This window comes from Pseudomonas sp. 3MA1 (assembly GCF_029237275.1).
GTDB classification, from domain to species: Bacteria; Pseudomonadota; Gammaproteobacteria; order Pseudomonadales; family Pseudomonadaceae; genus Aquipseudomonas; species Aquipseudomonas fluorescens_AP.
Window position 1 is genome coordinate 448,975 of sequence record NZ_JAACFX010000001.1, and the last position, 114,554, is coordinate 563,528.

The following is a 114,554-nucleotide window of genomic DNA, read 5'->3' on the forward strand; positions in this document are numbered from 1 at the left end:
CCCCCATTTCAGGGCCTCTTCGGCGCTCAGCTGGCGTGCGCTGAGCATCAGTTCAAGGGCCGCCTTGGCACCGATCAGGCGGGGCAAGCGTTGGGTGCCGCCGGCCCCAGGCAGCAGGCCGAGCAGGACTTCCGGCAAGCCGAGCCGAGCCCCGCCCACCGCCAGTCGGTAATGGGCGGCCAGCGCGAGCTCGAGGCCGCCCCCCAGGGCCACGCCCTGTATGGCGGCCACCACTGGCTTGGCGCTGGCCTCGATGCGTTGCACCACCTCAGGCAGGGTGGGCGCCAGGGGCGTCTTGCCGAACTCGCGGATGTCGGCGCCACCGCAGAAGTGGCGTCCTGCGCCGACCAGCAGGATGGCGGCCACTGCCGGGTTGTCATTGGCGCTTTCGATGGCTGCCTGCAGTGCGCGGCGAATCTCGACCCCAAGGGCGTTGACCGGCGGGTTGTTGAGGGTCAGCACCAGGATATTGCCCAGCAGCGCGGATTCGACGGTGGGTGGTGGGGTGTCGCAACTCATTGCAGAAGTCTCCGGCGTGAAGGGCAGCGAGAGGCCGATAGGCTGTTCAGCGGGCCAGTTGAACCCGAGCCAAGATAGCGGAATGATAATTTCGCTGATTGAACGGACTGACGAAAATAATCCTGTCATCAAAGAATATTGTGGTCAATGCGGAATGATATTTCGCAGTGCGGAATTATTGAGTGGTTTATCCATGAGCCGTCCTCTTGTTTGCGCCTTGGGATCAATAGTGGATATTTGACATATTTGATTTGTGATCACATATTGTCGAGCACAAGAACCCCAATACAGGTACGTCCCATGTCCGAAGGTCCCATCCCTTTGCCCACCTTGCGTCAGGTTTCTCGCGATACCTTGCAGGAGCAGGTGTACCGGCAGATTCGCGAAGCCCTGATGAGCGGGCGTTTCCAGCCCGGCCAGAAACTGACCATCCGGGGGCTGGCCGAAGCCCTGGGGTCCAGCCCGATGCCGGTCCGCGAGGCTTTGCAGCGCTTGAGTGCGGAAAATGCCTTTGAAGTCACGGAAACTTCCCGCCTTCGGGTGCGGATGATGACGCTGGAGCGTCTGCGGGAGATCCGTGATGCGCGGGTGGCCCTGGAAGGACTGCTGGCGGAAAAGGCTCTGCAACACCTGCAAAAGAGCGATCTGCAGGAGATCACCGATCTCTGTCGGCAGATGCAAAAGGCTGCCGATGAGGTGGATGTGTCCCGTTACCTGTGGACCAACTTCGCTTTTCACCGGCGTATCTATGCGGTGGCCCGAGCCGAGTTGACCATGGCCGCGGTGGAGAACTTCTGGCTGCACATGGGGCCGTGTTTTGCCCTGGTGGCGCCGGACCAGGCCCATCTGCAACGTTCTATGGAGGCCCACAATCGTATCGTCGAAGCCCTGGCCGCTGGTGATGGTCCGGGAGTGCGAGCGGCCGTCACCGACGACATCATGCAAGCGGCGGATTCCCTGGGCCGGCTGTTGGCCAAGAAGCCTGGTACGGCGGCGGCCAAGGGAGGTCGGGGATGAGCATCTTGCAGCGCTTGCAGCCTTATCCGGGCTTGCGAGTGATGATTTCCGGCGGTGCGGCGGGCATCGGCGAAGTGCTGGCGCGGGCCTATCTCGAAGCCGGCGCCCAGGTGCACGTCTGCGATGTCAGTGAGGCGGCCCTGGCGGCGTTCCGGGATCGCTACCCCGAGGCGCTGGCGACCCGCACCGATGTCGCTGATCCGGCACAGATCCAAGCGCTGTTCGAGCTTCAGGTCGAGCGCTTCGGCGGGCTTGATGTGCTGGTCAACAACGCTGGTGTTGCCGGGCCCACGGCCGGCATAGACGCCGTCAGCGACGCCGACTGGCAACGCACCATCGACATCAACCTGACCGCGCAATACCGCTTTGCCCACCACGCGGTGCCCTTGCTCAAGGCTTCGGACAACGCCCATCTGCTGCACATCGCCTCGGTGGCCGGGCGCCTGGGATATGCCTGGCGTACACCTTATGCGGCCACCAAGTGGGCCATCGTCGGGTTGATGAAGTCTCTGGCTGCCGAGCTGGGTGCCAGCGATATCCGGGTCAACGCGCTGTTGCCGGGGATAGTCCAGGGGCCGCGCATGGACGCGGTGATCCAGGCCCGGGCCGAGCAGGTCGGGGTGCCGCTTGCCGACATGCGTCAGGAGTACCTGAACAAGATCTCTCTCAAGCGCATGGTCAGTGCCGAGGATGTGGCGGCCATGGCGCTGTTTCTCTGTTCGCCGGCAGCGCGCAACGTCACCGGCCAGGCGATCAGCGTCGACGGCAACGTCGAGTACCTCTAGCCGCGTCTACGGCCGGCACCGCTGCAGGGCAGCAGCGGTGAATACCCTCAGCGACCCCCAGGGATTTTTTTCATCAAGAATAAAAGTCGGAGTACCGTCATGTCTGAAAAAACGCCTGTCATTGTCACCTGCGCCGTTACCGGGGCGATTCATACCCCGTCCATGTCGCCGTACCTGCCCATCACCGCCGGAGAAATCGCCGCCGAGGCCATCGCCGCCGCCGAGGCCGGAGCCGCCATCGTGCACCTGCACGCCCGAGACCCGGAGGACGGGCGACCGAGCCAGGACCCCGAGCTGTTCCGGCGCTTCCTGCCGCAGATCAAAGACGCCTGCGATGTGGTGATCAACCTCACCACCGGCGGCGCGCCGACCATGGGCGTCGAGGAACGTCTGCAACCGGTGTTGGAATTCAAGCCCGAGCTGGCCTCGCTGAACATGGGCTCGATGAACTTCGGCCTGTACGAAATGCTCAACCGCTTCACCGAGTTCAAGCACGACTGGGAGCGGCCGTACCTGGAGGACAGCGACGACCGCATTTTCCGCAATACCTTCCGCGACATCGCCCATATCCTCAGCGCCTGCGCCGAGAATCGCACCCGCTTCGAGATCGAGTGCTACGACATCGGCCATCTCTACACCGCTGCGCATTTCCTCGAACGCGGCCTGCTCAAGACGCCACTGTTCATCCAGTCGGTGTTCGGTCTGCGGGGCGGCATCGGCGGCCATCCCGAGGACCTGGCGCACATGCGCCGCACCGCTGACCGGCTGTTCGGCGATGCCTATCACTGGTCGATCCTCGGCGCCGGGCGTAACCAGATTCCCCTGGCAACCATGGGCCTGGCCATGGGCAGTCATGCCCGGGTCGGCCTGGAGGATTCGCTGTGGGACGGCCCCGGCAAGCTGGCGGCGAGCAACGCCGATCAGGTGCGGCGCATTCGCACGGTCATCGAAGCCCTGGGCGGCCGCGTGGCCACCCCGGACGAAGCCCGTGCCCTGCTGGGGCTCAAGGGGCGTGACCAGGTCGCGTTCTGATTGTGCAAGGTCCTGTGTCGGCGGCCCCTCAGCATGGGCCGCTGACGATCCCGCATAACAACTACAAAGGGATATGCCCCATGAACACTGCAACCATCGCCGCTCCTCGGGACTCGCAACAGCTGACCCGCCTGATGTTTCTCAAGCTCATGCCATTGCTGATCGCGGCCTATGTGCTGAGCTTTCTCGACCGCACCAACATCGCCCTGGCCAAGCATCAGTTGGATGTGGACCTGGGTATTTCTGCCGCAGCCTACGGCCTGGGGGCCGGGCTGTTCTTCCTCACCTATGCACTGTCCGAGGTGCCGAGCAACCTGATCATGCACAAGGTCGGCGCGCGCTTCTGGATCGCCCGGATCATGGTCACCTGGGGGCTGATCTCCGCCGCCATGGCCTTCGTCCAGGGCGAGACCTCCTTCTATGTGCTGCGCTTGCTATTGGGGATCGCTGAAGCCGGCCTGTTTCCCGGAGTCATGTTGTACCTCACCTACTGGTTCGACCGCCGGCAGCGAGCCCGGGCTACCGGCTATTTCCTGCTGGGGGTGTGCCTGGCCAATATCATCGGCGGCCCGCTGGGCGCCGCGCTGATGAAGATGGACGGCCTGTTGGGTTGGCATGGCTGGCAGTGGATGTTCCTGCTCGAAGGGCTGCCGGCGGTGTTCTTCGCCTGGGTGGTCTGGCGGCGCCTGCCGGATCGTCCAAGCCGCGCGCCCTGGTTGAGTGCCGAGGAGGCCCGGGGCATCGAGCAGCGCCTGGCCGACGAAGCCGATGAGGGCGCGGGGCAGGGCGGGCATTCGTTCCGGCAGTGCTTTACGCCGCAGATCCTGCTGGCGATCTTTGTCTACTTCTGCCACCAGATCACCATCTACACCGTGATCTTTTTCCTCCCCAGCATCATCGGCAAGTACGCCAGCCTGAGCCTGATGAGCATCGGCCTGCTGACCTCCTTGCCGTGGATCGTCGCGGCGCTGGGGGCGATCAGCCTGCCACGGCTGGCCAGCAGCGCGCAGCGGGCGCGGCGCTTGTTGGTCTGCGGCTTGCTGACGATGGCGGGCGGGCTGCTGATTGCGGCCTTTTCCGGGCCGGTGCTGAGCCTGCTGGGGTTCTGCGTGGCGGCGCTGATGTTCTTCGTGGTGCAGTCGATCATCTTCCTGTACCCAGCGTCGCGGCTCAAAGGTGCGGCCCTGGCGGGAGGCCTGGGCTTTGTGAACTCCTGCGGACTGTTGGGCGGTTTTGTCGGCCCCTCGGTCATGGGGGCGATCGAGATGAGCACCGGCGATGCCATGAACGGCCTCAAGGCCATTGCCCTGGTGCTGTTGGTGGCGGCGCTGGCGGCCTTGCGCTTGCGTCAGGGTCAGGAGGACCCGCGTCCGGTGCGCCCCATGACCGCGGTTGCGCACCCTGTAGCGGGGCGCTCAAGCGGGGTGTGAACGCTGGCGGCACAGGCTGCGTTGTTGAATGTTCTGGCCAAACGCCCGGTGCACTGCACCGGGCGTTTTTCATTGGGCGGGTGTTTGGGGCTTGCACATTACTTAGGCCCGGAACGGGCCTGCAGTCAGTTGATCAGGTGGTTGCAGTGCTGAGTTTCTGCCGTATATCGCGTGTTTACAGTTTATGGGGCTCTATATAAGAAGTGTCTTATATGTTGGCTGTTTTTAGTGTGTTTATTGGTTTTTAAGTAGTACAAGTTTCCAAGAAAAATCTTGTTTATTTAAGGAGTACTCCTCGCCATATGAGGAATGGTCGTTATTCTAAAATAACAGAGTGGTCTGTATCGTAATGTCCGCTCTGGATGGAATGCAGATGCCTGTTGTCGATGTGTATTTCATTGCGGGTAACAGCAGCTGATCGAGGTTGTTGTGGTGTTCAACTCATGTTTCGTTGGCTCGAAGTTCAGCAAGGCTGTACGTCTCGGGAGAGCGAGGTTGTTTTGAATGCTGTGCTCTTAGACGGTTTTTTATAATAGGGAATCAGATGAAACTTAAATCTTTTGCATCCAAGGCGACCTGTGGGTTGCTACTTGCGGCACTGACTCCGGCATTGAGTTACGCAGAGACCGGTGTCAACTCCGGCAACGTGAAGTTCGAAGGCCTGATCTCCAGCGTCAGTTGCAAGGTTCAGGTCGATGCCAACGAGTCCGGAGCGAACACGGGCACGGTCAAGTTCGGCAACGTCCTGCCTTCGGTTTTCGCCGGCGGCATCGGCTCCGCCTCCGAGTTCAAGGAATTCAACATCAACCTCAGTGGCGGCGGCTGCACCGACGGCTCCAAGGCTGCCGTCAGCTTCAACAAGGACGGCTTCATCGATAACGCCACCGGCAACCTGCGTCTGATCGACAGCGGTTCCGGTTCGGCATCGGGCGTGCAGATCCAGATTCACAACAACGGCGCCACCCCGGGGAAAATCGACCTGTCGGAAAACAACAACCAGCAGTTTGCCGAAGTCGTGGGCAACAAGGCCGTGCTGAAGTTCAAGGCCTCCTATGTGGCGGTCAGCGACACGATCGTCGAAGGTCGTGCCGACTCCAATATCAACTTCGATGTGACGTACAACTGACGTCTGTCAGTTACATAAGGAGTTGCTCATGGCGCCGAAAGCGCATGTGTTTAAAACCTTCGTTATCGGCGCCATCTTTCTGGGTCTGTTTTCATCGGCAGTCAATGCGGAAATAGTCATTCATGGCACCCGTGTGGTTTATCCGGCGAGTGCCCGTGATGTGACACTGAGAATGAATAACCCAGGCAGTATGCCGATATTGGTCCAGGCCTGGATTGATGATGGCGATGCCAGTAAGGCACCTGAAGAAATGAAAGTGCCCTTCCAACTTACTCCGGCACTCAGTCGCCTGGAACCCAATGCCGCGGCGGTACTGCGTATTGGTTATTCGAAAGAGCCCTTGCCCGCGGATCGTGAGTCACTGTACTGGCTGAACATTCTGGAAGTTCCGCCACAACAGAAACAGGATGAAAACCGATTGGCCTTTACCTTCCGCCACCGGATCAAGTTGTTCTTTCGTCCTGCGGACTTGAAGGTCAATGTCAACTCGGCGGTGGAAAGACTCAGTTGGAAGTTTGAGCCCGCGGGAGTTGCCCAAGGCAAGGCCCCAGGTCCGGTCGTCCAGGTGTCCAATCCAACTCCTTATTACCTGTCCTTCAGCAAGGTCGAGGTGCAAGCGCAGGGACGTACCGTTGACCTGGGAGCTGGGATGGTCGCGCCCTTTGCCCGTGAGTCCTTTGCCTGGCCGGCAAACGCCGAACGAGCGCCACGCAATGCGGCTGTGCGCTTTGAAGTGGTCAATGACTTCGGCGGCCGGGTGCCGCTGGAAAAGAACCTTCTCTAGTTGCCCTGTTAATTCAACTCCGCTCTTGGCCCTGGTCATTAAACGCTGAGTGCATTGGTATCGATTATGTTCAGTGTGCAGCCCTTCTGGCTGGGTTTTCCTGTGCTCGCACGAGTCTGTCCTGGCGATGTTCCGGCCCTGTTCTTGCGAGCACTCTCGGTGCTGGCGGGGCTGTTGGGGCTGGCGGCTCCGGTGGCTGCCCAGCCGACGAGCGCTGATCAAGCCGTGCGATCGGAGGTGTCCGGCGACGCGTCTCAGAACAGCCCGGTGTTCTTCGATACCCAGATGCTGTTCAAGGCGCCAGGAGCCCTCATCGACACCCAGCGCTTCGAGCGTGCGGGGTATGTGGCGCCGGGCAAGTACCTGCTGGATGTGCGAGTCAGTGGCGCCTGGCGCGGCTTGATCGAGATCGAACTGCGTGAAAGCGATGACCCCCAGGGCAGCCAGCCCTGCTACAACCGCGAGTTGCTCAAGCAACTGGGCATCGACCTGAACAAGGTCGACGCCGCACTGGCGCCTGCCAGTCATCCGCTGCAGGGCGACGGTGAGTTCTGCGGGGACCTCGCCAGTTACATCCCCCATGTCATCACCCAGGTCAACATGGCCGAACAGCAGCTGGAGCTCTCGGTGCCACAGCTGTTCGTGCTGCCCGAAGTCGCAGCCAGCTACGTCGATCCGGCCAGCTGGGACTCGGGCATCAACGCGGCCCGGCTCAACTACAGCACCAACCTGTTCAGCACCCAGAGCCGTGGCCAGCGCAGCACTAGCGGCTATGCCGGATTGAATATGGGCCTGAACCTGGGAAACCTGCGCCTGCGTCACAGCGGCACCTTCTCCTGGTCGCCGGACAGCGGCAGCGATTATCAACGGGGCTATATCTACGGCCAGACCGACCTGACCGACTGGCGTTCGCAATTGCTGGTGGGGGAGAGCGTGACCGACTCCGAGCTGTTCGATTCGGTGTCGTTTCGCGGGGTCAAGCTGTTCAGCGATGAACGCATGCTGCCCACCGCCCAGCGCTATTTCGCCCCGGTGGTGCGCGGTACGGCCAATACCAACGCCAAGGTCACGGTGCGTCAGCGGGGTTACCTGGTGTACGAAACCACCGTCGCCCCGGGCCCCTTCGAGATTGCCGATCTGCAGGCCGCGAGCTTTGGCGGCGACCTGGAAGTGACGCTGACCGAGGCCGATGGTCGCACCCAGCGCTTTACCGTGCCCTTTGCCACCATGGCCCGTCACCTGCGACCGGGGAGCACCCGCTACAGCCTGACCGGCGGGCAGGTGATCAGGGCCGGCGGGCGTGGTCAGCACCAATATGTGGCCCAGGGCACCCTGCAACGCGGGCTGGACAACCAGGTCACCGGTTATGCCGGCGCCTCGTTCACCGGCAGCTACATGGCCGGCCTGATCGGCGCGGCGCTGAACACCGAGCTCGGCGGTTTCGGCCTCGACCTGACCCAGTCCCGCACCGAGGTGCCGCGCAACGGCAACCTGCAGGGCTCCAGCCTGCGTCTGTCCTACAGCAAGAACCTGCATGACAGCGGCACCCAGTTCTCGTTGCTGGCTTATCGCTATTCCACCCGGGGCTACCTGAGCCTGAGGGATGCCATCGATCTGGAGGACTTCGTCAACCGAGGCGCGCGGTTCGAAGACTTTGCCCGGGTCCGCGATCGCCTGGATGTGACGATCAACCAGCGGGTGGACGGCATCGGCGGTGACTTCTACCTCAACGGCTCCTCCCTCAACTACTGGAATAGCCGCGGTCAGGCGCGCAACTACTCCATGGGCTACAACCACCAGTGGCGCGGCCTCAGCTATGCCTTCAGCGTTCAGCGGACCCAGGGTTCCAGCCAGTTCTCGGGGCGTCGCACCCGCAGCGAGAACACCCTGTGGAGCCTCAGCCTGTCGCTGCCCCTGGGGGGCGTCGCCGGGCGTTCCACCCTGGCCAACGCCTTCATCAGCCACGACCAGAATTCCGGTTCCCACTACTCCAGCGGCATTTCCGGCTCGCTGGGCGAGCGTGAGTCCGCCTCCTATGGCGTGTCGGTGTCCCATGATGCCCAGCCGCGGGAAACCTCGACCAACGCCAACCTGAGCTACTACCTGCCGCAGGTGTCCCTGAGTTCGAGCCTGTCCCAGGGCCGTGACTACCGGGCCCAGTCGCTGGGTGCCTCCGGCGGCATGCTCCTGCATTCCGGGGGCCTGACCTTGTCCCAGACCCTGAGTGAGACCGCTGCCCTGGTGCATGCCCCCCATGCCCGCGGCGCCGGTGTCGGCTATTCCGGTGCGCAGGTGGACGCGCAGGGTTATGCGGTGCTGCCGAGCCTGACGCCCTATCAGCTCAATACCGTGGACCTGGACCCCAGCGGCATGGATGAGGATGTCGAGCTGCAGGTCAGTTCACGCAACGTCGCGCCCAGGGCGGGGGCCGTGGTCAGGCTGTCCTACCCGACCCGCAAGGCCCGGGCGTTTCTGCTCGACAGCCGGCAGGCCGATGGCTCGCCGCTGCCCTTTGCCGCCAGTGCCCTGGACGCCGACAGCGGCGAGGAGCTGGGGGCGGTGGGGCAGGGCAGTCGCCTGGTGCTGCGCAGCGAGAAGGATCGGGGCCGCATCCGGGTGCAGTGGGGCGACGCACCCGCCGAGCAGTGCCTGATCGACTATGTGTTGCCGGCGCCCGCGGCGCAGCCGGGCAACGAATCGCTCTTGCTCGACTTGCCGTGTCGCGGCCTGTCGCCGCAGAGCACCATCACCGCGGAGCCTGCATCTTGAGGGGCTGCCTTGCTCGTGTGTTGCGTGGCGTGTGCCTGCTGGGGGCGGCGTTGCTGCTGTTCAGCCAGGGCGCCTGGGCCGACCTGTCGATTGTCGGCACGCGCTTCATCTATCCCCAGGGGCTGGCGGCCTTGAGCATCCGGGTCGGCAATCTCGGCACGGCGCCGCTGCTGCTGCAGACCTGGCTGGACAAGGGCGATGCCTCGGTCGATCCGAGCCGGTTGGCCGTGCCATTCGTACTTTCACCGCCACTTTCGCGACTCGATCCGCAGCAGAGCGCCGTCCTGTCGCTGCGTCACAGCGGCGAGCCGCTGCCTGCCGATCGTGAGTCGGTGTTCTGGCTCAACTTTCTGGAAGTGCCGTCCCTGCGGCCTCTGAGCAGCAACCAGCTGAGCCTGAGCTATCGCCTGCGGATGAAGCTGCTGTATCGCCCCAAGGGCCTGCCGGGTCGGGCCGACGACGCGGCGCGCCAGTTGCGCTGGAGCCTGCCCGGGGCGACGCAGGCGGGAGGCGCTGCGACGCTCAGCGTGAGCAATCCGACGCCGTACTACGTGTCCCTGGCTCGGGTGGATGTGGGCGATCCGCGCCAACCCATGACCGTACAGAGCATCACCGTCGAGCCGTTCGGTTCGGCGCGCCTGCCTTTGTCCGCCGCGCCGCCGTTGGGCGGCGGCGCGGCAGAAATTCGATACCAAGTGGTTTTAGACAGCGGGGAGACGCTGAGTGGAAGTGTGCAAGTACAGCTGTAGTGGTACGCCAGCCGGCCAGCCGGCCGCTGAAGGCAAGGGGCCAGGTCCGGAGTGGGCGCGAGTGCCGTCGGCGCTGCGGCCGGGGATGTTGCTGGCGCTGCTGTTGCCCGCGTTGGCGCAGGCGCAGATGCGGGTCCAGGTGCCCAGTGCCGGGCAGGCCATACGGGATATCGAAGCCACCCAGCCGGCGCTGCCGCCGCCCACCGATGACGTGCAGCTGGAGGTGCCCAAGGCCGAGCGGCCGACACCGGCCCCGGATACTTCGGGCCTGCGCTTGCTGGTCAAGGCATTCGTCATCGAGGGCAATCAGGTGTTCAGCGATCAAGAGCTGCAGCTGCTGCTGGACGATCTGCGCGGCCAGGAGCTCGACCTGGGTGGTTTGCGTGACGCGGCGCAGCGCATCACCGCCCATTACCAGCAACAGGGCTACCTGTTGGCCCGGGCTTTCTTGCCGGCCCAGGAAATCGATGGCGCAGTGGTGCGTATCGAGGTCATGGAGGGCCGCTACGGCCGGATCGAGCTGAGCAACCAGTCCCGTGCCCGGGACGGCGTACTCCGCGCGCCGCTGGCGGCCCTGGACGGTGGCGCGGCGGTCAACAGCGCAGACCTGGAGCGCAGTCTGCTGCTGCTCAACGACCTGCCCGGGGTCCAGGCCAAGGGCACCTTGCGTGCGGGGCAGGCCCCCGGCACCAGCGATCTGTTGGTGGAGGCGCAGCCCGGCCCCTGGGCCAGCGGCAGCCTGGAGGCCGACAACTTCGGCGGCTACCACACCGGCGAGTTCCGCCTGGGGGGCAGCTTCAACCTCAACAACCCCCTGGGCCTGGGGGACCAGCTCAACCTGCGCCTGCTGGGCAGCGACCGCGACCAGCGCTACTGGCGCAGCGCTTATCAGCTGCCCGTGGGGCCCTGGTCGACCCGGGTCGGCGCCGGCTACTCGCACATGAGCTACGAGCTCAACAGAAAGCGTTTGAAGAAGCTGCAGATGAATGGCCAGGCCAGTGTCCAGAGCCTGTTCCTCGTCCAGCCGATCCTGCGGGGGCGGACCTTCGACCTGAGTGCGCAACTGCAGTACGAGAACAAGCAACTGCGCGACGACATCGACCTGCTTGAGCTGAGCAAGCGCAAGCACATCGAGTTGTGGACCCTGAGCCTGGGCGGCAACCGTCAGGACCGGTTTCTCGGCGGTGGCTACAACCAGTTCAGCCTGTCCTACGGCTCCGGCCGCCTGACCTTCGATGACGCCTTCGAGCAGCGCCTGGATCGCTATAGCGCCGCCACCGGCGGCGGCTTCGCCAAGACCAACCTGCAAGTCGCGCGGCTGCAGCGCCTGGGCAACCGCTTCCAGCTCTATGCCCAAGTCAATGCCCAGTGGACCTCGGCCAATCTCGACAGCTCGGAAAAGATGGGGCTGGGCGGCCCCTACGGCGTGCGCGCCTATCCCCTGAGCGCCGGTATTGGCGACCAGGGCTGGCAGGCCGGTCTGGAGCTGAGCTACGCCCTGGCACCGCGCTGGCAGCTCAGCCTGTTTGCCGACAAGGGCTATGTGCAGGTCAACCGCCTGCCCTGGACCCGCGAAATCAATACCCAGCGCCTGCAAGCGGCGGGGCTGGGCGCGCGTTGGAGCGGCGATCGGCGGCAACTCAACCTGACCAGTGCCTGGCCCCTGGATAACCAGAAGGCCGGGGACGGTCCCGAGCGCACCCCACGGATCTGGGTCAGCGCGACACAGTTTTTCTGAAGGCCTGCGTGTGCTTTGGAAGTAGTGCCGTTCTGCGAACAACAGCAGAGCGTTTGAACGTCAATAAGGAGTCATTGTGAACAAGATTTATGCGTTGGTATGGAACCAGGCCCAAGGTCGCTGGAGCGTGACGTGCGAGGGCGCGCGGCGCCGGCGTCGCAGTGGTGGGCGCAAGGGGTTGCTGGTGATGGCAGCCGGCTTGCTTGCCCTGGGAGGACTGACGCCGGCGATGGCGTTGCCCCAGGGAAACGTTACGGTTAGCGGTAGTGCTGACTACAACGTCACGGGTAACAACATGGTGATCCAGCAGCACAGTGACAAGCTGGTGACCAACTGGAACGAGTTCAGCATCGGTGCCGATAAGTCGGTGACCTTCAACCAACCCGGGCGTGACTCCATCGCCCTGAACCGGGTGACCGGCTTCAAGGGCAGTAACATCCAGGGCGCGCTGAATGCCAACGGCCAGGTGTTTCTGATCAACCCCAATGGGGTGCTGATCGGTCAGGGCGCGCAGGTCAACGTGGGTGGCCTGGTGGCCTCGACCCGTGACATCAGTGACGATGATTTCAATAACGGTCGCTATCAGTTCACCGGAAAATCGGCGGTGGAAGTCATCAACGACGGCAACATCACTGCGGCCGATGGTGGCTATGTGGCGCTGCTGGGCGCGCGGGTGCGTAACAACGGCGAAATCGTTGCCAATCAGGGCTCCGTGGCCCTGGGCGCTGGTAACGACTTTACCCTGAGCCTGGGTAACGACAATCTGATCAACTTGCAGATTAACGGCGCCGCCGCGAATGCGTTGGCGCAGAACACCTCAGTGCTCAAGGCCGATGGCGGTCAGGTGCTGATGCTGGCCAAGAGCACCAATGCGCTGACTCAGGCAGTGGTCAACAACCAGGGGGTGATCGAGGCCAATACCCTGTCCAACAAGGAAGGACGTATTGTCCTGGACGGCGGCGAGCGTGGCGTGGTCAATGTGGGGGGGAAATTGACGGCCAAGGCCTCAGCCACCGACGGCAACGGCGGTACGGTTCAAACCTCGGGCGCGGTCACCCGGGTCGAGCTCAACGCCGAAGTCGATACCCGCTCCAGGAACGGTCGTACCGGCACCTGGATCGTCGAGTCCAATGAGGTCAAGGTGGGTTCCACGGGTGAGCCCGGCAACCCGACCCTGGTCGAAAGCACGCTCTCCCAGAACCTGAACAACACCAACGTTGATCTGCGTAGCCGCGATGGTGATGTAGCGGTGGCCGCTGCGGTCGAGTGGAAAAGCGGCAACCAACTGACCCTGACCTCTGCCAAGGACGTCAAGGTCAATCAACGGATCAGCGCCACGGGCGCCAACTCGCGCCTGGAACTGAACGCCGCCAAGTCGGTCCGGCTCGACGGTCACGTGAGCCTCACCGGCGCCAACGGCAGCTTGGGGGTCAAGCATGGCGAGCAACTGGTGGTGGGCGACAAGGGACTGGTGACCTTGTCCGGAGGCGACGCCGGGTTTGACGCCAATGGCAAGCAGCACAAAGTGATCCAGAACAGCCAGCAGTTGCAGGCCATCGGCAAAAAGCTCGATGACCACTATGTCCTGGGCAATCAGATCAAGGGATCAGGGACCATCAACTCCATTGGCGGCGATCAGCTGTTCACCGGCTCGCTCAATGGTCTGGGCAATACCATCAGTGGCTTCACCATCAACAGCTCGGGCCTGTATGCCGGATTGTTCGGCCAGTCCTCCGGCACCATCAGCGATCTGAAGCTGGCCTCGATCACCGTCAATGGGAGCAACTTCCGCAACGGTTTCAGTGAAATTGGCGGTCTGGTGGGGCGCAACAGTGGCAGCATCGAACGGGTCAGTGCCCGCGATATGCAGGTCTCTGCCAATAGCGACCAGCGCAACAAGGTCGGCGGCTTGGTGGGGGGCAACTACGGCGGCTCGATCAGCGACTCTTCGGTGGCCGGTTCGTTGTACGGCGGCAGCCTGACCACGGCCATCGGCGGCGTGGCCGGGGAAAACCGGTTCGGCAATGGCAGAACCGGTCTCATCAGCGGCAGTGCCAGTGATGTCGATATCACCACCAAGATGTATAAACAGGCCATGGGCGGCGCCGGAGGACTGGTTGGGATCAACAATGGCGCAGTGATTTCCAACTCGTCGAGCAAGGGCACCATCGGTACTTACAATCCACTCTATAAGGGACTGAACCTGGGCGGGCTGGTGGGCAACAACCAGAACGGCACTATTACCGGCTCCAGTTCCTCGATGAACGTGTACGGCGCGCTGGGGAGCCATATTGGCGGCCTAGTCGGGTTCAACCGCTCTGGCACTATCAGCGGTTCCAGTGCCAGCGGTAACGTTTACGGGGTGGGCAGCGAGTCCGCTGGGGGGCTGATCGGCTCGCAGCAGAACCAGAGCTTGGTGAGCAACGTCAAGGCGACTGGCGATGTGATTGACCGCTTCGGCACGAACCTGGGTGGCCTGATCGGAAAAAGTGACGACAGCACCATCCGCGGTTACATCGAGGCCAAGGGCGATGTCAAAGGAGGTGTGAAGGCCAACGTCGGCGGTCTGGTCGGTAGCAATATCGGTGGCCTGATCTACGATGCCAAGGCGCTGGGCGCGGTGGAGGGCTACGCCAAGAGCAATATCGGCGGTCTGGTCGGCTACAACGATGGTGACCTGGGCTCGGTTGCGGCTCACGGCAAGGTCTTTGGCGATACCTATAGCTCCGTGGGTGGGTTGGTGGGCTTCAACTCCAACGACTCCAACCACGTCATCGAGCGTGCCGTGGCGACTGGCAATGTCCATGGAACCTGGCACAGCAAGGTCGGGGGCCTGGTCGGCGATAACCAGTCGCAGATCGTCAACTCCGAGTCCCGTGGCCGCGTCAGTGGCGGCTGGCGTACCACCCTGGGTGGGCTGGTGGGCGTGAACGAGGGGCAGATCCAAGGCTCGAAATCCACCGGCAAGGTCGATACCGTCTGGGCCTACTTCCAGACTTATGGTGACCAGATCGGCATCAACCACGGCACCTACTCTTCGGCCCGGGTTTCCAAAGGCCTGATGGACTAAGGAGTGTCGGCAAGACCTCGGCCCGGCTGCCCCTGGCATGCCGGGCACTTGCCACCTATTCACTATCGATTGACCGGCTCCCGTGGCACCGCAGCGTGCACTAGGGGCCGGCTTGGAAAAAGAGGCAATGACCGATGAGTGATCCATGGTCCAGGCTCCTCACCGATGGGCGCCGGCGCGGTCTGTTGATACGCGCGATCATCCTGATGCTGTTGGGCGTGCAGGCGAGCGCACCGGTGTACGCCGTTACCGATGAGGGCAAGGCCAAAGGGTGCGTGTTCAGTAGTTATGGCGGCTCTGCCCAGGATTGGGTCGAGATCACACCACTGACCCGGAGCACGCCGGTGGGGGCCGTGTTGAAACAGCGTCACGTGAACCCGATCATTGAATACACCACTGAGAAGTCTGTAACCAAGGAGCCGCATGAATTGGTTTTAGGTGCGCATTTTCCGGGGATTAGGTTTCTCGATGGCATCGTTCCGACCAATATCGATGGCATCAGTTTTAAAGTGACGGCCTATCCTTCAGGCTCGGACGCCCAGATACTGACGGGTAATTTCTATCCCGTGGTACTAAAAAAATACAGGGTGGAGAGCTCAAACGGCGAGCTGAAAAAAGACTTCATAAACTACGTGTATTCGCTGATTCTGACCCGGCCCGCCAATGAGTTACCCAAGGGATCGCTGCAGGTCAACAGCCTCGCCGGTGTCCAGGTGGCGATGTACGCGCTGGATCTGGACGCGGGCGTGGCCCAGGTCGGGCAACACTTGCTGGAGCTGCCGCAGCAGGACAACCGGGATCGGTGTTCGAAACAACTGTTGCTCAGCGAACAGGAACTGCTGGGGGGCGAAGGCGTCAAGTTCACCGCCACGTGCCAGGTGGTCACCCGCAACGTCACGCTGCGTCTGGGCAGTCCCTCGGCCCATGACTTTCCCACGTTGGGCTCGACCTCGCCGCCCTCGGCCGCGGCCAGGCTTGAAGTCAACGACTGCTCGTTCAACAGCCTGCCGAAGGTTTCGTTCAGCGCCGAACCCGCCTCGCGCTGCGATCCGACAGGAATCCTGGGGCTCACTCAATCGGCTCAGGATCAGGGGCGGTCCGTCGCCAAGGGCGTTGGCATCGTCATGTTCAATGAGCAGATTCCGCGCATTCATTGCAATGGCACTCAATACGCCATGGAGCGCCTGTTGGGCAGCGATAGCGCCAGCTTCAGCTTTCGCGCCCAGTACATTCGCACGGGGCCGATCACCGAGGGGGCAGCCAACAGCAGCGCCCAGTTCAACTTCACCTTCGACTGACGCACCGGCCGCAGGCCTCGGGTGTTTACCTGGACGCCGGCCCCCGGGCCTTTCTACACTGACCTCCGTCTGGGGACCGGGGGAGCACCGATGAATCGCAATGAACTGCGCAAGGCCGACATCAACCTGATGGTGGTGTTCGAGGCGTTGATGCTGGAACGCAACGTCACCCGGGTGGCGGAAAAGCTGTTTCTCGGCCAGCCCACCATCAGCTCCGCGCTCAACCGCCTGCGGGCGATGTTCAACGATCCGCTGTTCATTCGCGTCGGCCATCGCATGGAACCCACCGCGCGCGCCGAGCAGATCATCCAGCACCTGTCGCCGGCCCTCGACGCGCTGTCCTCGGCCCTGAGCCTGACCCACGATTTCGATCCCGCCAGCAGCACCATGACCTTTCGCATCGGCCTGTCCGACGACGTCGAGTTCGGCCTGCTGCCGCCCCTGCTGCGAGCCCTGCGCCAGGAAGCGCCGCAGGTGGTGGTCGTGGTGCAGCACGTGGATTACTGGCGGATTCCCGATCTGCTGGCCTCGGGCGACATTACCGTCGGCATCAGCCAGACCCGGGGCCTGCCGGCCAATGCCAAGCGCAAGTTGCTGCGGCACATCCAGCCCAGCGTGTTGCGGGCCGATGCCAGCGAGACGCCGCTGACCCTCGACGAATACTGCGCGCGGCCCCATGTGCTGGTATCCCACACCGCCAATGTCGCCGGCTTCGCCGATGAGTGGCTGGCGGAAATCGGCCGCACCCGCCAGGTGGTGCTGTCGGTGCCGCAGTACAGCTCGTTACCGGCGCTGCTGGCGGGCACCGACATGCTCGCCAGCCTGCCGGACTATGCGGCGGCGGCCATGGCCGCCTCGGGGCAGCTGTTTGTCGAGCCTTATCCGTTCAAGACCCCGACCCTGGACTTGTCCATGGTCTGGCTCAGCCACGTCGACAGCGATCCCGCGGAACGCTGGCTGCGTTCGCGCCTGGAAGCCTTCATGGGGGAAAGGGCGCCCATCGCCCCGTTCTGAGCGACTACCGAGCGGTCGGATTGGATTCGCTGTTGCCGGCTTGGCATCGGCACCGGCGGCTGCTTTGCTGTGTAGATCATCTGTTGAAACACTGATCGGTGGAGTGTGCCCATGAGTCGTTCCCGTTCCCTGTTGCGTGGGCGTGGCCGCCACGACAGCGGCAAGGTTGGCATGGTCGAGCTGTTTTTCGACCTGGTGTTCGTGTTCGCCGTAACCCAGCTGTCCCATTCCCTGCTGGCCCATCTGTCCCTGGGCGGGGCGCTGCAGGTGGCGCTGCTGATGGTGGCGGTGTGGTGGGTGTGGATCTTCACGTCGTGGATCACCAACTGGCTGGACCCGGAAACCCTGCCGATTCGCCTTGGGCTGTTTGTGCTGATGGTGGCGGGGTTGCTGCTGTCGTCGTCGATTCCCCAGGCCTTCGGTGAGCGCGGCCTGCTGTTTGCCGGCGCCTATGTGTTCATGCAGGTGGGCCGCACCGCCTATTCCCTGTGGGCAGTGCGCGGCGAGCCGGTAAACATGACCCGCAACTTCCAGCGAATCCTGTTGTGGCTGATGTTCTCGGGGGTTTTCTGGATCACCGGCGGCCTGCTGGAGGGCCCACAGCGGCTGGCCTTATGGGGGCTGGCCCTGGCTATCGAAGTACTGTCGCCGTCGCTGTATTTCTGGGTGCCGGGGCTGGGGCGTTCGACCCTGGCCGACTGGAATGTGGAAGGCAATCACATGGCCGAGCGCTGCGGTCTGTTCGTGATCATCGCCCTGGGGGAATCGCTGCTGGTGACTGGTGCCACCTTCGCCGAGCTGACCACCAGTGCCCAGGGCCTGCTGGGGTTCGTGGTGGCGGTGCTGGGCAGTATCGCCATGTGGTGGGTGTATTTCGACAGTGGCGCCGAGCGTGCACACCACCGTATTGCCCATTCCGACGACCCGGGGCGTCAGGCGCGCATTGCCTACACCTATCTGCACCTGCTGATCGTGGCGGGGATCATTGTCAGTGCCGTGGCCGATGAGCTGGTGCTAATGCATCCGGAGCACGCCAGCCCGGCCGGGGTGCTGGTGATAGTTGGTGGTCCCTGGCTGTTCCTCTTGGGCTGCGCCCTGTTCAAGTGGGTGATGAACGACCGGCCGTTACCGCCGCTGTCGCACCTGGCCGGGCTCGTGGTCCTGCTGCTGTTGTTGCCGGCCGCCTGGAATCAGCTGTTTTCCGCGCTGGCCCTGGGCAGCCTGACCACTCTGGTGATGGTGCTCGTGGCCACCTGGGAAACACTGGCCCTGCGCGAGCGGGCAGCGACGGCGGGGCAATGAGGCCGGCGGATAATGCAAGCGCGGGGGCGGGGCTTGTGTAGTATGGAGCGCCTTTTTTCCCCTGACAGACCAGGAGTTCTGCCATGCCGCACCTGCATATGGAATACACCGCCAACCTGCCCCAGCTGGACGTCGACAAGGCGCTGCTGCGGCTCAATCACGCACTGGTGGCCTCCGGGCAGTTTGCCGATGAGTTCGATATCAAGAGCCGGGCGGTGAAGGTCGAGTCGTTCAGGGTCGGCACCGGCCTGGGTGAGCGGGCCTTTGTCCACGTCAAGCTGGCCCTGCTCAGCGGCCGCTCGCCGGAGATCAAGAAGCAATTGTCCGAGAGCCTGCTGGCCCTGCTGCAGGACCTGGCGCCCTGGCCTGCGGAGCTGGCGGTGCAACTGTGTGTGGAGATTATCGATATCGACCGCGCGTCCTACAGCAAGGCGGCTGTCGGTCTCTGATGGGGGCAGGGCCTAAAGCAGGCCCGGTTCGGCGCAGGCCTTGACCACCTGTTCACGGAACCAGGTCTGCGCGCTGTCCTGATCGGTGTTCTGGTTCCATTGCATGTCCAGGGTGAACCCCGGCAGGCCGCTGGGGGCCTCGCAATGGTTGAACACCGCTTCGTTGGCCAGCAAGGCCTGGATGCGTCGGGGCAGGGTCAGGATGAAGTCGGTGCCGGTGATCATTTTCAGCGCCGCGCTGTAGCTGTTGGAGCGGGCGACGATCTGCCGCTTGTGGGCCTGGCGGGCCAGCCAGCCATCCACCATGTTGCTGTCCGAGGTCCAGGGCGTGGGAAACACATGGCGCCGCTCGATGAACGATTGCAGGCTGAAGCGCGGCTCCTTGGGCGGGGTCGCGCGCTTGTCGAAGACGCACACCAGGTCGTCCTCCAGCAGCATCTGCGATTTCAGGTCGGCATGGCTGCGATGGAAGTTGGGGCCGAAGCAGATCACCAGGTCGACGCTGCCATCGCGCAGTTCTTCGGCGGGAATATCGCTCTCCAGTTTCTGCACATTGACCGTCACCGGCAGGTCGGCGTAGTCGAAGCCCTTGAGTAGCCGGGGCAGGATCAACAGCTCGAAGTACTCCGGCGCGCACAGGTTGAAGGTCACGGCCTGGCGGGTCGGATCGAAGGCCGGCACGCCGCTGTGGCACAGGTTGATGCTCTCGAGGATCTTCAGCACGTGGCCGTACATGCTGGTGGCCTTGTAGGTCGGGCGCATGCCGTTGCGGGTGTGGACGAACAGCTCGTCCTCGAAGCCGTTGCGCAGTTTCTTCAGGCAGTAGCTGACCGTCGACTGACTGACGCAGAGGGTTTCCGACACCCCGGTGACACTGCTTTGCTCGTACACCGCGACAAAGACCATCAGGTCCTGCATGTCGAGTTTTCTGAGCGTGTTGTTGATGAGCATCCGTTCCATCCCGCTGGGCACCTGGCGCCGGTGGCGCGCAAACCGGATCGATGCTAGCGGAACGATCGTCCTAATTAAATGCCCGGAGCGGGGATTCGCGGACAGCATCGGGACATTAAATTCCGATAACACGACCTGCGCATTTTCGCTCAGCCAGCCGGTGCCTGTCCCGGGGCAATTTCAGGCCGCGGCGGCCTGCGGACGGCTGCCGCGCACCAGGCCGAGCATGCCCAGGGCCACCAGCACGGCACCCAGCAGTTCCCCGGGGCGCGGCGTCTGGCCCAGCCACAACCAGTGGAACAGCGTCAGCAACAGGGTGCTGAGGTAGATGTAGGAAATCACCGTGGCCGGGGCGATGACGCCGATCGCCCGATGCAACAGCCAGAAGGTCGCCAGGGTGGCGAACAGTGCCAGGTACAGCAGCCACAGCAGATCCTGGCTGCCCAGCAGGGTTGCACTGCGCCAGCCGCCGCTGGCCAGACTGGCGGCAAACAGAAACAGGGCGCCGAACAGCATGTTCCAGAAGGTCATGGCCGCCGGGCTGCGCCCTTGCAGGCCATGGGCCTTGAAGCGCTGGCTCAGCGGCGAGTAGGCGGCCATGGCCAGGCATCCCAGGCCATAGACGCCCATGGCGTACAGCGACGGCCACTGCCCCGGGGCATCCCCCTTGAGGATCAGCAGCAAGGCCCCGGCGCCGGCTACCAGCATCGCCGGCCAGCGCCGGGGCTGGCGCTGGCCGGGCAGCAACCAGCCTTCGAGCACCAGGGTCAGCAGCGGCACCAGGGTGAACAGGGTTCCGGTGTTGACCGCCGAGGTGTAGCGCAAGGCCTCGAACAGCGAGCCGAAGTACAGCGCCAGCAGCAGCCCCAGCACCGCGTGGGCCCGCAGTCCGGCCAGGGTCATCGCCGAGGAGCCCTTGAGCCACAGCAGGGGGGCGAACAGCAGGGCCGAGAACAGCAGGCGCAGCGCGGTCAGCAGCACCGGGTCGATGGCCTGATTGACCTGGGCGGCGGCGAAGAACGAAGCGGCGATCAACGCCGCCCACAGCAGCATGCCGAGATGCGCCTGGGTGAAGTTCACGGGATTCATGGCAGGCTCCGGTGGCTCAGCGGATGTGCTGGCGGTAATGCCGCGGATCGAAACGCAGCACCATGAGGATCATCAGGCCCATCACCGCGGTCAGGGACCACCAGGCCCATTCGAAGCTGCCCAGCTGGTCGCGGATGATGCCCGCCAGCAGCGGCGACAGGCCGGCGATCAGGTAGCCGATGCCCTGCACGAAGGCGGTCAGGCCGCCGGCCCGGCGTGGGTCGGGCAGGTGGTCCAGGGACACGATCAGGCTCATCGGAAACAGCCCGCCAATGCCCAGGCCCAGCAGGCACGGCCACAGCAGGCTCAGGTGCTGCGGACTGAGGATCAGGCCGCAGAAGCCGGCGATGATCAGCACCAGCAGGCCCACCAGCACCCGGCGCCGGTCCGGGCTGCGGTTGGCGATGGCCGGAGTGACCAGCCCGGAAATCACTTCCATGGCGGTGAGAAAACCCAGCAGCAGGCCGGCGTTCTGTTCACTCCAGCCGTTCTCCACGTAATAGGGCGCGAGCCAGGCCAGCACGCAGGTGTAGGAGGCGGTGCCGAGGCCGAAGAACACCGCCAGCAGCCAGGCCCGGCGATTGCCGGCAAAGGACTCCCGTGCACCGCGCGAGGCCGGCAGGCTCGGCAGCGAACTGCGCTGGGCGTACCAGAACACTAGCGCCAGCGCGGCCAGGGCGGCCCAGATCGCCAGGGCCAGGCGCCAGCTGCCGCTGTGATTCATCACCAGTGGGGCGAAGGATGCCGCAATGGCCGCGCCGCCCATGATCGAGGTGACATACAGGCCCATGAACAGCGAGACATTGTCGGCAAAACGCGACTTGATCAGCGCCGGCATCAGCGCCTGGATCAGGGCGATACCGATGCCCGCCAGCACCGCGCTGAGAATCAGCTCGGCGGCCGAATCCATGAACAACCGCGAAACGGTCGCCAGGCCGATGATCAGCAAAGACAGGACCACGGTACGGTGCTCGCCCAGGCGCTGACTGACGGCCATGCCGAAGAACATCGCCAGGCCCATGGCCATCACCGGCAGCATGGTCAGCAGCGAGGCCAGACTGAAACTCAGCGGGATGTCACCGCGAATGCCCGACAAGAGCGGGCCGACAGCGGCCATCGACGGCCGCAGATTGAGCGCCACCAGCACCACACTGACCATCAGCCAGAGCGCGGGGCGGGAAGTTGCACGAACGTTTTCCATAACCAGACCTTCAAGAAATCAGGACCTGATTAGGCGGTGCGGCTCAGAAACGGCGCAAATCAGAAAGTCTGCGGTGCTATTTAAAAATTAAATAAGCCGCAAGCCGCAAGCTGCAAGCGGGGTGCTTGAACTTGTGGCTTGCAGCTTGTCGCTTGCCGCTGCCTTTAGAACGGCTTGGTCGGCAGGTACTTGCCGTCCAGGGTGATCACGGCGCGGGAGCCGCCTTCGGGGTCCTCGACCTTCTTGATGTCCAGCTTGAAGTTGATGGCGCTGATGATGCCATCGCCGAATTGCTCGTGGACCAGGGCCTTGAGGGTCGAGCCGTAGACCTGGAGCATTTCATAGAAGCGGTACACGGTCGGGTCGGTGGGGATGCCGCCGGCGATGCTGCCGCGCAGGGGGATGCTTTGCAGCAGGCGGCTGGCGTCCTGGTCCAGGCCGAGCTTGTCGCACACCAGGTCGGCGGCTGCGGCCGGCAGGGCATGCTGGCCCAGCAGGGCGGCGGTGACGAAGGCCAGGCTCAGCCCGGTGCCGTCGGTGAGGTCCTGCCACGACAGGTTCTTGCGTGCCTTGGCGTCGATGATGGTGTCGGCCAGGGCCAGGCGTGGGGCTTGGGCAAATTGCGATTGCAGCATGGGGTGATTCCTCTTGGGTGACGAAACGGGGGCTGCTCAGGCAGCGCTGGAAGGTTGGCTGGCCAGGGCACAGGTGTGCGGGTGCTCGGCCAGGGACACGAAGCGTTGTTGGTTGCCGTCGAGGGCGGCGATGGCGCCGCTTTCGATGTCATACACCCAGCCGTGCAGGTTCAATCGGCCCTGCTCCAGGGCCAGGGCCACCGCAGGGTGGGTCTTGAGGTTGGCCAGCTGGGCGATCACGTTGTCGCGCACCAGGGCGTCCAGGTGTGCGGCGGGCGAGGCGTGCTGGCGGGCGGCGTTGATCACCTTGGCCGACTCGGCGTGGCGCAGCCAGTTGGCCACGGCGGGCAGGTGGTCGAGGCACTTGCAGGTGGAAATGGCGGTCATCGCGCCGCAGTCGGAGTGGCCGCAGATGACGATGTCGCTGACACCCAGCACGGCGACGGCATATTCCACGGTGGCCGACACGCCGCCCGGCTCGGGTCCATAGCTGGGCACGATGTTGCCGGCGTTGCGGATCACGAACAGGTCGCCGGGCTCTTGCTGGGTCAGCAGCTCGGGCACCACCCGGCTGTCGGAACAGGTGATGAACAGGGTGCCGGGGCTCTGGGTGCTGGCCAGTTGCTTGAACAGGGCGCTGCGTTGTGGAAAGGCCTCGCGCTGGAACTTGAGGAAGCCGTCGATGATGTTCTGCATGGGGTTCTCCTTGCGTCGCTGATGGGGCAAGGATGGAAGTTTTCAGCTATAGCGTCCAAGACCGGTTTATTATGCTCTCCATAAGTACAGCCTATAGTTGGAGCCTGCATGCTGCTGCGTCATATCCGTTACCTGCTGGCCGTGGCCGAGCACTGCAACTTCACCCGCGCCGCCGAGGCGCTGCATGTGTCGCAGCCGACCCTGTCGCAACAGATCAAGCAGTTGGAGGAGAGCCTGGGGGCGCCGCTGTTCGACCGTTCCGGGCGCAGCGTGCGCCTCACCGATGCGGGCCAGGCCTATGTCGCCTATGCCCGGCGCGCGCTGCAGGACCTGGAGGCGGCCAGGCGGGCGATCCACGATGTGCAGGACCTGAGCCGCGGCTCGCTGCGCCTGGCGCTGACCCCGACGTTCACCGCCTACCTGGCCGGGCCCTTGCTCAGCCGCTTTCACCAGCAGCACCCGGGAATCGGCCTGAGCATCGAGGAAATGCCCCAGGACCGCCTGGAAGCGGCCCTGGCCGAGGATCGCCTGGACTTGGCGATCGCCTTTGCCGGCGAGCACCTGGCGGAGATCGACAGCCAGGCGCTGTTCAGCGAAACCCTGAGCCTGATGGTCGGCCCGCAGTATCCGCAACCGGACCGCCTGCCCCTGACGGCCGAGGCGCTGGGCCGTCAGTCCCTGGTGCTGCTCAGTGGCGATTTCGCCACCCGCCAGCATATCGACCTGTATTGCCGGCAGCAGGGCATTGCACCGCGGATCGCCGCCGAAGCCAATTCGGTCAGCGCGATTGTCGAGATGGTCCGGCACGGGCAGTTGGCGACTATCCTGCCCAGCTCGATTGCCCGGGAGCAGCCGGGGCTGCGTACCCTGGCGCTGCAGTCAGCGCTGGCGCCACGCCGCGTGGTGCTGCTGGAGCGCCGTGGCGCCTACCGCAGCGCCGCCAGCCAGGCCTTCCGGCAGATGCTGCTGGATCAGGGCGCCGGCGCGGCCAGCCACTGATTGACCACCTGGTCGTAGGCGCCGGTGGCCTTGCTCAGGTGCAGCCACTGGTCGACGTAGCTTTTCCAGGCCATGTCGTCCCGGGGCAGGAGGAAGGCCTTCTCGCTGTATTGCAGGTAGCGCTCGGGGTGCACCGCGCACAGGCCCGGCTTGTGTTTCTGCTGGAAGCGCGCTTCCGAGGCGTCGGTGATCATCACGTCGGCCTGCCGGCTCAGCAATTGATCGAAGATCTTCACGTTGTCGGCGAACAGGATCAGCTCGGCCTTGGGCACATGGGCCCGGGCGAAGACTTCGTTGGTGCCGCCCGGCGGTTCGATCAGGCGCACCGAGGGCTGGTTGATCTGCTCCAGGGTTTCGTAGCGCTTGAGGTCCTGGCAGCGCACCAGGGGAATCTTGCCGTCGATGCCCAGGGGCTGGCTGAAGAAGGCCGTTTTCTGCCGCTCCAGAGACACCGAAATACCGCCCACGGCGATGTCGCATTGCTGGCTGTGGAAGTCGGCCATCAGGCTCTTCCAGGTGGTGCTGATCCACTTCACCCGCACCCCCAGGCTCTGGGCCAGGGATTGGGCCATGGTGATGTCGATGCCTTCGTACTGGCCGTCGTCGCGCAGGTAGCTGTAGGGCTTGTAGTCGCCGGTGGTGCAGACCTTCAACTGGCCGCGCTGGAGCACCTGGTCCAGGCGCGAGGTGGCGTCCTGGGCGAAGCTGAGGGCGGGGGCACTGAGGCCCAGCAGAGTGCAGAGCAGGAAGCGGCGGAGCATGGGGTCGATCCTTGAGTGGCGGTCGGGGCGGGGTGGCGAAGCATTATTGGTCCCCGGTCAAGCACGGGCAAGCAGGGTGTTGTTCAGCGCCGGGACAGGAGCGGCGGCGGGCTTTCGACCTTTTTTTCACGAACGACTGGTTAATCTGCCCTCTCTGGATACCCACAAGAGCTCGCCAGTCATGTCGTCCCACCCCCCACCGTCCATCGAACTGGAGTTCGCTCGGCGTTACGACCAGGAGCACGCGCGCGTCTGCGGCGAGCCCCGGCCTGCCGGGCTCGGCGCACGCCTGGCGCACTGGCGCATGACGCGCCTGGTGCGCCATGCCCTGAAAGTGGCCGGGGAACCGGGGCTGATCCTGGACGTGGCCTGCGGCGCCGGGCGCTACTGGCCGGTGCTGGCCGAGCACGGCAATCGGGTAATCCTGGCGGCGGACCCTTCCCAGGACATGCTCAAGCATGCCCAGACCCACCATCCGGCCAGCCTGATGCAGCGGGTCAAGACCTTCCACAGTTCGGCGTTCGACATCGGTCTGCCGGCCAATGCGGTGGACAGCATCATCTGCATGCAGCTCTTCGCCCATGTGAGTCACAGCGAGGACCGCCTGGCCCTGCTGCAGGAGTTCCATCGGGTCAGCCGTGACTCGCTGATCATCGCCACCCGGGTCGAGCCGCTATTGAGTGTGCGCGGGGCCGCGTCCGCCGAGCCTGCGGCCTTGCGCCCGGTGAGCAAGGGGCTGCTGGAAGGCGAGTTCAAGCAGGCCGATTTTGAGGTCCTGGGCCATCAGGATCTGCTGCCCGGTTTTGCAGCCTTGCGGGTCTACGTCCTCAGAAAACACAGCTAGTTGCAACTCTCGGACTATTCTTGCCCTCCGGCAGAAGGTTTCGCACTTGCTCTTGTCGGGTGAATGCTCAGAAATCTCCGGCGGCGATATATACTGCGCGCCATTCTTCAAGGGAGAGCCGTGTGGCCATCGATATACATTGGATTCGCGACAACGATAGCCTCGGTCAGTTTTGTGCTCAGTGGCAGCAATTGCCCTTCGTCGCCCTCGACACCGAATTCATGCGGGTCGACACCTTTTACCCCATCGCCGCCCTGTTGCAGATTGGCGATGGACAACGCGCCTACCTGATTGATCCTTTGACCATCGACAACTGGCAGCCCCTGGCGGCCCTGCTGGAGAACCCGGCGGTGGTCAAGGTGGTGCATGCCTGCAGCGAAGACCTCGAAGTCCTGCTGCGCCTGACCGGCAGCCTGCCGGCGCCATTGTTCGACACCCAACTGGCGGCGGCCTACCTGAACCTGGGCTTCTCCATGGGCTATTCGCGCCTGGTGCAGGAAGTCCTGGGCATCGAGCTGCCCAAGGGCGAGACCCGCTCCGACTGGCTGCAGCGTCCGCTGTCGGAAACCCAGGTCAGCTACGCCGCCGAAGACGCCGTGCACCTGGCCCAGGTGTTCACCGAACTGCGGCCCAAGTTGTCCGCGGACAAGTACCGCTGGGTGCTGGAAGACGGTGCCGAGCTGGTGGCCAACCTGCGCCGTGAAGTGGACCCCTACGAGGTCTATCGCGAGGCCAAGCTGGCGTGGAAACTGTCCCGCGGCCAGTTGGCGGTGCTGCGCGAGCTGTGTGCCTGGCGCGAGCGTGAAGCCCGGGCCCGGGATTTGCCGCGCAACCGCATCGTGCGTGAACACGCCCTCTGGCCCCTGGCCAAGACCCAGCCCGACACCCTGTCGGCGCTGGCCAAGATCGAAGACATGCACCCGCGCACCGTGCGCCAGGACGGCGAGTTTCTCCTCGACCTGATCAAGCGCACCGCCGCCCTGGGCCCGGACCAATGGCCGCCGGCCGTTCCCGAGCCGTTGCCGATCGAAGCCGCGGCCCTGCTCAAGCGCCTCAAGGCCGTGGGCCAGGCCGAGGCCGAACGCCTGGGCATCGCCCCGGAAGTCATGCTGCGCAAGAAAACCCTGGAGAGCCTGCTCAAGAGCGGCTACCCCAACGGGCCTTATCAATTGCCTGATTCGCTGCGTGGCTGGCGCCGCGAATTGATGGGCCAGGCGCTGCTGGACAGCCTGGCCACCGCCGGAGAACAGCCTTGAAACGTATCTGCTCCATCTACAAAAGCCCGCGCAAGAACGAGATGTACCTCTACGTCCTGAAAAGCGAGGCCCTGGAACGCGTGCCGGAAAACCTGCTGCTGGCTTTCGGCAAGCCGCAACATGCCTTCGACCTGGTCCTGACCCCGGAGCGCAAGCTGTCCCGGGAGGACATCCACCAGGTGCTGGAAAACCTCGAAAAGCAGGGTTATCACCTGCAGATGCCGCCGGCCGAAGACGAGTACATCGAGCATTTGCCCGAAGAGCTGCTGCGTCGCAATGATCCGGTCTGACCCTTAGCGGCTCGGTCCCGAGCCGCTGTTAGATGCAAACTGACTGACCTGGGCGCCGCCTTGATCGATGGAGCGATACTCCGTCGGCGGCGACCTGCACCGTTTTTTAAGGTTTGAGCCATGCGCGTTCTGATTGCCGAACACGATCACGCTGTTTATGCCCGCCTGTTGCGTCAGGCGGCCCCGGAGCTGGAAGTGCTGACCAGTGGCGACTCCGCCGAACTGTCGCGACTGGCGGCCGATTGCCCGGTGTGGCTGGGCCAGCCGGACCTGCTGGCGACCCTGCTGCGCCAGGGCCACCAGCCCCAGTGGTTGCAATCCACCTGGGCCGGCATCACTCCGCTGCTGGCCGACGGTTTGCCGCGGCATTACCGCCTGACCCGGGCGGTGGGCATCTTTGGCCAGGTGATGGCCGAATACGTGCTGACCTACATCCTCGGCCATGAGCGCGAAGTGCTGGCGCGGCTGGTCAGCCAGGTGGAGCGCAAGTGGGACAACCGCCTGGGCCAGAGCCTGGTGGGACGCAAGGTGCTGATCGTCGGCACCGGCGATATCGGCCAGAGCGTGGCGCAGTTCCTGGTGCCGTTCGGGGTCAAGCTGTACGGCATCGCCAGTCAGGCCCGGGAGCAGGCGCCCTTTATCGAAGTCGCCGGGTTGGAAGACCTGGGACGCTTGGTGGGGGAGGTGGACTACGTGGTCAATCTGTTGCCCAACACCCCCAGCACCCACGACCTGTATGACGCCGCGCTGTTCAGGCAATTCAAGCCCACCGGGCTGTTCATCAATGTCGGGCGGGGCGTTTCCGTGGTCGATGCGGACCTGGTGCAGGCCCTCAAGGATGGCCATCTGTCCGGGGCGGTGATCGATGTCTGCCGCCAGGAACCGCTGCCGCAACGGCACCCGTTCTGGACCGCCTGGGGCTTGCTGCTGACCGGCCACAGTTCGGCGCCGACCTCGCCGGAATTGATGGTGCAGTTGTTTGTCGACAACCTGCGGGCCTACCAGGCCAGGCAGGCCTTGCGCGGCGAAGTGGATTTCGCTCGCGGCTACTAGGACCCAGCGCCAAGCTTCAAGCCGGTAGCTTCAAGCTTGACGCTACCGACTTGGGGCTGCTTTAAAGGCTGAAATCGCCTTCGGCCACGGTTTCGCTCAGTGGACGACGCGGGCTTGGCTCTTCCCGGGCCTGCAGGTAGTCGGCCAGGGTCGACTTGTCGCCCAGCTTGCCCACGGCAATAGCGGCGTGCAGCGCATAGCCTTCGGGAATCTTCAGCTCCTTGCGGGTCAGTTCCTGGTCGAAGCCGGCCATGCCATGGGTGTACCAGCCGCTCAGGCTCGCCTGCAGCGCCAGGTGGCCCCAGGCCGAGCCGGTGTCGAAGGTGTGCCACAGGGCCGGGGATTCTTCCGTGGCGCCCGGAGCGGTGAAGGTGGTCTTGGAGATCACGATCACCAGGGCCGAGGCGTGCTGCGCCCAGCCACGGTTGAATTCGTTGAGCAGGCCGAGGAAGCGCTCCCAGTTCGGCGTGTCGCGGCGAGCGTAGAGAAAACGCCAGGGCTGCGAGTTGTAGGCCGAAGGCGCCCAGCGCGCCGCTTCGAAGAAGCTCAGCAGGGTTTCTTTCGGGATGGTTTCGCCGGTGAAGGCCCGGGGCGACCAGCGTTGGGTGAACTGCGGATGGATGGCGTAATCGGCAACGCGAGGATTGGCGCTCATGCAAAGACTCCAGGCAACGTTTGAGAAGGATGGGGGTAAACCGGCAGGCGCAGTTGGGCTGAGCGAAGGGGTTTTCCTGACCTTGTGGGGTTCGTCGGGTGCGACGCGGTCGAGCGTTAATGGCACACGGACGCAAGGTGGTCCGAGGCGCAAAGCTACTGTGCGGGCCTGTCGCTGACAAGCCCTGGCCTACCGGCAGTCGCTAGCGCTTGGCCCCAGGGGGCTTGGGCACTAGACTGGCGGCCTTTTCACCCTCGGATACTGATGCTTGAGCCATGGCCGCCAAAGTCGAACCTTTCTGGATACGCAAAACCCTCGAACAACTCGACCAGGACGAATGGGAGTCGTTGTGCGATGGCTGTGGCCTGTGCTGCCTGCAAAAGCTTGAGGACGAGGACGACAACAGCGTCTATTACACGCGCATCGCCTGCAAACTGCTGGACCTGAAAACCTGCCAGTGCAGCGACTACGCCAACCGTCGCGCGTCGGTGCCCGACTGCATTCAGCTGACGCCGGGCAAGGCCGACGAGTTCAAGTGGCTGCCGCCCACCTGTGGCTACCGTCTGGTCAGCGAAGGCAAGGACCTGCCGCTCTGGCACCACCTGGTGTGTGGCGATCGCGATGCCGTGCACCACGAAGGTATTTCCCAGTCCGGGCGCATGCTCGCCGAAGGCAGCGTGGCGGAGGAGGACTGGGAGGATCATCTGATTTTTCGCGCAGGTTGAGGATTCGCTGCGCAGGCCGTGAATGCTGCCGACGCTCGCTTGAGCGCCAGCAGTCTGCCAAGCAAGGAGTGGGTATGAGGGTGGGGGCGAAGCTGGCGCTGGTCGCGGCGCTGCTGGCGATGAGCGCATCGGCCTTGGCGGCGAACAAGGTCGATCTGAATTACCACGTGCGTTTTCTGCCGCAGAGCGATCAGGCCGAGGTGCGCCTGACCCTGGCCGAGGGGGCGGCGTTGCGCAGCCTGGATTTCGACCTGGGCGCCGGCGGCGACTACAGCGACTTCAAGGCCGACGGTCAATGGCAGGCGGCGGCCGCCGATGGTGGAGGCTTGCGCGGTATCTGGCGTCCGGCCAGGGGCAGCGCCAGCTTCAGTTACCGGGTACGCCTGAGCCACAGCATCAAGAAGGGCAGCTACGACAGCCGCAGCACCGCCAACTGGGCGCTGCTGCGCGGCGAAACCCTGGTGCCGCCGGCGCGGATCGATCAGCAGGATGGGGTCGAGCTGGTGTCGCGCCTGGACTTCGACTTGCCCGCCGGCTGGAAGAGCATCGAGACGGCCTGGCCGCGCATCGGCAAGAACCGCTTCCGCATCGACAACCCCTCGCGCCTGTTCGATCGCCCCACCGGCTGGATGCTGGCCGGCAACCTGGGCAGCCGCCGCACGCGTCTTGGGGCGACCGAGGTCAGCGTCGCCTCGCCCCTGGGCCAGGGCATGCGGCGCATGGATGTGCTGACGCTGCTGACCTTTGTCTGGCCGCAAGTGCAGGCGGTGTTTCCCCGTCAGCCGGGCAAGCTGTTGATCGTCGGTGCGGCCGATCCGATGTGGCGGGGCAGTCTGGCCGGGCGCGATTCGCTGTTTCTCCACAGTCGCCTGCCGCTGGTCAACGAGAGTGGCAGCAGCCCGTTGCTGCGCGAGCTGGTGCAGTCATTGGCGCGCATCAACGACAGCCAGCGCAGCGACTGGATCAGCGAAGGCCTGGCCGAGTATTACGCCATCGAACTGCTGCGCCGCGCCGGAGGGATCAGCGACGAGCGCTATCAGGTGCTGCACCAGCATCTGATCAAGGACAGCCGCCAGGTCAGCAGCCTGCGGGGCGAGCAGGTGGACAGCGCCACGCTGGCCAAGGCGGTGTTGCTGTTGCAGGAACTGGACCGGGAAATCCGCCTCAAGACCCGCAACAAGCGCTCACTGGACGATGTGCTGCAAGGGGCGATGCGCCTGCAGAGTGTCAGCACCGCCGAGTTCATCAAACTGAGCGAAAGCGTGCTCGGGGAATCGTCCAAGGTGCTCGACAGCCCCTTGCTGCACTGAGCCCGGGGGCAGCCAGGACCCGGGAGGGCGCCCCGGGTGCCCGCTGCTGACTGCGCAAGCTCAGGCCTTGGGCGCTTTCACCGCATCATTGCTGGCGGCCTTGGCACTGCGCCCGGCGGCCTCGGCACTGGCCTTCAGGTTGCGCAGCTCATCCCCGGCGCGCTCGATCTTGGTCCGCACCTGATGCAGGTCCTGGCGGCCTTTTTCCAGCAGGCTCTTGGCCGAGCTGTGGCCACTGATCCCACGGGCCAGGGCGACGCCGCCAATGGCCACCTGCAGCAGGCCGAACAGGCCGCCGCGGCGCAGTCCCTTGCCCAGCATCACCACACCCCCCGCCAGAGAGCCGATGCGTTCCCAGCCCTGGACGTTCTGCGTCGGTTGACTGGACAACGGGGCCGGCTCGATGGTTTGCAGCTGTTTGCGCTCGCTCATGATCTGTCTCCAAAGGACATAAGGGTATGCAGCTGACTGCACCCGGGGCGCGGGGGTTCCCGCCAATTGTCCGGCGTGGCGTCAGAACTTGGGCCCGGAGCGGGTGTTGTTGCCCTTGGCCAGGCGGTCGTAGAGCACCACGTTGACCGTGGCGGCCAGGTTCATGCAGCCGGTGGTGGGGATATAGACCACGTCCTCGCACCAGTCGCGGATCTCCTTGTCGAGGGAGCCGTCTTCCGGGCCGAAGATGTACAGCGCGCGATCCGGGTGGGTGTATTCCGGCAGCGGGCGGGCGCCTTCCACCAGTTCCACCGCCACCGGGATGCAGCCCAGGGGGAGGATTTTCTTCAGGTCGTCGATGCCGATCAGGGGAATGTCCTGATGGACCTTCTTGGTGTCGGTGACGAAATCGCGGGCACGCTCATAGCGCTTGCCGGTGTAGAACACCGAGGCGACGCCATAGCAGCCGGCGGCACGCATCACCGAACCGACGTTCTCCGGCGACTTGGGGTTATACAAACCGATGCAGCTGTACCTTTTGTTTGCCACGAGCAGGGAGCCTTGGGGGAAAAGAGCGCGATTATACGGGGATTGGGCGGGGTGTGGCGGGGTGTTCGGCGGTTCGCGGTCCCGCCCGCTCCTGCGGGAACGGGCGGGACCGCGAAGGGGTTACTCGCTGTCTTTCTTCATCAACCCGGCCAGGGCGGCGAACGGGTTGTGGGTCGCCTTGGCGACTTTCGGCGTGCTCAGCGAACCTTCGCCGAAGTACTGCTGGTCGGTGTAGCGCGAGTGCTCGTTGTCGTGGCAGTACAGGCACAAGAGTTCCCAGTTGGAACCGTCCTGGGGGTTGTTGTCGTGGTTGTGATCGCGGTGGTGCACGGTCAGCTCGCTCAGGCGCTTGCCGGAGAATTCCCGGGCGCAGCGGCCGCAGACGTGGGGGTACATCTTCAGCGCCTTGTCGCGGTAGCCCATTTCCCGGTCGCGCTGGGCGTCGGCAAGGATACGGTCCAGCTTGGCGGTGTTGGACGGGGGACTGGACGAACTCATGGGTTCACCTTTGTAGAAGGACTAATGACGGTAATGGACAAAGTTTAGCTCAGGCCTTGAGCTTCTCGGCAATCCAGATGGTGTGCCGGGTGCCGCGATTGCCGTGGGCGTACACCTGCACTTCCTCGGCCTTGAAGCCAGCCTTGCGCAGGCGCTCGGAGAACTTCTGGTCGGCGCTGGCCGACCAGACCGCAAGAATGCCCTTGGGCCGCAGGGCCCGGGCGCAAGCCGCCAGGCCGGCGCTGGAGTAGAGCCAGCTGTTGGCTTTCTGGGTCAGGCCTTCGGGGCCGTTGTCGACGTCGAGCATGATCGCGTCGAAGCCCTGGGGCTCGGCTTGCAGGACCTTGGCCACGTCTTCCAGGCGGATCACCGTGCGCTGGTCCAGCAACGGCCGGCCGGACTTCTCCCCGAGCGGGCCGCGATTCCATTCCACCACCCCGGGCACCAGCTCGGCGACCACCACCTCGGCACTCTGGCCCAGGTGCTTGAGGGCCGCGGCCAGGGTGAAGCCCATGCCCAGGCCGCCGATCAGTACCCGCGAGTTCGGGCGTCCGGCGACCTTGCTGCAAGGGATCTGCGCCAGGGCGTCCTCGGAGCCGTGCATGCGCGTATTCATCAATTGGCCGCCGTCGCCGCCCTGGATCTTGATGACGAAATCCTCACCGTATTCGAACAGGCACAAGGCACCGCCGTTGTCGGGAATCGCAGTGGTGTCCAGCAGTACGAAACGTTTCATGGAGATCTCATTGAGGAAGGCAAAAGCTCCCGGTTGGGAGTAGCCTGACGCCAGACAATAGCAATGGAGCCATTGATGAAGCGCACTATTCTAACGGTGATTGCCCGGACGGCGCTCGCCCTGACTGCCGCCCTGGGTTTGGGCGCAAGCCCGGCTTCGGCCGACGAGCCGCAAAGTGCCCCGGTGGTGACCCCGACGCCGAACCTCGGCGCCCCGGGCACCGCAACGCCCACGCCTTATCCGCAAGTGACCCCGCCCAGCACGCCGAAAGCCGGCAGCAGTGGCAGCGCGCCCCTGCTACCACCGATCGACATGCCCAAGCCGCCCAAGGACCAGACCCTGCCGGGGCTGGAGCAGAACGACAACAAGGCCAAGGCGCAGGGTTGATGGTTGCAGCAGGCTGGTGTGGCGAGGGAGCTTGCTCCCGCTCGGCCGCGCAGCGGCCGCATCACCTGAGTCCCGGTTGCAAGGGTTGAAAACGAGTGGTGGCCATTGGGGCGGCTGCGCCACCCAGCGGGAGCAAGCTCCCTCGCCACAGGTTGGGTATCCCGTGGCTCAGATCTGTTGCGCGAGCAACTGGCCGTCGGCCATGCGCAGACGCCTGGACAGGGACACGGCCAGGGCGCGGATGATCTTGGCGGCGATCTTCGGCGCTTCGTTGAGCATCTTTTCCAGGGAGTCCTTGCCCAGGTTGAGCAACTGGCAATCAGTGGCGGCCACGCAAGTGGCCGAGCGCCGTTCGCCATCGAGCACCGCCATCTCGCCAAAGGCCCGGCCGCTGCGCAGGGTGGCGATGGTCAGGGGCTGGCCGTCCAGGGTGCTCTTTTGCACGGCCACCTGGCCGCTGTGGATGATGCACATGAAGCTGCCGGCATCGCCTTCATGAAAGATCGCTTCGCCTTCGCCGATGCTGCTGATGCTGAAATAGCCGGCCGCCGCGTTGAAGTCGGCGGGCAGCAGTTGGTCGAACAGGCCGCAGTCCATCAGCCAGTCGCGGATCTCGTTGTTCAGTAAGGTGGGTTCGGACATGGGATCACAGTCTTTTTCTTGTGTCTGTTGCGCGGGCGCGGGCCCGGTCCGGCGTTTGCCGGCGGCGGTCCTGGGTTAAGACAGGCGCGCCGCCGAGAGTTCCTCAGCCCAGGCCCAGAATGTTCAGGATAAAGGCATATTCGAGGGCTACGTCACGTAATCCCTGGTAACGGCCACTCATGCCGCCATGGCCGGCACCCAGTTCGGTCTTGAGCAGCAGCGGGTTGTCGTCGGTCTTGGTGGCGCGCAGTTTGGCCACCCATTTGGCCGCTTCCCAGTACTGCACGCGACTGTCGTTGTAGCCGGCGATCACCAGGGTCGCCGGGTAAGCCTGGGCGCGCACGTTCTCGTAGGGCGCGTAGGCCTTGATCCGTTCATAGACCTCAGGCTCCTCGGGATTGCCCCATTCGTCGTACTCGGTGACGGTCAGCGGCAGCTCCGGATCGAGCATGGTGTTGAGCACATCGACGAAGGGCACTTCGGCGATGGCCGCGCGGAACAGCTCGGGGCGCTGGTTGAGCACCGCGCCGATCAACAGGCCGCCGGCGCTGCCGCCGCTGATGGCCAGTTGCTGGGCGCTGGTCAGGCCCTGGGCGATCAGGTGTTCGGCGCAGGCGATGAAGTCGCTGAAGGTGTTCTGTTTGTGTTCCTGCTTGCCGGCGCGATACCAGGCTTCCCCCAGCTCGCCGCCGCCACGCACGTGGGCGATGGCAAAGGCCACGCCGCGATCGAGCAGGCTCAGGCGCGCGTGGGAGAACCAGGGGTCGAGGCTTTCGCCATAGGCGCCGTAGCCGTAGAGGTACAGCGGCGTCGGCTGGCCCAGGCATTCGCGCTTGACCACCAGGCTGATGGGCACCTGGGTGCCATCCGCGGCGCTGGCCCACAGACGCTGGCTGACGTAGGCATCCGGGTCGAACGGGCCCAGTACCGGGGTTTGCTTGAGCACTTGCTGCTGACCGTCGGCCAGTTGCAACTGACGCACCTGGGCCGGGCGGTTCAGCGCCTCGTAGCGCAGGCGGATGCGCTCGCTGGAAAACTCCAGGCTGTTCTGCACATGCAGGCTGTAGGCCGCATCCGGCAGTTGCACGCGATAGGCGGGCAGGCCTTGCGGGTGCACTTCGATGATCGGCAGGCCGCCTTCGCGCAGGCTCAGGGTCATGGCGCCGGCGTTGAGGGTCACGCCGTCGAGCATCACCTCGGGATTGTGCGGGACCAGCAGTTGCCAGTCGCTTTCCTCGGGGATAGCCCCCTGGTCGGCTGCCTGATACAGGGCGAAGTTGATGCCCTCGCGGTTGCTACGGATGAACCAGGTCCACTGGCCGTCGAGCTGGCCATGGTCGACATCGTATTCATGACCTTCGACCCGGGGCGCCAGGCAGGTGAACGGCAACTGCGGCTGCGCGGCGTCCAGGACCCAGGTTTCGCCGGTGGTCTTGCTGCCCAGGGACAGCAGCAACTGGCGCTCGGAGCTGGAGCGGTAGCAGTGCAGGAAGAAGCGTCCGTCCGGCTCGTGGAACACTTCCTCGGCGGCCGTGCCGTCCAGGCGGTAACGGAACAGTTTGTGCGGGCGATGGGTATCGTCCAGTTCGCCGAAGAACAGGGTCAGGCTGTCGTTGGCCCAGGTCATGCTGCCATCGCAGTTGTCGAAGGACAGTTCGCTGACCTTGCCGCTGGCCAGTTCCTTTACGAACAGGGTGTAGATTTCCTCGCCCGTGGTATCGAGGCTGTAGGCCAGGCGCTGGTGGTCGGGGCTGATGCTGAAGGCGCCGAGGGAGAAAAAGCCGCCGTTGGCCAGGGCGTTGGGGTCTAGCAGCAGTTGTTCGCGGCTTGCGTCGACCGTCAGGCTGTCGTCCGCCGGGCGCGGGCAGCGGTAGTGGCGGGGGTATTCGTCGCCGGCGGTGGTGCGGGTGTAGTACAGGTACGGGCCCCAGGGCGAAGGCAGGGACAGGTCGGTTTCGAGGATCCGTCCCTTGATTTCCTGGAACAGCGTTTCGCGCAGGGGCGCCTGGTGCGCCAACTGGGCGTCCAGGTAGCTGTTTTCAGCCTTCAGGTAATCGAGCACCGCGTCGGTGTCGCGTTCCTGCAGCCAGGCATACGGGTCAGCGCCGTTGGCCTTGTGGGCAATCGGGGCGCTGCTGTCGTTGGCGGGTAAGGGCATGGGTGGCTCTCGGGCGATGACAAATGAGGGCTGGGCAGACGGCGGGGCAGCCTGACACGGCAAAAGTCGTTATCATAAGCGCCTCTTTGCCTGCCTTGCCATGGACACCATGACCGAGAACGACTATCTGATCGCCTGGGGGCTCTACGCCTTCGCCGCCTTGGGCTGCCTGCTGGTGTGGATGCGCCTGACCCGCTGGATGTGGCGCTGGCTGCGTGAGCCGCTGCGCGTACTGGTGGCGGTGTTGTTGTTCAGCCCCACCATCATCGACCCGGTCAAGGAAAAATTTGCCCCGGCGGTGGCCATCACCGCCCTGGACATCGCCTTCAAGGTCGGCAACAACGCCTGGCGCGCAGTCTCCGATCTGTTCATGTACGGCATGATCGCCTTTGGCGTCTATCTGCTGTTCGTGCTGATCCGCTGGCCGATCGAGCGCGCCGCCAGGGAGCGCCGCGAGCGTAGCGAAGCGGCGAAAGCCGCGGCCAAGGCCGCCGAAGTGGAGGATGACCAGCCCTTTGGCGGTGCCGGCAACGACCGTTATGGTCGGCCTGCCGCGGGCACTCCCCTGAATACGCGGGTCGAGCCGCGTCTGTAACCTGGCCCCGGCATTGAAGCGAGAGTCCGAGCATGTGTGAGTTGTTGGGCATGAGCGCCAACGTACCGACCGATATCGTCTTCAGCTTTACCGGGCTGATGCAGCGGGGTGGCCGCACCGGCCCCCATCGCGACGGTTGGGGCATTGCCTTCTATGAAGGCCGTGGCCTGCGCCTGTTCCAGGACCCGGCGGCCAGCTGCGAGTCGGAAGTGGCCAATCTGGTGCAGCGCTATCCGATCAAGAGCGAAGTGGTGATCGGCCACATTCGCCAGGCCAACGTCGGCAAGGTCTGCCTGGCCAACACCCATCCCTTTGTCCGCGAACTCTGGGGCCGCAACTGGTGCTTCGCCCATAACGGCCAGCTGGCCGACTTCCAGCCCCAGGCCAGCTTCTATCGCCCGGTGGGCGATACCGACAGCGAGGCGGCGTTCTGCGATTTGCTCAACCGGGTGCGCGCAGCCTTTCCCGAACCGGTGGAGATCGAGCAACTGCTGCCGATCCTGATCCAGGCCTGCAGCGAATACCGTAGCAAAGGCGTGTTCAACGGCCTGCTCAGCGACGGTGACTGGCTGTTCTGCTTCTGCTCCACCAAGCTGGCGCAGATCACCCGGCGCGCGCCGTTCGGCCCGGCCCGGCTCAAGGATGTCGACGTGATCGTCGACTTCCAGGCGGAAACCACGCCCAACGACGTTGTGACGGTGATCGCCACCGAACCCCTGACCGAAAACGAAACCTGGACCCGCTATCAGCCGGGCCAATGGAGCCTGTGGCGGCGCGGTGAATGCGTCAGCCACGGCCAGACCGAATAAGGACATCTCTATGTTGCTCAGTTATCTGCGGCTGGTGTTGTTCGCCGCCGGCCTGTTGGTCGGTGTGCAAGTGCCGGGTTTCATCAGCGACTACGCCAAGCGCGTGGAAGCCCACCTGATTGAATCGCAGAACAGCCTGCGGGGCTTCCAGGCTACCGCGCAGCAGTTCTTCAAGGGCGATCTGAATGCCCTGGTGGCCCATTACCGGGCCAGTGAAGACCCGGTGTTTCGCAGCGATGCCGAGAGCCTGAGCGGCTTGCTGCATCGCCAGCTGGCCCTGGACAAGCAATACCAGGCGATGCAGGGCCCCTGGTACATCCGCCTGCTGCAAGTGGCCCTGGCGCCCGATCCTGAGATCCGCAAGGAAACCTGGGACGGCTACAGCTACCAGATCCTGCTGACCCCGGAAGCGATGATCTGGGGCATGAGCGGCGCCATGCTGCTGTCCTTCGGCCTTGAGTGCCTGTACCGCCTGATCGACTGGGTGGTCCTGGGTGGGCGGCGCCTGCGCCAGAGCCGTCCGATCGAAGAGCGCGACCTCAAGGGCCTCTGACCTCTGTAGGAGCCGGCTTGCCGGCAAAGGGACCCGCAAGTCCTGCGCCTGGCTGCAGATCGCTTTCGCTGGCAAGCCAGCTCCTGCGAAGAGGGGAGGGCGATGTTTACTGGGGGGCGATCAGCACCAGGTGATCCTCGCCGACCTTCTGCCCGTAGCGCTGCACCACGCGCTGGCACAGCTCCACGATGTCCTCCACCAGTTCCACGCCGACCCGCCATGACACCACCACCTGCAGGTTGGGCGGGCGCTGGTCGATGGCCAGCAGGGTCAGTTCGCCCCGGGCCAGTTCTTCGCGCACCAGCACCGGCGGCAGGGCGCCAATGCCGAAGCCGTCGCGCAGCAGGCGGGTGATGGCCGATACCGAGTTCACGCAATTGAGCCGTGGCGCCAGCACCCCGTTGGCCTGCATCAGGCTTAGCACTTGCTGGTGGGGCAGGGAGTTCTTCGAGTAGGTGATGATCCGCTCCTGGGCCAGTTCCGCAAGGCTGGCGTAGTCACGGTTGTAGATCGAATTGCTGGCGGCGATCCAGCCCACCGGGTGGCTGGCCACTTCCAGGCTGCGGATGCTTTCCTGGCGCAGCAGGTCGGTCTGCAGCACCAGGTCGAGAAAGCCTTTTTGCAGCTGGTCGCACAGATTCAGCGAGGTGTCGGCCACCAGCTCGATTTCCACTTGCGGATAGTGGTCCATCAGTTCCGTCACCAGGGGGCTGAGCCAGGTGTGGATCACCGTGTCCATGACCCCGATGCGTATCCGTCCGACCTTGCTCGACGGCGCCTCGATGGACTGTTTCAGCAGGTGCAGGGTGTCGAGCATCTGCTCGGCGTGCTCCAGCACCTTGAGTCCTTGCGGGGTCAGGCTGACGCCTCGGGAATCGCGCAGGAACAACTTGACCCCCAGTTCGCCTTCCAGCACCGCGATGCGGCTGGAGATCGCCGCCTGGGTGGTGAAGAGTTTTTCCGCGGTGAGGCTGAAGCTCTTGAGCCGCGCCACCCAGACGAAAGTTTCGAGAAACTTGAGATTCATGGGATCAACTTTTCTTATGCCTTGGGGCGGTTTTTATTAGTTGGACGCGCCGGGCGTCCGCGTCGAAGAATGCGCCAACCCACGATATGCGTCGTCTGGGCCCAGAACAACACCAATAAATCACCCTGGAGATCGCCATGAGTGCGCCCGAAACCCTGGCCGCCAAGGCCCCGCGCCGCGCCGGTCCGTTTGACTGGTACCGGGACATCAACCAGCAGGAGCGCCGCACCTTCTGGAGTTGCAAGATCGGTTATGGCCTGGATGGCATGGACACCCAGATGCTCAGTTTCGTGATCCCGACCCTGATCGCGTTGTGGGGCATCACCTCCGCCGAAGCCGGCCTGATCCATACCAGCACCTTGCTGGCCTCCGCCCTGGGAGGCTGGATCGCCGGGATTCTCTCCGACCGCATCGGCCGGGTACGCACCCTGCAACTCACCGTGCTGTGGTTCGCCTTTTTCACCTTTCTCTGCGGCCTGGCCCAGAACTACGAACAGTTGCTGATCGCCCGGACCCTGATGGGCTTCGGCTTCGGTGGCGAATGGACCGCCGGCGCGGTGCTGATCGGCGAGGTGATTCGCGCCAAGAACCGTGGCAAGGCGGTGGGCATGGTGCAGTCCGGCTGGGCGCTGGGCTGGGGCCTGACGGCGATCCTCTATGCGCTGCTGTTCTCCTGGCTGCCGCCGGAAGACGCCTGGCGCGGGCTGTTTCTGCTGGGCATCCTGCCGGCGATCTTCGTGATCTTCGTCCGTCGCCTGGTCAAGGATCCCGAGGTCTACCGGGAAACCCGCGCCCGTGAACTGCCCAGCAACCCGGTGCGGTTCTACGAGATCTTCGCCCCCGGGATCCTCAGCACCACCCTGCGTGCGTCCTTGCTGGCAGCGGGCGCCCAGGGCGGCTACTACGCCATCACCTTCTGGCTGCCGACCTATCTGAAGACCGAACGCGGCCTGAGCGTGCTGAGCACCGGCGGCTACCTGGCGATGGTGATCGCCGGCTCTTACGTGGGCTATGTGATCAGCGCCTACCTGACGGACATCCTCGGCCGCAAGAAGAACTTCGTGCTGTTCGCCGCCGGTTCTTTCACCATCGTCCTGCTTTACACGCAAATGCCGGTGAGCAACGCCGTGATGCTCTGGCTGGGCTTTCCCCTGGGCTTCTTCGCGTCGGGTATTTTCAGCGGCATGGGGGCGTTCCTCACCGAGCTGTTCCCCACCCGCATCCGCGGTTCCGGCCAGGGTTTCTGCTACAACAGCGGCCGGGCGCTGGCGGCGCTGTTTCCGCTGCTGATCGGCCTGCTCAGCCAGCACGTGCCCCTGAGCCTGGCCATCGGCAGCTTTGCCGCGGTGTCCTACGGCGTGGTGGTGCTGGCGGCCCTGAGCCTGCCGGAAACCCGCGGCAAGGAACTTGAGGCGCACTAACTGATAATCTGCGCGAACATTGCGCGACAGCCCTGCAGCTGACCCACAACAAGAACCACAGGAGCACCGACCATGAGCCGCCTGTTATTGAATTGCGACATCGGCGAAAGCTTTGGCAACTGGACCCTGGGCCTGGATGCCGAGGTGATGCCCTTTATCGACTGCGCCAACATTGCCTGCGGCTTCCATGCCGGCGACCCGGGCATCATGCGCAAGACCGTGGCCCTGGCCCTGGCCAATGGCGTGCGCATCGGCGCCCACCCGGCCTATCAGGATCTGGCCGGTTTCGGCCGCCGCTCCATGAGCTATTCGCCGGAGGAGATTCGGGACCTGCTGCACTACCAGATCGGCGCGCTGGACGGCATCTGCCGGGCCCAGGGCACGCGGGTCAGTTACGTCAAACCCCATGGCGCGATGTACAACGACATGATGGCCAAGCCGGCCCAGTTGCGGGCGGTGATCCAGGCGGTGGCGGCCTACGACCCGCAGCTGCCGCTGATGCTCATGGCCACCCGCGACAACAGCGCGGCCCGGGCGTTGGGCGATGAATACGGCGTGACCCTGTGGTTCGAAGCCTTCGCCGACCGGGCCTACGACAACGCCGGGCATCTAGTGTCGCGGCAGTTGCCGGGGGCGGTGCATCACGATCCGCAGACCATCCTCCAGCAAGCCTTGACCATCGCTCGGGGCGACACCCTGACCGCCAGCGATGGCAGTGCCTTGCTGCTGCAGGCCGACACCCTGTGCGTGCACGGCGACAACGCCAGTTCGGTGGCCGCGGTGCAGCGCATTCGCGAGGCCTTGAACCAGCAGTCCGGCCTATGAAACCACAGGTTGAAGTCGTCGCCATCGACTGCCTGATGGTGCGCTTGTTCGAGGTCATCGCCGAGGACAACATGCCCTGGATGCTGGCCGCCGCCCAAGGGCTGCGGCAAGCCTTTGGCGAGTCGCTGGTCGATCTGGTGCCGTCCTACACCACGCTGATGGTGCATTACGACCTGCTGGCCCTGAGCCCGTCCGAGGCCCGGCAGCGGGTCGAGGTCGCCTTGACCGATCTGGCGCCCAGTACCACTCAGGCCGGGCGCGAACATGTGCTGCCGGTGTGGTACGACCTCAGTGTCGGGCCGGAGCTGGCGCTGTTGTCCCGGCGCAGCGGGTTGTCGGTGGCGGAGGTGATCGAGCGTCACAGCCAGCGTGAATATCAAGTGTTTGCCCTGGGCTTCGCGCCCGGATTCGCCTTTATGGGGCTGGTGCAAGAGGCGCTGGCGGCGCCACGGTTGAACACCCCGCGCAAGCGGGTGGCGGCGGGCAGTGTGGGGATCGCCGAACGGCAGACCGCGGCCTACCCGGTGGTATCGCCGGGGGGCTGGAACCTGATCGGCCGTACCCCGAGCCGCCTGTTCGATCGCGAGCGCGACGGCTACAGCCTGATGCAGCCGGGGGACCGTGTGCGCTTTGCTGCCGTGGAGCGGACCGAGTTCCTGCGTCTGGGGGGCGATGACACGCCGCTGGAGGTGCCGGCATGAGCCGCTTGACGATCGAGGCCAGCACCCCGCTGTGCCTGCTGCAGGATGCCGGGCGTTTTGGCGTGCGCCATCTGGGCGTGACCCAGGGCGGGGCACTGGATTGGGTGTCGATGTCCTGGGCCAACTGGCTGCTGGGCAATGCCCTGGATGCGCCGGTGGTGGAAATCACCCTGGGCGGCTTCAGCCTCATGGCCGAGGACTATTGCCTGCTGGCCCTGGCCGGTGCTGATCTTGGGGCTTATGTGGATGAGCGGCCCTTGAGCCCGGGGCGCAGTTTCATCCTGCAAAAGGGCCAGCGCTTGCGCTTTACCCAGCCTTTCTTTGGCGCCCGGGCCTATCTGGCGGCGCCGGGTGGTTTCGACGCGCCCAAGGTCCTGGGCAGTTGCGCCAGTGTGCTGCGCGAAGCCCTGGGTGGGCTCGATGGTTACGGCCGGGCGCTGAGCGAGGGTGGGGTGCTGAGTTATTCGGGCACTGGTGGGGCGCTCAAGAGCCTGTCGGCTGCGCAGTTACCGGACTGGCAATCCGCGGCGCCGCTGGAGGTGATCCTCGGCGCTCAGATCGGCCGGTTTAGCGGCTTGAGCCTGTTCGACGCCTTCAACAGCACCTGGACCCTGGACAGCCGCGCCGATCGCATGGGCGCGCGCTTGCTCGGGCCGACCTTGGAGTATCAGGGCCCGCCGATGATTTCCGAGGGCATTCCCCTGGGGGCGATCCAGGTGCCACCGGACGGCCAGCCGATTGTCCTGCTCAATGACCGGCAGACCATTGGCGGCTATCCGCGCTTGGGGGCGTTGACGCCCTTGTCCCTGGCGCGGCTGGCGCAGTGTCTGCCGGGCAGCGAAGTGCGCCTGGCGCCGGTGGTGCAGGAAATGGCGCATCGGCAGCAGGTGGCGTTCTTGCGCAGGTTCGGGTGAGTGTCTGAAGGGCTTCGCTAGCAAGCTGGCTCCTACATCGTCTTGTAGGAGCCGGCTTGCCGGCGAACGGGTTTATTTGGACAAAAAGCGCATGCCTTCTTCCAGGCCGCGCAAGGTCAGCGGGTACATCTGGTCTTCGATCAACTCGCGGACGATGTTGGTCGAAGCGGTGTAGCCCCAGGTGTCCTTGGGGTAGGGGTTGATCCAGATGAGCTTCTTGTACTTCTCCATGAAGCGCTGCATCCACACATAACCGGCTTCTTCGTTCCAGTGCTCGACGCTGCCGCCGGCCTGGGTGATTTCGTAGGGCGCCATGGCGGCATCCCCGACGAAGATCACTTTGTAGTCGGCGCCGTACTTGTGCAGCAGGTCCTGGGTCGAGGTGCGCTCGGAACCGCGGCGCAGGTTGTTCTTCCACACCGACTCATAGATGAAGTTGTGGAAGTAGTAGTACTCCAGGTGCTTGAACTCGGTCTTGCAGGCCGAGAACAGTTCCTCGCAGATTTTTACGTGGGCATCCATGGAGCCGCCGATGTCGAACAGCAACAGCAGCTTGATGCTGTTGCGCCGTTCCGGGCGCATCTGGATGTTCAGCAGCCCGGCGTCGCGGGCGGTGTGGTCGATGGTGCCGTCGATGTCCAGCTCCTCCGCCGCACCCTGGCGGGCGAACTTGCGCAGCCGGCGCAGGGCCACCTTGATGTTGCGGGTGCCCAGTTCCACCGAGTCGTCGAGGTTCTTGTATTCGCGCTGGTCCCAGACTTTGACCGCCTTACCCTGGCGCTTGCCGGCATCGCCGACGCGAATGCCTTCGGGGTTGAAGCCGCCGGAGCCGAACGGGCTGGTGCCGCCGGTGCCGATCCATTTGTTGCCGCCGGCGTGGCGTTCCTTCTGTTCTTCCAGGCGCTTCTTGAATTCTTCGATGAGCTTGTCCAGGCCGCCCAGGGACTGGATCTGTGCCCGCTCTTCATCGGTCAGCGAACGCTCGAACTCCTTGCGCAGCCAATCCTCGGGGATCAGCGCCTGCAGGTGGTCGTCGAGTTTTTCCAGACCGTTGAAGTAGGCGCCGAAGGCCCGGTCGAATTTGTCGAAATGCCGTTCGTCCTTCACCAGGATTGCCCGGGCGAGATAGTAGAACTCGTCCATGTCGGCGAAGATCACGCGCTGCTTGAGCGCGTTGATCAGGTCCAGCAGCTCGCGCACCGACACCGGCACCTTGGCCGCGCGCATTTCATTGAACAGGTTGAGCAACATGGCATCAGCCTCTTAACGACTACCGCGACGGCTCATGAAGGCCAGGCGTTCGAGCAACTGCACATCCTGCTCGTTCTTCACCAGGGCGCCGGCCAGGGGCGGGATGGCCTTGGTCGGATCGCGCTCGCGCAGCACCGCTTCGCCGATGTTGTCGGCCATCAAGAGCTTGAGCCAGTCCACCAGTTCCGAGGTCGAGGGCTTCTTCTTCAGGCCCGGCACCTTGCGCACGTCGAAGAACACGTCCAGGGCTTCGCTGACCAGGTCCTTCTTGATGTCGGGGTAATGCACATCGACGATCTTCTGCAGGGTGCTGCGGTCGGGGAAAGCGATGTAGTGGAAGAAGCAGCGACGCAGGAAGGCGTCCGGCAGTTCCTTCTCGTTGTTGGAGGTAATGATGATGATCGGCCGCTGCTTGGCCTTGATGGTCTCGTCGATTTCGTAGACGTAGAACTCCATCTTGTCGAGCTCTTGCAGCAGGTCGTTGGGGAACTCGATGTCGGCCTTGTCGATCTCGTCGATCAAGAGGATCACCCGTTCCTCGGATTCGAAGGCTTCCCAGAGCTTGCCCTTCTTCAGGTAGTTGCGGATGTCGTGGACCTTGTCCACCCCCAACTGCGAGTCGCGCAGGCGGCTGACCGCGTCGTACTCGTACAGACCCTGGTGGGCCTTGGTGGTGGACTTGATGTGCCAGGTGATCAGCTTGGCGCCGAAGGATTCGGCCAGTTGCTCGGCGAGCATGGTCTTGCCGGTGCCGGGTTCGCCCTTGACCAGCAGCGGACGCTCCAGGGTGATGGCGGCGTTGACTGCCAGCTTCAGGTCATCGGTGGCGACGTATGCGCTGGTGCCTTCGAACTTCATCTGCAATTCCTCGAACGGTGACGGCGAGCTGCCCGGGGCAGGTCGGTTGAATAGATGCGATGCGCGACTATAACGCGGCGCCCGGTCGACTGTGAACGTGGACGCCCCATTCAGTCTCTGAATGGAGCGTCACGGGGTGACTCAGTCAGTCGAGGGCTTGGGCTGTTCATAGCGGGCATTGAAAGCCTGGATGAAACCATTGCGTAAAATCTGCAAAAACGCGGAGAACGCGCTGATATCTTGCCGATGCACGCTGCCGCTGAGTTCGACCCGGGTGGCGAACTGGTTCTTGCGCTGGTTCTTCAGCAGGGTTTCGCTGGCCCCCACCAAGGCCTCCCATACCGAGCGCAAAATGCTCTTGTTGCGGTTCTCCACGTCCTGCTGCCAGTTGAAGACTTCAACGTCTCGCAGCAACGGCTTGATATAGCCGTGCAACTGGCCCTTCTCGGCCTGGGCTTCGATCACCACGTCGCCGCGCCCGGCGTTGAAATCGAACTTGCCATAGGCCGAGGCGAAGTCGTTGAAGCGCTTGAGCTCGATATCCCGGGCCCGCAGGCGAAACTGGAAGTTCTCGAAGTTGCTCAAGGGGTCGAAGGTGGCGCTGCTCTCCATCGGGGCCTGGTCCTGGAGCAGGGCCTTGCCGTCGAAGCGCGCGTCGCGCTTGCCCTGGCTATCGACCACGTTGGTCAGGTTGTAGAAGCTGGCGTTGACCTGGGTGGCGCCGATGTTCACCGGCGGCGTGGAGCTGAAGTTGCGAAAGTGGATCTTGCCGTCTTCGATCCGCACCTCGTCGAGGGTGATGGGCAGCAGCTTGCCCAGCTGCGCCCGCCAGTCGGTGCCGGCACCGGTCTGCGAGGCCTGCTGGTCGGCGCCGCCGTCGACGAAGTTCAGCTCCGGCTGGACGAACAGCGCCTTGGCCACCACGGCGTGGTCGTACCAAAGTGAATGCCAGCTCACCGAGAGGTCGATCAGCGGCGCCTTGACGAAGGGCACCGGCACCTGGCCGCTGACCTTGACGATCTCCAGGCCGTTGATGCGGTAGGCGCCGCGCCACAGGGCCAGGTCGATGTCGCTGATGCGTCCGCGGTAGTCGCCCATGTCCGCCAGCTTGTCATTCAGGTAGTCGCGCACCAGGTAGGGCAGGGCGATGTGCAGGGCTACCAGCAGCAGCACCAGGCTTGCCAGGGTCCACAGGGGCCAACGGTAACGAGCTTTCATGATCAGCAGTCTCCGGCCGTATACAGGCATTGACTGCCTGTGATCGCAGTCGTTCGGCGCGACTGGACGCTCAAGGGCACCAGGCATACCCTTGGGAGCTTCTTCACTGCTGCATAAGGACCCAGCCATGAGCCGAATTTTTGCTGACAACGCCCATTCCATCGGTAATACGCCCTTGGTGCAGATCAACCGCATCGCCCCGCGCGGGGTGACCATCCTGGCCAAGATCGAAGGACGCAACCCGGGCTACTCGGTGAAGTGCCGGATCGGCGCCAACATGATCTGGGACGCCGAGAGCAGCGGCAAGCTCAAGCCGGGCATGACCATCGTCGAGCCCACCTCGGGCAATACCGGGATCGGCCTGGCCTTCGTTGCCGCGGCTCGTGGCTACAAGCTGATGCTGACCATGCCGGCGTCCATGAGCATCGAGCGGCGCAAGGTGCTCAAGGCCCTGGGCGCGGAACTGGTGCTGACCGAGCCGGCCAAGGGCATGAAGGGGGCGATTGAAAAGGCCGCCGAGATCCTCGCCAGCGATCCGTCCAAGTACTTCATGCCGCAGCAGTTCGATAATCCGGCCAACCCGGCGATCCACGAGAAAACCACTGGTCCGGAAATCTGGAACGACACCGACGGCGCGGTGGACGTGCTGGTGGCCGGGGTCGGCACCGGCGGCACCATCAGCGGCGTGTCGCGCTACATCAAGAAGACCCAGGGCAAGCCGATCCTCTCGGTGGCGGTGGAGCCGGCGACTTCGCCGGTGATCAGCCAGCAGCTCGCCGGTGCCGAGATCAAGCCCAGCCCCCACAAGATCCAGGGCATCGGCGCCGGTTTCGTGCCGAAGAACCTCGACCTGGCCATGGTCGACCGGGTGGAACTGGTGACCGATGAAGAGTCCAAGGCCATGGCCCTGCGCCTGATGCAGGAAGAGGGGATTCTCTGCGGGATTTCCTGTGGCGCGGCCATGGCGGTAGCGGTGCGCCTGGCGGAAACCCCGGAAATGCAGGGCAAGACCATCGTGGTGATCCTGCCGGACTCCGGCGAGCGCTATCTGTCGAGCATGCTGTTCAGCGACCTGTTCACCGAGCAGGAAAACCAGCAGTAACGCCCCCCAGGCATTCGCCGGCGAGCCTGCGAATGCTGATCCACATCAGGCAAGGGCCTGGCCGCTTGTGCTACTTAAGCGCCTTTGTTGCACGACCGTTAACACTGAATGTTGAGTCGTGCGGGTTTTTCCAGGGTCCAGGAGTGTTTATCATTGCCGGCTGCCAGGTCGGGTGAACACTCCCCCCACAGGTGCCTATTTCCAAGGAGTCGTTGCATGAGCTTTTCCTTTGCCGCCAAGTTCGCGGTGTTGTCGCTGTTCGTCGGCAGCATCCTTTACGTGCATCTGCGCGGCAAGGCGCGTCTGCCGGTACTGCGCCAGTTCGTCAACCATTCGGCGCTGTTCGCCCCCTATAACGCCTTGATGTACCTGTTCTCCGGGGTGCCTTCCAAGCCTTACCTGGACCGCAGCAAGTTCCCCGAGCTGGACATCCTGCGGGACAACTGGGAAGTGATCCGCGAAGAGGCCATGCACCTGTTCGACGAGGGCTATATCCGCGCGGCCGAGAAGAACAACGATGCCGGCTTCGGCTCGTTCTTCAAGAAGGGCTGGAAGCGTTTCTACCTCAAGTGGTACGACAAGCCGCTGCCTTCGGCCGAGGCGCTGTGCCCGAAGACCGTCGAGCTGGTGAGCGCGATTCCCAACGTCAAGGGCGCCATGTTCGCGCTGCTGCCCGGTGGCAGCCACCTCAACCCGCACCGCGATCCCTTTGCCGGTTCCCTGCGTTATCACCTGGGCCTGTCGACCCCCAACTCCGATGCCTGCCGTATTTTCGTCGACGGCCAGGAATACGCCTGGCGCGATGGTGAGGACGTGATGTTCGACGAAACCTATGTGCACTGGGTGAAGAACGAAACCGACGTCACCCGGGTCATTCTGTTCTGCGACATCGAACGGCCGTTGAGCAGCCCGCTGATGACCCGCATCAATCGCTGGGTCAGTGCCCAGTTGGGCCGCGCCACCGCGCCACAGAACCTCGACGACGAGCGCGTCGGCGGGATCAACCAGGCCTACGCCTGGAGCAAGCGTTTCAGCGACAGCTTCAGTGGCGTGGTCAAGCAGTGGAAGCGTCGCAATCCCAAGCTCTACCGCATTCTGCGCCCGGTGCTGGCGGTGCTGGTGCTGGTGGTCTTGTGGAAGTGGCTGTTCGGATAAGTCTTGCAATGAATATCGGGCGCCGGTTACATTCGGCGCCCGATGAGTCAGCCGACTCATGGTTTTTTCCCTTCAAGAAAGATCAGCACATGGCCTTTTCCCCCCTCAACGCGGTAGTGCTTTCAGCGGTCAACGCTGGCGTCGTGCCGTGCGGGAATCAGCAGCCTGTGCAGATCGGTCAGTACCCCCCACCTGTCAGTAGCACGCCGGTGTACGCAGTCGTATCACCGCCGGGCGTTGGCTTCTCGGGCTGATCAGCAACCGCTGCTGTTCCCTGTGCCCGCCTGAACCAAACACTACTGAACTTCAGCCTCGGCTGAATTGGCTTCTTGCCTGATTACAGGTGGTATTCATGTTGCTCATGTCCAAAAAGTCCGCACTTGCGGCGGCTTCCACGAGCCTGTTCGTCCTGCTCTGGAGCAGTGGCGCGATTTTCTCCAAATGGGGGCTGGCCCACGCTTCGCCCTTTGCCTTCCTGCTGCTGCGCTTTGCCATCGCCTTGATCGGCCTGCTGCTGCTCATGCCCCTGCTCAAGCTGCGGCTGCCCCGGGGACGCCGGGCCATGGGCTTTGCCATGGCCACGGGGTTGGTGCTGCTGGGGGCCTACCAGATCTTCTACCTCCTGGCCCTGGACCTGAAGGTCACCCCCGGTGTGATGGCCACCATCATGGGGGTGCAGCCGATCCTCACCGTGGTGCTGATGGAGCGCCAGCGTTCCTGGAGCCGCCTGTTCGGCCTCGGCCTGGGGCTCGCCGGGCTGATCATGGTGGTGTACCAGGGCATCGGGATGGCGGGGATGTCCGTCTCCGGCATGCTCTGCGGCCTGCTGGCCCTGGTCAGCATGACCGCCGGTTCGATCATGCAGAAGCGCATCACCGACAACCCCTTGGGCACTCTGCCGGTGCAGTACCTGGCGGGCCTGCTGCTGTGCGCGCTGTTCGTGCCGTTCCAGCCGTTTCACGTCGAGTACAGCGCCGGCTTCGTGATCGCGCTGCTGTGGATGGCTCTGGTGGTGTCGGTACTGGCCACCCTGTTGCTGTACCGCTTGATCGCTCAAGGCAACCTAGTGAATGTCACCAGCCTGTTCTATCTGGTGCCGGCGGTGACCGCACTGATGGACTTTGTGTTTTTCGGCAATCGTCTGGCCTGGCTGAGCCTGATGGGCATGGGCCTGATCATTGTCGGCCTGGTCTTCGTGTTCCGTCGGAGCGCCTGATAGTCGCGGGCGACGATCTTCGCGGTGGTTGCCCAGACCTGCGGCCGAGCGCAATGCTCGGCCGCTTTTGCCCATTATTGATTCAATTAATGATCGACTATAAGCAAGAATAGTGGCTAGATGCCACTATCGTCGTGTAGTTCTTTGCCGGTCAGTAAAGGTCTGATTTCAAACCTTGCATGTGCACGTAATGAGCGACTGAAGCGAACCCTAGAGGTTCTTTTGATAACCAGATGTTTGGACTTCTTTGTTGGTATTCCAAATTAGTCCATCAGACAAACCTGAAAAACTAAAGCCGGTACCTAGACTGACGACATAGTCCTTAAACAAAGGAGAGTCAGTATGAACGTAACGTTCGCTTCAACCGCTTTCGGTTTGCTTTTGGGACTGTCGAGCAGTTGCTTCGCCGCTGCTCCCGTGGCGCAAGGCGTCATCCGCTTTACCGGCAGTATTGTCGAGTCCAATTGCGCGTCCAGCGCTGCCAGCACCGGCTTGAGTCTGCGCCAGTGCCCTCAGGGGTCACGGGGTGGGGCGATTGATGTGACCCGGGTCGGGACCAGTGTCAGCGCGGTGGATCGTTCCGCGGTCAAGCTCAAGCTCCTGGCCGACAGTGGTTCCCAGGGCCGTTACTACGACCAGCAGTACGCCTTCGTCGATCAGTCCGGCAAGGCGGTGACCTCCGGCACTTACCTGATTACCCTGAGCGTTCCATAGGGCCGCCGCCAGCGTTGCGACTCGGAGCCCCGGGCACACCGAGTCGCAGGCTGATCAGAACCAGGCGCTGCCTCAGGCCGCAGATCTTGCAGTGGGCCGCAGCACCAGCCACAGCGCCACGCCAATCAGCGCACCGCCATACAGGTGCGCCATGGACAGTGGCTCATCCAGCAGCAAGGCTCCCCACAACACGCCGAACGGCGGAATCATGAAGGTCACGGTCATTGATCGCACCGGACCGATGGCGCTGAGCAGACGGAAATACAGCACATAGGCAAACGCCGTGCAGCCCAGCCCCAAGCCCAGCAACGACAGCCACACGCTCCAGCCACCCCAACTGGCCGGCGGCTGGCTGATGGCGTTATAGGCGAACAGCGGCAACAGCAGCAGGCTGGCCCCGAGCATGCTGCCCAGGGCCGAGAGACGACTGTCCAGGCCGCCGGCCTGATCCAGCCAGCGCCGGGCGAGGAACCCGGCAAAGCCGTAGCAGGTGGTGGCCATCAAGCAGGACAGGGCGCCCAGCAGCAGATCATGGTCGAAGGCCACGGGGCCGGCGCGGGTCAGGATGCCGACGCCGAACAGACCCAGGCAGACGCCGGCGATCTTGCTCAGGCTCAGCCGCTCATGAAAGAACAGCCCGCCGATCAACACCCCCATCAAGGGCGTGGTGGCGTTGAAGATCGCCGAGTAGCCGGCGGGCAGTACCTGGGCGGCCACCGAATACATGGTTGCCGGGATTCCGGAGTTGATCACGCCCAGCAGCAGCACGGTCTTGAGCTTGCCGCGAAAATTCCAGTCGACCCGCATCAGCGCCAGCATGACCAAGAGCCCGAGCGCGGCGATCGACACCCGGAAGAACGCCGTGGGCACGCTGCCCAGCACCGGGGCGATGATGCGCATGAACAAAAAGCTCGCGCCCCAGATGGCGGCCAGTGACAACAGGCGCAAGAGGTCGACTAGTCTCACGGCAATTTCCTTTATCGAAGGGCGGCGATCTTGCCCAGAGCCTGAGAGCATGGCAAACCCTATCGCACCCGCTACAGGATAAATCGCGTCACCAGCCCATTGAGGTCCACTGCCAGGCGCGACAGTTCCTGGCTGGCGGCGGAGGTCTGGGTGGCGCCCGCAGCCGTCTGGGTCGACAGGTCGCGGATGTTCACCAGGCTGCGGTCCACATCCCGGGCCACCAGGGCCTGCTGCTCGGCGGCACTGGCGATCACCAGGTTGCGCTGGCTGATCTGCGAGATCGCCCCGGTGATCTTCTCCAGCGCGCTGCCGGCGCCGTTGGCTTGCTGCAGGGTTTGCCCGGCCTGTTCGGCGCTGCTCTGCAGGGCGCTGACGGTGGCGTCGGTGCCGTGCTGGATACGGTTGATCATCTGTTCGATTTCTTCGGTGGAGTCCTGGGTGCGTTGCGCCAGGGAGCGCACTTCGTCGGCCACCACGGCGAAACCGCGGCCGGCCTCGCCAGCCCGGGCCGCCTCGATCGCGGCATTCAGCGCCAGCAGGTTGGTCTGGCCGGCAATGGCCCGGATCACCTCCAGCACTTTGCTGATGTCCTGGGCCTGGGACGCCAGCCCCTGGGCCTGCTCCGAGGCATCCAGTACCTGGCTGACCAGATGCTGGATCGACTCGATGGTCTGGCTGACCTGCTGATGCCCGTGGCGGCTGTCCTGGTCCGAGGCTTGGGAGGCTTCGGCGCTGGAGACGGCGTTGCCGGCCACTTCATCCACCGCCGCGCTCATTTGCGTGACCGCGGTGGCGGCCTGCTCGATTTCATCGTTCTGCAACTGCAGGCCGCGGGTGCTCTGTTCCATCACCGAGCTCATTTCCTCGGCGGCCGAGGCCAACTGCCGCGATGAGTCGGCGATGCCGCGGATGGTCGAACGCAGGTTGTCCTGCATGCCGGCCAGGGCCGTCAGCAATTGCGCCGGCTCGTCCCGGCCCTGGCCATTGACGTTCTGGGTCAGGTCGCCGGCAGCGATGGTCCGGGCTATCGCCAGGGCCTGGGCCAGGGGCGCGGTGATGCTGCGGGTCAGTAACCAGGCCAGGAGCAGGGTGCTGGCCAGGGCGATGGCGATGATGATGCCGACGATCCACTGTGAGCGCTCATAGAGCGTGGCGGCTTCTTCGGCGGCGGTATCGGCGCCTTGCTGGTTGAACTGGATCAGGTCTTCCAGGGTGCTGTCCAGCTGGTTGCCCAGGGGAGCCAGTTCAGCGTTGAGTCGGCTGTAGGCCTGCTCCTTAAGGCCGCTATCGATCTGCTGGATGATGTCTTGCAGAAGGGTCGTGTACTGGTCGATGGCGTTTTTCAGCCGTGCCAGCAGCGCCGCTTCCTGCTCGTTGGTCAGCAGGGCCTTGTGCTGTTCCAGGCGTTGGGCCAGTTCCAGGCGTTCGTCGGCGATCATGCGCTTGCTTTTTTCCCGACTCAGGGGCTGGTCATTGACCAGCAGGCGCAGCGCTTCCAGGCGGATGGTGGCGATATTGGCGGCGCTGTCATGGATGTTCTCGATGCTGGGCATCCACGAGGCCTCGATGACTTTTGCACTTTCGCGCAGGGTTGCCATCTGCCCCAGGCAGAACAGCCCGACTGTCACCAGCAAAGCGGCCAGTACCGTAAAACTCAGGCTGGCTCGCAAGCCGATTCGAATATTCCTGATCGACATCATGTGCTCCTTGAAAACATTAAAAAAACATTCGGCCCTCGCTGATTTAGCGCTGTTGTTAGGGGAGGGTGGGCGCTTTATATGGCAAAGTGCTATTACATTGAAAGTCCCTGAATAGAGCCTTTTCCCCGATAGTCGTGAGTGTTTTCCGGCAACGGGAGCAACTTTTGCGCTACCGCTTTGCGCAAGGCATGAGGCCCTCACGCCGCGTACTGGAAGGCCTGCGGATGAATCGATAAAGCCCTGGCGGTGCCGACCCGCAGGTTTTTTATTGACCGAACGGTCGATTTAAAAAAATGGCCGGCAATCGTCAGCAAAGATTTCCCGGCGCGGCAGGCTGGGCGAAAAATGCGCTTCTCCTCGGGTCGTTTCACTGGCTAAGCTCTGGCATCGCAAATTCCCGCAGAGGTCTACTTATGCCGCAGTCATGGCCCGCCGCCGATATCGCTCGAATGATCCTCGATGGCTTCGACGACTACCGCGAGCACTTTCGCCAGATCACCGACGGTGCCCGGCAGCGCTTCGAGCAGGCGCAGTGGCAGGAGGCGCAGAAAGCCTCGGCGGCGCGGATCAACCTGTATGAGGAAAAGGTCGGGGAAACCGTGGCCCGCCTGCACCAGGCCTTCAGCGACGATGCGCTGATGGATGTCGGCCAGTGGCCACTGGTGAAAAGCGCCTACATCAGCCTGATCGACCTGCGTTTTGACGATGAGCTGTCCGAGACCTGGTACAACTCGATCTTTTGCGGCCTGTTCAGCCATGACCTGATCAGCGACGGCTGCATGTTCATCCACACCACCCGGCCCAGCCTGCGCCGGGCCCGGGCCGCGCAGACCCGCAGCTACCACCCCAAGGGCAACCTGCCGGCGATGCTCGAACAGGTGTTCGCCGACTACCGTTTCAGCGAGGACTATGCCGATCTGGCGGGGGACCTGCGGCGCCTGGAAGCGCAACTGCGGGAGAACCTGCCGGACTGGGTGTGCAAGGACCCGGAACTGACCCTGGAGCTGTTTTCCTCGGTGCTCTACCGCAACAAGGGCGCGTACCTGGTGGGACGCATCTTCACCCACGAAGAGCAATGGCCGCTGGTGATCCCCTTGCTGCACCGCGAAGGCCGGGGCATCCAGATCGATGCGCTGATCACTGACGAAGCGGATGTCTCGATCATCTTCTCCTTCACCCGCTCGTACTTCATGGTGGACGTGCCGGTGCCCGCGGAATTCATCGGCTTTCTCAAGCGCATCCTGCCGGGCAAGCACATCGCCGAGCTGTACACCTCGATCGGCTTCTACAAGCACGGCAAGTCGGAGTTCTACCGCGCCCTGATCAACCACCTGGCCAGCACCGATGACCGCTTCATCATGGCCCCCGGGGTACGCGGCATGGTCATGAGCGTGTTCACCCTGCCGGGCTTCAACACCGTGTTCAAGATCATCAAGGATCGTTTCTCGCCGTCGAAAAACGTCGACCGGGCCACGGTGATCGAGAAATACCGGCTGGTGAAGAGCGTGGATCGGGTCGGGCGCATGGCCGATACCCAGGAGTTCGCCGATTTCCGCTTTCCCCTGAGCAAGTTCGACCCGGCCTGCCTTGAGGAACTGCTGGAAGTGGCGCCGTCCACGGTGGCCGTGGAAGACCAGACGGTGCTGATCCGCCACTGCTGGACCGAGCGCCGCATGACCCCGCTCAACCTCTACCTGGAGCACGCCAACCCGGATCAGGTGCGCGAGGCCCTGGAGGACTACGGCCTGGCGATCAAGCAACTGGCGGCGGCCAACATCTTCCCCGGCGACATGCTGCTGAAGAACTTTGGCGTCACCCGCCACGGCCGGGTGGTGTTCTACGACTACGACGAAATCTGCTTTCTCACCGAAGCCAACTTCCGCCACATTCCGGCGCCTCGCACCCCGGAAGACGAGATGGCTTCCGAACCCTGGTACTCCATCGGCCCGCATGATGTGTTCCCCGAGGAGTTCCCGCCGTTCCTGTTCGCCGATGCCGGCCAGCGCAAGCTGTTCGACCAGTTGCATGGCGAGCTGTACAACGCCGACTACTGGAAAGGCCTGCAAGAGGCGATTCGCGCCGGCAAGATCATCGATGTCTTTCCTTACCGGCGCAAAGGCCTGGAGGACGAATAGAAGCAGCGGCTAGCGGTAAGTGACAAGCAGCAAGCTAAAAGCGCAAAGCTGCGTTAATCTTGCGGCTTTTCGCTTGAAGCTTGCCGCTGCTTTCCTATGACTTCCGAATCGCCTGCAATCGACCAACTGCTGAAAAACCTCGATCACGCCATGCTCGCCGACCGCCACCGCTTGCGTCGGCAGTTGCTTGAGCTGCGCAAGAAGCCCGACGAGGCCAAGCTCGCCCAGTGGTTGGAGCGGATGCAGGCGTCGTGCAATCTGGTGACGGCGCGGCGCGACAGCGTGCCGCCGATTCGCTACGACGACAGCCTGCCGATCGCCGCCAAGCGCGACGAGATCAAGGAGGCGCTGCTCAAGCATCAGGTGCTGATCATTGCCGGCGAGACCGGCTCGGGCAAAACCACCCAGTTGCCGAAGATCTGCCTGGAGATCGGTCGCGGCCAGCATGGCCTGATCGGCCATACCCAGCCTCGGCGGATCGCCGCCCGCAGTGTTGCCAGCCGGGTCGCCGAAGAACTGGCCACGCCCCTGGGTTCGCTGGTGGGTTATCAGGTGCGTTTCGAGGATCAGAGCGACTCCAGCACCCTGATCAAGCTGATGACCGACGGCATCCTGCTGGCGGAAACCCAGAATGACCGCTACCTGGAACGCTACGACACGATCATCGTCGACGAGGCCCACGAGCGCAGTCTGAACATCGACTTCCTCCTCGGTTACCTCAAGACCCTGCTGCCACGGCGCCCGGACCTGAAGGTCATCATCACCTCGGCGACCATCGACCTGGAGCGCTTCTCCAAGCACTTCGATAACGCGCCGATCGTCGAAGTCTCCGGCCGCACCTTCCCGGTGGAAACCTGGTATCGCCCGCTGACCCTGGAGCAGGACGAGGAGGGCAACCGGGTCGAGGACGACCTCACGGTGGATCAGGCGATCCTCGCCACCCTGGATGAAATCGCCGCCTACGAGCGCAGCGAGCGGCGCAGCCCCGGGGATGTGCTGGTGTTCCTGCCCGGCGAGCGGGAGATCCGCGACGCCGCGGAGATGCTGCGCAAGGCCCAGCTCAAGCACACCGAGATCCTGCCGCTGTACGCGCGCCTGTCGCCGGCGGAACAGCAGCGCATCTTCCAGTCGCACCCTGGCCGCCGTGTGGTGCTGGCGACCAACGTCGCGGAAACCTCGCTGACCGTGCCGGGCATCCGCTACGTGATCGACAGCGGCACCGCGCGCATCAGTCGCTACAGCTACCGGGCCAAGGTCCAGCGCCTGCCCATCGAGGCGATTTCCCAGGCCAGCGCCAACCAGCGTAAAGGCCGTTGCGGCCGGGTCGAGCCGGGGATCTGCGTGCGCCTGTACAGCGAGGAGGATTTCCTCGGCCGTCCGGAGTTCACCGATCCGGAAATCCTGCGTACCAACCTGGCGGCGGTGATCCTGCAGATGCTCCATCTGCGCCTGGGGGAAATCACCGCCTTCCCGTTTATCGAACCGCCGGATGGCAAGGCCATCAGTGACGGTTTCAACCTGCTGCAGGAACTCTCGGCGGTGGACCGCAACAGCCAGCTGACGCCGCTGGGCCGGCAACTGGCGCGCCTGCCGGTGGACCCGCGCATGGGCCGCATGCTGCTGGAAGCGGCCAAGCTCGGCAGCCTGCAGGAAGTGCTGATCGTCGCCAGTGCGATGTCGATCCAGGACCCACGCGAGCGTCCGCCGGAGCGTCAGCAGGCCGCTGATCAGGCCCACGCGCAGTGGAAGGACGTGGACTCGGACTTCGCCGGGCTGGTCAACCTGTGGCGCGGTTTCGAAGAGCAGCGCCAGGCCCTCACCGCCAGCCCGTTGCGCAACTGGTGCCGCAAGAACTTCCTGAACTACCTGCGCCTGCGCGAGTGGCGCGACTCGCACCGGCAACTGAGCCTGATCTGTCGCGACCTGCAACTGAGCCTGAACAAGGAACCGGCGGACTACCCGAAACTGCACAAGGCGGTCTTGGTGGGGCTGCTGAGCCAGATCGGCCAGAAGACCGAAGACGGCGACTACCTGGGTGCCCGCCAGCGGCGTTTCTGGATTCACCCATCCTCGGGCCTGGGCAAGAAGCGCCCGCAATGGCTGATGACCGCCGAACTGGTGGAAACCACCAAGCTCTATGCGCGCATGGTGGCCAAGATCGAGCCGGACTGGATCGAGCCCCTGGCCGGCCACCTGGTGAAGAAGAACCACTTCGAGCCCCATTGGGAGAAGAAGCGCGGCCAGGTGGTGGCCTACGAGCAGATCACCCTGTTCGGGCTGATCGTGGTCGGCCGCCGGCCGGTGCATTACGGCCCGGTGGACCCGGTGGTGTCCCGCGAGCTGTTTATCCGCGAGGCCCTGGTGCGCGGCGAGATCCAGTCCAAGGCCAAGTGCCTGAGCGCCAACACCCAGTTGCTGGAGCAACTCGACGCCCTGGAAGCCAAGGCCCGGCGCCGCGACATCCTGGCGGACGAGGAAACCCTGTTCGCCTTCTACGACGCACGTTTGCCGGCGGAGATCCACCAGACCGCGACCTTCGACAGCTGGTATCGGGTGCACAGTCAGAAGAACCCGCAACTGCTGATCATGCGCGAGGAAGACGTGCTGGCCCGCGAGGCCAGCGAGGTCACCGCCAAGCAGTACCCGGACACCCTGCATATCGGCGATCTGGAACTGGCCCTGAGTTATCACTTCGAACCCAACCATCCCCGCGACGGCGTGACCCTGCGGGTGCCGGCGCCGCTGCTGCCGGCACTGCCCGCCGAACGCCTGGAATGGCTGGTGCCGGGGCTGATCGAGGCCAAGTGCATTGCCCTGGTGCGCAACCTGCCCAAGGCCCTGCGCAAGAACTTCGTGCCGGTGCCGGACTTCGTCAAGGCGGCCTTGCAGCGCATGGTCTTCGCCGAAGGCTCGTTGCCCCAGGCCCTGGGCCGCGAGCTGCTGCGCATGACCGGCGCGCGGGTCAGCGACGAAGCCTGGAGCGAAGCCGAACAACAGGTGGAAAGCCACCTGCGGATGAACCTGGAAATCGTCGATGCCCAGGGCAAGTTCCTCGGCGAAGGCCGTGACCTGGCCGAACTGACCGCGCGTTTTGCCGAAGCCAGCCAGGCCGCCCTGGCGGTGCCGCAGACCGCCAAGAGCCAGCAGCCGGTGGAAGCCCGTGTATTCGCCGCCGTTGCGGAAAAGACCCAGCAGAAGATTGCCGGGCTGTCGATGACCGTGTATCCGGCCCTGGTGGAAGAGGCGGGTACGGTCAAGGAAGGGCGCTTCTCCACCGCCGCCGAAGCCGAGTTCCAGCACCGCCGTGCCTTGCAGCGCCTGCTGTTGCAGCAACTGGCCGAACCCGCCAAGTTCCTGCGCGGCAAACTGCCGGGGCTGACCGAGCTGGGCCTGCTGTACCGCGAACTGGGCCGGGTCGATGCGCTGGTGGAGGACATCCTGCTGGCCAGCCTCGACAGCTGCATTCTTGAAGGCGAAGCCAGCTTGCCCCGGGATGGCGCGGGGCTGGCGTCCCTGGCCGAGCGCAAGCGCGGCGCCTGGACCGAGCACGCCGAGCGTCTGGCGCGCCTGACCCTGGAGATCCTCAAGCTCTGGCACGGCCTGCAAAAACGCTTCAAGGGCAAGATCGACCTGGCCCAGGCCGTGGCCCTCAACGACATCAAGTCGCAGTTGGCGAATCTGGTGTACCCGGGCTTTGTCCGGGAAACCCCGGCCCTGTGGCTCAAGGAACTGCCGCGCTACCTCAAGGCGGTGGAACTGCGTTTCGAGAAACTCGGCAGTCAGGTGCAGAAGGACCGGGTCTGGAGCAGCGAGCTGGCCGGTCTGTGGAGCCAGTACCAGACCCGGGCGCAGAAACATGCCCAGGAAGGCAAGCGCGATCCGCAACTGGAGCTGTACCGCTGGTGGCTGGAGGAGTACCGGGTGTCGCTGTTTGCCCAGCAGTTGGGGACCAAGGTGCCGATTTCCGACAAGCGCCTGAGCAAGCAATGGAGCCAGGTCGACGCCTGACCCAGGCGTACCCCGTCGATCTTGCAGTTGCGGCGAAAGATCGATGGTTATGGCAAACTTCGCCGTCATAAATGCCGGCCCCGGTTATCTGCACCCCAGCCAGCCCGGGCGGATCGGAATAAAGCGATGCCAGGAACGGCTCCCTCAGCGGGAGTCGTTCCTTTACGGTTTGGCACGACGGTGCCAATACCTTCTGCCTCAACACATTAGAGGAACGACCGTGCATAACGTCGTCATCAGCGGCACCGGCCTGTTTACCCCGGCCAACAGCATCTCCAACGAAGAGCTGGTGGAGTCCTTCAACGCCTACGTCCATCAGTTCAACAGCGACAACGCCGCCGCCATCGAGCGCGGTGAAGTGCAGGCCCTGACGGAATCCAACGCCGCGTTCATCGAAAAAGCCTCGGGCATCAAGAGCCGCTTTGTCATGGACAAGGACGGCATCCTCGATCCGCAGCGCATGACGCCGCGCCTGCCGGAGCGCTCCAACGACGAGTGGTCGGTGCTCTGCCAAATGGCCGTGGCCGCCGCCGAACAGGCCCTGCAGCGGGCCGGCAAGACCGCCGCCGACATCGACGGGGTGATCGTCGCCTGCTCCAACCTGCAGCGCGCCTACCCGGCCATCGCCATCGAAGTCCAGGCCGCCCTGGGCATCCAGGGCTTCGGTTTCGACATGAACGTGGCCTGCTCCTCGGCGACCTTCGGCATCCAGGCCGCCAGCAACTGCGTGCAACTGGGCCAGGCCCGGGCGATCCTGATGGTCAACCCGGAAGTCTGCACAGGGCACCTGAACTTTCGCGACCGCGACAGCCACTTCATCTTCGGCGACGCCGCCACCGCGGTGATCATCGAGCGCGCCGACCTGGCCACCTCTCAGCACCAGTTCGAGATCGTCAGCACCAAGCTGCTGACCCAGTTCTCCAACAACATCCGCAACAACTTCGGCTTCCTCAACCGCGCCGCGGAAGAGGGTGTCGGTGCCCGCGACAAGCTGTTCGTCCAGGAAGGCCGCAAGGTGTTCCGCGACGTGTGCCCGATGGTGGCCGAGCTGATCGCCGCGCACCTGGAAGAGAACCAGCTCAACGTCAGCGACGTGAAGCGCTTCTGGCTGCACCAGGCCAACCTCAGCATGAACCACCTGATCGTCAAGAAACTCCTGGGCCGCGAAGCCTCGGTGGAAGAGGCGCCGGTGATTCTCGATACCTACGCCAACACCAGTTCGGCCGGCTCGGTGATTGCCTTCCACAAGTACCAGGATGACCTGGCCAGTGGCTCACTGGCGGTGCTCAGCTCCTTCGGCGCCGGTTATTCGATCGGTAGCGTCCTGCTGCGCAAGCGTTGATCTAGGCTGATGCGGGTGTGGCGCCGGGCGGCATTGGCGCGTCACACCCTCTTAAACCTGCATGATTGAACGAGGCACGAATGGCTGCTGCTGATGACACGCAACTGCTAGAGCGCCTGTTGGCGGGCGAACAAAAGGCTTACAAGGAACTGGTCAGCACCTACCAGAGCGCCATGCGCGCGGTGGCTTACGCGATTGTCGGCAATCGTCACGCCGATGAAGTGGTGCAGGACGCCTGGCTGTCGGTGGTGCGCAATCTGTCGGGCTTTCAGGGGCGTTCCAGCCTCAAGACCTGGCTGCTGACCATCACCGCCAACGCGGCCAAGGGCCGCTATAAACAGAATCGCCGGGAAGTCTTGCTCGATGATCTGCCCGCGCCTCACGGCACGGTGGGCGATGAGCGTTTCTCCTCCAGCGATGGCCACTGGCTGGTGGCGCCTTTCGCCTGGCACGAAGACACCCCCGAAGCCCTGCTGACCGAGTCCGAGCTGCGTGAGTGCCTGGAACACACCCTGCTCAGCCTCTCGGAACTGCAAAGCAGCGTCCTGCTGCTGCGCGAGCGCCAGGGCCTGGAGCTGGAAGAAATCTGTAATCTTTTGGGGCTCACGCTCTCCAATGTCCGGGTGCTGTTGCATCGGGCACGTCTGAAGGTCTTCGCCACCGTGGAGCATTTTGAGGAAACCGGCCAATGCTGACCTGTAAGGAACAAGTGGCACGTTCCAGCGATTATCTCGATGGTCAGTTGAGCTTTCGCGAGCGCCTGATGGTGCGCCATCACCTGTTGTTCTGCCCCAATTGCCGGCGTTTCATTCGCCAGATGCGCCTGCTCCAGGCCACCTTGCGGGTGTTGCCGGAGCCGCCCCTGGAGGGTTTGGATGACTTGGCCGAGCGTCTGGCGACGCAACGCAGCAAGGACGCTTGAGCGGGAAAAACACAGGCCGGCGCGGCGACCACGAACGGATGATGGGGGAGCGTTGCCCCGCGCCGGACTGTTGAAACCCGGCAGACGTTGTGCGCGGCTGGCACGCCCAGCGTCTGCGGTGTACGAGCAGGTCGCTTAGAACTTGGCTTCGGCGTCCAGTTGCAGGGTGTTGGTATTGGCGTCGCGCTGGGTGCGGCTGGAGTAGTCGGCCTTGGTCAGGAAGTAGGTCGCGCCCAGGGCGAAGTTCTTGTCGATGTCGTAACCGACCTTGAACTTGTGACCGCGGGAACCGGTGGTGCCGTTGGCGAAGTCGGAGTCGGTAAAGGCGCCGACCACGGCATTGCGCTGCACGTCGCGGTAGTTGTAGTCGAGGTTGAAGCCGAAGACCTTCGACTTGGCGCCCAGCAGCCAGGCGGTGTCCTGATCGTTCACCGCATCGTTGTTCTTCACGTACTGGCCGTAGAACGACAGCGGCATCGGCAGGCCGCCGATGTCGATCTGGCTGAAGCCTTCGTACAGGCGGAACTGGTTGTCGGCCGAGTTGCCGTTGACCGCCAGGGCGCAAGGGGTGGAGGTGCCGGTGCAACGGCTGTCCTTGTCGTTCTGGTAGGCATAGACGCTGCCGCCGAGGGTCAGCTTCAGGTTGTCGGTGAGGGCGAAGCGGCTACCCAGTTGGCCGGCGGTCAGGCGCAGGTCGTGACGGAACTGCACGCCTTCGCCGTCGACGTTGTCCTTGAGAGTGTAGTTACCCAGGCTGCCGAACAGTTCGGCGCTGCCGCCCAGTGGGTATTTGTAGGTGACGGCCAGGCCTTCAGGGTTGATGTCACTGTCCCAGATCACGTCGCCCATGCTGACCCAGGGTTGCAGCATCTTGCCGCCGATCACGTGCAGGTTCTTGACCGCGTCCGGGTGATAGTCGATATAGCCCAGGTCCAGCCAGATCTGTTTCTTGTCGAAGTAGTTGTCCATGTCCTGGTTGGTGGAGCGGGCATCGTCGCCGCCGCCGGTGGCGATGCGGATGCCGGTGTCCACCTGCGGGTTGATCTCGCTGTAGGCGCCCAGGCGAGCACGGATGCGCTGGCGATCCTTGTCGCGGCCGCCGTTGTTGGCTTCGCCATCGATCTTGACGGTTTCCTGGCGGATCCGAACGTCGCCCTTGAACTGCGTCTTGGCCGCCCAGGCCAGCTTCTGGTCGAAGGCGCTCAGCTCGTTGGCTTTCTTGGCCGCCGCCGCCACTTGTTCGTTGGTTTCTTGCTGCGCTTGCTGAGCGATTTGCTGGGCCTTCTGATCCTTGGCCAGTTCGGCTTGCAGTTCAACGTACTGCGCCTGGGAAATCGAGCCGTTGGCCTTGAGCATGTCGAGCAGTTTGGCGTCGACCGCAGCACTGGCGGGCACGCTCATGGCCAGTAACAGGCCGCCACACAGGGCTGCCGCGGTTTTCGTGGAAGCAAGACGCATAGCAATCTCCGAAGGTAAGAGTGGATGGCTCAACCATCCTGGACACAACCGACCTGTGCAGATCGGAAAACAGTGGTCGGGTAGAACCCGGCGCTCTAAAAACAGGCGCCAGTATCACGATGGTTTATGACAGCGGGGTGGCAAAGTAATGGCGTGTCGATGACGATTGCTGACGGCCATACACCCCCGGGCGGGGGCGTGGTGGGTGCCGGGAAAGGGGAAATGTCGGAGGGCGTTCAGCCGCCGCTAAGCGAGTGGGTGTCGCCCAGGAAGAGGTCGGGGCATCGGGGTGGAGCGGCTTGGCCCGAGGTCGGGGCTCGGGCCTGCGGGGTCATGGGCAGGTGGTTTCGTGCAGGTACAGCCACTGCGCCGAGTTGTCCTGGACACGGATGATCGCCAGGGACAGGCGCGCGGTTTCGAGCGAATCCAGGCGCTGGATTTCCTTGTAGCGGATCGCTGCGCACTGGCCTTCCTGCCACACGCAATGCAGGTCGCTGAGCCTGATCTGCAGCCCCGGGCGCTGGCCCAGGCCCGTGCGAAACAGCTGTTGCACCTGCTCGCGGCCCACCAGGGCGCCGCCGGTGGTGACCATCTGGAAGTCTTGGGCGAACAGTTCCAGCAAGGGGTCGAGGCAGGCCGCGGCGTCCCCCTGCTGGTTGCTGAAGACGCGGTGAATCAGTTGGTGAATCCGCTGCACGCTGTGTTGCGCTTGTTCAATGATCGAGTTGGGCATGTGAGGCCTTCATGGAGGGGAGTCGGTTCAGGGTCAGCAGCGGCAGCAGACCGGCTGCAGCCGCCAGCAACAGGCTCAGGTGATAGGCGCCGGTGGCATCGGAGTACCCCAGCAGCAGGTTGTAGAGCATCAGCAACCAGGCGGCGCCGAGGCTGAATGCCACCTGCCGGTTGATGTTCCAGATCACGCTGGCCTGGTGCGTATCGGCGCCGTCGAAGTCCAGCAGGGCGGTGGTCTGCGCGGTGTTGGCGCCGGCACCGCCGCCCAGGCCCATCAAGAGGTAGGCCAGCGCCAGCAGCGGCAGGTCGGCAGTCGAGTCGACCCCGCACAACGTGGCGATGCCGGCGCTGTGCAGCACCAGGGCCATGGCGAACAGCCGCGCGGCGCCCAGGCGATTGTAGAAGCGCCCGCCCGCCAGCATCGCCAGCAGCGCGCCGGCGGCGTACAGCAGCATGAACATGCCGCTGTGCCGGGCGCTCAGGTGCAGCTGCTTCTGGAGGAAGAACAGGCTCAGCAGATTGACCCCAGTGAAGATCCCCGGAATGGCGTGATAGATCGCCACCGACAGGCTCAGGCGCGGGTTTTTCAGCAGTCGCAGTTCGACGATGGGCCGGGCACAGGTCTGGCAATGGCGCCGGTAGCACTCGGCCAATAGCAGGCCGGCGACCACCCCCGGTATAGCCTGATACAGCGGGTAGCCGCTGCCGTACAGCGACATGCCGAGCAGCAGGCCGCCCAGGCTGGCGCTCACCAGCAGCAGGCCGCGCAGGTCCGGGCGATCCGCGGGCGCCGTGGGTTCAGGGTTGATCCAGCACCAGGACAGCAGCGCCGCCAGCAGCGACAGCGGCAGGCTGGCGAAGAACACCCAGCGCCAGGAGCTGTGATCGACAATCGCTCCGCCCAGCGTCGGTGAAAGCGCCGGCGCCAGCAGGGCCACGGCCATCACCAGGGTGGAGATTCGTGCCCGTTGCACGCCCTGGAACAGGTTGAAGGTCAGTGCCTGCCCCAGGGGAATCAGCAGACCGCCGGCCATGCCCTGGAGCAGCCGCCAGAACACCAGCGACATGAAGCTGTCGGCCAGTCCGCACATCAGCCCCGCGCCACTGAACAGCAGCATCGAGGCGCAGAGTACCTGGCGGTTGCCGAAGCGTGCGGCTAGCCAGGTGCTGATGGCAATGACCAGGGTCAGGCCAAGGATGTAGGCGTTGGCGACCCAGGCCACGGCGGCGCTGGACACCTGCAAGTGGCTGGCAATGCTGGGCAGGGCCACCGCCGACATGAAGATGTTGACGCAGTCGATAAAGAACCCGAGGAGAAATACCACCGCCACTTTGTATCTGTCAGTCATGCCGTCTCCCTTTTTGCGCGCAGCTTAGGGAGCTTGGGGGCGGAGTGTCGAGGTGCCTATACTTGACGCATTGTTTAACGAGGCTTGACAGTGAGCGAGACTTTTCACAGCCAGTTGCACCGGGTGCAGACCTTCCTCGCGGTGGTCGACTTCGGTTCCTACACCCGCGCCGCGCAGTACCTTGGCATTAGCAAAGCCATGGCCAGCCTGCATATCAAGGCCCTGGAGCAGGCACTGGCGAGCACCTTGCTGGTGCGCACCACGCGGCAGGTGACCCTGACCGAAACCGGCCAGGATCTCTACGACGAATTCAAGGGGATTGTCGCCAATATCGACACGGCCTTCGACAACGTGCTGCATGGGCGCAACCGGGTCAGCGGCAAGTTGCGCATCAGTTCCACGGCGGAGTACGCCGAGACTTTCGTGCTGCCGATCCTGCCACTGTTCACCGCGCGCTACCCCGAGGTGCGCCTGAGCTATCACTTCAATTCATCGCTGAATGATCTGGTCGCGGAAAAGCTCGACCTGGTGATCCGCCTCGGCCACCTGGCGGACTCGGGATTCAAGGGGCGCAAGCTTTCGGACTACGCCATTGCCCTGGTGGCCAGCCCGGCGCTGCTCGAGGGCCGGGAGTTGCAGCAGATCGAGGATCTGAGCGCATTGCCGTGGATCGGCAACAGCAATCTGGCCGGGCCGCCCAGCTGGACCTTCAACCATCCGCGCCGTGGCGCGGTGGAGGTGAAAGTCGGCCCCGGGCACGAATCCAACTCGGCGACGGCGATTCGCGCCCTGGCCCTGGCCGGCCTGGGGTTGGCGGTGCTGCCGGAGTGGATGATCCTCGACGACCTGGGCAGCGGCCGCCTGGTGCGGGTCCTGCCGCAGTACGGCCTGGCCACGCAGCCGGTGCATGTGCTGTTTCCCAACAGCGCGCACCTGCCGCGCAAATCCCGGGTGTTCATCGATTTTCTCGCCGAGCATCTGGGGCGTTGAGGACGTGCCCGGCTGGCAGCGGTTTCGGTGAACCCGGGGATGGAGGATACTCGCCGGGTTGTCCGATCTGAATTCCGGGGACCCCGATGCCGCTGCAATCCTTGAACAGTCTGTCCGCCGTCGATCCCGCGCAATGGGATGGCTTGCTCAAGGACGGGCAACCCTTTGTGCGCCACGCTTTTCTCAGTGCCCTGGAAGACAGTGGCAGCCTCGGTCCGCGCTCGGGCTGGCAGGCCGAGCACCTGTTGCATGTGGAAGACGGCCGCCTGCTGGCGGCGCTGCCCAGCTATCGCAAATGGCATTCCTACGGTGAATACGTGTTCGATCACGGCTGGGCCGATGCCTGCGCGCGGGCCGGGATCGACTATTACCCCAAGCTGCTGACGGCGGTGCCGTTCAGCCCGGTGAGTGGCGCGCGGGTGCTGGCGGCGACCCAGGCGGATGCCTTCGAGCTGTTGAAAAGCCTGCCCGGCTACCTGGAGATCGAAGGACTTTCCAGTGCCCATATCAACTTCACCGACGACTTCAGCGACGCCGCCCTGGAACAGCAACCGGGTTGGCAGCAGCGCCTGGGCTGCCAGTTCCACTGGCAGAATCGCGGTTATCGCGACTTTCAGGATTTCCTCGACGCCTTGAGCTCGCGCAAGCGCAAGCAGATGCGCAAGGAACGCGAGCAGGTGGCCGGGCAGGGTTTTGATTTCCAGTGGTTCGAAGGCCATGAACTGGACGAGGCGCAGTGGGATTTCGTCTACGCCTGCTACGCCAACACCTATGCGGTGCGGCGTCAGTCGCCGTACCTGACCCGGGCCTTTTTCAGCCTGTTGGCCGAGCGCATGCCCGAAGCGATTCGCGTGGTCCTGGCCAAGCAGGGCGGGCGCCCGGTGGCCATGGCCTTCAGCCTGGTGGGCGGCGACAGCTTCTACGGCCGCTACTGGGGCTGCCTGGCGGAGTTCGACCGCCTGCATTTCGAGACCTGTTTCTACCAGGGCATGGAGTACGCCATCGCCCAGGGGCTGCAGCGTTTCGACGCCGGCGCCCAGGGCGAGCACAAGCTGATTCGCGGCTTCGAACCGGTGATCACCCGCTCCTGGCATTACCTGCGCCACCCCGGCTTGAACGCCGCGGTGCAGGACTTCCTGCAACAGGAGCGGGCCGGGGTTCGCGCCTATGCCGAGGAGGCGAGGGACGCCTTGCCCTATCGGCAGGCGTGACCCTCGCGACCTTGCGTCAACCGTCTTCCTTGCCCAGCCAGCGGTAGACCACGCCGCCGATCACCGCGCCGAGGATCGGCGCCAGCCAGAACAGCCACAGTTGCTGCAAGGCCCAGCCGCCGACGATCAGCGCCGGGCCGGTGCTGCGGGCCGGGTTGACCGAAGTGTTGGTGACCGGGATCGAGATCAGGTGGATCAGGGTCAGGGCCAGGCCGATGGCGATCGGCGCCAGTCCCGCCGGGGCGCGCTTGTCGGTGGCGCCGAGGATGATCACCACGAACATCAAGGTCATCACCAGCTCGCAGACAAACCCCGCGGCCATGGAGTAGCCGCCTGGGGAGTGTGCGCCGTAGCCGTTGGAGGCCAGCCCCGAGGCCAGCTCGAAGCCCGGCTTGCCGCTGGCGATGAAGTACAGCAACGCGGCGGCGATCACCCCGCCGATCACTTGGGCAACGATATAGGCCGGCAATTCCTTGGCCGGAAAGCGTCCGCCCACCACCAGCCCTACGGACACCGCGGGGTTCAAGTGACAACCGGAGATATGGCCGATGGCGAAGGCCATGGTCAGCACCGTCAGGCCGAAGGCCAGGGCGACACCCAGCAGGCCGATGCCGACATTGGGAAAGGCCGCGGCGAGCACGGCGCTGCCGCACCCGCCCAGGACCAGCCAGAAAGTACCGAGCATTTCGGTAACGGAACGTTTGAACAAAGACATGGAGGAGTCCTTGATAGGTCAACCTATCAACGCGATACAGCTGTTATGCATCCCGCAGGTTAACTACAGGTTCCGCTCCGGAACCTAGGGTGAGTACAGCAGGCTTTTGGCGCAATTCCAGCCCGCCCAAAAAAACGCCAGAGCCCTTGAAACCAGGGCCCTGGCGCGTTGTGCGGCAACTTTGTGTAACTGATCAGCACCCTGTAGCCGCTGCCGGTCAGTCGATACCGACGAACCCTCCGGTCTGGTGCTGCCACAGGCGCGCGTACAAACCGCCATGGGCCAGCAATTCGGCGTGGGTGCCGGTCTCGGCGATGCGCCCGTGCTCCAGGACCACCAGGCGGTCCATGCGGGCGATGGTGGAGAGGCGGTGGGCGATGGCGATCACGGTCTTGCCCTGCATCAGGGTTTCCAGGCTTTCCTGGATCGCCGCTTCGACTTCCGAGTCCAGGGCCGAGGTGGCCTCGTCCATGATCAGGATCGGCGCGTCCTTGAGCAGGACCCGGGCAATGGCGATGCGCTGGCGCTGACCGCCGGACAGCTTGACCCCGCGCTCCCCGACATGGGCATCGAAGCCGGTGCGGCCCTGGGCATCGGACAACAGCGGGATGAACTCATCGGCGCGGGCCTTGCGCACTGCTTCCCAGAGTTCATCGTCCGTGGCGTCGGGGCGGCCGTAGAGCAGGTTGTCGCGGATCGAACGGTGCAGCAGCGAGGTGTCCTGGGTGATCATGCCGATGCGTTCGCGCAGGCTTTCCTGGGTCACTTCGGCGATGTTCTGGCCGTCGATGAGGATCTGCCCGCCCTGCAGGTCGTAGAGGCGCAGCAGCAGGTTGACCAGGGTCGACTTGCCGGCCCCGGACGGGCCGATCAGGCCGATCTTTTCGCCGGGACGGATCTCCAGGTTGAGGTCGCTGATCACCTTGTTGGCCTTGCCGTAATGAAACTCCACATGCTCGAAGCGTACGCCGCCCTGGGCCACGGCCAGCTTGGGCGCCTGCTCGCGGTCGGTGAGCTGCAGCGGCTGGGCGATGCTCTGCAAACCGTCTTCGACCATGCCGATGTTTTCGAAGATGCCGTTGATCACCCACATGATCCAGCCGGACATGTTGACGATGCGGATCACCAGGCCGGTGGCCAGGGCGATGGCCCCGGCGCTGATCAGCGACTGGCTCCACAGCCACAGGGCCAGGCCCGTGGTGCTGACAATCAGCAGGCCGTTGAGGCTGGTGATGGTCACGTCCATGGCGGTGACCACGCGCCCGGCCAGCTGGCTTTTCTCGGTCTGCTCGGCAATCGCCTCGCGGGCGTAGCTCTGCTCGAAATGGGTGTGGGCGAAGAGCTTGAGGGTGGTGATGTTGGTGTAGCCGTCGACGATCCGCCCCATGAGTTTTGAGCGGGCGTCGGAGGCGTCCACCGAGCGCTGCTGGATGCGCGGCACGAAGTAGCGCATGGCGCCGATGAAACCTGTGATCCACAGCAGCAGGGGGATCATCAGGCGCCAGTCGGCGTCGGCGAACAGCACCAGAGAACCGATGGCGTAGATGGTCACGTGCCACAGGGCGTCGATCACCTGCACCGAGGAATCCTGCAGCGAGTAGCCGGTCTGCATGATGCGCTGGGCGATGCGCCCGGCGAAGTCGTTCTGGAAGAAGTTCAGGCTCTGGCGCAGCACGTAGCTGTGGTTCTGCCAGCGGATCAGGCTGGTCATGCCGGGGTTGATGGTCTGGTGCATCAACAGGTCGTGCAGGCCCACCATCAGCGGCCGGAACAGCAGGGCTACCACCGCCATCCAGGCCAGTTCCAGGCCGTGGTCGCTGAACACCTGGGCGCTGGGCGTGCCCTGGGCCAGGTCGATGATGGTGCTCAGGTAGCTGAACAGCGACACCTCGATCAGGGCCACGAACAGGCCCACCACCAGCAGGGCGACGAAGCTCGGCCAGACTTGCTTGATGTAGTGGAAGTAGAACGGCAGGACCCGATTGGGTGGGGTGGCGCTGGGGGCGTCGCGGAAGATATCGATCAGTTGTTCAAAACGACGAAAGAGCATGGGGGTCTTGAAGCCCGGGGTGCGGGCTCTCCTGTGCTGAAAGCGGACGGGGCGCCGGGTGGGGCGCCGCCGTCGGGACAGGCTGGCGGATTCAGTCGATGCGCTTGGCCGACTTGATCAGCACCGGGTCCACAGGCACGTTCTGCATGCCTTGCTTGGTGGTGGTCTGGGAATTGACGATCTGGTCCACCACGTCCATGCCGCTCACCACCTTGGCGAATACGGCGTAGCCGGCATCGCGGCCCGGGTCGAGGAAGGCGTTGTCGGCGACGTTGATGAAGAACTGGCTGGTGGCCGAGTTGGGGTTGGAGGTGCGGGCCATGGACAGGGTGCCGCGCACGTTATGCAGGCCGTTGGAGGCTTCGTTCTTGATCGGGTCGCGGGTGTCTTTCTGCACCATCTGCGCGGTGAAGCCGCCGCCCTGGACCATGAAGCCCGGGATCACCCGGTGGAAGATGGTGTTGGTGTAGAAGCCGCTGTCGACGTAGTCGAGGAAGTTCTTGCTGGAGATCGGTGCCTTGACCGGGTCCAGCTCGACTTCGATCTTGCCGAAGCTGGTGTCCAGCAGCACGTGGGGCGCCTTGGCCGGTTGGGCGGCCATCAGGTTGGCCGCGAACAGCACGGAGCCGGCGACGAGGGCGATTTTTTTCAGCATGGTTCAGTGATCCTGGGTGGTGGTGTCGACTGTGGTTGTGAAGTCCAGCAGGGTTTGGTTGAAGCGCTGCGGCTGGTCCAGCGGCGTGGCGTGTCGGGAATCCTCGATCACCACCAGCCGTGCATCCGGCAGCAGTTTGACATAAGCCTCCTTGACCGCCACCGGGGTGTAGTCGTGGTCGGCACTGACGACCAGGGTTGGACAGGTGATACGGCCCAGTCGTTCCTGCACCCCCCAACCGACGATGGCGTCGAAGCTGGCGAGATAAGCACGTTTGTCGTTTTTTGCCCAGCGCTCGGCCATTTTTTGCCGCAACTCGCCTTGCTCCGGCTTGGGAAACAGCCGCTGGCCCAGGGCCTGGCCGATGGTGGCCAGGCTCAACACCCGGGCCAGGCTCCAGCGTTTGAACCACTGCCAGTAGTCATTGGCGCTGCGTACCTTGACCTCGGGGGCGCTGTTGACGATGCACAGGCTCTTGAGCAGTTGCGGCTGATCCACGCCCAGCTGGAAGCCGACCATGCCGCCCATGGACAGCCCGACATAATGCGCGGGGCCCAGGTTCAGGTGTTCGATCAGCGCCACGATGTCGGCGGTGAAGCCCGGGATGCTGTAGCGCTCCCGAGGCTTGTCGGAGCGTCCGTGGCCACGCAGGTCGGGGACGATCAGGCGGTAGCGGGTCGAGAGCTCGGGGATCTGCTTTTCCCAGTCCTGGGCGCTGGAGCCCAGGCCGTGAACCAGCAGCAGGGGCTCGCCCCGGCCGTATTCCTCGTAGTGCAGGGTGCAACCTTCATGCTCGAAATAGGCCATGGCAGAACTCCTGTTCTGGTGAGTGGACGTCAGGCTTGCTCGGGGGCGGCAAAGGGCGCATCCAGGGGCGCGGTGTCGAAGGTGCGCAGCAGTTCCACGAGGATCTGCGTGGCCGGGCCCAGGGGTTTGTCCTTGTTGGAGTAGAGGAAGAAGGTCGGGTGGCGACTGCCGCCCTGGTCCAGGGGCAGGACCTTGAGCAGGCCTTCGCGCAGTTCCCGTTCGATCAGGTGCCGGGGCAGCCAGGCAAAACCCAGGCCGCTGCCGACGAAGGTCGCGGCGGTGGCCAGGCTGCCCACGGTCCAGCGCTGCTCGGCGCCGAGCCAGCCGACATCCCGTGGCTGCTGGCGGCCGGAGTCGCGGATCACCACTTGCAACTGGCTTTCCAGGTCCTGGAAGTGCAGCTCCCGTTGCAGGCGGTGCAGGGCGTGTTCCGGGTGGGCCACGGCGACGAATTCCACCGAGCTCAGCTCGGTGCCCAGGTAGCCGGAGATGTTGAAACTGCTGATGGCCAGGTCGGCCACGCCTTCGAGCAGCACTTCCTCGACCCCGGACAGCACTTCCTCGCGCAGGCGCACGCGGCAGCCGCGGCTTTGCGGCATGAAGGCGGTCAGGGCGCGCACCAGCCGCGCGTTGGGGTAGGCGGCGTCCACCACCAAGCGCACTTCGGCTTCCCAGCCCTGTTCCATGTGGTGGGCCAGGTCTTCCAGTTGGCTGGCCTGCTTGACCAGTTGCCGGGAGCGACGCAGCAGTACGCCGCCGGCTTCGGTAAGCACCGCCTTGCGCCCGTCGATGCGCAGCAGCGGCACGCCGAGCTGGTCCTGCATGCGCGCCACGGTGTAGCTGACCGAGGATTGCGAGCGGTGCAGGGCTTCGGCGGCCTGGGCGAAGCCGCCGTGATCGACCACCGCCTGCAGGGTGCGCCATTGATCCAGGGTCACGCGGGGCGCTTTCATGAGGGACTCCTCTTGTCCTAAGCTGGCGCTCCTTATTGGAGACTGCCGAATGAGAAAATTCTGTTGTGTGTTGCTGGCGCTGTTGCCCCTCGGCGCCTGGGCCTATCCCATCGATGTCGAGAAGCAGTTGAACGGCCTGAGCATCGACTACGCCACCTTTGCTACCGATGAAGACATCGGCTCCATCCAGCTGAACAACTTCGGCAAGAGCGACGCCGTGTGTTCGGTGGTGTTTCGCAATGGCCCCGAGTCGCCGCGCAACCGCAAGGTGGAAGTTGCCGCGGGGCAGAGCAAGAACGTCACCGCCAAGTTCAACCGCAAGATCATCAAGCTGCGCCTGGAACTGAACTGCCAGGCCAAGTGATCGAAGCCGGCTCGGCCCAGGGAATTGCGCTGAGGCCGGCTGTGCTTATAAACGAATTTATTGATTGGTTATAGCAGTTATTTGCGCTTTTTCATCGATATCACTCTGTTTAATCTGCCCCCCATCGACTTACGCATACCCCGATGGAGGCTTCAGCCATGTCCCGCGTCCTGATCATTGAAAGCAGCGCCCGCCAGCAGGATTCCGTATCCCGGCAACTGACCCAGACCTTTATCCAGCAATGGCAGGCCGCTCACCCTGGCGACTCGATCACGGTGCGTGATCTGGCCCGCCACCCGGTGCCGCACCTGGACGCCAACCTGCTGGGGGGCTGGATGAAACCCGCCGAACAGCGCAGCGCCGCCGAGCAGGACTCCCTGCAGCGCTCCAACGAGTTGACCGACGAGTTGCTGGCCGCCGACGTGCTGGTGCTGGCCGCGCCGATGTACAACTTCGCCATTCCCAGCACCCTGAAGGCCTGGCTCGACCATGTGCTGCGCGCCGGGGTGACCTTCAAGTACACCGACACTGGGCCACAAGGCCTGCTCACCGGCAAGCGTGCCTACGTGCTCACCGCTCGTGGCGGCATCTACGCCGGCAGCAGCGCCGATCACCAGGAACCCTACCTGCGTCAGGTGATGGGCTTTATCGGCATCCACGACGTCGAGTTCATTCACGCCGAAGGCCTGAACCTGGGTGGCGACTTCCATGAAAAGGGCTTGAACCAGGCCAACGCCAAGCTGGCCCAGGTGGCCTGAGCGGCGATTCCTGAGCCGAGGCGCCGCTCAGCGAAGGGCTCTGCGGCGCCGTTAATCCGCAGATAATCCCCGGGTGTTCAAGTAGCGCTTGCGGATCCCCTTCAAGCCGGTTCGCGCATCGAACCTCCCTTTGCACTGGTTGCTCCTTCAGTGCCGACGCCCGATTGCACGCCTAGCGAGATCGGGCTTTTTTTTGCCCGGGATTTCATCTGCGCGGGCAAAACCGCTATCGTCGCCGCCATTCAAGACGAGGCGAACATGGGCTACCTACTTTTTGTCACCCTGATCCAGGCGTTTTCCTTCAGCCTGATCGGCGAATACCTGGCCGGGCATGTCGACAGCTACTTCGCGGTGCTGGTGCGGGTGCTGCTGGCGGGGCTGGTGTTTCTTCCGCTGACCCGCTGGCGCCGGGTGGAGCCGGCCTTCATGCGCGGCATGCTGCTGATCGGCGCGCTGCAGTTCGGCATCACCTATGTGTGCCTGTACCTGAGCTTCAGGGTTTTGACGGTGCCGGAGGTGCTGCTGTTCACCATCCTCACGCCCCTGCACGTGACCCTGATCGAAGACGCCCTGAACCGGCGCTTCAATCCCTGGGGCCTGCTGGCGGCGCTGGTGGCGGTGGCGGGCGCGGTGGTGATCCGCTACGACAGCGTCAATCCGGATTTCTTCATCGGCTTCTTGCTGCTGCAACTGGCCAACTTCACCTATGCCGCCGGGCAGGTGCTGTACAAGCACCTGGTGGCGCGCTACCCCAGCGACCTGCCGCACTACCGGCGCTTCGGCTACTTCTATCTGGGAGCCTTGCTGGTGGTGTTGCCGGCGTTCCTGCTGTTCGGCAAGGCCCATTACCTGCCTGATGCGCCGCTGCAATGGGCGGTGCTGCTGTTTCTTGGCCTGGTGTCCACGGCCCTGGGCATGTACTGGTGGAACAAGGGCGCATGCCTGGTGACCGGCGCCACCCTGGCGGTGATGAACAACCTGCATGTGCCGGTGGGGCTGCTGGTCAACCTGCTGATCTGGAACCAGCATGAAGACCTGGGGCGCTTGTTGCTGGGTGGGTTGGTGATCCTCGGGGCGGTGTGGATCAGCCGGCGGGGCGGCCGGCCTGTGCAGGCCAGCTGAGAGCGTTGTGGCGAGGGAGCTTGCTCCCGCTCGGCCACCGTGGTGGCCGCAAGAGCTGCTTGCTCGATCGACCTGAAGCCATGCCCTGGCCGCCTTGGGCGGGCGCTGCCCGCCAGCGGGAGCAAGCTCCCTCGCCACACTTGCTTACAGTGCGTGTTTCTCCAATTGCGGCACATGGCTGGCGCCCGCTATCGCCGGTAGCAACCCGGCCCGCAGGTCGGTGCCGCTGGGCTGCTGGTACAGGTTCAGGCCGAATTCCGGCATTACCGCCAGCAGGTAATCGAAGATATCCCCCTGGATGCGCTCGTAATCGACCCAGGCGGTGGTGCGGGTAAAGCAGTAGATCTCCAGGGGAATGCCCTGGGCCGTGGTCTGCATCTGGCGCACCATGCAGGTCATGTTCGGCTGGATCTCCGGGTGGCTCTTGAGGTACGCCAGGGCGTAGGCGCGGAAGGTGCCGATATTGGTCATGCGCCGGCGGTTGGCCGACAGCGCGGCGACGTTGCCCTGGGCTTCGTTCCAGCTTTTCAGCTCGGCCTGCTTGCGCCCGATGTAGTCGGTGAGCAGGCGCACCTTGCTCAGCCGCTGTTCTTCGTCGTCATGCAGGAAGCGCACGCCGCTGGCATCGATGTACAGGCTGCGCTTGATCCGCCGACCGCCGGATTGCTGCATGCCGCGCCAGTTCTTGAACGACTCGCTCATCAGGCGCCAGGTGGGGATGGAGACGATGGTCTTGTCGAAGTTCTGCACCTTGACCGTGTGCAGGGTGATGTCCACCACATCGCCGTCGGCGCCGACCTGGGGCATCTCGATCCAGTCGCCGACCCGCAGCATGTCGTTGCTGGTCAACTGCACGCTGGCGACGAAGGACAGCAGGGTGTCCTTGTAAACCAACAGGATCACCGCCGACATGGCGCCCAGGCCGGACAGCAGCAACAGCGGCGAGCGGTCGATCAGGGTGGCGACGATGATGATCGCGCCAAACACGTACAGCACCATCTTCGCCAACTGCACATAGCCCTTGATCGAGCGGGTACGGGCGTGTTCGGTGCGCGCGTAGATGTCCAGCAGGGCATTGAGCAGGGCGCTCAGGGCCAGCAGTTGGAACAGGATGGTGAAGGCCATGGCCAGGTTGCCGAGGAACAGCAGGCTGGTCTTGCTCAGCTCCGGCACTAAATGCAGGCCGAACTGGATCACCAGGGACGGGGTCATCTGCGCCAGGCGGTGGAACACTTTGTTGTGGCGCAGGTCATTGAGCCAGTGCAGCGCCGGCTGGCGCCCCAGCAGCCTGACGGCGTGCAGCACCAGGTAGCGGGCCACTCGTCCGAGCACCAGGGCGATCACCAGTAACAGGGCCAGGCCGATGCCGGCGTGCAGGAGCGGGTGTTGTTCGAGGGCTCCCCAAAGGTCCTGGGTATTGAGCCAGAGCTGTTTGAAATCCATGGGCTAAAACGATTCTTCTATGAGACATGAGGGGAGGATTAGAGCATTTAACCCTGGGAAAGTTACGGTTAAGGACAAATCGGCTAACAAAAAACCAACTCTTTGCCACCGTTTGCACAAAGAAACTCGGCCTGCGCGCTCGAAACCGTTACCCTATGCAGCTGTTTTTTTGCATATCTTCGAGGTAGCACCCGTGTTTTCCCAATTCGCCCTGCACGAACGCCTGCTCAAAGCCGTGGCCGAGCTTAAATTTGTCGAGCCGACGCCGGTGCAAGCAGCGGCTATTCCGCTCGCGCTGCAAGGGCGTGACCTGCGGGTGACGGCGCAGACCGGTAGCGGCAAGACCGCGGCCTTCGTACTGCCGATCCTCAATCGCCTGATCGGCCCGGCGAAGATCCGCGTCAGCATCAAGACCCTGATCCTGCTGCCGACCCGGGAACTGGCCCAGCAGACCCTCAAGGAAGTCGAGCGTTTCTCCCAGTTCACCTTCATCAAGTCCGGCCTGATCACCGGCGGTGAAGACTTCAAGGTCCAGGCCGCCATGCTGCGCAAGGTGCCGGACATCCTCATCGGCACCCCGGGGCGCATGCTGGAGCAACTCAACGCCGGCAACCTCGACCTCAAGGAAGTCGAAGTGCTGGTGCTCGACGAAGCCGACCGCATGCTCGACATGGGCTTCGCCGAAGACGTGCAGCGGCTGGTGGATGAATGCCCGAACCGCCAGCAGACCATGCTGTTCTCCGCCACCACCGGCGGCTCCGGCCTGCGCGAGATGGTCGCCAAGGTCCTCAACAACCCTGAGCACCTGCAACTCAATAGCGTCAGCCAGCTCAACGAAACCACCCGTCAGCAGATCATCACCGCCGACCACAACCAGCACAAAGAGCAGATCGTCAACTGGCTGCTGGCCAACGAGACCTATCAGAAGGCCATTGTCTTCACCAACACCCGGGCCATGGCCGACCGCATCTATGGCCGCCTGGTGGCTCAGGACTACAAGGCGTTCGTGCTGCACGGCGAGAAGGACCAGAAGGACCGCAAGCTGGCCATCGACCGCCTGAAGCAGGGCGGAGTGAAGATTCTCGTGGCCACCGACGTCGCCGCCCGTGGCCTGGACGTGGACGGCCTGGACCTGGTGATCAACTTCGACATGCCCCGCAGCGGCGACGAATACGTGCACCGCATCGGCCGTACCGGCCGTGCTGGCAACGATGGCCTGGCCATCTCGCTGATCTGCCACGGCGACTGGAACCTGATGTCGAGCATCGAGCGCTACCTCAAGCAGAGCTTCGAGCGCCGCACCATCAAGGAAGTCAAAGGCACCTACAGCGGCCCGAAAAAGGTCAAGGCGTCCGGCAAGGCCGTTGGCGTGAAGAAGAAAAAGACCGACGCCAAGGGCGACAAGAAAAAGTCCGTGGCCAAGGCCCCGACCAAGCGCAAGACCGCCAACCGGCCGAAAAGCGACAGCCTGGTCAGCCAGGACGGCCTGGCGCCGCTCAAGCGCCGCAAGCCACAGGCGCCGGCGGCTGAGTAAAACCGCCGCCAGCGGTAAACGAAAAACCCGGACCTGGTCCGGGTTTTTTTTGGCTGGCTTTCAGGTACTCCGGGCCTCGATGGCTCAACTGGCCTTGGGTTTCTCCACATGCCCTGGCTGGGCCTGCAGATCGATCCCCAAGGCATGAATGACCTTCAAGACGGTGTCGAATCGCGGTTTTGAGCCCGGGGCAAAAGCCTTGTACAGGCTTTCCCGGCCCATCCCGGCATCCCGGGCAATCTGGGACATGCCCCGAGCTTTGGCTACGTAGCCGATGGCTCGAAGAAACTCCTCGGTATCAGCGTCGGCCAGCACTTGTGACAGGTACTCTGCGATGGCCTGGTCGCTGTCCAGCAACTCGGCCATGTCGAAGTGGGTCAACATCTGGGTCATGTTGAAAGATCCTTTGCCAATATCTTTGCCCGGCGAATGTCCGCGTCTTGAGAGGATTTGCCCCCGCCTGCCAGCAACACAATGATCGCGCCGCCACGCAGGGTGAAGTACAGCCGTTACCCGGGACCCACGTCCACGCGCAGTTCCGAAATACCTTCTCCCACGGATTTCACATCCCCCAGATTGCCTGTTGCGGCGCGATCGATGCGGCGGGCAATGGAGATTTTTGCGCGCAAGTCCTTCAGCGATGAGTGCCATCTGGCAAAGGACTGGGTTTGCTGGATGAGATATTTCATGCAGAAAACGTATCCATTTGGATACGTTCTAGTAAGAGGGGTAGCACGGACTCGACTCGGGCTTTTTCTCGGTGTGGGCCAGTTCCTTGGGTTGCTGGTCGATCAACAGCCCGCTGCCAAGAAAACTTTCCTGAAGATTCAGAAGTGTCTGATGTGTCGGTGATCGGGGCAAATCTAGTATCGGCACCCGCTGCACGGTCCGGATTCTGGGGGGATGTGCAGTTTGTCGGCGCGCTCTGCGCTTATTTGACGTCAAGATGATGGCACATTAACATCCCCGCCCTGTCGTGACCCCTGCTGCCCTTTCGAAGGATCGAACATGTCTGTCTCCACCCTCGGGATGAGGTTGTGCCGTGCCTTGTCTTGCCTGCTGCTGACAGCCCCGCTGTCTATGGCGTTCGCCGCCCCTTTGCCCATTCCGACCTCCAACCCCGGCGACCAGGACCTGATCCGCGACCGGCAGAACCGCCTGCTGGAAGAACAGCAGCGGCGTCTCGAAGAACTCAAGGACCTGCCCGGCAAGAGCGCCACGCCCGTGGCGCCCAGCGCGCCGGCCGACAGTCGCTGCTTCCCGATCAAGGACATCCAGCTCAAGGGTGCCGACTCGCTGTCCGCCAGCGAGCGCGAGAGCCTGCTCAAGCCCTACGTCGGCCAGTGCCTGGGGGTGTCTCAGCTCAACGAGCTGCTCAAGGTCATCACCAACCGCTACATCGAAAAGGGCCTGGTCACCAGCCGCGCCTACCTGCCGCAACAGGACCTGTCCAGCGGCCACCTGCAGGTGCTGGTGGTGGAAGGCAAGCTTGAAGGCCTCAAGGCCGCCGAAGGCAGCAAGCTCAGCGCCCGTGAACTGAACATGGCCTTTCCCGGCAGCAGCGGTGAGCTGCTCAACCTGCGGCAGATCGAGCAGATGGTCGACCAGCTCAACCGCCTGCCATCGAACCAGGCGCAGATGGAACTGGCCCCGGGGCAGGCCGTGGGCGGCAGCGAAGTCCTGGTCAAGAACAACCCGCAAAAGCCCTGGCGCGTTGGCCTGTCACGCAGCAACGAGGGCCAGAAGAGCACCGGCGAGCAGCAGTGGGGCAGCTCTTTCGAATGGGACAGCCCCCTGGGATTGGCGGATCAATTGGTGCTGCGCGGCGGCCACGACGCCATCAGCGACCACCAGAAAACCTCGCGCAACGCCATGCTCTATTACAACCTGCCGTTTGGCTGGTGGAACCTCAGCTACAGCTACAGCCAGAGCGAGTACCGCTCCCAGGCCCAGGGGCAGGGCTTCAACTTCAAGCAGACCGGCGACAGCCAGAACCACCAGCTGCGCCTGGAGCGGGTGATCCACCGCGATGCCGTGAGCAAGACCTCGCTGAACAGCGGCCTGAGCTACCTGCGCACCAACAACTACATCGAAGACAGCAAGCTGAGTAACAGCAGCAACCGCCTCAGCGAAGCCCAGTTCGGCATCAACCATGGCCGGCGCATCGGCGGCGCCTTCGTCAACCTCGACCTGGGGCTGCAGGACGGCATCGGCGCCTTCGACGCCCAGCGCCAGAAGGAACGCGACGACAAAACGGGCAAGCGCCAGGCCAACGCGCGCTATCGCAAATACACCGCCACCGCCAGCTACCTGCAGCCGTTCAAACTGTGGGACGAGTCCCTGGTGTTCAGCAGCCTGGTCACCGGCCAGCGCAGCGAGGATGTGCTGTTCAGCTCGCAACGCATGAGCCTGGGCAGCCAGTCCTCGATCCGTGGCTACAAGGACCAGAGCCTCAATGGCGACAGCGGCTACTACTGGCGCAACGACCTGCGCTGGAGCCGCCCGGTGACCTGGAACTGGCTGCGCCCGGCCTTCGCCGAGTACGGCACCGGGCTGGGCTATGACGTCGGCGCGATCCGCAACGACCGCTACAACGCCGAGCAGCATGGCCGCGTTTCCAGCGACTCCATCGAATTTTTCGCCCGCGGCAAGCACCTCGCCGCCAGCCTGACCTTCGCCCACTCCCTCGAGCGGCCAGATGCCCTGAGTGAGCGGGAAGCACCGATCTATTTCCGTTTGGATCTCTTTCTCTGATTGCACTGATTCATTGAGGCTTTTGACATGGACGTTCGCCAACTCGCCTTCCTGGCCCGCCAGCCTTCGGCTGCACTGCAACCGCGCGACACCTTCTGGGGCCTGTCGAAACGCGGGTTGGCGTTCATCCTCGCCAACATGATGTTCTGGCAGCCGGTGGTGGCGATGGCCGACGGCATCGTGGTCAACGGCAGCGGCACCAGTCTCGGCCAGGCCGGCAATGGCGTGCCCATCGTCAACATCGCCGCTCCCAATGGCGGTGGCTTGTCCCATAACAAGTTCAGCGACTACAACGTCGGCCAGCAGGGCGTGATCCTCAATAACGCCACCAACCGCACCCAGGAAACCCAACTCGGCGGGATCATCCTCGGCAACCCCAACCTGGGTGGTCGCGCGGCCAATGTGATCCTTAACGAGGTCAACGGCGGCAGTCCCAGCCAGCTCAAGGGTTACACCGAAGTGGCCGGGCAATCGGCCCATGTCATCGTCGCCAACCCCTATGGCGTGACCTGCAACGGCTGCGGCTTCATCAACACCCCCAAGGCCACCCTGACCACCGGCAAACCAGTGATCGAGAACGGTCAGATCCAGCGTTACCAGGTGGATCAAGGCAGCGTCGCCATAGAAGGCGCGGGGCTCAACGCGAGCAATATCGACCGGTTCGAAATCATCACCCGCAGCGCCAAGATCAACGCCGAAATCCAGGCCAAGCACCTGGCGGTGATCGCCGGGGCCAACGATGTCGACGCCAAGACCTTGAACGCCACGGCACGCACCGCCAACCCGGCGGATGCGCCGCAACTGGCGATCGATTCTTCGGCTCTGGGCGGCATGTATGCCGGAGCGATCAAGCTGGTGGGTACTGAGGCTGGGGTCGGGGTGAAGCTCGACGGCAAGCTGATCGCCAGCGGCGGTGATATCCAACTGGATGCCAATGGGCAGTTGCGCATGGCGGAGGTGAGCGCCGAAAAGGGCGCCGTGGCGATCAAGGCGCAGAGCCTGGAGGCCCAGGGCGCGGTCTACGCCGGGACTGATCTGAGGATCGACACCCAAGGCACGCTGACCAACCAGAAAACCCTCGCCGCCAGCGACAGCATCAACCTCAGCAGCGTTGGGCAACTGAATAACCGGGGCATCATCGAGGCAGGGGTCAATGCCGACAACAGCCGCAATCAGCGCGGCGACGTAACGCTGACTGCGCAACACCTGAACAACAACGGCAAGAGCGTGGTGGCCAGTCGAGATTTGACGGTCACGGCCAAGCAGACCCTGAACAACCAGGGCGGCACTTTGAGTGCAGGGCGCAGCGCTAACCTCCGCGCCGAGACTTTGGATAACCAGAACCAGGGGCGGGTGCTGAGTAGCGGTAGTGCTGATCTTGCGGTCAGTCAGGTGTTCAACAGCGGGGGGCTGATCAGCGCTGACGGCAACCTCAGCGCCACGCTGGACAATCTGAATAACCACGATGGCGAAGTCTCCAGCGCCGGCAGCACCACCCTGACCGCAACCTACCTGGACAACCGCGCGGGTCAGGTCACGGGTGACGTGGCGTTGAACATCGGGTTGATCGGCGCTCTGAACAACCAGAACGGCGTTCTGGGTTCCGCCAAGCGCGTGAGCATCAGCGCCGCCAGCCTGGATAACAGCCATGCAGGCAGTCTTGCCAGTGATGGCAGCCTGACCACGCGGATTGTGAGCCTGTTCGATAACCAGAGTGCGGGTGACCTAAGCGCCAAGGGTGTGGTGGACCTGCAGGCTGGCAGTCTCGACAACCGTGGCGGCAGCCTGACCGGCAAGGATCGTCTGACCCTGGACATTGCTTCGTTGGACAACCGCGGGGGCAAGGTACGCGCCGACAAGGACCTGCAACTCAATGTTCATCAGCTCGATAATCGCGCGAAAGGTGTGATCACCAGCCAGGCAGGGATTGGCCTGACCGGTACTCGCCTGGACAACCGCGGCGGTTTGCTTAGCGCCGTCGGCCCGGTGACGTTGAAGGCTCAGAGCGTCCAAAACGCGCAGGGGCGAATCGCTAGCCAAGGCGACATACATGCGACCATCGACACCCTCGAACAACAGGGTGGCACCCTGGTGGCGCAGGGTGCGCTGACACTGATCGGCAGTGTTCTGGACAACCGTGACAACGGCCTGGTCGCGGCGAAGCAAGCGCTGAAGCTCGACGTTCGGGACATCAACAATCGCGCCGGAAAACTCTCCAGCGCAATCACCGCTGAGGTTGACAGCCAGCAGCTCGACAACAGCGACGGTGGCCGAGTACTGGCCGGTAGCGATCTGGAACTGAAGGTTGTCCGTCTTATCAATCAGAGCAAGGGGCTGATCCAGGGCCAGGGCACCACGACGCTGGTCAACCAGAGTCTCGATAACACCGATGGCCAGATCGACAGCCGTAACGGCTTGGAGATCACAATGGCCGGAGGGTTCGACAACACCCGCGGGTTGGTCCGCAGTGACCGTACGTTGACCCTGGGCGCCAGTAAACTGACAAACACCGCCGGCCGTATTGGTAGCGTGGAAGATCTGTCGATCAACAGCCGTGGCGCACTGCTTAATCAGGGCGGCTCCATCCAGTCCGAAAAGGGCCTAACTGTCGCCAGCGGTCATCTCGATAACAGCGAAAAGGGCGTGCTGTCCGGCAAGCAGGCTACGCAAGTCAACGCGACGACCTTCAACAACAGCCAGGGTGGACGCCTTAGCAGTGAAAGTAGCCTTGATCTGATCGCGACCCAGGTCAATAACGCCGGTGGCAGCATCAGTAGTACGCAGGACCTCACGGCCAGCGTGACGGGGCTTGATCAGCAACACGGAGAGCTGTTCAGCGAAGCCGCCCTGAGCCTGGACCTGCACAACGGACAGCTCAATAACCAGAAGGGGTACATCCATGCACCAGGACTCTTGCAACTCAAGAACCTGAAGGGCGTCGATAACCGAGAGGGGGAGATTTCCAGCACTCAGGCGTTCAGCCTGGTCGCGCAAAGCCTCGACAACAACGGTGCCAAACTGATCAGTGAGCAAGGCCAACTGACACTGCGCATTGCGCAGGCCTTGAACAACGTCAAGGGGCTGGTCAGCGCCACTTCCATCGATAGCCGCAGTGGTCGTCTGGACAACCGTGATGGATTGTTCAGCACGACCGGTGACCTGGATCTGCAGGTCGATACTGTTTTCGATAACCAGCGCGGCACCGTTGTTGCCGATGGTGAGTTGCTGCTCGCAGCAGTCAGCCTGGACAACCGCGCTGCTGATATCTCTGGCAAAAAGGACGTGACCGCCCGGACCACCACACTCAACAACCAGAGTGGCAAGTTGGTCGCCATTGGTGCGCTGGACTTGACGGGGGCGCATCTCGATAACCGTCAGGGCGGCCTGGTAGGCGCTACAAAAGCGCTGAAACTCAAGGTCGATACGCTCGACAACCGGGGCGGTGAGCTTTCTACCCAAGCCGGCTTGAGCCTGACAGGCCAGCGCCTGGATAACAGCGACCAGGGCCTGGTCGAGGCCCATGACACGCTGATGCTCAAGGTCGATGAGCTGATCAACCAGACGGCCGGCTCAATCAATGCGTTGGCTGACCTGACGATCATCGGTGGGCGTCTCGATAACCGCAGTGGGAATATCAAGAGTCAGCAAGGCCTGGCCCTCACACTCAAGGACGACCTGCAAAACAAGCAAGGCCTGATCAATAGCCAAAGCACGCTTGATGTGGCCGCAGGAGCTCTGGACAACAGCTACGGCCGTCTCATGAGCGATGCTGCGCTGGACCTCGGCGTTCGTGGTGCCCTGAACAATGTGGGCGGCAAGCTGGCGACCGAGGGGGGCTTGGAGTTGCGCAGCGCGAGCCTGGACAACAGCCAGAAAGGCGTGATCAGCGGCAAGGGCGCGGTACTGGTAAGGACTGGTGACTTCGATAACAGCCAGGCCGGCAGCCTCGACAGTGGCGACACCCTGGACCTGACGGCGGCAAAGCTGACCAACGCGGCCGGGCGCATCGGAAGTAATAAGGAACTGACCGCGAATGTTCGCAGCCTTGAACAGCAGGGTGGCAGTTTGTTCAGCAAAACCGGCCTGAGCCTGGATCTGAACCATGGTCGGCTGAACAACCAGAACGGTTTCATTAATGCGCCGGGTGCGCTGCTGCTGAAAAACCTCAGTGACCTCGATAACCGCAACGGGGAAATCTCCAGTGATGCGACCTACGAGCTCAACGCCAAGAGTCTGAACAATGATGGCGGACAGTTGCTCGGCAATCAGGCGCTGACCTTGCGGGTCGAACAGGCGCTCAGCTCCATCAAGGGTAAGATCGGTGCCGCGGCGTTGGAAGTAGAGGCCGCCAGCCTGGATAACACGGCCGGCGCATTGACCAGCCGTTCGGGGCTGAAGCTGAAAGTTCAGGAACAACTGATCAACCAGAACCAGGGCCTGATCAATGCCATCGGCGGCTTGAGTATCGACAGCGGTGACTTGAACAACCGTCACGGCTCCGTTCTGGCGGGTGACTGGCTGAATCTGTCGGCCAAGGCGCTGGACAATACGGACAGTGGGCTGATCAACAGTAAAGGCGCACTGGAGCTGACTGCGCATCAGTTGGACTCAAGCGATGCAGGCGAGGTGTCGGCTAATGGCGACATAAACCTCAAGGTTACGGGGCTGAAGCAGCGTGGCGGTCGCCTGTTGGGCGACGGCGCGGTGACCCTGGACTTGTCCCATGGTGATCTCGACAACAGCCTCGGAAAACTGAATGCCAAAGGCTTGCTGAGCATCAACCGGCTGCAGGACCTGAGGAACCAGCAGGGCGTACTGTCCAGTCGTCAAGGGTTTACGCTGGCCGGCCGTACGCTGGATAACACCCAAGGCAAGTTGATCAGCGAAGCAGCGCTGGGTGTCGTGTCCGGCCAGTTGCTGAATGAAAATGGCCTGGTGTCGGGGATCAAGGGCCTGACCGTCGAGGCGGTAAGTCTGGATAACCGCAACCACGGGACGTTCTCCAGCAAGGCGGGCGACCTGGCCATTGACGTCAGCGGCGCGCTGCTTAACAGCGGGGCCGGCGCTCTGGCCAGCAATGGCACGCTCAAGCTGAACGCTGCGAGTCTGGATAACAGCAACGAAGGGAGCGTCTCCAGTGTCGGCGGACAGACGCTCACGGTCGCCGGTCTGCTGAATAACGCTGGCGGTGGTTTGATCGACAGCGGCGCCACGCTTGAACTCAAGGCAAAAACCTTGAATAACCAGGCCGGCAACGTCAGCGCGTTGCAATCGGCCGAATTGCATGCCGCCAGCGTGGACAACAGCGCCGGCAGTCTGGCAACAAAAGGCGTCCTGACCCTGGACGTGGCGGGTAATCTGGGCAATGCCCTGGGTACCATCAGCAGTGACGGAGCCTTGTTACTCAAGCACGCGACTCACGTCGATAACCGTGGCGGAAAACTGATCGGCCAGAGTCTGTTGACCTTGGATGCCGACAGTCTCGACAACCGTGACCACGGTACCGTGGCGGCCAATCAGCAAGCCACTTTGAGCGTCGCCGGAGCTGTCCAGAATACCCAAGGTGGCTTGATATACAGCCGTGATGCGGACCTCGAGCTGAAGGCGGCCAGCCTCGACAACACCAGGGGCGCCGTGCAAAGCCAGAATGGCCTGACACTGAACATACGCGGCGATTTCAACAACCAGGGTGGCAAAGTCATAGGTCGGGATGGTGCGCTCAGTATTACCGCGGCCAACGTCGACAACCGTGGAGGGGTGCTGTCGAGTCTCAAGGGCGCTCTTGAAACGCACATCAGTGGGGTGCTGCTCAACGGTTATGACCTGAATGACGAACGCCAGCGTGGTGTGATCGAAGCCCAGCGCTTGAGCCTGCGAGCCTTGGCGGGGCTGAGCAACAATGGCGGTCGCATTGCCGCGCGTCAGGGCGATGTCATTGTCGACACCGCCGGCTTCGACAACCGCAATGGCGGGCTTTACGCCAGCGGTCAAGTGGGTGTCACTGCAGCTACGTTTGACAACGGTGGCGACAAAGGCGGGCAGGTTGCGGGTCAAGGGATCGATCTCGGCCTGAGTGGCGCCTTGAATAACCGTTTGGGGGTGATCGAGAGTGATACCTCTGTGCTTATTCGCGCGGGCAGTCTCGACAACGGTCAGGGGCAGGTACGGAGCTCTGGGAGGAGCGGTAAGAGCCTGTTCCAGATCGGTGGTTTACTAGACAACCGTAACGGTCGCATCGAGGTAGCCAGCACCGAACTGGGCCTCAACGCGACGAGCTTCCAGAACGCGGGCGGCACCCTGCTGCACTCCGGCAAAGGGCAGTTCGATATCTCGATGACGAACGTCAGCGGTGCGGGCGGCACGCTGGTCACGCAAGGGGGGTTGACCCTCAATGCTGACTCGTGGAGCAACACCAGCGTCATCCAGGCCGGACGTCTGCAGGTCAATGTCAACCATTTCTACCAGAGTGCCAGCGGACAGTTACTGGCCTCCAACAGCTTCGAAGGCGGTGGCGGTAATTGGAGTAACGATGGCCTGATCGCCAGTGACGGCAGCCTGAACCTGCACCTGTCGGGCGCCTACGGTGGCAATGGGCGACTGAGCAGCCTGGGTGACATGAGCTTCGGCGCCGCCCAGGTCGACCTGCCGGGCACCGCGACGATCGCCGGTGGTGGCAACACCCGGATCAATGTCGGTGGGGGGCTCACCAATCGCGGACGCCTGAGTTCAGCCGAAGGGCTGACGGTCAATGCCGCGGCTATCAATAACTATGGTTCGCTTGGCAGTGCCGGGGCGCTGACCCTCAATACCGCTACGCTGCTCAATTCCGGTGTCAGCGATGCCGAGCACAGCTCAATCTTCAGCGGCGGTGACATGCAGTTGCTGGGCAACGCCTTCAGCAATCGCTATGCCGATGTTTACAGCATGGGCAGCCTGCTGGTCGCCGCCAACGCCGGGCAAGAGCAGTCGAGCCTGCTGGAAAACCGCTCTGGCACGATCGAAAGCCTGGGCAACATGACCATTCGCGCCATGACGGTGAAGAACGTCATGGACATCCTCACCTACTCGGAGCACGAGAAGTACTACGCCAAAATTATCGAGTTGTCGTGCGCCCCCTTTGGCGTCTGCCATGTCAAGAAAAAGGGCAATCGGCGCAATGCGGTCTGGCAACTCACCGAGCGTGATCGTCTGCAGGTGACCGCCAGTACGGCGGCCTCCAGTATCTCCAGCGGCGGCCAGTTGGATATCGGTGCCCAGGTGTTGAGCAACGAAAGCAGTTTTATCGCGTCCTCCGGCAACCTGGCAATCAATGCCGTTAGCATCAAGAACCAGGGGGTGGTGCCTCAGGATATTGAAACGACCACCATCAAATATAACCACGTGGATGAATACCAAGGTGCGGTCGCCGCGGTGGCGGCCTTCAATGCGAGAAACGCCAGTAAACCTTCCAGCACCTTTGAGTCTGACCTCGCGGCCTTCAATGCCCAGATGACCGGCACCCGAAAGCTTCCGGGTGGGGGTACCAAAACGCTTGCAAACAGCGATGGCAAGACCTTTGACGCCATCATCCAGTCTGGAGCCAGCGTCCAGCTCAACGCCTCGGAGAAGATCGACAACGGCGTGGTGCGTGGTTATTACGCCTATGTCGGCGGTGGCAAAAAGACCGGCAACACCTCGGCGGGGAGTCAGTATTCGACGCCGATCTATATCAACTCGCAATTACCACCGGACCTAGCCAAGCAGCAGGTCAACCCCTTGGCCCTGCCGGGCTTTACGTTGCCGGTAGGGCAGCACGGTCTGTTCCGTCTGAGCAGTGAAGGGGCCGGCGACACCGTATCGACCCAGCGCAACCCAGCGCCGATGGACTGGAGCATGGGCAGCATCAGCCTGAGATTCGCCGAGCGCGAGCAGAGTCTTGCACAGAGTCAGGCGCGGACTCTTCAGGTCGATTCCGTCGCTCCTGTGGCGGCAACTGAGCGCAAGCTGGAGCAGGTTGGCGTTGTGCTGCCTGGTGTCAATACCAGTCTGCCGACGATTAGCGTCACGACCCCAACGGACAGTGCAGCGGCTACTCAGGGACCGGTCTACCGCCGTACCCCTGCGCAACAGATGCAAGACAGCATTGTGCGGGTCCAGGGTGTCCCGACACTCGATACGCCCTCTCGAACACACAAATACCTGGTTGAAACCAATCCGGTGCTCACCAACCTGAAACAGTTCATGAGCTCGGACTACCTGCTGTCGAATCTGGGTTACAACCCCGACGACAGCTGGAAACGCCTGGGCGACGGCTTCTATGAACAACGACTGATCCAGCAGGCGGTGGTCGCTCGCACCGGTCAACGTTTCATCGATGGCCAGGACACCGACGAGAAACTGTTCAAGTACCTCATGGATAATGCGCTGCAGAGCAAGCAGCAGCTCAACCTGGCGATCGGCACCTCGCTGACCTCCGAACAAGTCGCCGCCCTGACCCACGACATCGTCTGGTTGGAAAGCCATGAGGTGAATGGCGAGAGCGTTTTGGTGCCGGTGCTGTACATGGCCCACGCCAATAACCGCCTGGCTCCCAACGGCGCACTGATTGCCGGACAGGACCTCAGCCTGATCGCCGGCCAGGACCTGCTCAACGCCGGCACCCTGCGCGCAACCAACAACCTCTCGGCCAAGGCGGGCAATGACTTGGTCAACAGCGGGCTGATCGAAGCCGGCAATCGTCTGGACCTGCTGGCGGGCAACAATCTGGTGAACAAAGCGGGTGGCATCATCGCCGGTCGCGACGTGAGCCTGACCGCCAACGGCGACCTGGCCAACGAACGTACCGTCACCCGCCACGAGAACAGTGGCGGCGACCTGCAACAGCGGCGCGACTTCCTCGACAGCGCCGCGCGTATCGAGGCCGCCAACGACCTGACGGTCAAGGCCGGTCGCGATTTCAATAACGCCGGTGGCATGCTGCAAGCGGCGCGTGACACCACCATCAACGCTGGCCGTGATGCCAACCTCACCGCTGTCGAACAGCAGGACAACCAGAGCCGGACCAACTCCCGCCAGGCCAGCACCAGCCAGCACAGCTCGGTGGTCACCAGCGGTCGTGACCTGACGATCAACAGCGGCCGTGACCTGTCGGCCATCGCCAGCCAGATCGACGCCAAACGCAACCTCACCATGGCCGCCACCGGCGACTTGACGCTGGCTTCGGCGGCGGACGAACAGCACTCGTACTCCAGCTCGAAGAAATACAAGGGTCAGTCCGACAACGTCAGCCAGGTGGCCACGGCGGTGACCGCAGGTGGCAGCGTGGCCCTCAGTGCCGGCAAGGATCTGGAGCTGATTGCCAGTCGGGTGAGTGCGGGGGATGAGGCGTATCTTTATGCGGGCAATGATCTGAACCTGGAGACCGCTGAAAATACCGATTACTCCTATTACTCCAAGACCAAGAAAGGGTCGTGGGGTAAGAAGAGTTCGAAGATGAGCGAGAGCGAAAATGATGTCGCTGTCAGCTCGTCTATCGAGGCAGGAAAGAAAGTCGTTATTTCAGCTGCTCAGGATATCAATGCCGAAGGTGCCAAGGTCACCAGCGCGGGGGCATTGCTGGCGACCGCAGGGCGTGACATCAATCTCGAGGCTGCTGAGAACTATGCCAGTCAGGCCAATGCCTCATCCAAAAAAGGTCTGTTTTCGAGTAAGTCCAGTAGCAGCTCAAGCAGCCAAACGACGCTGACCACTACTGAGCTGGTTGCGCAGAGCATCGATCTGCGAGCGGATAACGATATCTCTCTCAAGGCCACGGCTCTGCGGGCAGACGGTGCGGTAAAACTGAATGCTGGCAACGATGTGGAAATTGGTACGGCCGAAGTACATCAGACATCCAGCCAGTCTAAGCAGTCCGGCAAGGTTGGCATGACGATCACTGGTTGGGTTTCCGCAACTAAGAAAGCCCAGCAAGCCCAGCAAAGTGCTTCGCAAAGCATCGGTAGCGATATCAGTGCCGACAGTCTGCAAATCACCAGCGGCCGCGATACCAGTGTGCGTGGAAGCACATTGGTTACGGATCGGGATTTGCAGGTCGATGCCGGGCGCAATCTGGAGGTGGTCAGTGCTGAAAACACCAGCAGTGCGAACTCCAAGTCCAGCAGTAAAAAAGTCGGTGAGGTGGGCTCCTGGTGGCAGGGAGCGACCGGAGTAGTCAAACAGAAGGGCACCGATCAAAGCGACACCACCCGCCAGTCGGGCAGTCAGATCGCCTCGCTAGCGGGCAATGTTTCCCTGAAAGCGGGAGAGCATTACAACCAGATAGCCAGCCAGCTCGTTGCGCCTAAAGGCGATATCGATATCAAAGCTAAGCAGGTGGATATCCAGGCCGGTTTCGACACCCTCAAAGCCAACAACACGGCGAGTACCAGTCGAACGGCCATTGGCGGTACGGTCAGTGTTCCATTGTTGAATGCGCTGCAGGGTATTCAGCAAATGGGTAAGGCCGCTCAGGAAACCAGCGATGGTCGGATGCTGGCATTGGCCGCAGTCAACGTGGCGATGAATGCCAACCAGGCGGTGGAAGCCGGTCAGGCGTTGATGGTAGATCCTCGTGCAGGCGTGAAGATCAGCATCAATTTGAGCAACAGCCGCAGCCACAAAGAGGGTAGCCAGAGTGGCCGCAACGTGGTGGGCAGCAGCGTTGTTGCAGGGGGCGACGTCAATATTGTTGCCAAGGGCGCCGGTGCAGCGAGCAACTTGAATGTTGTGGGGAGTCGTATCGAAGCCGGTGGTGATGCCAATCTCAAAGCAGATGGCCAAGTCAATCTGCTGGCGGCACAGAATACTGCTCATCAACAAAGCAGCAATGGCAACAGCGGCTGGAGCGCGGGTGTCGGTTTTGGCTTTGGCGAGAGTAACGGCATTACCTTTGAGCTGGCCGCGAACAAAGGGCGTGGCAAGTCGGACGGTGACGATGTCACGCAATCCAATACCTATGTCAAAGCCGGGCAGACGGTGCGGCTCGACAGCGGTGGCGATACCTCTCTCAAAGGAGCGGTGGTTTCCGGCCAGCAAGTCAAAGCCAATGTGGGTGGCGATCTCAATGTCGAGAGCTTGCAGGACACCAGTACTTATCGCTCGGAGCAACTGAGTGCCAATGTGGGCGTCAGTCTCTGCATTCCACCATTCTGCTATGGCATGAGCAGCGCCAGTGGTGGCATCGCTCAGCAGAAGATGCATAGTGACTATGCCAGTGTCAGTGAACAGTCTGGTATCAAGGCAGGCGATGGTGGCTTCCAGGTTGAGGTCAAGGGCAATACCGACCTCAAGGGAGCAATCATTGCAAGTACCGATAAGGCTGTGGCTGACGGCAAGAACAGCCTGAGTACTGGCTCGTTGACCAGTTCGGATATCAAGAACAAGGCCGAATACGACGCGAGCAGTATCAACCTGAGCGGTGGCTTTGGTGGCAAGGTAGGGCGTGACAAGGATGGCAATGCTAGCGCGACAGCCAACAAGAACGGCCCAGTCATTGCGAGCAAAGAAGGTGTCAGTGTCAGTGCTCCTATCGCGTTGTTCGCTGGCGATAGCTCAAGCAGCAAGACTCTGAGTGGCATCAGCGGAGCAACGGTCTCTATCACCGATAGTGCAAAACAACAGGCATTGACTGGCCAGACTGCCGAGCAGGCTATAGCGGCCATCAACACTGATGTGTCCAGCGACCGGGATGGCAGTAACAAGCTCAAGCCAATCTTCGATGCCAAGGAAATTAAGGTCGGCTTCGAGATTACCGGCAAGTTTATCCAGAACGCCTCCATGTACCTGGAGTCCCGTGCACGGGAGGTGGATGAGACGCGTAGGCAGGCTGATAAAGAGTATGCCGCTGCACACAATCAGGATTTGAGTGATGAAGAGCGTCAGCTCCACCGCAATAACTATTTTGCTCTGAAGGAGCGGGCTGACACCGTTGCCAAAGATTGGGGGGCAGGCGGTACTTATCGGCAAATTGCTACAGCCTTGGTCGCTGGGGCCAGTGGCAATGTCAGCGGCAGCACCTCGCAGTTCGCGCAGAACATGTTTGTCAATTATGTCCAGCAACAAGGCTCGGACTACATTGGCAAACTGGTGCTCAACGGCCTGAAAGAAGGCAGCCCGGAACATGCAGGTTTGCACGCGATCCTTGGGTGTGCGGGGGCTGCCGCAAGCAGCCAAAGCTGCTCGGCAGGCGCCCTGGGTGGTTCCGCCAGCAGCGTACTGGCGGGCCTGTTCAACGAGACTAGCCCGAACGAAACCAACGAAGAGCGCGAAGCAAAACGCAACATCATTGCCTCGGTAGTGACCGGCATCGCCGCAATGAACAACCCGAACGGCGCGGCCACGGCGACTAATGCGGCAATTGCCAATGTTGACAACAACTGGCTGGCCACTCAGCAGATGGTTCAAATGACCAAAGAGCTGGCGGCGGCCCCAAGTTTTCGTGAAAAATTTGCGGTTTATGGTAAGTGGCTAAGCGTCTCTGGTAATCAGGACCTCATTACTGGCAGCGCACTATTCAAGAGCTTCAGCGATAGCATGGCAAGTGCGGGTATCGATACCCTTAATGGTGCAGCGGGTGTTCTGAAAGACCCTCTCGCCAGCATCGATGCCATGAATGAGTTTATCTTGTCTGTTGATGGCCAAAAGCTCTTTGGTGCAGCAGCAGATACTTTCCGTTCTCAAATTACTCAAATGCGTGATGCTCTAGTCATTGGCGGAGATGAGAATGCTGAGAATCTAGGCAAGCAGCTAGGTCAAGCACTGGCCCTCTATGCACAGGTAATCGCTTCTGGCGGTACAGGTGCGGCTAAGGGAGCGTCCACGCTTTCCAAGGCGGGGGTCGAAGTATCCAGCAGCGGAATGAAAGACATCGCGACCACCGTTAAGGCAACCGGTGGCATTGAGACGAAGCTGGCCAAGTTGGAGAAGGTTGGGCCTGATCCGGATGTGCCGCAGATGCCGGTGGCTGTACCCAAACCGATTGAGCCGCCTAATTTTGTACTCGTTGATGGTGCGAAGTACGTTGAAAGCGCGACGATTCAAGCCAACACTACGGTGAAACTCTCCGAGAGAGTAACCCTTGCGAATGGCACGGTTGTTCCAAAGGGCAGCGTTGTCACGGTCAGTGATGATGCGATGAAGATCGTCTACCCTGATGGAGCGAGTGAGCTAGTTTCTTACGCGAAGGTGATGTCGAAACCTTTGGAGCCAACTATACAGACGGTTAAGACTGGTGCTCCAGAGACTGAAGATGGAATTAAGAAGTTAATTGATACATTGGCGTTCAGAAAAAGAACACTTGAATTGTCTATGGATCCTGACCGTGGGCAATCATTAATTCGCGAGGGTATTGGGGCTGCTCGTTTTGAGCAAGCTACTGGGCGTACCGTTATCAGAAGTACTGATGGTGCAACAGATTTTATTGACTCTAAACTAGGTGCTTTTGACTTGAAAGGGCCATTAAGAGCAAATGATGGGTCAGTGATTGAAATAACCCCGATTAGGCTGGAAGGGCTTGGCAAATCAATTATAAAGGAAGTGAATAATTCCACGGCTTCCAAAGCCGTTGTTGTAGATACTTTGGGGTTGACAAGGGAGCAGATTTCGATATTGAAAACTCAGGTTTCTGGCGGTATAAAAAGTAACAAGCCTATTGTTTATATTGAGTGAGGTGTGCTTTTGGCTTATTCGATTTTGGAGTTTTCTGGACGATTTGTACGGGTTCATGATTTGGACTTAAGTATTGCCTGTTTTCTTGTGATCGAAGTTGGAAGTGGTATGGCTTCAACTTTCCTTGGTGATATGTTTGAAGCTTGGGTTGATTCGATTTGTTATGATGGTCCCGGTTGTATTGATTTGCGGTTAGATTTTTATCTGACGAGTAAGGAGCGTGAAAGCTTGATTGTAAGCCTGATTGGAGAGGTTGCTCGAAATTTGCAGTTTGTGTCGGGGTTTTATCCAAAGGATAGATTGAATGCAATTCTTGCAAGGGCAAAAATAAAATTGGTTGAGGACTATAAGGTTGAGTTGATTGAAGAGGCTTTAATTGGGTTGCGAGGACTTATTGTGGGTGAGAGGTAGTTGATGGTTTACTAGATCGCTAAACTTTTTATTTAGCTGCTCAGTCATTTGAAAGTGGTTGCGGAACGATAGGGCAGAAATTTCAGGAGGTTTTAGATTGCTGAATACACAAAGACTGGGCGGCTTAACACCGCCCACTGTGATTTAGATTGACAATTTTTCTTGCTGCTGTCGCCTGCCACATCCATCAAATCACACCCATCGCGCAGCAAAATGCTGCACACCAGCGACAGTTCCTGCAGCAGCACCGCACCTTTGGGCGCTTCATCCGAAACTGCGAAGTTCTCCAGCAGTTGAGTCACGGCGCGAATGCGATACGCCGTCGCATCGTGCAGCACATCAATGGGAGCTTGGGTATCGATCAGCAGCGAGGGAATGTTGCAGTCGTGGCCGGTAATCGGCATGTATCTGTTCATGGTTAGTTCTCTGGTAATGGGAGTTATGCCGTCCCTACCGTCGCCAAACGAAAGGTGGCAGCTGTACGCAGGTTGGCGAACCGGCACCAGATAAGCCGGCAGACCCAAAAGGATCTCCCACGCACAGCCGCCATGAAGCGATTGTGCGGGAGCAAAAGTACCTGCAAGCAGAGGCTTTTGCATCAATTCTGGTGTCAGGTCGCCAAACCCGGTCGTCCGTTCAACGACCCCTCGACTATATCCAGCGCTCCCCCTGTCCTTAAAGCCCCATTCCTACTGGATCGTCTGCTTCTGCCGTAAGGCAATTCCTAATTTGCCGAGAGGATCTTTTCGAGCCGGTCCGCCGCGATTTTCCTGGCTTACAATGCCGCCGCTTATCGCCATGCCACCGGTGGTTTTCAGGTGGCGGTGCGTTGTTGAAAACCCTCTCAAGGAAGATCCGTTATGCGTTTGTTGTCTCTGCTGTTTACCCTCGCTTTGCTCGCCGGTTGTGCTTCCACGCCGGACTATTACATCTCGCCCAAACCGGTGCAGATTCCCGCCAACGCCACTTATTGGATCGACACCTTCAACCTGCAACTGGTCGGCGAGAGCGAGCGCTTTCTGCCCGAGGACAAGTTGCGTCAGCAACTGGGCATGGAGTTGATCCGGCAATTAGGCAATGCCAATCGCTATGCCGCCAGCAAGGACAGCGCCGACTACCTGCTGAATGTGGATGCGGTGTACAAGCGCCGCCTCAGTGATTCCAAGGGGGGGCTGGTGTCGATGGTCGTCGATGACAATACGATCCTCGCCAGTGTCGATTTCGGCTACAAGGTGCAGGTCAAGCGCAACGGCGCCGAGGTGTTGCACTTCGCTCAGGAGCGCAATGGCTTGCAGCCGGCCGGGGCCATGGGCCAGTTGCGCAATATGAAGACCATGTTGGGGGTGATCACCAACAGTGGTAATTCGGATGTGGAGAACTTCTATATTCGTGCTCTGCCGAAGTTCATTGTCAGCGATATCAAGGCCATTCCGTCTCGTTGAGTGTGGGGAATTGTAGGAGCAAGTTTGCTCGCGATGAGCACGGGGGCGCTGCGTTCTTTTCGTTGCGGCGCGTTATCGTTGACGTTCTTCGCGAGCAAGCTCGCTCCTACATGGGGATTAACGTGCTTTTTGGGTTATAGCTTTTTCACCGGAATACAAATCTCACACTCCAGCTCTCCCGTCTTGACGTCGTAATACGCATCCGCCGGATAGCGTTCGAACGCCGGGCGCGGGTCGAACTGCAGGCCGCTCTTGGGCAGCCAGTCGCGGCACAGTTCGATCCAGGCGTCGGCGATGGCTGGGCCCAGGCCGCGGTAGTGGGCCACGGCGTACAGGCCGCCGGGCAGGGTGGTGATCACGGCGGGAGGGCTGGCCTTGAAGTCTTCGGGCACTTCGACGCAGGCGTCGTAGCGGCATTTGTCGGCGGGGGTGAGGTCCGGGTCGTCGTGGCCGATGCCGTAGCGCACGCGGTTGAACAGTTGGTGTTCGAGCATCCATGGCGCGGCGGTTTCGCGCCAGAAAACGCCAATGCCCGGGCCGTAGGCGCCGATGTAGCGCAGGTAGGCCACGCGGCTGGCGGGCAGTTGCTGCAGGGTGACGTTCATCGTTGTTTCCTTCAGGTGAATGAAGGCGTCAGGATCGTCGAAGGCGGGAATGTGGGTCTGATCAGGATTGCGCAATTCACGCAGGCGCCGTTCACGGATGTCGTCGAGGCGGCGGTGCCAGCGTTTGGGTTCGGTGTCGCGCCAGGTGCTGGGGGAGACCGAGAAATGTTGCTTGAAGGCCCGGGAGAAGGCTTCGCCGGAGCCAAAACCGACTTCCAGCGCGATTTCCAGGATCGAGGCTGCGGGTCGGCTGGCCATCAGGTAGGCGCCGCAGGCCAGGCGTCGGCGGCGCAGGTAGGCGCCCAGGGGCTCGCCGACCCAGGCGCTGAACAGGCGGTGGAAGTGGTAGGGCGAGAAATGCGCCACCCGCGCCAGATCCTCTAGCTCCAGGGGCTGGTCCAGGTGTTGGTCGATGTGCTCCAGCACCCGGTTCATGCGCAGGGTGTATTCGTGGAGGCTGTGGTAGGCGGCGCTCATGTCTTCAGATTAGTTGGCTGGGAGAATCGTCGCAGTCTGCCGCAGATTTGTGCCAATTGTGTGTGCGATTCGCCGGCAAGCCGGCTCCTACGGTAGGTTTCTGCCGGCGAACAGGCTGTCAGTCGTCACAGCAGCAACTGCTGCCCTTGTTCCGGGGTGTTTCCTGATAACGGTCGTGGTGTCGAACCCAGTCCATGATCTGTTCTTCGTTGCGCCCCTTGGGCGTCAGATCGAGGAAGTTGTACGCCCCCAGCAACAGGTCCAGGCCGCGGGCATAGGTGGAATAAGTGTGGAAAATTTCACCGTGCGGGTTGCGATAGAACACGCTCAGGCCGGGTAGCTCCCGCTCATCGCCGCTGACCTGTTCGTAGTTGTAGCTGGCGCTTCCCTGGGTCAGTTGCTCGTCGCTGAGGCTGACGCCAAAGTCCTGGTTGAAGTCGTCGCCGGCGCTGGAGTACCAGTCGAAATGCCAGCCCATGCGTTGGCGAAAGGCTTGGAATTCGGCGTAGGGCGCGTGGGACACCGCCACCAGCGCCACATCGTGGTGGGCCAGGTGCTGATTGGCGCCATCGAAGTGGTCCGCGAGGAACGAGCAGCCCTTGCAGCCATCCTTCCAGCCGGCGCCGAACATGAAGTGGTAGACCAGCAGTTGGCTGTGCTCGCCAAACAGGTCCGCCAGGCTCAGCGGGCCATCGGGGCCTTGAAACTGATAGGGCTTGTCGATTTTTACCCAGGGCAGCGCCCGGCGTTCGGCGCTGAGCTGGTCGCGCTGGCGGGTGAAGGCCTTCTCGTGGATCAGGTGCTGTTTGCGGGCTTGTAGCCATTGTTCCCGGGAGACCACGGGATGATCGGTAGCGGGCATGACATCTCTCCTCTGGCTGTGGGCGAAGCGTCTTACACACGCTAGTCGTTTGACTCCGGGGCGGATCGACAAACCGCCCAGCGGTTTTCCGCTCAGGGCGCGCAGGCCTGGGGTGGATTTCCTGAACGGCTGAAGGGCCTGCCGGTCACAACCTGTGAAGGCATTTCCTGCTCTTGTCTGGAGGTTGAATCAGCATGACAACTTACAACTGGGACCTGATCGAACGGCTGCTGCACGAAGTGCAGAACGGCGCCGGCCACAGCTTTACTCCGCGTCCTTATGCCGAGCAGCATGCGGCGGCCAAGGCGGCGCAAGGTGAGTCCACCGGTAAGCTGGATGATCTGAAAGTCACTGCTACCGAGTACGAAAAGCTGCTTCTGGATCGGGGATTTATCGAAACCCGGCCCGAGGAAGAGGGGGGCAATGGTGAGAATTTCATCCTGACGCCCCGGGGTTCCAGCCTGCTGTGCCTGCTCGACAGCAGTATTCCGGGTCATGAGCATCCTCGTCAGGTGCTGGATGAGCAGGCCGATGCCCTGGTGCCGGAAACCTTCGACGTGCTGGCCTCCAAGGCTCAGATCGCCTAGCTCAGGGCGGATCCCGGTGGGCATTTTGCAGGCATTTCAGTTGTGCGAAATCCTGGCGCACGCTGTCGATCTTCTTCAGCAGGCGCTGACGCTGCTCAAGACTGCTGGTGGCCATCAGGTCCACCAGCAGTTGGCGGGCGGCCTGTTCGGTGTGGGCGTAGGCCTGACGGTAATCGTCTGTCCATAACTGCTCGCGGTTCACCAGCAGTTGCTCGATACGTTGTGGGAAATCACTGTTTTGCCGTTGCGCCACGGCGGCGCTGAATTGTGCCTGCCAGTGGATGCGGTTGGCGATCCACTGCTGGTTCTGCTCGCCCAGGGACGCCGACCACTGCTCGATGCGTCGTTGCTGGCCGGGGCTCAAGGGGCCGATCCAGGTTTTCAGGCGTTGGCTCATGCGCTGACTGCGCTGTTCGATCTGCTGCGCCAGAGAGGGCTTGAGGTACTGCTCGCGATGTTCCTGCTGGTCCTTGGCAAGGGCCTTGTTCATCTCGGCGACTTGTCCGTCGTCCAGGCCCTGGAGCAGCTCGACCGCGGAGGGCACGATCTGCCGCGCGGTTTCGGCGATGGCTTGCTTGGCTTCCTGGGTTCGCTGTTGCAGGGCTTGGTCACTGACCTGATTGCTCTGCACCATGGCTTGCAGGCGATCGAGCCAGTCCAGGTAGCCCGGCAGTTGGGTGGTGCAATGCCAGCTCAGGTGCTGCTGCAGACGCTGGTTGAACCAGCTCTTCTGCTCGCGGTTCATGTCCAGGTAGTCGTTGAGGGTCCAGGGAATGATCACGTCGAGGTTGCGATAGGCCAGGCCGACCCGACTGCATGCGCCCAGCAGCAGGCTGATGATCAGGAGCGGAATGAGCAAGTGCCAGCGGCGCACCATGTGCGAGTCCTTGCAGGGAGCGGATTTCTATATCTGAACCCTGAACGCGCCCCGCAGTTCAGCCGTTCAGTAGAACGCTCGCTCAGCCTTGAAGGTGAGCAGGCCATCGCACTGGGGGTTGTGCCCGGAGTAGGCACTGCAGTCGTTGCCGCTGAGGCTGGAGTCACTGTAGATCAGGTTCAGGTCGATCCCCAGCCAGGGGCGCGAGAGCTTGATCGACCAGTCGTTGAAGCCGGCCACGTAGCCAGCGTTGGCCACGGCGACGCGATTGTTCAGACGATAGGTGGTGTATTTGACGCTGACGCCGATGCCAAACGGCGGGTGGCCGCCCAAGTCGGCGAACACTGTGCTGTTGCGTTTGTCCGGGGCGTTGCTGAAGGCCGCGCCAAAGCGGCTGCCCAGCAGAGTCAGGCCGCCGTAGAACTCTTGGCTGTCCTGGGGCCGCCACTGTGGGTAGTTGTAGTGGATCATCCCCAGCTCGTAGCCCAGGGTCTGGTCGAAGGGCTGCTTGAAGCCCAGGTAGGAATCCACTTCCAGTTTGCTGGAAGGGCTCAGGCCCATGCTCGGGGACCATTGGCCGGCGTACCAGCCACTGTCGTGACTCAGGTCGAGGCCGCCATGGAACGAGCCGCTGGACGAAGGCTTGACCAGGCCCTGGGCCATGCTGCGGCTGGGGCTGGTGCCCAGTTTGAGGTCGAAGGCGCCCAGTTCTCGCTGGACTATCTGGCCCAGGGCGATGGGGCAGGCCAGTAGCAGGCTGAGGGCCAGTGTGGCGGGTGTGCGCATGCAGCACTCCTTGAACGGCGGGGAGTGACAACCTGAAAGTCGGCTGAAACGATTTATCCGGAAGGCGGCAAGGATACCGGCGAATACCAGGGGATGAGGGCCGTTCGTCGATTTTTGCTGGAGTTGGGTGCGGAGCTGGGTGCCAGTCCTAGCGCTTTGAGGGCAAAGCGCTAAGGGACCAGGATAGAGCGAGGGGAATTACTTTTTGCCGAGGCTGATCTGTTTGGAGGGGCCGAAAGTCTGGCCGCTGACGCCTTTGGCGATTTGCTGGATTTCGCCGCCGGATTTGAGGAAGGCTGCGATTTGTTCGTTGATCGATTCGCTGGTTTCAACGGCGGGAGCTGGTTTTGCTTTGCTGTTGGAGGCTTTTACTCGCATGGCGGCCATTTAACCTTTCTGGAAAATTAATTTGGCCAGGCATCTTATCAGAAATACTTGACAATTGCTTGGTAAATATCCTCTGGAATAACGCGCCGCTTTTTGTGTTTTTTTCTAAGTTGATCTCGCTGATATCTACCTAAGTGGCTGTTTTAAATAAGGACTACTGGGCGGCGAGGCGGACTTGGCGCTGCGGGTCCCGGTCAGGCCGGCGCGCCTTTGCCTGACGAATGGCCGCTTGAACGGCGTCAAGGCCAGAAAAATCAAGGCCGTTCGTGGCTTTTTCCTGTGGGTGACTCAGGAGCATCAACGCAACTGTGGAAAACAGGTAGAATGCCGCCCACGTAACGAGGGTATTGGAAATGGCTTTAGTCGGGCGCTACAACAGTTTGCAAGTGGTAAAACACACTAACTTTGGTTTGTATCTGGATGGCGGGGCGGACGGCGAGATCTTGCTGCCCAACCGTTATATTCCCAAGGATATTCCCAGTGAAGATGAAGACTGGTTGAATGTTTTTGTCTACTTGGACAGTGCCGACAAGTTAATCGCAACTACTGAAAAGCCGAAAGTTCAAGTCGGCGAGTTCGCCAGTCTTAAAGTTGTCGAAGTTAACAGCATCGGGGTATTTCTGGATTGGGGGCTGCCCAAGGATCTGTTGCTGCCATACTCCGAGGAAAAGCGCCAGATGAATGCTGGCGAATACTGCGTGGTGCATGTCTATCTGGATAAGCACACCCGTCGTATCACTGCCACGGCCCGCCTGGATCGCTACCTGGACAAGACGCCCGCCAACTACAAAGTGGGCCAGGAAGTCGACTTGCTGGTGGCCGAGTCCACTGACATGGGTTTCAAGGCAATCATCAATAACAAGCACTGGGGCCTGATTCACAAGAACGAAGTGTTCAAGTTCCTGCGCTCCGGCATGCAAGAGAAAGGCTTCATCAAGGAAGTCCGCGCCGACGGCAAGATCAGCCTGAGCCTGCAACCTGTGGGTGAAGCTGCGGCCACCAGTCTGAACTCGAAGATCCTCGCCAAGTTGCGCGAGAACAATGGCTCCCTGGCCGTCAGTGACAAGAGCGACCCGGCATTGATCAGCAGTTTGTTCGGGGTCAGCAAGGGCAACTTCAAGAAGGCCATCGGCGCCCTCTATAAACAGGGTCAGATTGTCATCCACGCGGATCGCATCGAGCTAAGCTGACACTCACTTCACGCTGCAGGCGAGTCTCATGAAAACCACTCTGGTCGCCTGGCTCGCCACCCTGCTGGCGTTCCTGCTGCTCGACGCGCTTTGGCTGGGGCTGATGATGGGTCCCACCTACCGGGCCCAGCTGGGCTCGCTGCTGCTGGAACAACCACGGCTGTTGCCGGCGGCTCTGTTCTACCTCCTCTACGTGAGTGGTTGCCTGCTGTTCGCGGTACGCCCCGCCCTGCAACAGGGTGGCTGGCGTCGGGCTGCGCGCCTGGGGGCGCTGCTCGGGCTGGTGTCCTACGGCACTTATGATCTGAGCAACTGGGCGACCTTGCAGGCCTGGCCGGCCGCCCTGGCGCTGCTGGATATGGCCTGGGGCATGCTGGTCAGTGCCCTGGCCAGTGGTTTCGGCGTCTTCTGTGCCTGCCGTTGGGCACCCGGTGCTGGACGCGGGCCGCAAGTCTGAGCGGGTTTGCCACTGGGTTTTGCACCGCTGTTCAGCCCGCTGGGGCGTAACTTTTTTATCTTGGGTAGGTGTCATGTCATTCAAACACTGTGAGGCACTGTGGTGAGCATCGAGCGGCGCAGCGCCGACGGCTTTGCCCTGCAGGTGATGTTGGGGTTGTGCCTGATCTGGGGCGTACAGCAGGTGATGATCAAGTGGGCCGCGGCGGACATTGCCCCGGTGATGCAGGCGGCCGCCCGTTCCGGAATCTCGGCGCTGCTGGTGGCCCTGCTGATGTGCTGGAAGGGCGGCTGGTCCCAGGTTTCCAGCACTTGGCGCGGCGGCTTGCTGGCCGGGGCCCTGTTTGGCCTGGAGTTCCTGTTCATTGCCGAAGGCCTGAAGCTCACCAGTGCCGCGCACATGTCGGTGTTTCTCTATACCGCGCCGATCTTCACCGCCCTGGGGGTCAATTGGCTGCTGCCCAGTGAGCGCTTGCGGCCCTTGCAATGGCTGGGGATCGTTCTCGCCTTCATTGGCATCAGCATCGCCTTTGCCGGTGGCATCTCCCTCGACAACCTGGACCGGCGCATGCTCCTGGGCGACCTGCTGGGATTGCTGGCGGGCCTGGCCTGGGGAGCGACCACGGTGGTGGTGCGGGCTTCACGGCTGTCGGAGGCGCCCGCCACCCTGACCCTGTTCTATCAGCTGATCGTCGGGTTTGTCGGCCTGCTGCTGATTGCCGTGCTCAGCGGTCAGGTGACCCACGTCAGCCTGACCCCGGTGGCGGTGGCCAGCGTGCTGTTCCAGGGGCTGGTGGTGTCGTTTTTCAGCTACCTGACCTGGTTCTGGCTGTTGCGCCGCTATCTGGCGGCAAACCTGGCGGTGTTTTCCTTCATGACGCCGATGTTCGGCGTGACCTTCGGTGTCCTGTTGCTGGGCGAGCCATTGAGTCTCAACTTTGTGCTCGGCGCCATGCTGGTGCTGCTGGGCATCACTTTTGTCAGCGCCGAGCAATGGTTGCGTCGGCGGATCAAGCGCTTGCTGTAAGCCGCTGTCTAGGACGCCAGCGGGCAGCGCTGTGGCGCGGACCGCGGTTGCCAGAGCAGGCTGGCGCTGAGCAGCAAGCCGCAGCCTGCGACCACCAGCGCCGGCTGCAGATTGCCACTGAAATGACTGCTCAGGGCCGCCAGCAATGGACCGCTCAACTGACCCATGGCGAAGCAGGCGGTCAGCAATCCGGCATTGCGCTGGGCCGACTGGGGCGCCAGTTCCCGTGAGCGCTGCATGACCAGTTGCATGCAGGCCAGGAACGGCGTGCCACACAGCAACACCCCCAGGACCAGCCCCAGGCCACTGCCCAGCAGGCAAGCAAAGACCCCCGCGGCCTGCAGCCACAGGGTCGCCATCAGCCAGTGCCGAGTGCTGTCCGGGCGTTGTCGGCGCAGGCTGACCAGGGCCACTCCCAGGGCGGCGGCCAGGCCGAAGCCGGGCCAGAACAGATCGGCTTGCCACTGGCCGTGAAAGCGCGCGCTGGCCATCTGCGAGAGAAAAGTCGCGGGGATGATGTAGCCCACGCCGTACAGGCCATAGACCAGCCCCAGGCGGCCCACGCCTTGCTCGTTTTCCTCACTCGGCGGTGGGGCTGCATGCTGGCTGCGGGAGGTCCGGGGCAGGATCGGCAGGATCGCCAGCAGCATCAACAAGGCCACGGCGCCATACAGCAGCCACAGGTTGGCCGAGCTCTGCCCCAGCAGATTGGCGCCCAGGGCCAGCAGCCCGGTGAGCATGATTCCCAGTCCCGGGCCGGCAAACACCAGGGCGCCCAGGCGTGGCCGGCCTGCCGCCAGGGCCAGTGGCTGGCTCAGGGCCGTGATCATCACCAGCACCCAGGCACTGGCCAGGCCGGTGCCGAAGCGCAGCAGCAGGTGCGCCCAGAAGCCCTGGGCCCAGAACGACGCCAGGGTCAGCAGTACGCACAGCCACAGGCCGCCCAATAGGCGCAGGCGCACCTGGGCTGGGCGCCGGGCGAACATGGCGTCCAGAGCGCCGATGAAATAGCCCAGGTAGTTGGCGGCGGCGATCAGTCCGGCGGCGGTCAGGTCGACCTGGCCTTCGCTGATCAGGTGCGGCAACTGTGGCGTCAGGGCGAAGCGGCCAATGCCCATGGCCATCATCAGGGCAATGAAACTGGCAAGCAGGCGCAGCAGGGGGGACATGGTGGTCTTCCATCGGCAAGGACAATGACCGTCAGGCTAGGGCGGATTGACTTTCCTTAAAAATGAATAATAGTGAGAAACTTGTTCAGTTTTGGAGAATGTCATGGAATTCAGCCAACTGCGTATTTTCCAGGCGGTGGCCGAGGAGGGTTCCATTACACGGGCCGCCGAGCGCTTGCATCGGGTGCCGTCGAATCTCTCGACCCGGCTCAAGCAACTGGAGGAGCAGTTGGGGGTCGAGCTGTTCCTGCGCGAGCGCCAGCGCTTGCAACTGTCGCCAGCGGGCAAGGTGCTGCTCGATTACGCCGCGCGGCTGTTCGCCCTGCACGACGAAGCCCATGCCGCGGTGCAAGGCGGCCAGCCGGCCGGGGATTTCGTCCTCGGCACCATGTACAGCACGGCGGCGATTCATCTGCCGGCGCTGCTGGCGCGCTATCACCGGACCTATCCGGCGGTGAACCTGCAAGTGCAGTCGGGGCCCAGCGGCGAGTTGCTCGAAGGCTTGCTCAGCGGACGCCTGGACGCGGCCCTGGTGGATGGCCCCCTGGAACTGGCAGGGCTGGACGGGGTGCCGTTGTGCGAGGAAACCCTGGTACTGATCAGTGAGGCCGATCACCCTCCGGTGCGCACTGCACGGGATGTGCAGGGCCGGGCGGTGTTCACCTTTCGTCAGGGCTGTTCCTATCGCATGCGCCTGGAGTCCTGGTTTGCCCACTATCACGCCGCCATGGGCCGGGCCATGGAGATCGAGTCCTATCAGGGCATGCTGGCCTGTGTGATCGCCGGTTCCGGGGTGGCCTTGATGGCCCAGTCGATGCTCGACAGCCTGCCGGGGCGCGAAAGCGTGGCGGTGCATGCTCTGGCCGAGCCGTTCGCCCACACCACCACCTGGCTGATGTGGCGCAAGGGCATGTTGGGGGCCAACCTCAATGCCTGGATCGAACTGCAGCAGGGCGCCTTTGGGCAGCAGACGCCGGTGCTGCGGGCCAGTGGCTGAATCGTCATGGCCGATTCGTCTCAATCCAGTAACAGTTCATTGCGATTGCGAGGCAGCGCGCGGGAAAAGTTAGGACTATTATCTGCTTGAGGCGGCGCAGTACCGCCGCTCGGCACGACCCTGAGGGGGCACTATGAAAGACAAACTGCAAAGCTGGCTTCACGACCTTGGCGTCGCTTTGGGCCTGATCGAGCCACCGCTGCAACCGGTGCCGATTCCTACCGACGAAGAGCTGCGGCGCCGTCAGCAACGTCGCCGTTGAGCTTGCCGCGAGTGCGGAGTGCAGACTCCGTCTCGCGCCTGGTTTCTTCCACCGCGAGACTCTGGGCCTGACCCCGGGGTGACCGCGCCAGTCCCTATAGTTTCAGTCCACTGCCTGGCTTCTGCAGCACTCAGCTGTTTTGCCCGCCCAGCGCCTGGGCACTTTTTTGTGGGCGAAAAAAAACGGGTGCGGCCACCGACGCCGCACCCGTCGAAGAAAAGCTTCAGGCGTCCGACTTCAGGTCAGATCGCGTTGGCCAGCGGCGCCGGGCGCCGAGAGAGCAGGCTCACCACCACGAAACTCACCAGGCCCACGGCCAGGCTGTAATAGATCGGGGTGTTGGCGTCCAGGCCATCCTTGAACATGAAGAACAGGGCCGTGATGAACCCCAGGGACATGCTGGTAATGGCACCGGCGGTGGTGGCGCGTTTCCAGTAGATGGCCCCTATCAGCGGAATCAGCATGCCGCCCACCAGCAGGTTGTAGGCCAGGGTCAGGGCGCTGATCACGTCACTCACCACCAGGGCGATGCCCAGCACCACGATGCCCAGCAGCAGGGTCGCGATACGGTTTTCATGGACGTCGCCGTTGCTGCTCTGGCGACCACCACGCAGGCGTGGCAGCAGATCCTGGGTCACGGTGGTGGAGGCGGCCAGCAGACCGGCGCTGGCGGTGGACATCAGGGCGGCCAGCGCGGCGGCGATGACCAGGCCGCGAATGCCGTTGGGCAGGCTGGTCTGGACGATGCTGGCGAAGGCGTTGTTGACGTTGTCCAGATCCGGCAGGACCACCTTGGCGGCCATGCCGATCAGCGCGCCGGCCAGGCCGTAGAGCACGCAATAGATGCCGGCGGCGGTCCCGGCAACCTTGGCTACCCCTTCACTGCGGGCGGTGAATACTCGCTGCCAGATGTCCTGGCCGATGAAGATGCCAAAGAAGTAGATCAGGAAGTAGGTAAGGATGGTGTCCCAGCCGATGGCGGTGAAGTCGAAGTAGCTGGCCGGCAGCTTGGCCACCAGGGTGTCCCAGCCGCCAGCGTCGACGATGGACAGCGGCATCAGCAGGAATACCAGGCCGATGGTCATGATCAGGAACTGCACGATATCGGTCAGTGTCAGCGACCACATGCCGCCGATGGTCGAGTAGAGCACCACGACACCACCACCCACCAGGATCGATACCCAGAACGGCAAGCCGAACAGCACTTGCATCACGGTGCCGATGGCAATGGTCGAGGTGGCGCCGATCATCAGGGCGTAGACCAGCATGATCAGGCCGCTGGCATGGCGTGCCGCAGGGTTGTAGCGGCGCTCCAGCACTTGGGTGACGGTGTAGATCTTCAGTTTCAGCAAGGGTTTGGCCAGGAACAGGCTGAGCCCGACGATGCCCAGGCCGATGGCGCCACAGAGCCAGAAGCCGGAAATGCCGTGGACGTAGCCCAGGCGCACGGTGCCGATGGTCGAGGCACCGCCCAGTACGGTGGCTGCCATGGTCCCCAGGTAGAAGCCCGGCCCGAGATTGCGGCCGGCTACCAGATAGTCGTCACGGGTCTTGGCCCGGCGCATGCCGTACCAGCCCAGGGTGATCATGCCGGCGGCATAAATCAGTACTACGAGAATATCCAAGCCCATGTTCGGGTCCTCAAAAGCAAATTGTTATTGTTGTTGCCACCCGCTGATGCGGACGGCCAACCGTTCGACCGGTGGCGACCGGTCTGTCGCAAGAGCTGCGGTTGCTGGGCAGTTCAGGCCAAGGGCGGCCTGTTTCGAGAGAGGTCGTACAGGGTGCTGCAGCGCGGGGCGGGGATCTGTGCGTCCCCGTTGTTCATGTGGTTGAGGCGGTGTTCTTTATTGTTATTCATGATCTGCTCCGATCACGTTGGCTAAGGTGTTGCGCTCCTTTGCATGACGGATCCATGGCCGCGCTCGTGTTCGAGCGCGGCACCAGCCCTCCCAGGGCCGGGACTCAGCGGTGGGCCACGCCGGGCAGCACGCAGAGCATTTCGTACAGCAGGTTGGCACCCAGCAGCGAGGTGTTGCCGGTGGTGTCGTAAGGCGGCGAAACCTCCACCAGGTCGCAGCCCACCAGGTCCAGGCCCTGGCAGCCACGGACGATCTCGATGGCCTGGATGGTGGTCAGGCCACCGATTTCCGGAGTCCCGGTGCCCGGTGCCCAGGCCGGGTCGATGCCGTCGATGTCGAAGCTCAGGTACACCGGGCCGTTGCCGACCTTTTCACGGACTTCGGCCATCAAGGGTTCCAGCGACTTGTGCCAGCACTCTTCGGCCTGGACCACGCGGAAGCCCTGCTTGCGGCTCCAGTTGAAGTCTTCGGCGGTATAGCCCTGGGCGCGCAGGCCGATCTGCACCACCCGGTCACAGTCCAGCAGGCCTTCTTCCACCGCGCGGCGGAAGGTGGTGCCGTGGGCGATCTTCTCGCCGAACATGTGGTCGTTGACGTCGGCGTGGGCATCGATGTGCACCAGCCCGACCTTGCCGTGTTTCTTGTGGATGGCCCGCAGGATCGGCAGGGTGATGGTGTGGTCGCCACCCAGGGTCAGGGGAATCACGTTGTGTTCGAGGATGCCGTCGTAGGCCTCTTCGATGATGCGCACCGCGTCCAGCAGGTTGAAGGTGTTGATCGCCACGTCGCCGATGTCGGCCACCGACAGCGAGTCGAACGGAGCGGCACCGGTGGCCATGTTGTAGGGGCGGATCATCACCGATTCGGCGCGGATTTCCCGCGGGCCGAAACGGGTGCCGGCGCGCAGCGAGGTGCCGATGTCCAGGGGTACGCCGACGAAGGCCGCGTCCAGGCCGGCAGCGGATTGCAGATGGGGAAGACGCATCATGGTGGCGATGCCGCCGAAGCGCGGCATTTCGTTGCCGCCCAGTGGTTGGTGGAGAATCTTGTCCACGGGATAGGCCTCATCGTTGTTTTATATTTATGGGGCTGAGGGCGCAGCAGGTGTCGCCCGCTCAACCGAGTGGACCGATTCTGCGAAATGTAGTGCGGGGAAAGAATCGCTACGGACAAATACTTAGTTCAGATTTTTCTAAACTAATGGCCGGGGTCGCGCTAGACTCCCGCGCTGCTTCCAGGGCGCTACGTGGCGAGGGAGCGAGCACCCGCTCGGCGGCGTAGCCTGCGTTATCCGGGTTGCAGGGTCAGATTGAAAGTGCGCATGGAGGTCATCGGGCTTGCCTGGCCGCTCGGCAGGAGCAAGCTCTCTTGGCACAGGGAAGTGATTGTGTTGCCTGTTATCGGAGCCTGTCATGGCCAACGCTTTACCTGATCTGAAACTATTGCGCATCTTCGTCAGCGTGGTGCGCCATCAGGGGTTCGCCAATGCCCAGCACGAGCTCAATCTCTCGACGTCGGCCATCAGTACCTACATGAGCCAGCTGGAAGCGTCCCTGGGACTGGTGCTCTGTCACCGTGGCCGGGGCGGCTTCAGCCTGACCAGCAAGGGCGAGCTGTTCCATCAGGAAACCCTGCGCTTGCTCGCAGAACTGGAGGGCTTCGAACAGTACGCCGCGGCCCTCAAGGGCGAGTTGCGCGGGACCCTCAACCTGGGGGTGATCGACTCCACCGTCAGCGACAAGGCGCTGCCGTTCGCCGAGGCCATCGGTGCCTACAGTCAGGAGCATCCGGCGGTGCATTTGCACTTGTCGGTGATGAGTCCTCATGAGCTGCAGCTGGGGGTGCAGGACAATCGCCTGGACCTGGCCATTGGCGCCTTTTCCACGCGCATGAGTGGCCTGGTGTACATGCCGCTGTACCGCGAACAGCACTGGCTGTATTGCAGTAACCGGCATCCGCTGTACAGCGAGCGGCGCATTCCCGAGCAGGTCATCACCCAGCAGCGCATGGTCGGGCGCGGCTACTGGAGCCAGGCCGAGCTGGCCCGTCACGGCTTCAAGCACAGTGCGGCGACCGTGGAGAGCATGGAGGCGCAGCTGATCCTGGTGCTGTCCGGTGCCTACATCGGCTACCTGCCGGAACACTACGCCCAGGCCTGGGCCGACAAGGGTGATCTGCGGGTGCTGCTGCCGGCGACCTTCGGTTATCAGGCGCCGTTCTCCATGATCATGCGCCGTGGCCGGGGCCGTGAGCCGCTGATCCAGACCTTCCGCGATCTGCTCAAGGCTCAGCTCAACCAGTCATAAGGAATTCCCATGTCCCGAGCACGCTGCGAGCGTTGCCTGCGCCCTACGGGCCACTGTCTGTGCCCGCTGATCCCGCGGTTGTCCAGTCGCACCCGGGTGTTGCTGTTGCAGCATCCCAGCGAGGTCAACCATGCCCTGAACACGGCGCGACTGGCCGCGCTGGGGTTGAGTAACGCCCAGTTGCTGGTTGGCGAGGTGTTCGAGGACTTGCCGGCGCTGCTCGCCCAGCCCGGATACCGGACCTGCTTGTTGTTCCCGGCCGATGATGCCCAGCCCTTGCAGGCCTGCGCCGAGACGGATGACCCCTTGCTGCTGGTGGTGCCCGATGGCACCTGGCGCAAGGCGCGCAAGCTGTTGCACCTCAACCCGTTGCTGGCGGCCTTGCCACGAGTAACCCTGGCGGCCGCGACGCCTTCGCGCTATCGCCTGCGCAAGGCCCCTGGGCCGAGGGCGCTGTCGACCCTGGAAGCCATTGTCCAGGCGTTGCAGGTACTGGAGGCGCCAGCCTCCTTCGAGCCCTTGCTGCGCCCCTTCGAGGCGCTGATCGACGGGCAGATCGCCGCGATGGGCGAAGACACCTACCAACGCAACCATGGTCCCAAGGCTTCCCGGTAGGTGGACGGGCGGAAGCGGGGACCAGGTTGCACGGCTTTTCTTCTGCGAGCAGGCCTCTACGTGGGGCCGCCGTTTAGCGTCTCAGGTGCGCAAGGTTTTCTGCCGCAGGATGTAAATGCTGACCAGCACCGCGCTGGTCAGCATGAAGCTGCGGGCCCAGATTGACGGCACCAGGTAGCAGGAGAGGCCGATGCTCAGCCACATCAGGCCGATCGCATACACCTTGCCCTTGAGCGGTATGCCGTTGCCGTCCAGGTAGTTGCATATCCATGGACCCAGGCGCGGGTGCTGCACCAGCCACTGGTAGAAGCGCGGCGAACTGCGGGCGAAGCAGGCGGCCGCCAGCAGCAGGAAAGGGGTGGTGGGCAGTACCGGAAGGAAGATGCCGATGACCCCCAGCGCTACGCTCAACCAGCCGATGGCCAGCAGAACGTAACGCAGTACCCGGGGGCGTTGGCCTATGGGCTTGGCCATAGGCGCCGACTCAGTGATGGCGAGGCTTGAGCAGTGCGGGCTTTTCGTCAGGAGCGTTGCACAGCAGGTACAACGCCGTCAGGGCTTCGGGGATCTGCACGATCATGTCGTCCATCAGGTTGGCATCGGTGGCGATGTCCGAGAACTCCGGCTGCTCGTCGAACAGGCCAGAGCCGACCATGATCGGCAGCAGCATCTCGCTGACTTCTTCCTCTGCGGTTTCGAACCAGGCCGCTTCACGCAGGAACACGCCTTCCATGAAGCCGATGCACCAGCCGCGCAGGTCGGAGTCGTCCGGGTCGTCGCCCAGGTCGAGTTCGCAGGGCAGTTCGAATTCCTCGTCGGAGGCCAGTTGGCGGGCGATGTGCGCCTTGAGGGCCAGCAGGGTGGATTCGATGGCTTCGCGTTCGGCGTCGTCGCGGTAATGCGGCTCTTCGGCGAAGAGGGCGTCGATCCACTCACGGTCGGGAACGCTTTCCGAACAGATCGACAGCGCGGTCAGGTAGCCGTGAGCGGCCACGTAGTCCAGCGCCTCGTCGTGCAGATCATCTGCGTCGAGGAAGACTTGCAGGCGGGTTAGTTGCTCAGCGAAGGACATTGACGGGCTACCTTGGGGAATAAACGATGTTGAATTCTAGGCTTTCTTGCGCGCTCAAGCCAGCCACGGGGCAGATTTGAGCGGTTCTAAAGGTTACCAGCGGTCCCTTGTCCGCGCCCTCTGTCGGGTAGGGCTCGGGTATACTCCCGCGTTTTGTGATGCCCTGCAGGCCCGAACGCAGTTGCGGACAAGTCCGCTAACGCATTTGTCGGTGAAGCGCGCCGGTTTTTCGGCCAGTCTGCGCCCAGGGAATTCGGTGATTTTTGGAGTTTTTCATGCTCGAACAGGCTCAACGCGTCCTCAAGGACATCTTCGGCTACGACAGTTTCCGTGGTCGCCAAGGTGCGATCATTGAGCGCGTGGCCAGTGGCGGCGATGCCTTGGTACTGATGCCCACCGGTGGTGGCAAGTCCTTGTGTTTCCAGGTTCCGGCCCTGCTTCGCGAAGGATTGGCGGTGGTGGTATCGCCACTGATCGCGCTGATGGACGATCAGGTGGCCACCCTTGAGGAACTCGGTGTCGCGGCTGCCGCCTTGAACTCGACCCTGAGCGCCGAGCAGCAGCGTGACCTGGCGGCGCGTATTCGTCGCGGCGAGGTGAAGATGCTCTACCTGGCGCCTGAGCGCCTGGTCCAGCCGCGCATGCTGACGTTCCTGCAGAACCTCGACATTGCCCTGTTCGCTATCGACGAAGCCCACTGCGTGTCCCAGTGGGGCCACGACTTCCGTCCCGAATACCTGCAACTGGGGCAACTGGCGGAGATGTTCCCCAACGTGCCGCGCATTGCCCTGACCGCCACCGCCGACAAGCGTACCCGGGAAGAGATCGTCAATCGCCTGCACCTGCAGAACGCCGAGCGCTTTCTCTCCAGCTTCGATCGGCCGAACATCTTCTACCGCATCGTGCCCAAGGAGCAGCCGCGCAAGCAGTTGCAGGCGTTCCTCAACGAGCGGCGCAGCGATGCCGGTATCGTCTACTGCCTGTCGCGCAAGAAGGTCGACGAAGTGGCGGCCTTCCTCTGTGAGCAGGGCTTCACTGCATTGCCGTATCACGCCGGCCTGCCCAACGAGCTGCGGGCCTATCACCAGAAACGCTTCCTCAACGAGGAGGGCCTGATCATGGTGGCCACCATCGCCTTCGGCATGGGCATCGACAAGCCAAACGTGCGTTTTGTCGCCCACATGGACTTGCCCAAGTCCCTGGAAGCCTATTACCAGGAGACCGGTCGCGCCGGTCGTGATGGCCTGCCGGCGGATGCCTGGATGGCCTACGGACTGCAGGACGTGCTGATGCTCAAGCAGATGCTGCAGAACTCCGAAGGCGACGAGCGCCACAAGCGTCTCGAGCAGCACAAGCTCGATGCGATGCTGGCCCTGTGCGAGGAAACCCGCTGCCGGCGCCAGACATTGCTGGCCTATTTCGATGAGGACATGCCCCAGCCTTGTGGTCATTGCGACAACTGTGTCGATGGGGTCCAGACCTGGGACGCCACCGAGCCGGCGCGCCAGGCGCTGTCGGCGATCTATCGCACCGGCCAGCGGTATGGCGTCGGTCATCTGGTGGATGTACTGCTGGGCAAGGACACGGAAAAGGTCCGGAGTTTCGGGCATCAGCATCTGTCGGTGTTTGGAGTCGGCAAGGCCCGCAGCGAAGGCGAGTGGCGTTCGCTGTTCCGCCAGTTGGTGGCACGCGGCTTGGCGGATATCGATCTGGAGGGTTATGGCGGCCTGCGCTTGAGCGACACTTGTCGCCCCTTGCTCAAGGGTGAAGTGACCCTGGAGCTGCGCCGCGATCTCAAGCCGCAAAGCTCCCCGAAAAGCAGCACCAGTCAGGCCAGCCAGCTGGTACGGGGCGAGGAGCGCGAGCAGTGGGAAGCGCTGCGAGCCCTGCGGCGCAAGCTGGCGGAAGAGCATGGGGTGCCGCCCTATGTCATTTTCCCCGACTCGACCTTGCTGGAGATGCTGCGCAGCCAGCCCGGCTCCATGGCGGAGATGGCCGAGGTCAGTGGCGTCGGTGCGCGCAAGCTGGAGCGTTATGGCGCGGCCTTCCTCGAAGTGCTGGGAGGTGGTGTGGAGGCGCCGAAGGTGGTTGCCGATATCCGTCACGAGCTGATCACCCTGGCCCGTGCCGGGATGACGCCGTTGCAGATCGCCGGGCAACTGCAATGCACGGAAAAGAATGTCTACACCCTGCTGGCCGAAGCCA

General features: G+C 62.9%; 98 protein-coding genes and 1 pseudogene (2 of these 99 only partly in view). 57 read left to right on the top strand and 42 right to left on the bottom strand.

Annotation, left to right across the window (positions count from 1 at the left end):
* Positions 1–519, bottom strand: the 5' portion of a protein-coding gene (locus GWQ44_RS02145; protein ID WP_275926551.1) for a 3-hydroxyacyl-CoA dehydrogenase NAD-binding domain-containing protein. The gene continues 1,602 nt to the left of window position 1, outside the view; 519 of the gene's 2,121 nt are visible here — the first part of the coding sequence; it begins with the start codon at positions 517–519; its stop codon lies off the left edge, out of view.
* A 300-nt stretch (positions 520–819) separates the two neighbouring features.
* On the opposite strand from GWQ44_RS02145, the gene GWQ44_RS02150 reads away from it, so the two are divergent.
* From GWQ44_RS02150 to GWQ44_RS02215, 14 genes are all read left to right on the top strand, one after another.
* Complete coding sequence (locus GWQ44_RS02150) at positions 820–1,536, top strand: GntR family transcriptional regulator (RefSeq protein WP_199009890.1); 717 nt, start codon at positions 820–822, stop codon at positions 1,534–1,536.
* On the top strand, positions 1,533–2,321 hold the full coding sequence (locus tag GWQ44_RS02155) for an SDR family oxidoreductase (RefSeq protein WP_275926552.1): 789 nt from the start codon (positions 1,533–1,535) through the stop codon (positions 2,319–2,321). Before GWQ44_RS02150 ends, GWQ44_RS02155 begins: the two co-directional genes overlap by 4 nt.
* A gap of 99 nt (positions 2,322–2,420) precedes the next feature.
* Positions 2,421–3,353 (top strand): 3-keto-5-aminohexanoate cleavage protein, encoded by a 933-nt coding sequence (locus tag GWQ44_RS02160; RefSeq protein ID WP_275926553.1) that lies wholly within the window; start codon positions 2,421–2,423, stop codon positions 3,351–3,353.
* Between the two features lie 80 nt (positions 3,354–3,433).
* Complete coding sequence (locus GWQ44_RS02165; protein ID WP_275926554.1) at positions 3,434–4,783, top strand: MFS transporter; 1,350 nt, start codon at positions 3,434–3,436, stop codon at positions 4,781–4,783.
* A gap of 610 nt (positions 4,784–5,393) precedes the next feature.
* On the top strand, positions 5,394–5,909 hold the full coding sequence (locus GWQ44_RS02170; protein ID WP_052960032.1) for a fimbrial protein: 516 nt from the start codon (positions 5,394–5,396) through the stop codon (positions 5,907–5,909).
* A gap of 28 nt (positions 5,910–5,937) precedes the next feature.
* Positions 5,938–6,693, top strand: coding sequence for a fimbria/pilus periplasmic chaperone (locus GWQ44_RS02175; protein WP_016963324.1), 756 nt, complete (start codon positions 5,938–5,940; stop codon positions 6,691–6,693).
* Between the two features lie 66 nt (positions 6,694–6,759).
* Positions 6,760–9,462, top strand: coding sequence for a fimbria/pilus outer membrane usher protein (locus GWQ44_RS02180; protein ID WP_275926555.1), 2,703 nt, complete (start codon positions 6,760–6,762; stop codon positions 9,460–9,462).
* A complete protein-coding gene (locus tag GWQ44_RS02185) occupies positions 9,459–10,211 on the top strand; it encodes a fimbria/pilus periplasmic chaperone (protein ID WP_275926556.1) in 753 nt (250 codons plus the stop codon). Before GWQ44_RS02180 ends, GWQ44_RS02185 begins: the two co-directional genes overlap by 4 nt.
* Before the next feature lie 85 nt (positions 10,212–10,296).
* Entirely contained in the window at positions 10,297–11,949 is a 1,653-nt protein-coding gene (locus GWQ44_RS02190) for a ShlB/FhaC/HecB family hemolysin secretion/activation protein (RefSeq protein ID WP_275926790.1), read from the top strand.
* 76 nt (positions 11,950–12,025) lie between these two features.
* Entirely contained in the window at positions 12,026–15,019 is a 2,994-nt protein-coding gene (locus GWQ44_RS02195; protein WP_275926557.1) for a GLUG motif-containing protein, read from the top strand.
* A 134-nt stretch (positions 15,020–15,153) separates the two neighbouring features.
* Positions 15,154–16,317: a fimbrial protein gene (locus tag GWQ44_RS02200; protein ID WP_275926558.1), complete on the top strand. Its 1,164-nt coding sequence runs from the start codon at positions 15,154–15,156 to the stop codon at positions 16,315–16,317.
* A 90-nt stretch (positions 16,318–16,407) separates the two neighbouring features.
* Positions 16,408–17,331, top strand: coding sequence for a LysR substrate-binding domain-containing protein (locus GWQ44_RS02205; RefSeq protein ID WP_016963319.1), 924 nt, complete (start codon positions 16,408–16,410; stop codon positions 17,329–17,331).
* 111 nt (positions 17,332–17,442) lie between these two features.
* On the top strand, positions 17,443–18,633 hold the full coding sequence (locus GWQ44_RS02210; RefSeq protein WP_275926559.1) for a low temperature requirement protein A: 1,191 nt from the start codon (positions 17,443–17,445) through the stop codon (positions 18,631–18,633).
* 83 nt (positions 18,634–18,716) lie between these two features.
* A complete protein-coding gene (locus GWQ44_RS02215; protein WP_275926560.1) occupies positions 18,717–19,082 on the top strand; it encodes a 5-carboxymethyl-2-hydroxymuconate Delta-isomerase in 366 nt (121 codons plus the stop codon).
* A gap of 12 nt (positions 19,083–19,094) precedes the next feature.
* Here the strand turns inward: GWQ44_RS02215 and GWQ44_RS02220 are convergent, their stop codons facing one another.
* From GWQ44_RS02220 to GWQ44_RS02240, 5 genes are all read right to left on the bottom strand, one after another.
* Positions 19,095–20,033, bottom strand: coding sequence for a LysR family transcriptional regulator (locus tag GWQ44_RS02220; protein WP_275926791.1), 939 nt, complete (start codon positions 20,031–20,033; stop codon positions 19,095–19,097).
* Between the two features lie 180 nt (positions 20,034–20,213).
* Positions 20,214–21,122, bottom strand: coding sequence for a DMT family transporter (locus tag GWQ44_RS02225; RefSeq protein WP_016965909.1), 909 nt, complete (start codon positions 21,120–21,122; stop codon positions 20,214–20,216).
* A gap of 16 nt (positions 21,123–21,138) precedes the next feature.
* A complete protein-coding gene (locus GWQ44_RS02230) occupies positions 21,139–22,323 on the bottom strand; it encodes a cyanate transporter (RefSeq protein ID WP_047302494.1) in 1,185 nt (394 codons plus the stop codon).
* Between the two features lie 164 nt (positions 22,324–22,487).
* Positions 22,488–22,958 carry a cyanase gene (cynS, locus tag GWQ44_RS02235; RefSeq protein ID WP_047284361.1) on the bottom strand — a complete coding sequence of 157 codons (471 nt, stop codon included), beginning with the start codon at positions 22,956–22,958 and terminating at the stop codon, positions 22,488–22,490.
* A 36-nt stretch (positions 22,959–22,994) separates the two neighbouring features.
* Entirely contained in the window at positions 22,995–23,654 is a 660-nt protein-coding gene (locus GWQ44_RS02240; RefSeq protein ID WP_103741487.1) for a carbonic anhydrase, read from the bottom strand.
* 108 nt (positions 23,655–23,762) lie between these two features.
* Between GWQ44_RS02240 and cynR the strand changes: the two genes are divergently transcribed.
* The gene (gene cynR, locus GWQ44_RS02245; RefSeq protein WP_016964451.1) at positions 23,763–24,653 is read left to right on the top strand and encodes a transcriptional regulator CynR; all 891 of its coding nucleotides are present in this window, start codon (positions 23,763–23,765) and stop codon (positions 24,651–24,653) included.
* Here the strand turns inward: cynR and GWQ44_RS02250 are convergent.
* Complete coding sequence (locus GWQ44_RS02250; protein WP_047302499.1) at positions 24,626–25,414, bottom strand: transporter substrate-binding domain-containing protein; 789 nt, start codon at positions 25,412–25,414, stop codon at positions 24,626–24,628. The genes cynR and GWQ44_RS02250 overlap by 28 nt on opposite strands.
* Positions 25,415–25,595: 181 nt before the next feature.
* Here GWQ44_RS02250 and GWQ44_RS02255 point away from each other — a divergent pair, with 181 nt between their 5' ends.
* The 4 genes from GWQ44_RS02255 to GWQ44_RS02270 all read left to right on the top strand — a co-directional run bounded on the left by GWQ44_RS02255 (position 25,596) and on the right by GWQ44_RS02270 (position 28,857).
* Complete coding sequence (locus tag GWQ44_RS02255) at positions 25,596–26,258, top strand: class I SAM-dependent methyltransferase (protein ID WP_047302501.1); 663 nt, start codon at positions 25,596–25,598, stop codon at positions 26,256–26,258.
* 122 nt (positions 26,259–26,380) lie between these two features.
* Positions 26,381–27,514, top strand: coding sequence for a ribonuclease D (rnd, locus tag GWQ44_RS02260; RefSeq protein ID WP_016964448.1), 1,134 nt, complete (start codon positions 26,381–26,383; stop codon positions 27,512–27,514).
* On the top strand, positions 27,511–27,804 hold the full coding sequence (locus GWQ44_RS02265) for a YcgL domain-containing protein (RefSeq protein WP_016964446.1): 294 nt from the start codon (positions 27,511–27,513) through the stop codon (positions 27,802–27,804). Before rnd ends, GWQ44_RS02265 begins: the two co-directional genes overlap by 4 nt.
* Before the next feature lie 120 nt (positions 27,805–27,924).
* On the top strand, positions 27,925–28,857 hold the full coding sequence (locus tag GWQ44_RS02270; protein WP_275926561.1) for a D-2-hydroxyacid dehydrogenase: 933 nt from the start codon (positions 27,925–27,927) through the stop codon (positions 28,855–28,857).
* Positions 28,858–28,918: 61 nt separating this feature from the next.
* On the opposite strand, the gene GWQ44_RS02275 is transcribed toward GWQ44_RS02270, so the two are convergent.
* Positions 28,919–29,512, bottom strand: coding sequence for a nitroreductase family protein (locus tag GWQ44_RS02275; RefSeq protein ID WP_275926562.1), 594 nt, complete (start codon positions 29,510–29,512; stop codon positions 28,919–28,921).
* 275 nt (positions 29,513–29,787) lie between these two features.
* Between GWQ44_RS02275 and GWQ44_RS02280 the strand changes: the two genes are divergently transcribed.
* Positions 29,788–30,237: a YcgN family cysteine cluster protein gene (locus GWQ44_RS02280; protein WP_253163098.1), complete on the top strand. Its 450-nt coding sequence runs from the start codon at positions 29,788–29,790 to the stop codon at positions 30,235–30,237.
* A gap of 74 nt (positions 30,238–30,311) precedes the next feature.
* Positions 30,312–31,547: a hypothetical protein gene (locus tag GWQ44_RS02285; protein WP_275926563.1), complete on the top strand. Its 1,236-nt coding sequence runs from the start codon at positions 30,312–30,314 to the stop codon at positions 31,545–31,547.
* Positions 31,548–31,607: 60 nt separating this feature from the next.
* Here the strand turns inward: GWQ44_RS02285 and GWQ44_RS02290 are convergent, their stop codons facing one another.
* The 4 genes from GWQ44_RS02290 to GWQ44_RS02305 form a co-directional block, all read right to left on the bottom strand.
* Positions 31,608–31,979 (bottom strand): DUF2892 domain-containing protein, encoded by a 372-nt coding sequence (locus GWQ44_RS02290; protein ID WP_047302508.1) that lies wholly within the window; start codon positions 31,977–31,979, stop codon positions 31,608–31,610.
* Between the two features lie 81 nt (positions 31,980–32,060).
* Positions 32,061–32,528 (bottom strand): RNA methyltransferase, encoded by a 468-nt coding sequence (locus tag GWQ44_RS02295; RefSeq protein ID WP_011059840.1) that lies wholly within the window; start codon positions 32,526–32,528, stop codon positions 32,061–32,063.
* A 120-nt stretch (positions 32,529–32,648) separates the two neighbouring features.
* Complete coding sequence (locus GWQ44_RS02300; protein WP_275926564.1) at positions 32,649–33,026, bottom strand: YajD family HNH nuclease; 378 nt, start codon at positions 33,024–33,026, stop codon at positions 32,649–32,651.
* Positions 33,027–33,075: 49 nt separating this feature from the next.
* Entirely contained in the window at positions 33,076–33,762 is a 687-nt protein-coding gene (locus GWQ44_RS02305; protein ID WP_275926565.1) for a hypothetical protein, read from the bottom strand.
* Between the two features lie 75 nt (positions 33,763–33,837).
* Between GWQ44_RS02305 and GWQ44_RS02310 the strand changes: the two genes are divergently transcribed.
* On the top strand, positions 33,838–34,149 hold the full coding sequence (locus tag GWQ44_RS02310) for a hypothetical protein (protein ID WP_275926566.1): 312 nt from the start codon (positions 33,838–33,840) through the stop codon (positions 34,147–34,149).
* A gap of 168 nt (positions 34,150–34,317) precedes the next feature.
* Here GWQ44_RS02310 and GWQ44_RS02315 read toward each other — a convergent pair whose 3' ends face one another.
* Both GWQ44_RS02315 and GWQ44_RS02320 read right to left on the bottom strand, forming a co-directional pair.
* Entirely contained in the window at positions 34,318–34,791 is a 474-nt protein-coding gene (locus GWQ44_RS02315; RefSeq protein WP_047302511.1) for a cyclic nucleotide-binding domain-containing protein, read from the bottom strand.
* Between the two features lie 103 nt (positions 34,792–34,894).
* The gene (locus tag GWQ44_RS02320) at positions 34,895–36,949 is read right to left on the bottom strand and encodes a S9 family peptidase (RefSeq protein ID WP_275926567.1); all 2,055 of its coding nucleotides are present in this window, start codon (positions 36,947–36,949) and stop codon (positions 34,895–34,897) included.
* 100 nt (positions 36,950–37,049) lie between these two features.
* Here GWQ44_RS02320 and GWQ44_RS02325 point away from each other — a divergent pair, with 100 nt between their 5' ends.
* The 3 genes from GWQ44_RS02325 to GWQ44_RS02335 are packed head-to-tail and all read left to right on the top strand — an operon-like array spanning position 37,050 to position 38,906.
* Entirely contained in the window at positions 37,050–37,544 is a 495-nt protein-coding gene (locus tag GWQ44_RS02325; protein ID WP_179597642.1) for an MFS transporter, read from the top strand.
* 32 nt (positions 37,545–37,576) lie between these two features.
* Positions 37,577–38,353 carry a class II glutamine amidotransferase gene (locus tag GWQ44_RS02330; protein ID WP_047302515.1) on the top strand — a complete coding sequence of 259 codons (777 nt, stop codon included), beginning with the start codon at positions 37,577–37,579 and terminating at the stop codon, positions 38,351–38,353.
* A 10-nt stretch (positions 38,354–38,363) separates the two neighbouring features.
* Positions 38,364–38,906, top strand: a complete 543-nt coding sequence (locus tag GWQ44_RS02335) for a DUF2937 family protein (protein WP_016965929.1) — start codon at positions 38,364–38,366, stop codon at positions 38,904–38,906.
* A gap of 106 nt (positions 38,907–39,012) precedes the next feature.
* On the opposite strand, the gene GWQ44_RS02340 is transcribed toward GWQ44_RS02335, so the two are convergent.
* The gene (locus tag GWQ44_RS02340; RefSeq protein ID WP_047302519.1) at positions 39,013–39,933 is read right to left on the bottom strand and encodes a LysR family transcriptional regulator; all 921 of its coding nucleotides are present in this window, start codon (positions 39,931–39,933) and stop codon (positions 39,013–39,015) included.
* Positions 39,934–40,070: 137 nt separating this feature from the next.
* Here GWQ44_RS02340 and GWQ44_RS02345 point away from each other — a divergent pair, with 137 nt between their 5' ends.
* From GWQ44_RS02345 to GWQ44_RS02360, 4 genes are all read left to right on the top strand, one after another.
* A complete protein-coding gene (locus GWQ44_RS02345; RefSeq protein ID WP_275926568.1) occupies positions 40,071–41,354 on the top strand; it encodes an MFS transporter in 1,284 nt (427 codons plus the stop codon).
* 72 nt (positions 41,355–41,426) lie between these two features.
* Positions 41,427–42,179 carry a 5-oxoprolinase subunit PxpA gene (locus tag GWQ44_RS02350; RefSeq protein ID WP_103741182.1) on the top strand — a complete coding sequence of 251 codons (753 nt, stop codon included), beginning with the start codon at positions 41,427–41,429 and terminating at the stop codon, positions 42,177–42,179.
* Positions 42,176–42,880, top strand: a complete 705-nt coding sequence (gene pxpB / locus GWQ44_RS02355; RefSeq protein WP_275926569.1) for a 5-oxoprolinase subunit PxpB — start codon at positions 42,176–42,178, stop codon at positions 42,878–42,880. The genes GWQ44_RS02350 and pxpB overlap by 4 nt, the downstream gene beginning before the upstream one ends.
* Complete coding sequence (locus GWQ44_RS02360; protein WP_275926570.1) at positions 42,877–43,794, top strand: biotin-dependent carboxyltransferase family protein; 918 nt, start codon at positions 42,877–42,879, stop codon at positions 43,792–43,794. Before pxpB ends, GWQ44_RS02360 begins: the two co-directional genes overlap by 4 nt.
* Positions 43,795–43,866: 72 nt before the next feature.
* On the opposite strand, the gene GWQ44_RS02365 is transcribed toward GWQ44_RS02360, so the two are convergent.
* The 3 genes from GWQ44_RS02365 to GWQ44_RS02375 form a co-directional block, all read right to left on the bottom strand.
* Positions 43,867–45,045 carry a VWA domain-containing protein gene (locus GWQ44_RS02365; RefSeq protein ID WP_016966760.1) on the bottom strand — a complete coding sequence of 393 codons (1,179 nt, stop codon included), beginning with the start codon at positions 45,043–45,045 and terminating at the stop codon, positions 43,867–43,869.
* Between the two features lie 12 nt (positions 45,046–45,057).
* On the bottom strand, positions 45,058–45,903 hold the full coding sequence (locus GWQ44_RS02370; RefSeq protein WP_016966758.1) for a MoxR family ATPase: 846 nt from the start codon (positions 45,901–45,903) through the stop codon (positions 45,058–45,060).
* A 141-nt stretch (positions 45,904–46,044) separates the two neighbouring features.
* On the bottom strand, positions 46,045–47,121 hold the full coding sequence (locus GWQ44_RS02375) for a DUF748 domain-containing protein (RefSeq protein ID WP_275926571.1): 1,077 nt from the start codon (positions 47,119–47,121) through the stop codon (positions 46,045–46,047).
* A 127-nt stretch (positions 47,122–47,248) separates the two neighbouring features.
* Between GWQ44_RS02375 and cysK the strand changes: the two genes are divergently transcribed.
* The 4 genes from cysK (at position 47,249) to GWQ44_RS02395 (ending at position 51,308) form a co-directional block, all read left to right on the top strand.
* Positions 47,249–48,223, top strand: a complete 975-nt coding sequence (gene cysK / locus GWQ44_RS02380; RefSeq protein WP_016966751.1) for a cysteine synthase A — start codon at positions 47,249–47,251, stop codon at positions 48,221–48,223.
* A gap of 216 nt (positions 48,224–48,439) precedes the next feature.
* Positions 48,440–49,378, top strand: a complete 939-nt coding sequence (locus GWQ44_RS02385; RefSeq protein WP_016966749.1) for an aspartyl/asparaginyl beta-hydroxylase domain-containing protein — start codon at positions 48,440–48,442, stop codon at positions 49,376–49,378.
* A 352-nt stretch (positions 49,379–49,730) separates the two neighbouring features.
* Positions 49,731–50,594 (top strand): DMT family transporter, encoded by an 864-nt coding sequence (locus GWQ44_RS02390; RefSeq protein ID WP_047302528.1) that lies wholly within the window; start codon positions 49,731–49,733, stop codon positions 50,592–50,594.
* A gap of 342 nt (positions 50,595–50,936) precedes the next feature.
* A complete protein-coding gene (locus tag GWQ44_RS02395; RefSeq protein WP_016966746.1) occupies positions 50,937–51,308 on the top strand; it encodes a hypothetical protein in 372 nt (123 codons plus the stop codon).
* 72 nt (positions 51,309–51,380) lie between these two features.
* Here GWQ44_RS02395 and GWQ44_RS02400 read toward each other — a convergent pair whose 3' ends face one another.
* Entirely contained in the window at positions 51,381–52,274 is an 894-nt protein-coding gene (locus GWQ44_RS02400; RefSeq protein ID WP_275926572.1) for a DMT family transporter, read from the bottom strand.
* Positions 52,275–52,345: 71 nt separating this feature from the next.
* Positions 52,346–53,971, bottom strand: coding sequence for a methyl-accepting chemotaxis protein (locus GWQ44_RS02405; RefSeq protein ID WP_275926573.1), 1,626 nt, complete (start codon positions 53,969–53,971; stop codon positions 52,346–52,348).
* 416 nt (positions 53,972–54,387) lie between these two features.
* On the opposite strand from GWQ44_RS02405, the gene aceK reads away from it, so the two are divergent.
* The 5 genes from aceK to GWQ44_RS02430 all read left to right on the top strand — a co-directional run bounded on the left by aceK (position 54,388) and on the right by GWQ44_RS02430 (position 62,381).
* A complete protein-coding gene (gene aceK / locus GWQ44_RS02410) occupies positions 54,388–56,109 on the top strand; it encodes a bifunctional isocitrate dehydrogenase kinase/phosphatase (RefSeq protein WP_016966740.1) in 1,722 nt (573 codons plus the stop codon).
* A 96-nt stretch (positions 56,110–56,205) separates the two neighbouring features.
* Positions 56,206–60,117 (top strand): ATP-dependent RNA helicase HrpA, encoded by a 3,912-nt coding sequence (gene hrpA / locus GWQ44_RS02415; protein WP_275926574.1) that lies wholly within the window; start codon positions 56,206–56,208, stop codon positions 60,115–60,117.
* A gap of 220 nt (positions 60,118–60,337) precedes the next feature.
* Entirely contained in the window at positions 60,338–61,459 is a 1,122-nt protein-coding gene (locus GWQ44_RS02420) for a beta-ketoacyl-ACP synthase III (RefSeq protein WP_103741187.1), read from the top strand.
* A gap of 80 nt (positions 61,460–61,539) precedes the next feature.
* Complete coding sequence (locus GWQ44_RS02425; protein ID WP_016964978.1) at positions 61,540–62,154, top strand: RNA polymerase sigma factor; 615 nt, start codon at positions 61,540–61,542, stop codon at positions 62,152–62,154.
* Complete coding sequence (locus tag GWQ44_RS02430) at positions 62,148–62,381, top strand: zf-HC2 domain-containing protein (protein WP_016964977.1); 234 nt, start codon at positions 62,148–62,150, stop codon at positions 62,379–62,381. Before GWQ44_RS02425 ends, GWQ44_RS02430 begins: the two co-directional genes overlap by 7 nt.
* Before the next feature lie 135 nt (positions 62,382–62,516).
* On the opposite strand, the gene GWQ44_RS02435 is transcribed toward GWQ44_RS02430, so the two are convergent.
* From GWQ44_RS02435 to GWQ44_RS02445, 3 genes are all read right to left on the bottom strand, one after another.
* On the bottom strand, positions 62,517–63,839 hold the full coding sequence (locus tag GWQ44_RS02435; RefSeq protein WP_016964976.1) for a putative porin: 1,323 nt from the start codon (positions 63,837–63,839) through the stop codon (positions 62,517–62,519).
* Positions 63,840–64,170: 331 nt separating this feature from the next.
* Positions 64,171–64,572 carry a DUF4440 domain-containing protein gene (locus GWQ44_RS02440; RefSeq protein ID WP_275926575.1) on the bottom strand — a complete coding sequence of 134 codons (402 nt, stop codon included), beginning with the start codon at positions 64,570–64,572 and terminating at the stop codon, positions 64,171–64,173.
* On the bottom strand, positions 64,553–65,920 hold the full coding sequence (locus tag GWQ44_RS02445; RefSeq protein ID WP_275926576.1) for an MFS transporter: 1,368 nt from the start codon (positions 65,918–65,920) through the stop codon (positions 64,553–64,555). Before GWQ44_RS02445 ends, GWQ44_RS02440 begins: the two co-directional genes overlap by 20 nt.
* Positions 65,921–66,004: 84 nt before the next feature.
* Between GWQ44_RS02445 and GWQ44_RS02450 the strand changes: the two genes are divergently transcribed.
* Together GWQ44_RS02450 and GWQ44_RS02455 are read left to right on the top strand one after the other, a co-directional pair.
* Complete coding sequence (locus tag GWQ44_RS02450; protein ID WP_016964973.1) at positions 66,005–66,910, top strand: LysR substrate-binding domain-containing protein; 906 nt, start codon at positions 66,005–66,007, stop codon at positions 66,908–66,910.
* 86 nt (positions 66,911–66,996) lie between these two features.
* Entirely contained in the window at positions 66,997–68,121 is a 1,125-nt protein-coding gene (locus GWQ44_RS02455) for a GNAT family N-acetyltransferase (RefSeq protein ID WP_047302542.1), read from the top strand.
* A 16-nt stretch (positions 68,122–68,137) separates the two neighbouring features.
* Here GWQ44_RS02455 and aqpZ read toward each other — a convergent pair whose 3' ends face one another.
* The 5 genes from aqpZ to GWQ44_RS02480 form a co-directional block, all read right to left on the bottom strand.
* Complete coding sequence (gene aqpZ, locus GWQ44_RS02460) at positions 68,138–68,836, bottom strand: aquaporin Z (RefSeq protein ID WP_103741191.1); 699 nt, start codon at positions 68,834–68,836, stop codon at positions 68,138–68,140.
* A 217-nt stretch (positions 68,837–69,053) separates the two neighbouring features.
* A complete protein-coding gene (locus tag GWQ44_RS02465; RefSeq protein WP_275926577.1) occupies positions 69,054–70,886 on the bottom strand; it encodes an ABC transporter ATP-binding protein in 1,833 nt (610 codons plus the stop codon).
* Positions 70,887–70,977: 91 nt separating this feature from the next.
* Complete coding sequence (locus tag GWQ44_RS02470) at positions 70,978–71,541, bottom strand: peptidylprolyl isomerase (protein ID WP_016967472.1); 564 nt, start codon at positions 71,539–71,541, stop codon at positions 70,978–70,980.
* A 3-nt stretch (positions 71,542–71,544) separates the two neighbouring features.
* Positions 71,545–72,348, bottom strand: a complete 804-nt coding sequence (locus GWQ44_RS02475) for an alpha/beta hydrolase (RefSeq protein WP_016967471.1) — start codon at positions 72,346–72,348, stop codon at positions 71,545–71,547.
* A gap of 29 nt (positions 72,349–72,377) precedes the next feature.
* A complete protein-coding gene (locus GWQ44_RS02480; protein WP_016967470.1) occupies positions 72,378–73,301 on the bottom strand; it encodes a LysR family transcriptional regulator in 924 nt (307 codons plus the stop codon).
* 49 nt (positions 73,302–73,350) lie between these two features.
* On the opposite strand from GWQ44_RS02480, the gene GWQ44_RS02485 reads away from it, so the two are divergent.
* The 3 genes from GWQ44_RS02485 (at position 73,351) to GWQ44_RS02495 (ending at position 75,545) form a co-directional block, all read left to right on the top strand.
* Positions 73,351–73,665, top strand: a complete 315-nt coding sequence (locus GWQ44_RS02485) for a 3-phosphoglycerate kinase (protein WP_275926578.1) — start codon at positions 73,351–73,353, stop codon at positions 73,663–73,665.
* Between the two features lie 158 nt (positions 73,666–73,823).
* Complete coding sequence (locus GWQ44_RS02490) at positions 73,824–74,423, top strand: FMN-dependent NADH-azoreductase (RefSeq protein ID WP_016967468.1); 600 nt, start codon at positions 73,824–73,826, stop codon at positions 74,421–74,423.
* A gap of 258 nt (positions 74,424–74,681) precedes the next feature.
* Positions 74,682–75,545 carry a carboxylate/amino acid/amine transporter gene (locus tag GWQ44_RS02495; RefSeq protein WP_016967467.1) on the top strand — a complete coding sequence of 288 codons (864 nt, stop codon included), beginning with the start codon at positions 74,682–74,684 and terminating at the stop codon, positions 75,543–75,545.
* A gap of 144 nt (positions 75,546–75,689) precedes the next feature.
* Here GWQ44_RS02495 and GWQ44_RS02500 read toward each other — a convergent pair whose 3' ends face one another.
* Positions 75,690–76,988: a mechanosensitive ion channel family protein gene (locus GWQ44_RS02500; RefSeq protein ID WP_275926579.1), complete on the bottom strand. Its 1,299-nt coding sequence runs from the start codon at positions 76,986–76,988 to the stop codon at positions 75,690–75,692.
* Between the two features lie 193 nt (positions 76,989–77,181).
* Between GWQ44_RS02500 and GWQ44_RS02505 the strand changes: the two genes are divergently transcribed.
* Entirely contained in the window at positions 77,182–78,522 is a 1,341-nt protein-coding gene (locus GWQ44_RS02505; protein WP_042941946.1) for a DEAD/DEAH box helicase, read from the top strand.
* An 84-nt stretch (positions 78,523–78,606) separates the two neighbouring features.
* Here GWQ44_RS02505 and GWQ44_RS02510 read toward each other — a convergent pair whose 3' ends face one another.
* Together GWQ44_RS02510 and GWQ44_RS02515 are read right to left on the bottom strand one after the other, a co-directional pair.
* Positions 78,607–78,915 carry an addiction module antidote protein gene (locus tag GWQ44_RS02510; RefSeq protein ID WP_275926580.1) on the bottom strand — a complete coding sequence of 103 codons (309 nt, stop codon included), beginning with the start codon at positions 78,913–78,915 and terminating at the stop codon, positions 78,607–78,609.
* Positions 78,912–79,211 (bottom strand): annotated as a pseudogene (locus tag GWQ44_RS02515) (type II toxin-antitoxin system RelE/ParE family toxin). The gene GWQ44_RS02510 and the pseudogene GWQ44_RS02515 overlap by 4 nt, the downstream one beginning before the upstream one ends.
* 319 nt (positions 79,212–79,530) lie before the next feature.
* Between GWQ44_RS02515 and GWQ44_RS02520 the strand changes: the two are divergent.
* The 3 genes from GWQ44_RS02520 (at position 79,531) to GWQ44_RS02530 (ending at position 95,370) form a co-directional block, all read left to right on the top strand.
* Complete coding sequence (locus tag GWQ44_RS02520; RefSeq protein ID WP_275926581.1) at positions 79,531–81,276, top strand: ShlB/FhaC/HecB family hemolysin secretion/activation protein; 1,746 nt, start codon at positions 79,531–79,533, stop codon at positions 81,274–81,276.
* A 117-nt stretch (positions 81,277–81,393) separates the two neighbouring features.
* A complete protein-coding gene (locus tag GWQ44_RS02525) occupies positions 81,394–94,959 on the top strand; it encodes a hemagglutinin repeat-containing protein (protein ID WP_275926582.1) in 13,566 nt (4,521 codons plus the stop codon).
* A 9-nt stretch (positions 94,960–94,968) separates the two neighbouring features.
* Entirely contained in the window at positions 94,969–95,370 is a 402-nt protein-coding gene (locus GWQ44_RS02530) for a hypothetical protein (RefSeq protein WP_275926583.1), read from the top strand.
* A 92-nt stretch (positions 95,371–95,462) separates the two neighbouring features.
* On the opposite strand, the gene GWQ44_RS02535 is transcribed toward GWQ44_RS02530, so the two are convergent.
* A complete protein-coding gene (locus tag GWQ44_RS02535) occupies positions 95,463–95,786 on the bottom strand; it encodes a hypothetical protein (RefSeq protein ID WP_275926584.1) in 324 nt (107 codons plus the stop codon).
* A 444-nt stretch (positions 95,787–96,230) separates the two neighbouring features.
* Here GWQ44_RS02535 and GWQ44_RS02540 point away from each other — a divergent pair, with 444 nt between their 5' ends.
* Positions 96,231–96,812 carry a hypothetical protein gene (locus GWQ44_RS02540; protein ID WP_275926585.1) on the top strand — a complete coding sequence of 194 codons (582 nt, stop codon included), beginning with the start codon at positions 96,231–96,233 and terminating at the stop codon, positions 96,810–96,812.
* 134 nt (positions 96,813–96,946) lie between these two features.
* Here the strand turns inward: GWQ44_RS02540 and GWQ44_RS02545 are convergent, their stop codons facing one another.
* Together GWQ44_RS02545 and GWQ44_RS02550 are read right to left on the bottom strand one after the other, a co-directional pair.
* On the bottom strand, positions 96,947–97,894 hold the full coding sequence (locus tag GWQ44_RS02545; protein WP_179597603.1) for an AraC family transcriptional regulator: 948 nt from the start codon (positions 97,892–97,894) through the stop codon (positions 96,947–96,949).
* Between the two features lie 118 nt (positions 97,895–98,012).
* Positions 98,013–98,756 (bottom strand): thioredoxin family protein, encoded by a 744-nt coding sequence (locus GWQ44_RS02550; RefSeq protein WP_275926586.1) that lies wholly within the window; start codon positions 98,754–98,756, stop codon positions 98,013–98,015.
* Between the two features lie 194 nt (positions 98,757–98,950).
* On the opposite strand from GWQ44_RS02550, the gene GWQ44_RS02555 reads away from it, so the two are divergent.
* Positions 98,951–99,343: a transcriptional regulator gene (locus GWQ44_RS02555; protein WP_275926587.1), complete on the top strand. Its 393-nt coding sequence runs from the start codon at positions 98,951–98,953 to the stop codon at positions 99,341–99,343.
* 1 nt (position 99,344) lies between these two features.
* Here the strand turns inward: GWQ44_RS02555 and GWQ44_RS02560 are convergent, their stop codons facing one another.
* The 3 genes from GWQ44_RS02560 to GWQ44_RS02570 all read right to left on the bottom strand — a co-directional run bounded on the left by GWQ44_RS02560 (position 99,345) and on the right by GWQ44_RS02570 (position 101,393).
* Positions 99,345–100,220 (bottom strand): DUF6279 family lipoprotein, encoded by an 876-nt coding sequence (locus tag GWQ44_RS02560; protein WP_275926588.1) that lies wholly within the window; start codon positions 100,218–100,220, stop codon positions 99,345–99,347.
* Positions 100,221–100,286: 66 nt separating this feature from the next.
* Entirely contained in the window at positions 100,287–101,006 is a 720-nt protein-coding gene (locus tag GWQ44_RS02565) for a TorF family putative porin (protein ID WP_179597597.1), read from the bottom strand.
* Positions 101,007–101,204: 198 nt separating this feature from the next.
* Positions 101,205–101,393 carry a hypothetical protein gene (locus tag GWQ44_RS02570; RefSeq protein WP_016962619.1) on the bottom strand — a complete coding sequence of 63 codons (189 nt, stop codon included), beginning with the start codon at positions 101,391–101,393 and terminating at the stop codon, positions 101,205–101,207.
* A 353-nt stretch (positions 101,394–101,746) separates the two neighbouring features.
* Between GWQ44_RS02570 and GWQ44_RS02575 the strand changes: the two genes are divergently transcribed.
* From GWQ44_RS02575 to GWQ44_RS02585, 3 genes are all read left to right on the top strand, one after another.
* Positions 101,747–102,583, top strand: a complete 837-nt coding sequence (locus GWQ44_RS02575; protein WP_103742133.1) for a S1-like domain-containing RNA-binding protein — start codon at positions 101,747–101,749, stop codon at positions 102,581–102,583.
* 28 nt (positions 102,584–102,611) lie between these two features.
* The gene (locus GWQ44_RS02580) at positions 102,612–103,040 is read left to right on the top strand and encodes a DUF2177 family protein (RefSeq protein WP_016962621.1); all 429 of its coding nucleotides are present in this window, start codon (positions 102,612–102,614) and stop codon (positions 103,038–103,040) included.
* Positions 103,041–103,142: 102 nt separating this feature from the next.
* Entirely contained in the window at positions 103,143–104,066 is a 924-nt protein-coding gene (locus GWQ44_RS02585; protein ID WP_016962622.1) for a DMT family transporter, read from the top strand.
* A gap of 8 nt (positions 104,067–104,074) precedes the next feature.
* Here the strand turns inward: GWQ44_RS02585 and GWQ44_RS02590 are convergent, their stop codons facing one another.
* Positions 104,075–105,235 (bottom strand): MFS transporter, encoded by a 1,161-nt coding sequence (locus GWQ44_RS02590; protein ID WP_275926589.1) that lies wholly within the window; start codon positions 105,233–105,235, stop codon positions 104,075–104,077.
* A gap of 103 nt (positions 105,236–105,338) precedes the next feature.
* Here GWQ44_RS02590 and GWQ44_RS02595 point away from each other — a divergent pair, with 103 nt between their 5' ends.
* Both GWQ44_RS02595 and GWQ44_RS02600 read left to right on the top strand, forming a co-directional pair.
* Positions 105,339–106,232: a LysR family transcriptional regulator gene (locus GWQ44_RS02595; RefSeq protein WP_047302599.1), complete on the top strand. Its 894-nt coding sequence runs from the start codon at positions 105,339–105,341 to the stop codon at positions 106,230–106,232.
* Between the two features lie 133 nt (positions 106,233–106,365).
* On the top strand, positions 106,366–106,494 hold the full coding sequence (locus GWQ44_RS02600; RefSeq protein WP_011059908.1) for a PA1414 family protein: 129 nt from the start codon (positions 106,366–106,368) through the stop codon (positions 106,492–106,494).
* A gap of 242 nt (positions 106,495–106,736) precedes the next feature.
* On the opposite strand, the gene GWQ44_RS02605 is transcribed toward GWQ44_RS02600, so the two are convergent.
* Positions 106,737–108,125: a sodium:solute symporter gene (locus tag GWQ44_RS02605; RefSeq protein ID WP_016962624.1), complete on the bottom strand. Its 1,389-nt coding sequence runs from the start codon at positions 108,123–108,125 to the stop codon at positions 106,737–106,739.
* Positions 108,126–108,459: 334 nt separating this feature from the next.
* Positions 108,460–109,410: an agmatinase gene (speB, locus tag GWQ44_RS02610; protein WP_011059912.1), complete on the bottom strand. Its 951-nt coding sequence runs from the start codon at positions 109,408–109,410 to the stop codon at positions 108,460–108,462.
* A 358-nt stretch (positions 109,411–109,768) separates the two neighbouring features.
* On the opposite strand from speB, the gene GWQ44_RS02615 reads away from it, so the two are divergent.
* Both GWQ44_RS02615 and GWQ44_RS02620 read left to right on the top strand, forming a co-directional pair.
* Entirely contained in the window at positions 109,769–110,662 is an 894-nt protein-coding gene (locus tag GWQ44_RS02615) for a LysR family transcriptional regulator (RefSeq protein ID WP_016962625.1), read from the top strand.
* A 9-nt stretch (positions 110,663–110,671) separates the two neighbouring features.
* Positions 110,672–111,277, top strand: coding sequence for a DTW domain-containing protein (locus GWQ44_RS02620; protein ID WP_275926590.1), 606 nt, complete (start codon positions 110,672–110,674; stop codon positions 111,275–111,277).
* 81 nt (positions 111,278–111,358) lie between these two features.
* Here the strand turns inward: GWQ44_RS02620 and GWQ44_RS02625 are convergent, their stop codons facing one another.
* Both GWQ44_RS02625 and GWQ44_RS02630 read right to left on the bottom strand, forming a co-directional pair.
* Positions 111,359–111,751, bottom strand: coding sequence for a YbaN family protein (locus GWQ44_RS02625; RefSeq protein ID WP_108544753.1), 393 nt, complete (start codon positions 111,749–111,751; stop codon positions 111,359–111,361).
* Between the two features lie 10 nt (positions 111,752–111,761).
* On the bottom strand, positions 111,762–112,349 hold the full coding sequence (locus GWQ44_RS02630) for a YecA family protein (RefSeq protein ID WP_016962628.1): 588 nt from the start codon (positions 112,347–112,349) through the stop codon (positions 111,762–111,764).
* Positions 112,350–112,624: 275 nt separating this feature from the next.
* Between GWQ44_RS02630 and recQ the strand changes: the two genes are divergently transcribed.
* On the top strand, positions 112,625–114,554 hold the 5' portion of the coding sequence (gene recQ, locus GWQ44_RS02635) for a DNA helicase RecQ (RefSeq protein WP_275926591.1). Its footprint extends 197 nt past the window's final position; the window shows 1,930 of its 2,127 coding nt (coding positions 1–1,930); it begins with the start codon at positions 112,625–112,627; the stop codon falls past the right edge of the window.

Bases quoted from the DNA above. Each gene is read 5' to 3' on its own strand.
- GWQ44_RS02210 (WP_275926559.1), top strand. From the start codon at position 17,443: ATGAGTCGTTCCCGTTCCCTGTTGCGTGGGCGTGGCCGCCACGACAGC.
- GWQ44_RS02385 (WP_016966749.1), top strand. From the start codon at position 48,440: ATGAGCTTTTCCTTTGCCGCCAAGTTCGCGGTGTTGTCGCTGTTCGTC.
- GWQ44_RS02165 (WP_275926554.1), top strand. From the start codon at position 3,434: ATGAACACTGCAACCATCGCCGCTCCTCGGGACTCGCAACAGCTGACC.
- aceK (WP_016966740.1), top strand. From the start codon at position 54,388: ATGCCGCAGTCATGGCCCGCCGCCGATATCGCTCGAATGATCCTCGAT.
- GWQ44_RS02595 (WP_047302599.1), top strand. From the start codon at position 105,339: ATGGAATTCAGCCAACTGCGTATTTTCCAGGCGGTGGCCGAGGAGGGT.
- hrpA (WP_275926574.1), top strand. From the start codon at position 56,206: ATGACTTCCGAATCGCCTGCAATCGACCAACTGCTGAAAAACCTCGAT.
- GWQ44_RS02320 (WP_275926567.1), bottom strand. From the start codon at position 36,949: ATGCCCTTACCCGCCAACGACAGCAGCGCCCCGATTGCCCACAAGGCC.
- GWQ44_RS02285 (WP_275926563.1), top strand. From the start codon at position 30,312: ATGAGGGTGGGGGCGAAGCTGGCGCTGGTCGCGGCGCTGCTGGCGATG.
- GWQ44_RS02550 (WP_275926586.1), bottom strand. From the start codon at position 98,756: ATGCCCGCTACCGATCATCCCGTGGTCTCCCGGGAACAATGGCTACAA.
- GWQ44_RS02490 (WP_016967468.1), top strand. From the start codon at position 73,824: ATGTCCCGCGTCCTGATCATTGAAAGCAGCGCCCGCCAGCAGGATTCC.
- GWQ44_RS02175 (WP_016963324.1), top strand. From the start codon at position 5,938: ATGGCGCCGAAAGCGCATGTGTTTAAAACCTTCGTTATCGGCGCCATC.
- GWQ44_RS02510 (WP_275926580.1), bottom strand. From the start codon at position 78,915: ATGACCCAGATGTTGACCCACTTCGACATGGCCGAGTTGCTGGACAGC.
- GWQ44_RS02375 (WP_275926571.1), bottom strand. From the start codon at position 47,121: ATGAAAGCTCGTTACCGTTGGCCCCTGTGGACCCTGGCAAGCCTGGTG.
- GWQ44_RS02290 (WP_047302508.1), bottom strand. From the start codon at position 31,979: ATGAGCGAGCGCAAACAGCTGCAAACCATCGAGCCGGCCCCGTTGTCC.
- GWQ44_RS02465 (WP_275926577.1), bottom strand. From the start codon at position 70,886: ATGCTCTTTCGTCGTTTTGAACAACTGATCGATATCTTCCGCGACGCC.
- GWQ44_RS02300 (WP_275926564.1), bottom strand. From the start codon at position 33,026: ATGAGTTCGTCCAGTCCCCCGTCCAACACCGCCAAGCTGGACCGTATC.
- GWQ44_RS02600 (WP_011059908.1), top strand. From the start codon at position 106,366: ATGAAAGACAAACTGCAAAGCTGGCTTCACGACCTTGGCGTCGCTTTG.
- GWQ44_RS02230 (WP_047302494.1), bottom strand. From the start codon at position 22,323: ATGGAAAACGTTCGTGCAACTTCCCGCCCCGCGCTCTGGCTGATGGTC.
- GWQ44_RS02495 (WP_016967467.1), top strand. From the start codon at position 74,682: ATGGGCTACCTACTTTTTGTCACCCTGATCCAGGCGTTTTCCTTCAGC.
- pxpB (WP_275926569.1), top strand. From the start codon at position 42,176: ATGAAACCACAGGTTGAAGTCGTCGCCATCGACTGCCTGATGGTGCGC.
- GWQ44_RS02220 (WP_275926791.1), bottom strand. From the start codon at position 20,033: ATGCTCATCAACAACACGCTCAGAAAACTCGACATGCAGGACCTGATG.
- GWQ44_RS02325 (WP_179597642.1), top strand. From the start codon at position 37,050: ATGGACACCATGACCGAGAACGACTATCTGATCGCCTGGGGGCTCTAC.
- GWQ44_RS02345 (WP_275926568.1), top strand. From the start codon at position 40,071: ATGAGTGCGCCCGAAACCCTGGCCGCCAAGGCCCCGCGCCGCGCCGGT.
- GWQ44_RS02350 (WP_103741182.1), top strand. From the start codon at position 41,427: ATGAGCCGCCTGTTATTGAATTGCGACATCGGCGAAAGCTTTGGCAAC.
- GWQ44_RS02425 (WP_016964978.1), top strand. From the start codon at position 61,540: ATGGCTGCTGCTGATGACACGCAACTGCTAGAGCGCCTGTTGGCGGGC.
- GWQ44_RS02440 (WP_275926575.1), bottom strand. From the start codon at position 64,572: ATGCCCAACTCGATCATTGAACAAGCGCAACACAGCGTGCAGCGGATT.
- GWQ44_RS02200 (WP_275926558.1), top strand. From the start codon at position 15,154: ATGAGTGATCCATGGTCCAGGCTCCTCACCGATGGGCGCCGGCGCGGT.
- GWQ44_RS02365 (WP_016966760.1), bottom strand. From the start codon at position 45,045: ATGTTGCTCAACCTGTTCAATGAAATGCGCGCGGCCAAGGTGCCGGTG.
- cynR (WP_016964451.1), top strand. From the start codon at position 23,763: ATGCTGCTGCGTCATATCCGTTACCTGCTGGCCGTGGCCGAGCACTGC.
- GWQ44_RS02205 (WP_016963319.1), top strand. From the start codon at position 16,408: ATGAATCGCAATGAACTGCGCAAGGCCGACATCAACCTGATGGTGGTG.
- aqpZ (WP_103741191.1), bottom strand. From the start codon at position 68,836: ATGTCTTTGTTCAAACGTTCCGTTACCGAAATGCTCGGTACTTTCTGG.
- GWQ44_RS02620 (WP_275926590.1), top strand. From the start codon at position 110,672: ATGTCCCGAGCACGCTGCGAGCGTTGCCTGCGCCCTACGGGCCACTGT.
- GWQ44_RS02615 (WP_016962625.1), top strand. From the start codon at position 109,769: ATGGCCAACGCTTTACCTGATCTGAAACTATTGCGCATCTTCGTCAGC.
- GWQ44_RS02605 (WP_016962624.1), bottom strand. From the start codon at position 108,125: ATGGGCTTGGATATTCTCGTAGTACTGATTTATGCCGCCGGCATGATC.
- GWQ44_RS02225 (WP_016965909.1), bottom strand. From the start codon at position 21,122: ATGAATCCCGTGAACTTCACCCAGGCGCATCTCGGCATGCTGCTGTGG.
- GWQ44_RS02570 (WP_016962619.1), bottom strand. From the start codon at position 101,393: ATGGCCGCCATGCGAGTAAAAGCCTCCAACAGCAAAGCAAAACCAGCT.
- GWQ44_RS02305 (WP_275926565.1), bottom strand. From the start codon at position 33,762: ATGAAACGTTTCGTACTGCTGGACACCACTGCGATTCCCGACAACGGC.
- GWQ44_RS02390 (WP_047302528.1), top strand. From the start codon at position 49,731: ATGTTGCTCATGTCCAAAAAGTCCGCACTTGCGGCGGCTTCCACGAGC.
- GWQ44_RS02240 (WP_103741487.1), bottom strand. From the start codon at position 23,654: ATGCAGAACATCATCGACGGCTTCCTCAAGTTCCAGCGCGAGGCCTTT.
- GWQ44_RS02280 (WP_253163098.1), top strand. From the start codon at position 29,788: ATGGCCGCCAAAGTCGAACCTTTCTGGATACGCAAAACCCTCGAACAA.
- GWQ44_RS02560 (WP_275926588.1), bottom strand. From the start codon at position 100,220: ATGGTGCGCCGCTGGCACTTGCTCATTCCGCTCCTGATCATCAGCCTG.
- GWQ44_RS02155 (WP_275926552.1), top strand. From the start codon at position 1,533: ATGAGCATCTTGCAGCGCTTGCAGCCTTATCCGGGCTTGCGAGTGATG.
- GWQ44_RS02395 (WP_016966746.1), top strand. From the start codon at position 50,937: ATGAACGTAACGTTCGCTTCAACCGCTTTCGGTTTGCTTTTGGGACTG.
- GWQ44_RS02255 (WP_047302501.1), top strand. From the start codon at position 25,596: ATGTCGTCCCACCCCCCACCGTCCATCGAACTGGAGTTCGCTCGGCGT.
- GWQ44_RS02625 (WP_108544753.1), bottom strand. From the start codon at position 111,751: ATGGCCAAGCCCATAGGCCAACGCCCCCGGGTACTGCGTTACGTTCTG.
- GWQ44_RS02180 (WP_275926555.1), top strand. From the start codon at position 6,760: ATGTTCAGTGTGCAGCCCTTCTGGCTGGGTTTTCCTGTGCTCGCACGA.
- GWQ44_RS02485 (WP_275926578.1), top strand. From the start codon at position 73,351: ATGAGAAAATTCTGTTGTGTGTTGCTGGCGCTGTTGCCCCTCGGCGCC.
- GWQ44_RS02250 (WP_047302499.1), bottom strand. From the start codon at position 25,414: ATGCTCCGCCGCTTCCTGCTCTGCACTCTGCTGGGCCTCAGTGCCCCC.
- GWQ44_RS02500 (WP_275926579.1), bottom strand. From the start codon at position 76,988: ATGGATTTCAAACAGCTCTGGCTCAATACCCAGGACCTTTGGGGAGCC.
- GWQ44_RS02480 (WP_016967470.1), bottom strand. From the start codon at position 73,301: ATGAAAGCGCCCCGCGTGACCCTGGATCAATGGCGCACCCTGCAGGCG.
- GWQ44_RS02540 (WP_275926585.1), top strand. From the start codon at position 96,231: ATGCGTTTGTTGTCTCTGCTGTTTACCCTCGCTTTGCTCGCCGGTTGT.
- GWQ44_RS02580 (WP_016962621.1), top strand. From the start codon at position 102,612: ATGAAAACCACTCTGGTCGCCTGGCTCGCCACCCTGCTGGCGTTCCTG.
- GWQ44_RS02340 (WP_047302519.1), bottom strand. From the start codon at position 39,933: ATGAATCTCAAGTTTCTCGAAACTTTCGTCTGGGTGGCGCGGCTCAAG.
- GWQ44_RS02575 (WP_103742133.1), top strand. From the start codon at position 101,747: ATGGCTTTAGTCGGGCGCTACAACAGTTTGCAAGTGGTAAAACACACT.
- GWQ44_RS02370 (WP_016966758.1), bottom strand. From the start codon at position 45,903: ATGAAGTTCGAAGGCACCAGCGCATACGTCGCCACCGATGACCTGAAG.
- GWQ44_RS02565 (WP_179597597.1), bottom strand. From the start codon at position 101,006: ATGCGCACACCCGCCACACTGGCCCTCAGCCTGCTACTGGCCTGCCCC.
- GWQ44_RS02360 (WP_275926570.1), top strand. From the start codon at position 42,877: ATGAGCCGCTTGACGATCGAGGCCAGCACCCCGCTGTGCCTGCTGCAG.
- GWQ44_RS02160 (WP_275926553.1), top strand. From the start codon at position 2,421: ATGTCTGAAAAAACGCCTGTCATTGTCACCTGCGCCGTTACCGGGGCG.
- GWQ44_RS02335 (WP_016965929.1), top strand. From the start codon at position 38,364: ATGTTGCTCAGTTATCTGCGGCTGGTGTTGTTCGCCGCCGGCCTGTTG.
- GWQ44_RS02470 (WP_016967472.1), bottom strand. From the start codon at position 71,541: ATGCTGAAAAAAATCGCCCTCGTCGCCGGCTCCGTGCTGTTCGCGGCC.
- GWQ44_RS02630 (WP_016962628.1), bottom strand. From the start codon at position 112,349: ATGTCCTTCGCTGAGCAACTAACCCGCCTGCAAGTCTTCCTCGACGCA.
- cynS (WP_047284361.1), bottom strand. From the start codon at position 22,958: ATGCTGCAATCGCAATTTGCCCAAGCCCCACGCCTGGCCCTGGCCGAC.
- GWQ44_RS02590 (WP_275926589.1), bottom strand. From the start codon at position 105,235: ATGTCCCCCCTGCTGCGCCTGCTTGCCAGTTTCATTGCCCTGATGATG.
- GWQ44_RS02270 (WP_275926561.1), top strand. From the start codon at position 27,925: ATGCGCGTTCTGATTGCCGAACACGATCACGCTGTTTATGCCCGCCTG.
- GWQ44_RS02520 (WP_275926581.1), top strand. From the start codon at position 79,531: ATGTCTGTCTCCACCCTCGGGATGAGGTTGTGCCGTGCCTTGTCTTGC.
- GWQ44_RS02215 (WP_275926560.1), top strand. From the start codon at position 18,717: ATGCCGCACCTGCATATGGAATACACCGCCAACCTGCCCCAGCTGGAC.
- GWQ44_RS02330 (WP_047302515.1), top strand. From the start codon at position 37,577: ATGTGTGAGTTGTTGGGCATGAGCGCCAACGTACCGACCGATATCGTC.
- GWQ44_RS02310 (WP_275926566.1), top strand. From the start codon at position 33,838: ATGAAGCGCACTATTCTAACGGTGATTGCCCGGACGGCGCTCGCCCTG.
- GWQ44_RS02430 (WP_016964977.1), top strand. From the start codon at position 62,148: ATGCTGACCTGTAAGGAACAAGTGGCACGTTCCAGCGATTATCTCGAT.
- GWQ44_RS02315 (WP_047302511.1), bottom strand. From the start codon at position 34,791: ATGTCCGAACCCACCTTACTGAACAACGAGATCCGCGACTGGCTGATG.
- cysK (WP_016966751.1), top strand. From the start codon at position 47,249: ATGAGCCGAATTTTTGCTGACAACGCCCATTCCATCGGTAATACGCCC.
- GWQ44_RS02435 (WP_016964976.1), bottom strand. From the start codon at position 63,839: ATGCGTCTTGCTTCCACGAAAACCGCGGCAGCCCTGTGTGGCGGCCTG.
- GWQ44_RS02535 (WP_275926584.1), bottom strand. From the start codon at position 95,786: ATGAACAGATACATGCCGATTACCGGCCACGACTGCAACATTCCCTCG.
- GWQ44_RS02445 (WP_275926576.1), bottom strand. From the start codon at position 65,920: ATGACTGACAGATACAAAGTGGCGGTGGTATTTCTCCTCGGGTTCTTT.
- GWQ44_RS02475 (WP_016967471.1), bottom strand. From the start codon at position 72,348: ATGGCCTATTTCGAGCATGAAGGTTGCACCCTGCACTACGAGGAATAC.
- GWQ44_RS02150 (WP_199009890.1), top strand. From the start codon at position 820: ATGTCCGAAGGTCCCATCCCTTTGCCCACCTTGCGTCAGGTTTCTCGC.
- GWQ44_RS02545 (WP_179597603.1), bottom strand. From the start codon at position 97,894: ATGAGCGCCGCCTACCACAGCCTCCACGAATACACCCTGCGCATGAAC.
- GWQ44_RS02190 (WP_275926790.1), top strand. From the start codon at position 10,297: ATGTTGCTGGCGCTGCTGTTGCCCGCGTTGGCGCAGGCGCAGATGCGG.
- GWQ44_RS02405 (WP_275926573.1), bottom strand. From the start codon at position 53,971: ATGTCGATCAGGAATATTCGAATCGGCTTGCGAGCCAGCCTGAGTTTT.
- GWQ44_RS02555 (WP_275926587.1), top strand. From the start codon at position 98,951: ATGACAACTTACAACTGGGACCTGATCGAACGGCTGCTGCACGAAGTG.
- GWQ44_RS02455 (WP_047302542.1), top strand. From the start codon at position 66,997: ATGCCGCTGCAATCCTTGAACAGTCTGTCCGCCGTCGATCCCGCGCAA.
- GWQ44_RS02275 (WP_275926562.1), bottom strand. From the start codon at position 29,512: ATGAGCGCCAATCCTCGCGTTGCCGATTACGCCATCCATCCGCAGTTC.